The organism is Streptomyces sp. WM4235 (assembly GCF_001279725.1).
Taxonomy (GTDB): domain Bacteria; phylum Actinomycetota; class Actinomycetes; order Streptomycetales; family Streptomycetaceae; genus Streptomyces.
In genome coordinates this window covers 1-113503 of record NZ_LGDE01000436.1, presented here as the reverse complement: position 1 = coordinate 113503, position 113503 = coordinate 1, and the positions used below count along the sequence as shown (strand labels likewise).

General features: G+C 71.4%; 109 protein-coding genes and 1 pseudogene (1 of these 110 cut by a window edge). 85 read left to right on the top strand and 25 right to left on the bottom strand.

Annotation, left to right across the window (positions count from 1 at the left end):
- Nucleotides 1-717: the final stretch of an elongation factor G gene (gene fusA / locus ADK55_RS28235; protein ID WP_053682625.1), read on the top strand. The gene continues 1410 nt to the left of window position 1, outside the view; the window shows 717 of its 2127 coding nt (coding positions 1411-2127); its start codon lies off the left edge, out of view; its stop codon occupies nucleotides 715-717.
- A gap of 150 nt (nucleotides 718-867) precedes the next feature.
- The gene (gene tuf, locus ADK55_RS28230; protein WP_053682624.1) at nucleotides 868-2061 is read left to right on the top strand and encodes an elongation factor Tu; all 1194 of its coding nucleotides are present in this window, start codon (nucleotides 868-870) and stop codon (nucleotides 2059-2061) included.
- Between the two features lie 161 nt (nucleotides 2062-2222).
- Here tuf and ADK55_RS38825 read toward each other — a convergent pair whose 3' ends face one another.
- A complete protein-coding gene (locus tag ADK55_RS38825; RefSeq protein WP_053682623.1) occupies nucleotides 2223-3134 on the bottom strand; it encodes a hypothetical protein in 912 nt (303 codons plus the stop codon).
- Between the two features lie 485 nt (nucleotides 3135-3619).
- Here ADK55_RS38825 and ADK55_RS28220 point away from each other — a divergent pair, with 485 nt between their 5' ends.
- From ADK55_RS28220 to glmM, 37 genes are all read left to right on the top strand, one after another.
- Entirely contained in the window at nucleotides 3620-4816 is a 1197-nt protein-coding gene (locus tag ADK55_RS28220; protein WP_053682622.1) for a hypothetical protein, read from the top strand.
- Nucleotides 4817-5278: 462 nt separating this feature from the next.
- Nucleotides 5279-5587, top strand: a complete 309-nt coding sequence (gene rpsJ / locus ADK55_RS28215; RefSeq protein WP_003948644.1) for a 30S ribosomal protein S10 — start codon at nucleotides 5279-5281, stop codon at nucleotides 5585-5587.
- A gap of 14 nt (nucleotides 5588-5601) precedes the next feature.
- Complete coding sequence (gene rplC / locus ADK55_RS28210; RefSeq protein WP_053682621.1) at nucleotides 5602-6246, top strand: 50S ribosomal protein L3; 645 nt, start codon at nucleotides 5602-5604, stop codon at nucleotides 6244-6246.
- Between the two features lie 4 nt (nucleotides 6247-6250).
- Nucleotides 6251-6901 carry a 50S ribosomal protein L4 gene (gene rplD, locus ADK55_RS28205; RefSeq protein WP_031146574.1) on the top strand — a complete coding sequence of 217 codons (651 nt, stop codon included), beginning with the start codon at nucleotides 6251-6253 and terminating at the stop codon, nucleotides 6899-6901.
- On the top strand, nucleotides 6901-7224 hold the full coding sequence (rplW, locus tag ADK55_RS28200; protein ID WP_037792012.1) for a 50S ribosomal protein L23: 324 nt from the start codon (nucleotides 6901-6903) through the stop codon (nucleotides 7222-7224). Before rplD ends, rplW begins: the two co-directional genes overlap by 1 nt.
- Nucleotides 7225-7264: 40 nt before the next feature.
- Nucleotides 7265-8101, top strand: coding sequence for a 50S ribosomal protein L2 (gene rplB / locus ADK55_RS28195; protein WP_008739715.1), 837 nt, complete (start codon nucleotides 7265-7267; stop codon nucleotides 8099-8101).
- Between the two features lie 12 nt (nucleotides 8102-8113).
- Nucleotides 8114-8395, top strand: coding sequence for a 30S ribosomal protein S19 (rpsS, locus tag ADK55_RS28190; RefSeq protein ID WP_023539342.1), 282 nt, complete (start codon nucleotides 8114-8116; stop codon nucleotides 8393-8395).
- A gap of 43 nt (nucleotides 8396-8438) precedes the next feature.
- Entirely contained in the window at nucleotides 8439-8786 is a 348-nt protein-coding gene (gene rplV, locus ADK55_RS28185) for a 50S ribosomal protein L22 (RefSeq protein WP_037792011.1), read from the top strand.
- The gene (gene rpsC, locus ADK55_RS28180) at nucleotides 8786-9625 is read left to right on the top strand and encodes a 30S ribosomal protein S3 (protein WP_053682620.1); all 840 of its coding nucleotides are present in this window, start codon (nucleotides 8786-8788) and stop codon (nucleotides 9623-9625) included. The genes rplV and rpsC overlap by 1 nt, the downstream gene beginning before the upstream one ends.
- A gap of 5 nt (nucleotides 9626-9630) precedes the next feature.
- The gene (rplP, locus tag ADK55_RS28175; protein ID WP_030026326.1) at nucleotides 9631-10050 is read left to right on the top strand and encodes a 50S ribosomal protein L16; all 420 of its coding nucleotides are present in this window, start codon (nucleotides 9631-9633) and stop codon (nucleotides 10048-10050) included.
- A complete protein-coding gene (rpmC, locus tag ADK55_RS28170) occupies nucleotides 10050-10274 on the top strand; it encodes a 50S ribosomal protein L29 (RefSeq protein WP_008739703.1) in 225 nt (74 codons plus the stop codon). The genes rplP and rpmC overlap by 1 nt, the downstream gene beginning before the upstream one ends.
- Complete coding sequence (rpsQ, locus tag ADK55_RS28165) at nucleotides 10274-10555, top strand: 30S ribosomal protein S17 (protein WP_053682619.1); 282 nt, start codon at nucleotides 10274-10276, stop codon at nucleotides 10553-10555. The genes rpmC and rpsQ overlap by 1 nt, the downstream gene beginning before the upstream one ends.
- Nucleotides 10556-10678: 123 nt before the next feature.
- The gene (gene rplN, locus ADK55_RS28160; protein WP_053682618.1) at nucleotides 10679-11047 is read left to right on the top strand and encodes a 50S ribosomal protein L14; all 369 of its coding nucleotides are present in this window, start codon (nucleotides 10679-10681) and stop codon (nucleotides 11045-11047) included.
- Between the two features lie 2 nt (nucleotides 11048-11049).
- On the top strand, nucleotides 11050-11373 hold the full coding sequence (gene rplX, locus ADK55_RS28155; protein WP_053682617.1) for a 50S ribosomal protein L24: 324 nt from the start codon (nucleotides 11050-11052) through the stop codon (nucleotides 11371-11373).
- The gene (gene rplE / locus ADK55_RS28150; protein ID WP_030388859.1) at nucleotides 11373-11924 is read left to right on the top strand and encodes a 50S ribosomal protein L5; all 552 of its coding nucleotides are present in this window, start codon (nucleotides 11373-11375) and stop codon (nucleotides 11922-11924) included. The genes rplX and rplE overlap by 1 nt, the downstream gene beginning before the upstream one ends.
- Before the next feature lie 5 nt (nucleotides 11925-11929).
- Entirely contained in the window at nucleotides 11930-12115 is a 186-nt protein-coding gene (locus ADK55_RS28145) for a type Z 30S ribosomal protein S14 (RefSeq protein ID WP_003956452.1), read from the top strand.
- A 223-nt stretch (nucleotides 12116-12338) separates the two neighbouring features.
- Nucleotides 12339-12737 (top strand): 30S ribosomal protein S8, encoded by a 399-nt coding sequence (gene rpsH, locus ADK55_RS28140; RefSeq protein ID WP_007265911.1) that lies wholly within the window; start codon nucleotides 12339-12341, stop codon nucleotides 12735-12737.
- A 20-nt stretch (nucleotides 12738-12757) separates the two neighbouring features.
- The gene (gene rplF, locus ADK55_RS28135; protein WP_053682616.1) at nucleotides 12758-13297 is read left to right on the top strand and encodes a 50S ribosomal protein L6; all 540 of its coding nucleotides are present in this window, start codon (nucleotides 12758-12760) and stop codon (nucleotides 13295-13297) included.
- A gap of 2 nt (nucleotides 13298-13299) precedes the next feature.
- A complete protein-coding gene (gene rplR, locus ADK55_RS28130) occupies nucleotides 13300-13683 on the top strand; it encodes a 50S ribosomal protein L18 (RefSeq protein WP_008739696.1) in 384 nt (127 codons plus the stop codon).
- A gap of 45 nt (nucleotides 13684-13728) precedes the next feature.
- A complete protein-coding gene (gene rpsE / locus ADK55_RS28125) occupies nucleotides 13729-14331 on the top strand; it encodes a 30S ribosomal protein S5 (RefSeq protein ID WP_053682615.1) in 603 nt (200 codons plus the stop codon).
- A complete protein-coding gene (gene rpmD / locus ADK55_RS28120) occupies nucleotides 14331-14513 on the top strand; it encodes a 50S ribosomal protein L30 (protein ID WP_053682614.1) in 183 nt (60 codons plus the stop codon). Before rpsE ends, rpmD begins: the two co-directional genes overlap by 1 nt.
- Before the next feature lies 1 nt (nucleotide 14514).
- On the top strand, nucleotides 14515-14970 hold the full coding sequence (rplO, locus tag ADK55_RS28115) for a 50S ribosomal protein L15 (protein WP_053682613.1): 456 nt from the start codon (nucleotides 14515-14517) through the stop codon (nucleotides 14968-14970).
- Between the two features lie 186 nt (nucleotides 14971-15156).
- Entirely contained in the window at nucleotides 15157-16470 is a 1314-nt protein-coding gene (gene secY, locus ADK55_RS28110) for a preprotein translocase subunit SecY (RefSeq protein WP_053682612.1), read from the top strand.
- On the top strand, nucleotides 16470-17117 hold the full coding sequence (locus ADK55_RS28105) for an adenylate kinase (protein WP_053682611.1): 648 nt from the start codon (nucleotides 16470-16472) through the stop codon (nucleotides 17115-17117). Before secY ends, ADK55_RS28105 begins: the two co-directional genes overlap by 1 nt.
- Nucleotides 17118-17209: 92 nt before the next feature.
- The gene (gene map / locus ADK55_RS28100) at nucleotides 17210-18046 is read left to right on the top strand and encodes a type I methionyl aminopeptidase (protein WP_053682610.1); all 837 of its coding nucleotides are present in this window, start codon (nucleotides 17210-17212) and stop codon (nucleotides 18044-18046) included.
- 143 nt (nucleotides 18047-18189) lie between these two features.
- Nucleotides 18190-18411 (top strand): translation initiation factor IF-1, encoded by a 222-nt coding sequence (gene infA, locus ADK55_RS28095; RefSeq protein ID WP_003956442.1) that lies wholly within the window; start codon nucleotides 18190-18192, stop codon nucleotides 18409-18411.
- Between the two features lie 73 nt (nucleotides 18412-18484).
- Nucleotides 18485-18598: a 50S ribosomal protein L36 gene (rpmJ, locus tag ADK55_RS28090; protein WP_003956441.1), complete on the top strand. Its 114-nt coding sequence runs from the start codon at nucleotides 18485-18487 to the stop codon at nucleotides 18596-18598.
- 200 nt (nucleotides 18599-18798) lie between these two features.
- Nucleotides 18799-19179, top strand: a complete 381-nt coding sequence (rpsM, locus tag ADK55_RS28085) for a 30S ribosomal protein S13 (RefSeq protein ID WP_053682609.1) — start codon at nucleotides 18799-18801, stop codon at nucleotides 19177-19179.
- A 54-nt stretch (nucleotides 19180-19233) separates the two neighbouring features.
- Nucleotides 19234-19638, top strand: a complete 405-nt coding sequence (rpsK, locus tag ADK55_RS28080; protein WP_053682608.1) for a 30S ribosomal protein S11 — start codon at nucleotides 19234-19236, stop codon at nucleotides 19636-19638.
- A 137-nt stretch (nucleotides 19639-19775) separates the two neighbouring features.
- Nucleotides 19776-20798: a DNA-directed RNA polymerase subunit alpha gene (locus ADK55_RS28075; protein WP_008739666.1), complete on the top strand. Its 1023-nt coding sequence runs from the start codon at nucleotides 19776-19778 to the stop codon at nucleotides 20796-20798.
- A 98-nt stretch (nucleotides 20799-20896) separates the two neighbouring features.
- Entirely contained in the window at nucleotides 20897-21361 is a 465-nt protein-coding gene (gene rplQ, locus ADK55_RS28070) for a 50S ribosomal protein L17 (protein ID WP_053682607.1), read from the top strand.
- Nucleotides 21362-21471: 110 nt separating this feature from the next.
- Nucleotides 21472-22323, top strand: coding sequence for a tRNA pseudouridine(38-40) synthase TruA (truA, locus tag ADK55_RS28065; protein WP_053682606.1), 852 nt, complete (start codon nucleotides 21472-21474; stop codon nucleotides 22321-22323).
- 44 nt (nucleotides 22324-22367) lie between these two features.
- Entirely contained in the window at nucleotides 22368-23996 is a 1629-nt protein-coding gene (locus ADK55_RS28060) for an ABC-F family ATP-binding cassette domain-containing protein (protein ID WP_053682605.1), read from the top strand.
- A 112-nt stretch (nucleotides 23997-24108) separates the two neighbouring features.
- A complete protein-coding gene (locus tag ADK55_RS28055; protein ID WP_234350283.1) occupies nucleotides 24109-25380 on the top strand; it encodes a glycosyltransferase family 87 protein in 1272 nt (423 codons plus the stop codon).
- A gap of 233 nt (nucleotides 25381-25613) precedes the next feature.
- Nucleotides 25614-26057 carry a 50S ribosomal protein L13 gene (gene rplM, locus ADK55_RS28050; protein ID WP_030230678.1) on the top strand — a complete coding sequence of 148 codons (444 nt, stop codon included), beginning with the start codon at nucleotides 25614-25616 and terminating at the stop codon, nucleotides 26055-26057.
- Nucleotides 26058-26099: 42 nt separating this feature from the next.
- Entirely contained in the window at nucleotides 26100-26621 is a 522-nt protein-coding gene (gene rpsI, locus ADK55_RS28045) for a 30S ribosomal protein S9 (protein ID WP_053682604.1), read from the top strand.
- A 135-nt stretch (nucleotides 26622-26756) separates the two neighbouring features.
- On the top strand, nucleotides 26757-28115 hold the full coding sequence (gene glmM, locus ADK55_RS28040; protein WP_053682603.1) for a phosphoglucosamine mutase: 1359 nt from the start codon (nucleotides 26757-26759) through the stop codon (nucleotides 28113-28115).
- Nucleotides 28116-28128: 13 nt separating this feature from the next.
- Here glmM and ADK55_RS28035 read toward each other — a convergent pair whose 3' ends face one another.
- Together ADK55_RS28035 and coaA are read right to left on the bottom strand one after the other, a co-directional pair.
- A complete protein-coding gene (locus tag ADK55_RS28035; RefSeq protein ID WP_053682602.1) occupies nucleotides 28129-29073 on the bottom strand; it encodes a DUF389 domain-containing protein in 945 nt (314 codons plus the stop codon).
- A 31-nt stretch (nucleotides 29074-29104) separates the two neighbouring features.
- Nucleotides 29105-30124, bottom strand: coding sequence for a type I pantothenate kinase (coaA, locus tag ADK55_RS28030; RefSeq protein WP_053682601.1), 1020 nt, complete (start codon nucleotides 30122-30124; stop codon nucleotides 29105-29107).
- Nucleotides 30125-30408: 284 nt separating this feature from the next.
- Here coaA and ADK55_RS28025 point away from each other — a divergent pair, with 284 nt between their 5' ends.
- From ADK55_RS28025 to ADK55_RS38015, 8 genes are all read left to right on the top strand, one after another.
- On the top strand, nucleotides 30409-31164 hold the full coding sequence (locus ADK55_RS28025; RefSeq protein WP_053682600.1) for a hypothetical protein: 756 nt from the start codon (nucleotides 30409-30411) through the stop codon (nucleotides 31162-31164).
- Nucleotides 31165-31273: 109 nt separating this feature from the next.
- On the top strand, nucleotides 31274-33121 hold the full coding sequence (gene glmS, locus ADK55_RS28020; protein WP_053682599.1) for a glutamine--fructose-6-phosphate transaminase (isomerizing): 1848 nt from the start codon (nucleotides 31274-31276) through the stop codon (nucleotides 33119-33121).
- A gap of 75 nt (nucleotides 33122-33196) precedes the next feature.
- Nucleotides 33197-33565 carry a holo-ACP synthase gene (locus ADK55_RS28015; protein ID WP_053682671.1) on the top strand — a complete coding sequence of 123 codons (369 nt, stop codon included), beginning with the start codon at nucleotides 33197-33199 and terminating at the stop codon, nucleotides 33563-33565.
- A 118-nt stretch (nucleotides 33566-33683) separates the two neighbouring features.
- On the top strand, nucleotides 33684-35096 hold the full coding sequence (locus ADK55_RS28010) for a bifunctional ADP-dependent NAD(P)H-hydrate dehydratase/NAD(P)H-hydrate epimerase (protein ID WP_053682598.1): 1413 nt from the start codon (nucleotides 33684-33686) through the stop codon (nucleotides 35094-35096).
- A 96-nt stretch (nucleotides 35097-35192) separates the two neighbouring features.
- The gene (alr, locus tag ADK55_RS28005) at nucleotides 35193-36329 is read left to right on the top strand and encodes an alanine racemase (RefSeq protein WP_053682597.1); all 1137 of its coding nucleotides are present in this window, start codon (nucleotides 35193-35195) and stop codon (nucleotides 36327-36329) included.
- Between the two features lie 68 nt (nucleotides 36330-36397).
- Nucleotides 36398-37537, top strand: a complete 1140-nt coding sequence (locus ADK55_RS28000; protein ID WP_078999510.1) for an alpha/beta hydrolase — start codon at nucleotides 36398-36400, stop codon at nucleotides 37535-37537.
- Nucleotides 37494-38069 carry a tRNA (adenosine(37)-N6)-threonylcarbamoyltransferase complex ATPase subunit type 1 TsaE gene (gene tsaE, locus ADK55_RS27995; RefSeq protein ID WP_078999505.1) on the top strand — a complete coding sequence of 192 codons (576 nt, stop codon included), beginning with the start codon at nucleotides 37494-37496 and terminating at the stop codon, nucleotides 38067-38069. Before ADK55_RS28000 ends, tsaE begins: the two co-directional genes overlap by 44 nt.
- A gap of 120 nt (nucleotides 38070-38189) precedes the next feature.
- Nucleotides 38190-38369 carry a hypothetical protein gene (locus ADK55_RS38015; RefSeq protein WP_107089329.1) on the top strand — a complete coding sequence of 60 codons (180 nt, stop codon included), beginning with the start codon at nucleotides 38190-38192 and terminating at the stop codon, nucleotides 38367-38369.
- 101 nt (nucleotides 38370-38470) lie between these two features.
- Here the strand turns inward: ADK55_RS38015 and ADK55_RS27990 are convergent, their stop codons facing one another.
- Entirely contained in the window at nucleotides 38471-39031 is a 561-nt protein-coding gene (locus tag ADK55_RS27990) for a hypothetical protein (protein WP_053682595.1), read from the bottom strand.
- Nucleotides 39032-39201: 170 nt separating this feature from the next.
- Between ADK55_RS27990 and tsaB the strand changes: the two genes are divergently transcribed.
- The 5 genes from tsaB to ADK55_RS38010 all read left to right on the top strand — a co-directional run bounded on the left by tsaB (nucleotide 39202) and on the right by ADK55_RS38010 (nucleotide 42663).
- Complete coding sequence (gene tsaB, locus ADK55_RS27985; protein WP_053682594.1) at nucleotides 39202-39864, top strand: tRNA (adenosine(37)-N6)-threonylcarbamoyltransferase complex dimerization subunit type 1 TsaB; 663 nt, start codon at nucleotides 39202-39204, stop codon at nucleotides 39862-39864.
- Nucleotides 39861-40382 (top strand): ribosomal protein S18-alanine N-acetyltransferase, encoded by a 522-nt coding sequence (gene rimI, locus ADK55_RS27980; protein ID WP_053682593.1) that lies wholly within the window; start codon nucleotides 39861-39863, stop codon nucleotides 40380-40382. The genes tsaB and rimI overlap by 4 nt, the downstream gene beginning before the upstream one ends.
- Nucleotides 40375-41517, top strand: a complete 1143-nt coding sequence (tsaD, locus tag ADK55_RS27975) for a tRNA (adenosine(37)-N6)-threonylcarbamoyltransferase complex transferase subunit TsaD (protein WP_199826646.1) — start codon at nucleotides 40375-40377, stop codon at nucleotides 41515-41517. The genes rimI and tsaD overlap by 8 nt, the downstream gene beginning before the upstream one ends.
- Nucleotides 41514-41786, top strand: a complete 273-nt coding sequence (locus ADK55_RS27970; protein ID WP_234350282.1) for a hypothetical protein — start codon at nucleotides 41514-41516, stop codon at nucleotides 41784-41786. The genes tsaD and ADK55_RS27970 overlap by 4 nt, the downstream gene beginning before the upstream one ends.
- Before the next feature lie 133 nt (nucleotides 41787-41919).
- Complete coding sequence (locus ADK55_RS38010) at nucleotides 41920-42663, top strand: hypothetical protein (protein WP_053682591.1); 744 nt, start codon at nucleotides 41920-41922, stop codon at nucleotides 42661-42663.
- On the opposite strand, the gene ADK55_RS27960 is transcribed toward ADK55_RS38010, so the two are convergent.
- Nucleotides 42569-43747, bottom strand: a complete 1179-nt coding sequence (locus ADK55_RS27960; RefSeq protein ID WP_107089328.1) for a THUMP-like domain-containing protein — start codon at nucleotides 43745-43747, stop codon at nucleotides 42569-42571. The genes ADK55_RS38010 and ADK55_RS27960 overlap by 95 nt on opposite strands.
- Before the next feature lie 90 nt (nucleotides 43748-43837).
- Here ADK55_RS27960 and ADK55_RS27955 point away from each other — a divergent pair, with 90 nt between their 5' ends.
- Nucleotides 43838-44773 (top strand): polysaccharide deacetylase family protein, encoded by a 936-nt coding sequence (locus ADK55_RS27955; protein WP_053682667.1) that lies wholly within the window; start codon nucleotides 43838-43840, stop codon nucleotides 44771-44773.
- Nucleotides 44774-44974: 201 nt separating this feature from the next.
- Entirely contained in the window at nucleotides 44975-45928 is a 954-nt protein-coding gene (locus tag ADK55_RS27950) for a polysaccharide deacetylase family protein (protein WP_078999501.1), read from the top strand.
- Nucleotides 45929-46077: 149 nt separating this feature from the next.
- Here the strand turns inward: ADK55_RS27950 and ADK55_RS27945 are convergent, their stop codons facing one another.
- The 4 genes from ADK55_RS27945 to ADK55_RS27930 all read right to left on the bottom strand — a co-directional run bounded on the left by ADK55_RS27945 (nucleotide 46078) and on the right by ADK55_RS27930 (nucleotide 50900).
- On the bottom strand, nucleotides 46078-47514 hold the full coding sequence (locus ADK55_RS27945; RefSeq protein WP_053682590.1) for an FtsW/RodA/SpoVE family cell cycle protein: 1437 nt from the start codon (nucleotides 47512-47514) through the stop codon (nucleotides 46078-46080).
- A complete protein-coding gene (locus ADK55_RS27940) occupies nucleotides 47502-48737 on the bottom strand; it encodes an LCP family protein (protein WP_053682589.1) in 1236 nt (411 codons plus the stop codon). Before ADK55_RS27940 ends, ADK55_RS27945 begins: the two co-directional genes overlap by 13 nt.
- 95 nt (nucleotides 48738-48832) lie before the next feature.
- Nucleotides 48833-50227 (bottom strand): sensor histidine kinase, encoded by a 1395-nt coding sequence (locus tag ADK55_RS27935; RefSeq protein WP_053682588.1) that lies wholly within the window; start codon nucleotides 50225-50227, stop codon nucleotides 48833-48835.
- A complete protein-coding gene (locus tag ADK55_RS27930) occupies nucleotides 50220-50900 on the bottom strand; it encodes a response regulator transcription factor (protein ID WP_053682587.1) in 681 nt (226 codons plus the stop codon). The genes ADK55_RS27935 and ADK55_RS27930 overlap by 8 nt, the downstream gene beginning before the upstream one ends.
- Before the next feature lie 508 nt (nucleotides 50901-51408).
- Between ADK55_RS27930 and groES the strand changes: the two genes are divergently transcribed.
- The gene (gene groES / locus ADK55_RS27925; RefSeq protein ID WP_053682586.1) at nucleotides 51409-51717 is read left to right on the top strand and encodes a co-chaperone GroES; all 309 of its coding nucleotides are present in this window, start codon (nucleotides 51409-51411) and stop codon (nucleotides 51715-51717) included.
- A gap of 145 nt (nucleotides 51718-51862) precedes the next feature.
- Nucleotides 51863-53491, top strand: coding sequence for a chaperonin GroEL (gene groL, locus ADK55_RS27920; protein WP_053682585.1), 1629 nt, complete (start codon nucleotides 51863-51865; stop codon nucleotides 53489-53491).
- A 128-nt stretch (nucleotides 53492-53619) separates the two neighbouring features.
- Here the strand turns inward: groL and ADK55_RS27915 are convergent, their stop codons facing one another.
- On the bottom strand, nucleotides 53620-54321 hold the full coding sequence (locus ADK55_RS27915) for an ester cyclase (protein ID WP_053682584.1): 702 nt from the start codon (nucleotides 54319-54321) through the stop codon (nucleotides 53620-53622).
- 120 nt (nucleotides 54322-54441) lie between these two features.
- The gene (locus tag ADK55_RS27910; RefSeq protein ID WP_053682583.1) at nucleotides 54442-55215 is read right to left on the bottom strand and encodes an SDR family NAD(P)-dependent oxidoreductase; all 774 of its coding nucleotides are present in this window, start codon (nucleotides 55213-55215) and stop codon (nucleotides 54442-54444) included.
- Nucleotides 55216-55599: 384 nt separating this feature from the next.
- Here ADK55_RS27910 and ADK55_RS27905 point away from each other — a divergent pair, with 384 nt between their 5' ends.
- On the top strand, nucleotides 55600-56499 hold the full coding sequence (locus tag ADK55_RS27905) for a LysR family transcriptional regulator (protein WP_053682582.1): 900 nt from the start codon (nucleotides 55600-55602) through the stop codon (nucleotides 56497-56499).
- 166 nt (nucleotides 56500-56665) lie between these two features.
- Here ADK55_RS27905 and ADK55_RS27900 read toward each other — a convergent pair whose 3' ends face one another.
- Nucleotides 56666-56992 (bottom strand): WhiB family transcriptional regulator, encoded by a 327-nt coding sequence (locus ADK55_RS27900; RefSeq protein ID WP_030230767.1) that lies wholly within the window; start codon nucleotides 56990-56992, stop codon nucleotides 56666-56668.
- A 380-nt stretch (nucleotides 56993-57372) separates the two neighbouring features.
- On the opposite strand from ADK55_RS27900, the gene ADK55_RS27895 reads away from it, so the two are divergent.
- The 4 genes from ADK55_RS27895 to ADK55_RS27880 all read left to right on the top strand — a co-directional run bounded on the left by ADK55_RS27895 (nucleotide 57373) and on the right by ADK55_RS27880 (nucleotide 61844).
- Complete coding sequence (locus tag ADK55_RS27895) at nucleotides 57373-57984, top strand: response regulator transcription factor (protein WP_003948568.1); 612 nt, start codon at nucleotides 57373-57375, stop codon at nucleotides 57982-57984.
- A 264-nt stretch (nucleotides 57985-58248) separates the two neighbouring features.
- A complete protein-coding gene (locus ADK55_RS27890; RefSeq protein ID WP_078999499.1) occupies nucleotides 58249-58878 on the top strand; it encodes a sigma-70 family RNA polymerase sigma factor in 630 nt (209 codons plus the stop codon).
- Nucleotides 58879-59030: 152 nt separating this feature from the next.
- Nucleotides 59031-60536, top strand: coding sequence for an IMP dehydrogenase (gene guaB / locus ADK55_RS27885; RefSeq protein ID WP_053682581.1), 1506 nt, complete (start codon nucleotides 59031-59033; stop codon nucleotides 60534-60536).
- A 183-nt stretch (nucleotides 60537-60719) separates the two neighbouring features.
- Complete coding sequence (locus ADK55_RS27880; RefSeq protein WP_053682580.1) at nucleotides 60720-61844, top strand: GuaB3 family IMP dehydrogenase-related protein; 1125 nt, start codon at nucleotides 60720-60722, stop codon at nucleotides 61842-61844.
- Nucleotides 61845-61921: 77 nt separating this feature from the next.
- Here the strand turns inward: ADK55_RS27880 and ADK55_RS27875 are convergent, their stop codons facing one another.
- Nucleotides 61922-62395, bottom strand: coding sequence for a hypothetical protein (locus ADK55_RS27875; RefSeq protein WP_053682579.1), 474 nt, complete (start codon nucleotides 62393-62395; stop codon nucleotides 61922-61924).
- A gap of 188 nt (nucleotides 62396-62583) precedes the next feature.
- Nucleotides 62584-63813 (bottom strand): nucleotide sugar dehydrogenase, encoded by a 1230-nt coding sequence (locus ADK55_RS27870; protein ID WP_053682578.1) that lies wholly within the window; start codon nucleotides 63811-63813, stop codon nucleotides 62584-62586.
- 251 nt (nucleotides 63814-64064) lie between these two features.
- On the opposite strand from ADK55_RS27870, the gene ADK55_RS27865 reads away from it, so the two are divergent.
- From ADK55_RS27865 to ADK55_RS27835, 7 genes are all read left to right on the top strand, one after another.
- Nucleotides 64065-65771, top strand: coding sequence for a glycerol-3-phosphate dehydrogenase/oxidase (locus ADK55_RS27865; protein WP_053682577.1), 1707 nt, complete (start codon nucleotides 64065-64067; stop codon nucleotides 65769-65771).
- Nucleotides 65772-65919: 148 nt separating this feature from the next.
- Nucleotides 65920-68475, top strand: coding sequence for a serine/threonine-protein kinase (locus ADK55_RS27860; protein WP_063839636.1), 2556 nt, complete (start codon nucleotides 65920-65922; stop codon nucleotides 68473-68475).
- Nucleotides 68476-68590: 115 nt separating this feature from the next.
- The gene (locus ADK55_RS27855) at nucleotides 68591-71347 is read left to right on the top strand and encodes a protein kinase (RefSeq protein WP_053682576.1); all 2757 of its coding nucleotides are present in this window, start codon (nucleotides 68591-68593) and stop codon (nucleotides 71345-71347) included.
- Nucleotides 71348-71472: 125 nt separating this feature from the next.
- Nucleotides 71473-73128 (top strand): serine/threonine-protein kinase, encoded by a 1656-nt coding sequence (locus tag ADK55_RS27850; RefSeq protein ID WP_053682575.1) that lies wholly within the window; start codon nucleotides 71473-71475, stop codon nucleotides 73126-73128.
- Between the two features lie 124 nt (nucleotides 73129-73252).
- The gene (locus ADK55_RS27845) at nucleotides 73253-74884 is read left to right on the top strand and encodes a succinic semialdehyde dehydrogenase (protein WP_053682574.1); all 1632 of its coding nucleotides are present in this window, start codon (nucleotides 73253-73255) and stop codon (nucleotides 74882-74884) included.
- Nucleotides 74885-74909: 25 nt separating this feature from the next.
- Nucleotides 74910-76691, top strand: a complete 1782-nt coding sequence (locus ADK55_RS27840; protein WP_053682573.1) for a GMC family oxidoreductase N-terminal domain-containing protein — start codon at nucleotides 74910-74912, stop codon at nucleotides 76689-76691.
- Nucleotides 76692-76880: 189 nt separating this feature from the next.
- Complete coding sequence (locus ADK55_RS27835; protein WP_053682572.1) at nucleotides 76881-78539, top strand: hypothetical protein; 1659 nt, start codon at nucleotides 76881-76883, stop codon at nucleotides 78537-78539.
- Between the two features lie 346 nt (nucleotides 78540-78885).
- Here the strand turns inward: ADK55_RS27835 and ADK55_RS27830 are convergent, their stop codons facing one another.
- Nucleotides 78886-79143 carry a chorismate mutase gene (locus ADK55_RS27830; RefSeq protein WP_053682571.1) on the bottom strand — a complete coding sequence of 86 codons (258 nt, stop codon included), beginning with the start codon at nucleotides 79141-79143 and terminating at the stop codon, nucleotides 78886-78888.
- Nucleotides 79144-79439: 296 nt separating this feature from the next.
- On the opposite strand from ADK55_RS27830, the gene guaA reads away from it, so the two are divergent.
- The 4 genes from guaA to ADK55_RS27810 all read left to right on the top strand — a co-directional run bounded on the left by guaA (nucleotide 79440) and on the right by ADK55_RS27810 (nucleotide 83879).
- Nucleotides 79440-81026, top strand: coding sequence for a glutamine-hydrolyzing GMP synthase (guaA, locus tag ADK55_RS27825; protein ID WP_053682570.1), 1587 nt, complete (start codon nucleotides 79440-79442; stop codon nucleotides 81024-81026).
- Between the two features lie 127 nt (nucleotides 81027-81153).
- Nucleotides 81154-81951: a class II aldolase/adducin family protein gene (locus ADK55_RS27820; protein ID WP_053682569.1), complete on the top strand. Its 798-nt coding sequence runs from the start codon at nucleotides 81154-81156 to the stop codon at nucleotides 81949-81951.
- 116 nt (nucleotides 81952-82067) lie between these two features.
- Entirely contained in the window at nucleotides 82068-83333 is a 1266-nt protein-coding gene (locus ADK55_RS27815; RefSeq protein WP_199826644.1) for a hypothetical protein, read from the top strand.
- Nucleotides 83334-83375: 42 nt separating this feature from the next.
- Nucleotides 83376-83879 (top strand): DoxX family membrane protein, encoded by a 504-nt coding sequence (locus ADK55_RS27810; RefSeq protein ID WP_053682567.1) that lies wholly within the window; start codon nucleotides 83376-83378, stop codon nucleotides 83877-83879.
- On the opposite strand, the gene ADK55_RS27805 is transcribed toward ADK55_RS27810, so the two are convergent.
- Together ADK55_RS27805 and ADK55_RS27800 are read right to left on the bottom strand one after the other, a co-directional pair.
- Entirely contained in the window at nucleotides 83825-84049 is a 225-nt protein-coding gene (locus tag ADK55_RS27805; protein ID WP_053682566.1) for a hypothetical protein, read from the bottom strand. The two genes, ADK55_RS27810 and ADK55_RS27805, sit on opposite strands and share 55 nt — an antisense overlap.
- Nucleotides 84036-85322 carry a PspC domain-containing protein gene (locus ADK55_RS27800; RefSeq protein WP_053682565.1) on the bottom strand — a complete coding sequence of 429 codons (1287 nt, stop codon included), beginning with the start codon at nucleotides 85320-85322 and terminating at the stop codon, nucleotides 84036-84038. The genes ADK55_RS27805 and ADK55_RS27800 overlap by 14 nt, the downstream gene beginning before the upstream one ends.
- A gap of 131 nt (nucleotides 85323-85453) precedes the next feature.
- Between ADK55_RS27800 and ADK55_RS27795 the strand changes: the two genes are divergently transcribed.
- The 3 genes from ADK55_RS27795 to ADK55_RS27785 all read left to right on the top strand — a co-directional run bounded on the left by ADK55_RS27795 (nucleotide 85454) and on the right by ADK55_RS27785 (nucleotide 88679).
- Nucleotides 85454-86758, top strand: coding sequence for an ATP-binding protein (locus ADK55_RS27795; protein WP_053682664.1), 1305 nt, complete (start codon nucleotides 85454-85456; stop codon nucleotides 86756-86758).
- Entirely contained in the window at nucleotides 86755-87474 is a 720-nt protein-coding gene (locus tag ADK55_RS27790) for a LuxR C-terminal-related transcriptional regulator (protein WP_053682564.1), read from the top strand. Before ADK55_RS27795 ends, ADK55_RS27790 begins: the two co-directional genes overlap by 4 nt.
- An 89-nt stretch (nucleotides 87475-87563) precedes the next feature.
- On the top strand, nucleotides 87564-88679 hold the full coding sequence (locus tag ADK55_RS27785; RefSeq protein ID WP_053682563.1) for an alpha/beta hydrolase: 1116 nt from the start codon (nucleotides 87564-87566) through the stop codon (nucleotides 88677-88679).
- Between the two features lie 18 nt (nucleotides 88680-88697).
- On the opposite strand, the gene ADK55_RS27780 is transcribed toward ADK55_RS27785, so the two are convergent.
- The gene (locus ADK55_RS27780; RefSeq protein WP_053682562.1) at nucleotides 88698-89774 is read right to left on the bottom strand and encodes a C40 family peptidase; all 1077 of its coding nucleotides are present in this window, start codon (nucleotides 89772-89774) and stop codon (nucleotides 88698-88700) included.
- Nucleotides 89775-89872: 98 nt separating this feature from the next.
- Entirely contained in the window at nucleotides 89873-90226 is a 354-nt protein-coding gene (locus ADK55_RS27775; protein WP_053682663.1) for a hypothetical protein, read from the bottom strand.
- A 100-nt stretch (nucleotides 90227-90326) separates the two neighbouring features.
- Between ADK55_RS27775 and ADK55_RS27770 the strand changes: the two genes are divergently transcribed.
- The gene (locus tag ADK55_RS27770; RefSeq protein ID WP_053682561.1) at nucleotides 90327-90662 is read left to right on the top strand and encodes an ArsR/SmtB family transcription factor; all 336 of its coding nucleotides are present in this window, start codon (nucleotides 90327-90329) and stop codon (nucleotides 90660-90662) included.
- A 169-nt stretch (nucleotides 90663-90831) separates the two neighbouring features.
- A complete protein-coding gene (pcrA, locus tag ADK55_RS27765) occupies nucleotides 90832-93399 on the top strand; it encodes a DNA helicase PcrA (RefSeq protein ID WP_053682560.1) in 2568 nt (855 codons plus the stop codon).
- A 7-nt stretch (nucleotides 93400-93406) separates the two neighbouring features.
- Here pcrA and ADK55_RS40780 read toward each other — a convergent pair.
- A pseudogene (locus ADK55_RS40780) lies at nucleotides 93407-93699 on the bottom strand (hypothetical protein); the annotation flags it as partial.
- 3 nt (nucleotides 93700-93702) lie between these two features.
- Here ADK55_RS40780 and ADK55_RS38820 point away from each other — a divergent pair.
- On the top strand, nucleotides 93703-94170 hold the full coding sequence (locus tag ADK55_RS38820; RefSeq protein WP_159041572.1) for a hypothetical protein: 468 nt from the start codon (nucleotides 93703-93705) through the stop codon (nucleotides 94168-94170).
- A 480-nt stretch (nucleotides 94171-94650) separates the two neighbouring features.
- Here ADK55_RS38820 and ADK55_RS27755 read toward each other — a convergent pair whose 3' ends face one another.
- Together ADK55_RS27755 and ADK55_RS27750 are read right to left on the bottom strand one after the other, a co-directional pair.
- Nucleotides 94651-96318: a M23 family metallopeptidase gene (locus tag ADK55_RS27755; protein ID WP_063839635.1), complete on the bottom strand. Its 1668-nt coding sequence runs from the start codon at nucleotides 96316-96318 to the stop codon at nucleotides 94651-94653.
- A 391-nt stretch (nucleotides 96319-96709) separates the two neighbouring features.
- Complete coding sequence (locus tag ADK55_RS27750) at nucleotides 96710-97582, bottom strand: esterase/lipase family protein (protein WP_234350284.1); 873 nt, start codon at nucleotides 97580-97582, stop codon at nucleotides 96710-96712.
- Nucleotides 97583-98078: 496 nt separating this feature from the next.
- Between ADK55_RS27750 and ADK55_RS27745 the strand changes: the two genes are divergently transcribed.
- Nucleotides 98079-98483, top strand: a complete 405-nt coding sequence (locus ADK55_RS27745; RefSeq protein WP_053682557.1) for a cobalamin B12-binding domain-containing protein — start codon at nucleotides 98079-98081, stop codon at nucleotides 98481-98483.
- A 765-nt stretch (nucleotides 98484-99248) separates the two neighbouring features.
- Here ADK55_RS27745 and ADK55_RS27740 read toward each other — a convergent pair.
- Nucleotides 99249-100808, bottom strand: coding sequence for a DUF5691 domain-containing protein (locus ADK55_RS27740; RefSeq protein ID WP_053682556.1), 1560 nt, complete (start codon nucleotides 100806-100808; stop codon nucleotides 99249-99251).
- A gap of 248 nt (nucleotides 100809-101056) precedes the next feature.
- Nucleotides 101057-102400: an SWIM zinc finger family protein gene (locus ADK55_RS27735; RefSeq protein ID WP_053682555.1), complete on the bottom strand. Its 1344-nt coding sequence runs from the start codon at nucleotides 102398-102400 to the stop codon at nucleotides 101057-101059.
- A 134-nt stretch (nucleotides 102401-102534) separates the two neighbouring features.
- On the opposite strand from ADK55_RS27735, the gene ADK55_RS27730 reads away from it, so the two are divergent.
- The 5 genes from ADK55_RS27730 (at nucleotide 102535) to sucD (ending at nucleotide 109809) form a co-directional block, all read left to right on the top strand.
- On the top strand, nucleotides 102535-103641 hold the full coding sequence (locus tag ADK55_RS27730) for an ATP-binding protein (RefSeq protein WP_053682554.1): 1107 nt from the start codon (nucleotides 102535-102537) through the stop codon (nucleotides 103639-103641).
- Nucleotides 103638-105899 carry a DUF5682 family protein gene (locus tag ADK55_RS27725; protein WP_053682553.1) on the top strand — a complete coding sequence of 754 codons (2262 nt, stop codon included), beginning with the start codon at nucleotides 103638-103640 and terminating at the stop codon, nucleotides 105897-105899. Before ADK55_RS27730 ends, ADK55_RS27725 begins: the two co-directional genes overlap by 4 nt.
- Before the next feature lie 182 nt (nucleotides 105900-106081).
- A complete protein-coding gene (locus tag ADK55_RS27720) occupies nucleotides 106082-107353 on the top strand; it encodes a VWA domain-containing protein (RefSeq protein WP_420713691.1) in 1272 nt (423 codons plus the stop codon).
- A 365-nt stretch (nucleotides 107354-107718) separates the two neighbouring features.
- Complete coding sequence (gene sucC / locus ADK55_RS27715) at nucleotides 107719-108897, top strand: ADP-forming succinate--CoA ligase subunit beta (RefSeq protein WP_053682552.1); 1179 nt, start codon at nucleotides 107719-107721, stop codon at nucleotides 108895-108897.
- A gap of 21 nt (nucleotides 108898-108918) precedes the next feature.
- Nucleotides 108919-109809, top strand: a complete 891-nt coding sequence (gene sucD, locus ADK55_RS27710) for a succinate--CoA ligase subunit alpha (protein WP_053682551.1) — start codon at nucleotides 108919-108921, stop codon at nucleotides 109807-109809.
- 82 nt (nucleotides 109810-109891) lie between these two features.
- On the opposite strand, the gene ADK55_RS27705 is transcribed toward sucD, so the two are convergent.
- Nucleotides 109892-111688 carry a transcriptional regulator gene (locus ADK55_RS27705; protein ID WP_053682550.1) on the bottom strand — a complete coding sequence of 599 codons (1797 nt, stop codon included), beginning with the start codon at nucleotides 111686-111688 and terminating at the stop codon, nucleotides 109892-109894.
- Nucleotides 111689-111808: 120 nt separating this feature from the next.
- Between ADK55_RS27705 and ADK55_RS40565 the strand changes: the two genes are divergently transcribed.
- Complete coding sequence (locus tag ADK55_RS40565) at nucleotides 111809-113401, top strand: DUF6350 family protein (protein ID WP_159041571.1); 1593 nt, start codon at nucleotides 111809-111811, stop codon at nucleotides 113399-113401.
- The last annotated feature ends 102 nt before the right edge of the window (nucleotides 113402-113503 follow it).

Below are 113503 nucleotides of genomic sequence, written 5' to 3'. Positions count from 1 at the left end.
CTCGACATCCTCGTCGACCGCATGCGTCGCGAGTTCAAGGTCGAGGCGAACGTCGGCAAGCCGCAGGTGGCCTACCGCGAGACGATCCGCAAGACCGTCGAGCGTCACGACTACACCCACAAGAAGCAGACCGGTGGTACCGGTCAGTTCGCCAAGGTGCAGATCGCGATCGAGCCCATCGAGGGTGGCGAGGCGACCTACGAGTTCGTGAACAAGGTCACCGGTGGCCGTATCCCGCGTGAGTACATCCCCTCCGTGGATGCCGGTGCGCAGGAAGCCATGAAGTTCGGCATCCTCGCCGGCTACGAGATGACCGGCGTCCGCGTCATTCTTCTCGACGGTGGCTACCACGAGGTCGACTCCTCCGAACTCGCGTTCAAGATCGCCGGTTCGCAGGCCTTCAAGGAGGCCGCGCGCAAGGCTTCTCCCGTGCTCCTTGAGCCGATGATGGCCGTTGAGGTCACCACGCCCGAGGACTACATGGGTGAGGTCATCGGCGACATCAACTCTCGCCGTGGCCAGATTCAGGCCATGGAGGAGCGTCACGGTGCTCGCATCGTGAAGGGCCTCGTGCCGCTTTCGGAGATGTTCGGCTACGTCGGAGACCTCCGCAGCAAGACCTCGGGTCGCGCCAGCTACTCGATGCAGTTCGACTCCTACGCCGAGGTTCCCCGGAACGTCGCTGAGGAGATCATCGCGAAGGCCAAGGGCGAGTAACTCTTCCGAGTACACGCTTTAGGCTTGTCACCGGAGCCTCTGGGGCAACAGGAGCAAACCTCCCGCTGCCCCGGGGGAACCGGCTATCCAGCAAAGATCACCTGGCGCCGATCTGTAAGGCGTACAGAACCACTCTCCAGGAGGACCCCCGTGGCGAAGGCGAAGTTCGAGCGGACTAAGCCGCACGTCAACATCGGCACCATCGGTCACATTGACCACGGTAAGACGACCCTCACGGCCGCCATTACCAAGGTGCTGCATGACGCGTACCCGGACCTGAACGAGGCCTCGGCCTTCGACCAGATCGACAAGGCTCCTGAGGAGCGCCAGCGCGGTATCACCATCTCCATCGCGCACGTCGAGTACCAGACCGAGGCGCGTCACTACGCCCACGTCGACTGCCCCGGTCACGCGGACTACATCAAGAACATGATCACGGGTGCCGCGCAGATGGACGGCGCGATCCTCGTGGTTGCCGCCACCGACGGCCCGATGCCGCAGACCAAGGAGCACGTGCTCCTGGCCCGCCAGGTCGGCGTTCCCTACATCGTTGTCGCCCTGAACAAGGCCGACATGGTGGACGACGAGGAGATCCTGGAGCTCGTCGAGCTCGAGGTCCGTGAGCTGCTCTCCGAGTACGACTTCCCGGGCGACGACCTTCCGGTCGTTCAGGTCTCCGCGCTCAAGGCTCTTGAGGGCGACAAGGAGTGGGGCGAGAAGCTTCTCGGCCTGATGGCCGCGGTCGACGAGTCGATCCCGACCCCTCCGCGTGACACCGAGAAGCCGTTCCTGATGCCCGTCGAGGACGTCTTCACGATCACCGGTCGTGGCACCGTCGTCACCGGCCGCATCGAGCGTGGTGTCCTGAAGGTCAACGAGACCGTTGACATCATCGGCATCAAGCAGGAGAAGACCACCACCACGGTCACCGGCATCGAGATGTTCCGCAAGCTGCTCGACGAGGGCCAGGCGGGCGAGAACGTCGGTCTGCTCCTCCGTGGCATCAAGCGCGAGGACGTCGAGCGCGGCCAGGTCATCATCAAGCCCGGTTCGGTCACGCCGCACACCGAGTTCGAGGCCGCCGCGTACATCCTGTCGAAGGACGAGGGTGGCCGTCACACCCCGTTCTTCAACAACTACCGCCCGCAGTTCTACTTCCGTACCACGGACGTGACGGGCGTTGTGACCCTCCCCGAGGGCACCGAGATGGTCATGCCCGGTGACAACACCGACATGACGGTCAACCTCATCCAGCCTGTCGCGATGGAAGAGGGCCTGAAGTTCGCCATCCGTGAGGGTGGTCGTACGGTCGGCGCCGGCCAGGTCACCAAGATCACGAAGTAATTTCGCGGTCTGACCTGGTGGCTCGCGAGAGCGGGCACCACGTTTGACAGAGGGGCCCCCTCCCCGACGCTTCGGCGTCGGGGAGGGGGCCCTTCGTCGTATCCGGGGCGAAGTCGTGCCCGGGGCGAAGGGGAGGGGTTGTCCTCAGGGGGAGGGGTGGTCTAGGCGGCGGCCGTGCCGGCCCGGCACTCCCCGCACAGCCCCGGTACCGGTGACCGGAAGGCGAGGCCGCAGGCGTCGTCCTCGCAGGTCTGGAAGGGGTCCGGCGGCACGTGGGCGGGCGCGCGGGGGCCTTCGTCGGGCAGGGCGGGCGGCAGTTGGGCGGTGAGCCGGTGGGCGATCAGCCCGGCGGGGTTGCGCAGCTGCGGCGGCAGATTGGCGGTGAGCACCGCGAGGATGCCGGCCGGTCGGGCCCCGCGCTCCAGCCAGGCCTCGACGGCCGGGGTGAGCCGTTCGATGTCCTGCCGGCCGAGCAGGAGCCGGGCGTCGGCGCGGCGGAGATCGGTCAGGATGGCCGTGGCGGCGTCGCGGCGCCAGGGGTTGTCGGGGTTCACGGGCCGGGGCGGGGCGGGGCGCTGTGGGGCGTCCTGGGGCTCCCGGGGCTCCCGGGCGTCCTGGGCCTCCGGGGCGGGGGAGGGCCGGGCCGGCGTCGGGGGTGTCACGGGGGGCGCCGGGGGCGCCGTCTCGGGTTCCGTGGCCTCGGCCAGGCAACCGGGGCGGTTGTAGGACACGGTCCGGGTGGCGACCTGGCCGCCGGCGAGCCGTACGCGGGTCCGCTCCAGGTACCCGTGGAGCTCCAGCTCCCGCAGGGCGGCGGCGATGCGGTACTCGCTCTCGGGGAAGCGGGGGACGAGGTCCCGGATGCCGATCAGGGCGCCGGTCGGCAGCGACTGGATGTGGACCGCGAGGCCGATCGCGACGAGCGACATCTCGGGGTGCTGCGCGAGGTGGTTGCCGACCACGGTGAAGCGCCGGGTGTGGCGGACGTTGACGTGGATGACACCTGATCGAGGGGTGTCGCCCGGATTCCGCCCGGGGGCGCGCACGACGGCGGTACTCTTCTGGCTATCCATCGGGAAGCGCTACTTCCTTGTTGGTAGGCCCCCGCCGGGATTGCGAGTCCCGTCGGGGGCCGACGCATGTCTGGGGTTGTCGCGGCGAGCATATGCCCGACAACCCCCGTGCGAGCCAGCCCGGTTGGCGTAGTTCACCCGTGTGAGCGACACGCACCCCGCGGGAGGCTGGAGGGGTCTGGCGTGGTTCTTTCGCTTCCGGAGTACTTACACCAAACGTCGTGGCCCACCGCGACGTGCTCCACCGCGTCGTGGCCCTCGCGACCCGGTGCGGCGTGCGCCCGAGTTCGGCCGGCGGCTCGGACAACCACCCCTACGGGCACATGGGTTGGGCGCGACCGGACGGGGCGCCGACTCCTCCGGGAACCCCGAACCCGCACGCCGGGACGGACCGTTCGCACCCCCTTCGGGCCCTGTGGGAGCGAGCTGTCCGGGGTGTGCGAGGATCCGCAGCGCATGCGTTCGATCTTTACGGGGGCGGGGACATGGGCAGCAACGACGGCGCCGGCAGACCGGGCGTTTCCGACGAGGCGTGGGAGCGGTTCGTACGGGAGTCCGGGGCCGGGGGAGGGGCCGCTCCGCACGAGCCGTCCGCACGGGCGCGGATGGTCACCGAGCGGCTGCGCCGGGAGGACGAGGCGCGGGCCGCGGCGGAGCGGGGATGGTGGCGGGGGCGCCGGGCCCGGGCGGCCCGTCGGGCCGCCGAGCCGGAGGGGTGGCGGACCGGGCCCGCGTGGCAGGGGCGGGACGGGGGCCGGACGGGCAACCGGCGCCTCAAGGCGACCGCGGGCATCGTGTTCATCGCCGCCCTGGCCCTGGTCGTCGTACGGCCGGAGCTGCTCATCGACCGGCTGACCGGGGAGGCCGGTCGCGGCGCGGCCGCGGCCGCGCCGCTGCCCGCCGAGTCGGCGCGGCCCACGGAGGCTCCCCCCGAGGCGCTCCCGGACCAGGCGACCCTGAGGGAGCCGTTCAGGGGCTCCCCGGCCCTTCAGTGGGCCGACGGCGCGGCCGGTATCGATGCCCCCGAGGCGAAGGCCCTGGCCGGGCTGTCCCGGGAGCAGGTGGCGGACGGGCTGGCCAGGACCCGGCAGTTGCTGACGGCGGCCAACCTGGATCCGAACACCCTCCGCGGCGGGTACCCGCGCGCGGCCCTGGAGCTGCTGGACCCGCTCCAGCCGTCCGGCCGGGGCGTGTTGGAACGCGCGCTCGCCAAGCCCTCCGCGGAAGCGGACCCGCTCTGGCTGTTCAGCCGCTTCGACCCGGCCGAGGTGCGCCCGCACGGCGAGGTCGTCAAGACGCGCGGGCGCATGTGGTTCGACAGTGCCCGTCAGGGTGAGGTGCTGGTGCACACCGACTACACCTTCGTCTACCCGGTGGTGCGGGCCGCGCCCGGCTCGCAGGAGGTGGCACGCACCATCGTGCGCCGCGAACTCACGGTGGCGGTGTCCGATCCGCGGGTGATCGAGGTGACCCCGGGAACGCTGACGATCGTCACGTGGTCCGAGACGGCCGGCAACGACGACTGCGACCGGAGCGGAACCGGCTACCTGCACCCGACCTTCCGCTCGGACGCGCGGGCGCTGCCGGGTGCGGAGCCCACGGGGCCGCGCACGGATCCATACGACCGAAGTCAGGACATCTCGCGGCTTCCGTCGGAGTGCGGGACGGTCACGCGCTCCTGACCAGGGGCCCGGCGCGGACCCCCGTCGCGCGGCACGGTTTGACGTGTCTGCGCGGAGGGGTATTCTTCTGCGCCCGATTGGCGCAGTACGTGTCTTGTATGGCAGACTACTCAAGTTGCTCGGTTGAGTGCCGATGCTGCGCGCCTCCCGCCGGGAGGACCGGAAGCGAGTCCCACAGTACTCGTCGCCCTTACCTGCCCCTCAGGGCAGCAATGGGGGCGGACGTACGGGAATCTTCTGGGAAGTGTCAGCACGGTGCGGACCAGGCACCCGGTGGGTGTTTCTCCCCCGAAGCGCGGTCTTGGGACCGCACCCCCTTGGACGAGGGAATTTCCGTATGGGAATTTTCTGTAGAGGGTGTGCGACACGCCCGACCGCGTGGGTCGGAGGGAAGCAGTGGAGAGATCCACAGCCGCCCGGGAGCCAGAGCGTTTCCACAACAGACAGGACTACGGAGTAGCCATGGCGGGACAGAAGATCCGCATCCGGCTCAAGGCCTACGACCACGAGGTCATCGATTCGTCGGCGAAGAAGATCGTCGAGACGGTGACGCGCACTGGTGCGTCGGTCGCGGGCCCGGTGCCGCTGCCCACTGAGAAGAACGTGTACTGCGTCATCAAGTCGCCGCACAAGTACAAGGACTCGCGCGAGCACTTCGAGATGCGCACGCACAAGCGCCTGATCGACATCCTCGACCCGACCCCCAAGACCGTTGACTCGCTGATGCGCCTGGACCTTCCGGCCGGCGTTGACATCGAGATCAAGCTCTGAGAGGCGTCGAGAAGATGGCAAAGCAGATCAAGGGCGTCCTGGGCGAGAAGCTCGGCATGACCCAGGTCTGGGACGAGAACAACCGTGTCGTCCCGGTGACCGTGGTCAAGGCCGGACCCTGCGTCGTTACCCAGGTCCGTAAGAACGACATCGACGGCTACGAGTCGGTCCAGATCGCCTTCGGCGAGATCGACCCTCGCAAGGTGAACAAGCCCCTCAAGGGTCACTTCGCCAAGGCCGACGTCACCCCCCGCCGCCACCTGGTGGAGCTCCGCACCTCCGACGCCGGCGAGTACACGCTCGGCCAGGAGATCACCGCCGCTGTGTTCGAGTCGGGCGTCAAGGTCGACGTCACGGGCAACAGCAAGGGCAAGGGCTTCGCCGGTGTCATGAAGCGTCACAACTTCAAGGGCCTCGGTGCCGGTCACGGTGTCCAGCGCAAGCACCGCTCCCCCGGTTCGATCGGTGGCTGCGCCACCCCTGGGCGTGTCTTCAAGGGCATGCGCATGGCCGGTCGTATGGGCAACGAGCGCGTCACCACCCAGAACCTGACCATCCACGCGGTTGACGCGGAGAAGGGTCTGCTCCTCATCAAGGGCGCGGTCCCCGGTCCGAACGGCGGCCTCGTCCTGGTCCGTACCGCGGCCAAGGGGGCTTGAGGTAATGAGCACCATTGACATCCTTTCGCCGGCAGGCGACAAGGCCGGTACCGTCGAGCTCCCCGCGGAGATCTTCGACGCGAAGACCAGCGTTCCGCTGATCCACCAGGTCGTTGTCGCTCAGCTGGCTGCTGCCCGTCAGGGCACGCACAAGACCAAGCGTCGTGGCGAAGTCCGTGGTGGTGGCCGCAAGCCGTACCGCCAGAAGGGCACCGGCCGCGCGCGCCAGGGTTCGACCCGCGCTCCGCAGTTCGTCGGCGGTGGCGTCGTCCACGGCCCGCAGCCGCGTGACTACTCCCAGCGGACCCCGAAGAAGATGAAGGCCGCCGCTCTCCGCGGTGCCCTCTCGGACCGCGCGCGTCACTCCCGCATCCACGTCGTCACCGGCGTGGTCGAGGGTGCCGCCTCCACGAAGGCCGCCAAGACGCTGTTCGGCAAGATCTCGGAGCGCAAGAACCTGCTCCTGGTCGTCGACCGTGCCGACGAGGCCGCGTGGCTGTCCGCCCGCAACCTGCCCCAGGTTCACATCCTGGAGCCGGGCCAGCTGAACACGTACGACGTGATCGTCTCTGACGACGTGGTCTTCACTCAGGCCGCTTTCGAGTCCTTCGTGTCTGGCCCCAAGGCCGATGAGACCGAAGGGAGCGACGCCTGATGTCTGAGGCGACCGTTACCAGCAAGACCTTCACTGACCCGCGCGACCTGCTGATCAAGCCGGTTGTCTCGGAGAAGAGCTACGCGCTGCTGGACGAGAACAAGTACACGTTCATCGTCGCGCCTGGCGCCAACAAGACCCAGATCAAGCAGGCCGTCGAGGCGGTCTTCTCGGTCAAGGTCACCGGGGTCAACACGATCAACCGTCAGGGTAAGCGCAAGCGCACCAAGACCGGTTTCGGCAAGCGCGCGAACACCAAGCGCGCCATCGTGACCCTCGCTGAGGGCGACCGAATCGACATCTTCGGCGGCCAGGCCTCCTAACGGAGTCCTGAGTCGTCCGGAATCGGACGAGGACTGAGAAATGGGTATCCGCAAGTACAAGCCGACGACCCCGGGCCGTCGTGGCTCCAGCGTCGCCGACTTTGTCGAGATCACGCGGTCCACGCCGGAGAAGTCGCTGGTTCGCCCGCTGCACAGCAAGGGCGGCCGTAACAACACCGGTCGGATCACTGTTCGTCACCAGGGTGGCGGCCACAAGCGCGCCTACCGTGTGATCGACTTCCGTCGTCACGACAAGGACGGCGTGCCGGCGAAGGTCGCGCACATCGAGTACGACCCCAACCGCACCGCGCGCATCGCGCTGCTGCACTACGCCGACGGCGAGAAGCGCTACATCATCGCGCCGAAGGCCCTGAAGCAGGGTGACCGGATTGAGAACGGCCCGACGGCCGACATCAAGCCCGGCAACAACCTGGCGCTGCGCAACATCCCGGTTGGTACGACGATCCACGCGATCGAGCTGCGTCCCGGTGGCGGTGCGAAGTTCGCCCGCTCCGCCGGTGCGTCCGTGCAGCTGCTGGCGAAGGAGGGCACCATGGCCCACCTTCGTATGCCGTCCGGAGAAATCCGCCTGGTCGACGCGCGCTGCCGCGCCACCGTCGGTGAGGTCGGCAACGCCGAGCAGTCGAACATCAACTGGGGCAAGGCCGGCCGCATGCGCTGGAAGGGCGTTCGCCCCTCCGTCCGCGGTGTCGCGATGAACCCGGTCGACCACCCGCACGGTGGTGGTGAGGGTAAGACCAGTGGTGGTCGCCACCCGGTCTCCCCGTGGGGTCAGAAGGAGGGTCGTACTCGCTCGCCGAAGAAGGCTTCGAGCAAGTACATCGTCCGCCGCCGCAAGACGAACAAGAAGCGCTAGGAGCGGGTTTAGATGCCGCGCAGTCTCAAGAAGGGACCCTTCGTCGACGGACACCTCATCAAGAAGGTGGACGTACAGAACGAAGCCGGTACCAAGAACGTCATCAAGACCTGGTCCCGTCGCTCGATGATCATCCCGGCCATGCTGGGTCACACCATCGCGGTGCACAACGGCAAGATCCACGTCCCGGTGTTCGTCACCGAGTCGATGGTCGGCCACAAGCTCGGCGAGTTCTCGCCGACTCGCACCTTCCGCGGCCACGTCAAGGACGACCGGAAGTCGAAGCGCCGCTAAAGGCGGGGTGGTTATGACTATGACTTACACCGAAGGGACAACCATGGAAGCCAGGGCCCAGGCGCGGTACATCCGCGTCACGCCCATGAAGGCCCGCCGAGTGGTGGACCTTATCCGTGGCATGGATGCCACGGAGGCTCAGGCGGTCCTGCGTTTCGCCCCGCAGGCCGCGAGCGTGCCGGTTGGCAAGGTGCTGGACAGCGCCATTGCCAATGCCGCACACAACTACAACCACCCGGACGCCTCCACGCTGGTCATCAGCGAGGCGTTCGTGGACGAGGGCCCGACCCTGAAGCGGTTCCGTCCGCGTGCGCAGGGCCGTGCCTACCGGATCCGCAAGCGGACCAGCCACATCACCGTGGTCGTCAGCAGCAAGGAAGGTTCCCGGTAATGGGCCAGAAGGTAAACCCGCACGGGTTCCGGCTCGGCATCACCACCGACTTCAAGTCGCGTTGGTACGCCGACAAGCTGTACAAGGACTACGTCAAGGAAGACGTCGCCATCCGTCGGATGATGACGTCCGGCATGGAGCGCGCCGGCATCTCGAAGGTTGAGATCGAGCGCACCCGTGACCGCGTGCGTGTGGACATCCACACCGCTCGTCCCGGCATCGTCATCGGCCGTCGTGGCGCCGAGGCCGACCGCATCCGCGGTGACCTCGAGAAGCTCACGGGCAAGCAGGTCCAGCTGAACATCCTCGAGGTCAAGAACCCCGAGCTTGACGCTCAGCTGGTTGCCCAGGCCGTTGCCGAGCAGCTCTCCTCCCGCGTCTCCTTCCGTCGCGCCATGCGTAAGAGCATGCAGGGCACGATGAAGGCCGGCGCCAAGGGCATCAAGATCCAGTGTGGCGGTCGCCTCGGCGGCGCCGAGATGTCCCGCTCCGAGTTCTACCGCGAGGGTCGTGTGCCGCTGCACACGCTGCGCGCGAACGTGGACTACGGCTTCTTCGAGGCCAAGACCACCTTCGGCCGTATCGGTGTGAAGGTCTGGATCTACAAGGGCGACGTCAAGAACATCGCCGAGGTTCGCGCCGAGAACGCCGCGGCCCGTGCGGGCAACCGCCCGGCTCGTGGTGGCGCGAACGACCGTCCGGCCGGTGGCCGCGGTGGTCGTGGTGGCGAGCGTGGCGGCCGTGGCGGCCGCAAGCCGCAGCAGGCTGCTGGTGCCGAGGCCCCCAAGGCCGACGCTCCCGCCGCCGCTCCGGCTGAGAGCACCGGAACGGAGGCCTGACCGACATGCTGATCCCTCGTAGGGTCAAGCACCGCAAGCAGCACCACCCCAAGCGCCGCGGTATGGCCAAGGGCGGTACTGAGGTCTCGTTCGGCGAGTACGGCATCCAGGCGCTCACCCCCGCCTACGTGACGAACCGCCAGATCGAGGCGGCTCGTATTGCGATGACCCGTCACATCAAGCGTGGCGGCAAGGTCTGGATCAACATCTACCCGGACCGTCCGCTCACGAAGAAGCCCGCCGAGACCCGCATGGGTTCCGGTAAGGGTTCTCCCGAGTGGTGGATCGCGAACGTGCACCCGGGTCGGGTCATGTTCGAGCTGTCCTACCCGAACGAGAAGATTGCTCGTGAGGCGCTCACCCGCGCTGCTCACAAGCTTCCGATGAAGTGCCGGATTGTTCGGCGCGAGGCAGGTGAGTCGTGATGGCGACGGGAACCAAGGCGTCCGAGCTGCGTGAGCTCGGCAACGAGGAGCTCGTTGGCAAGCTGCGCGAGGCCAAGGAAGAGCTGTTCAAGCTGCGCTTCCAGGCGGCCACGGGCCAGCTGGAGAACAACGGCCGGCTCAAGTCCGTCCGTAAGGACATCGCCCGGATCTACACCCTGATGCACGAGCGCGAGCTGGGCATCGAGACGGTGGAGAGCGCCTGATGAGCGAGAAGAATGTGACTGAGACCCAGGACCGCGGCTTCCGCAAGACCCGTGAGGGCCTCGTCGTCAGCGACAAGATGGACAAGACTGTCGTCGTCGCCGTCGAGGACCGCGTGAAGCACGCCCTGTACGGCAAGGTCATCCGCCGTACGAACAAGCTCAAGGCTCACGACGAGCAGAACGCTGCCGGCGTCGGCGACCGCGTCCTCATCATGGAGACGCGTCCGCTGTCGGCGAGCAAGCGCTGGCGCATCGTCGAGATCCTCGAGAAGGCCAAGTAAGTACCTGAGGCCCTGAGCAGAAAGTTCAGGGGCCCCTCAGGTTCGTTCCGCCAGGCTCGGTGGGGGCGTCGCTCCTCGGAGTGAAGCCCCCACCGGGAACCGGCAGACAATCAGGAGATAGACGTGATCCAGCAGGAGTCGCGACTGCGTGTCGCCGACAACACTGGTGCCAAGGAGATCCTTTGCATCCGTGTTCTCGGTGGCTCCGGTCGCCGCTACGCGGGCGTCGGTGACGTCATCGTCGCCACCGTCAAGGACGCGATCCCCGGCGGCAACGTGAAGAAGGGTGACGTCGTCAAGGCCGTCATCGTTCGCACCGTCAAGGAGCGCCGCCGCCAGGACGGCTCGTACATCCGATTCGACGAGAACGCCGCTGTCATTCTCAAGAACGACGGCGACCCTCGTGGCACCCGTATCTTCGGCCCGGTGGGCCGTGAGCTGCGCGAGAAGAAGTTCATGAAGATCATCTCGCTCGCGCCGGAGGTGCTGTAAGCATGAAGATCAAGAAGGGCGACCTGGTTCAGGTCATCACCGGCAAGGACAAGGGCAAGCAGGGCAAGGTCATCACGGCCATCCCTACTGAGAACCGCGTCCTCGTCGAGGGTGTCAACCGGGTCAAGAAGCACACCAAGGCCGGTCAGACCGCTGGTGGTTCGCAGACCGGTGGCATCGTGATCACCGAGGCGCCGATCCACGTCAGCAACGTTCAGCTGGTTGTGGAGAAGGACGGCCAGAAGGTCGTCACCCGCGTCGGATACCGCTTCGACGACGAGGGCAACAAGATCCGCGTTGCCAAGCGGACGGGTGAGGACATCTGATGGCTACCACTCCGCGTCTCAAGACGAAGTACCGCGAGGACATCGCGGGCAAGCTGCGTGAGGAGTTCTCCTACGAGAACGTCATGCAGATTCCCGGCCTCGTGAAGATCGTGGTCAACATGGGTGTGGGCGACGCCGCCCGCGACTCCAAGCTGATCGACGGCGCCATCAAGGACCTGACGACGATCACCGGTCAGAAGCCGGCCGTCACGAAGGCCCGGAAGTCCATCGCGCAGTTCAAGCTGCGTGAGGGTCAGCCGATCGGCTGCCACGTCACCCTCCGTGGTGACCGCATGTGGGAGTTCCTGGACCGTACGCTGTCGCTCGCGCTTCCGCGTATCCGTGACTTCCGTGGTCTGTCGCCGAAGCAGTTCGACGGCCGTGGCAACTACACCTTCGGTCTCACGGAGCAGGTCATGTTCCACGAGATCGACCAGGACAAGATCGACCGTACCCGGGGTATGGACATCACCGTGGTCACCACGGCGACCAACGACGACGAGGGCCGCGCCCTCCTTCGTCACCTCGGCTTCCCCTTCAAGGAGGCGTAAGCGAGATGGCGAAGAAGGCTCTCATCGCGAAGGCTGCCCGCAAGCCCAAGTTCGGTGTGCGTGCGTACACCCGCTGCCAGCGCTGCGGTCGCCCTCACTCCGTGTACCGCAAGTTCGGCCTGTGCCGCGTCTGCCTTCGTGAGATGGCTCACCGTGGCGAGCTGCCGGGCGTGACCAAGAGCTCCTGGTAAATCCCTCCTGTCCTTAGGGACTTGGAGAGAACCAGAGACTCTCGGTAAGCATCTGGACGGCAGGTGCCCGGCCGCGCATGCCTTAGGCTTGTGTGGTTGGGCGTCTGCCGCCCATAACGACTTACTACGCCGTAGGTCCCCGCACCGCACCCGTCCCGCCACTGAGTGGGGAGAGGGATGGCGCATACAGGAAACCCCGGCGAGAGAGGCCGAAGGCCACTTCATGACCATGACTGACCCGATCGCAGACATGCTCACGCGTCTGCGTAACGCTAACTCGGCGTACCACGACACCGTCGTGATGCCGCACAGCAAGATCAAGTCGCACATCGCAGAGATCCTCAAGCAGGAGGGTTTCATCACCGGCTGGAAGGTCGAGGACGCCGAGGTCGGCAAGAACCTCGTCCTCGAGCTGAAGTTCGGGCCGAACCGTGAGCGCTCCATCGCGGGCATCAAGCGGATCTCGAAGCCCGGTCTGCGCGTGTACGCGAAGTCCACCAACCTGCCGAAGGTGCTCGGCGGCCTGGGCGTGGCGATCATCTCCACGTCCCACGGTCTCCTCACCGGCCAGCAGGCAGGCAAGAAGGGCGTAGGTGGGGAAGTCCTCGCCTACGTCTGGTAGTCGGGAACGGAGGAAAAGCAATGTCGCGAATCGGCAAGCTCCCCATCCAGGTTCCCGCCGGTGTGGACGTCACCATCGATGGCCGCACGGTCGCGGTGAAGGGACCCAAGGGTTCCCTCTCGCACACCGTCGCTGCGCCCATCGCCGTCGCCAAGGGTGAGGACGGCGTTCTGAACGTCATCCGCCCCAACGACGAGCGTCAGAACAAGGCCCTGCACGGCCTGTCCCGCACGCTGGTGGCGAACATGATCACCGGTGTGACCACGGGATACGTCAAGGCTCTCGAAATCAGCGGTGTCGGTTACCGCGTCGCCGCGAAGGGCTCCGACCTGGAGTTCCAGCTTGGCTACAGCCACCCGATCCTGATCGAGGCGCCCGAGGGCATCTCCTTCAAGGTCGAGTCGCCCACCAAGTTCACGGTCGAGGGCATCGACAAGCAGAAGGTCGGCGAGGTCGCCGCCAACATCCGCAAGCTGCGGAAGCCCGACCCGTACAAGGCCAAGGGTGTCAAGTACGCCGGCGAAGTCATCCGCCGCAAGGTCGGAAAGGCTGGTAAGTAGCCATGGCATACGGTGTGAAGATCGCCAAGGGCGACGCGTACAAGCGCGCTGCCAAGGCTCGCCGCCACATTCGCATTCGCAAGAACGTGTCGGGTACGGCGGAGCGTCCGCGCCTCGTCGTGACGCGTTCCAACCGCAACATCGTTGCTCAGGTCATCGACGACCTCCAGGGTCACACCCTGGCGTCCGCGTCGACCCTGGACACCTCGATCCGCGGTGGCGAAGGCGACAAGAGCGCCCAGGCCCAGGCCGTCGGCGCGCTCGTGGCCGAGCGTGCGAAGGCTGCCGGAGTCGAGACCGTTGTCTTCGACCGCGGTGGCAACCGATACGCCGGGCGCATTGCCGCTCTGGCTGACGCCGCCCGCGAAGCCGGGCTGAAGTTCTAAGCCCCGGTTCCGGGACTCACGGACGTAACAGAGAGAGGTAATCCAATGGCTGGACCCCAGCGCCGCGGAAGCGGTGCCGGTGGCGGCGAGCGGCGGGACCGGAAGGGTCGCGACGGTGGCCCTGCCGCCGAGAAGACCGCTTACGTTGAGCGCGTTGTCGCGATCAACCGCGTCGCCAAGGTTGTCAAGGGTGGTCGCCGCTTCAGCTTCACCGCGCTGGTCGTGGTGGGCGACGGTGACGGCACTGTAGGTGTCGGTTACGGCAAGGCCAAGGAAGTTCCCGCGGCCATCGCCAAGGGTGTCGAGGAAGCCAAGAAGAACTTCTTCAAGGTTCCGCGCATCCAGGGCACCATCCCTCACCCGATCACGGGCGAGCGTGCCGCGGGCGTCGTGCTCCTGAAGCCGGCTTCCCCCGGTACCGGTGTTATCGCCGGTGGCCCGGTGCGCGCCGTTCTGGAGTGCGCCGGCGTTCACGACATCCTGTCGAAGTCGCTCGGCTCTTCCAACGCGATCAACATCGTGCACGCGACCGTGGCGGCCCTCAAGGGCCTGCAGCGTCCCGAGGAGATCGCGGCTCGCCGCGGTCTGCCCCTCGAGGACGTCGCCCCCGCGGCTCTGCTTCGTGCACGTGCCGGGGCGGGTGCGTAATGGCTCGCCTCAAGATCACGCAGACGAAGTCGTACATCGGCAGCAAGCAGAACCACCGCGACACTCTGCGTTCGCTCGGGCTCAAGCGCCTGAACGACGTGGTCGTCAAGGAGGACCGCCCCGAGTTCCGCGGAATGGTGCAGACCGTCCGCCACCTCGTGACGGTTGAGGAGGTTGACTAACATGGCTGAGAACAGCCCGCTGAAGGCCCACAACCTCCGTCCCGCCCCCGGCGCCAAGACCGCGAAGACCCGTGTCGGTCGTGGTGAGGCGTCGAAGGGTAAGACGGCCGGTCGTGGTACGAAGGGCCAGAAGGCCCGTTACCAGATCCCGCAGCGCTTCGAGGGTGGGCAGATGCCCCTCCACATGCGTCTGCCGAAGCTCAAGGGCTTCAAGAACCCGTTCCGCACCGAGTTCCAGGTTGTCAACCTGGACAAGCTCGGCGCTCTCTACCCCGAGGGTGGAGAAGTCACGGTGGCCGACCTGGTCGCCAAGGGCGCGGTTCGCAAGAACAGCCTCGTCAAGGTCCTGGGCCAGGGCGAGATCTCCGTTGCGCTGCAGGTCTCGGTTGACGCCGTTTCCGGCTCCGCCAAGGAGAAGATCGCCGCCGCAGGTGGCACGGTCACCGAGCTCGTCTAAGACGAAACTCAGTGATTAATAGCTGAAACCCGACCGGGGATGCCTCACATATGGGGCATCCCCGGTTGGTCGTTCCACGGAGGGCCATGTCGCCGGTAAGGTGGCCTGCACCTTTGCTTGTACGTATTCGTCGATCCCTCAGACCGTCACCTCTGACGCAGTAGCGCGGGGGTCGCAGGAGGCACCGTGCTCACCGCGTTCGCCCGGGCGTTCAAGACGCCCGACCTGCGCAAGAAGCTGTTCTTCACGCTCGCCATCATCGTGTTGTTCCGCCTCGGGTCCCACATCCCGGTGCCCGGCGTGAACTACAAGAACGTTCAGTTCTGTGTTGACCAGGCCGGGAGCGGCAACAGCCTGTTCGGTCTCGTCAACATGTTCAGTGGTGGCGCGCTGTTGCAGATCACGATCTTCGCGCTCGGCATCATGCCGTACATCACGGCGAGCATCATCCTGCAGCTGCTGACCGTGGTCATCCCGAAGCTGGAGAACCTCAAAAAAGAGGGTCAGTCCGGCACGGCGAAGATCACTCAGTACACGCGCTATCTGACGGTCGCGCTCGCGATCCTCCAGGGCACCGGCCTCGTCGCCACCGCGAAGAGCGGCGCCCTCTTCGGGTCCTGCCAGCTCCGCAGTCAGATCGTGCCGGATCACTCGATCTTCACCATGGTCGTCATGGTCATCACGATGACCGCCGGTACCTGTGTCGTCATGTGGCTCGGTGAGCTGATCACCGACCGCGGCATCGGCAACGGCATGTCGATCCTCATGTTCATCTCGATCGCCGCCGGCTTCATCGGCGCCCTCTGGCAGATCAAGCTCCAGGGCAAGATCGCCGACGGTTGGGTCGAGTTCGGCGTCGTCATCCTGGTCGGGCTCGCGATGGTGGCCCTCGTGGTCTTCGTCGAGCAGGCGCAGCGCCGCATCCCGGTCCAGTACGCGAAGCGCATGATCGGTCGGCGCGCGTACGGCGGCACCTCGACGTACATCCCGCTCAAGGTGAACCAGGCCGGTGTCATCCCGGTCATCTTCGCCTCGTCGCTGCTGTACATCCCGGCGCTGATCGTCCAGTTCAGCGGTTCCACCGCCGGCTGGGCCACCTGGATCCAGAAGCACTTCGTCAAGGGCGACCACCCGTACTACATCGCCGTCTACTTCCTCCTGATCGTCTTCTTCGCGTTCTTCTACGTGGCGATCTCGTTCAACCCCGAGGAAGTCGCCGACAACATGAAGAAGTATGGTGGCTTCATCCCGGGCATCCGCGCCGGCCGACCCACCGCCGAGTACCTCAGCTACGTACTCAACCGGATCACCTGGCCGGGGTCGCTGTACCTGGGTCTCATTGCTCTTGTGCCGACGATGGCGTTGGCGGGCTTCGGCGCGAACCAGAACTTCCCGTTCGGCGGGACGAGCATCCTGATCATCGTGGGTGTCGGTCTGGAAACCGTGAAGCAGATCGAGAGCCAGCTCCAGCAGCGCAATTACGAAGGGTTCCTCCGCTGATGCGAATCGTCCTCGTCGGACCCCCCGGTGCGGGCAAGGGAACGCAGGCCGCGTTCCTTGCCAAGAACCTGTCGATCCCGCACATCTCCACGGGCGACCTGTTCCGCGCCAACATCAGCCAGAACACGGAGCTCGGCCGGCGCGCCAAGGCGTTCATGGACGCCGGTGACCTCGTCCCCGACGAGATCACCATCGGCATGGCGAAGGACCGGATGGAGCAGGCGGACGCCGCGAACGGCTTCCTGCTCGACGGTTTCCCGCGGAACGTGTCGCAGGCCGTCGCCCTGGACGAGATGCTCCGGACCGCCGGCATGAAGCTGGACGCCGTCCTCGACCTGGAGGTCGAGGAGGACGAGGTCGTCAAGCGCATCGCCGGTCGTCGGATCTGCCGCAACGACTCCGCGCACGTCTTCCACGTGACCTACGCCCCGGCCAAGGCCGAGGGCGTGTGCGACACCTGTGGCGGCGAGCTGTACCAGCGCGGTGACGACTCGGAGGCCACGGTCCGCAACCGGCTGGAGGTCTACCACACGCAGACCGAGCCGATCATCGACTACTACAAGGCCCAGGGCCTGCTGGTGACCATCCCGGCCCTCGGTGAGGTAGCGGACGTCACGAAGCGCGCGATGGAAGCCCTGAAGAAGTAGTACCCATGCTGTGCAGGTACGGCCGCGGTGTCCTCAGGGCGCCGCGGCCGTACTGTTGAGAAGTCCCGATTCAGAAGGTGGAAGGCACGTCCATGGTGCAGCTCAAGACGCCCGAGCAGATCGCCAAGATGCGGGAGGCCGGGCTGGTGGTCGCGGCCATCCACGCGGCGACCCGTGAGGCGGCCGTGCCGGGCGCCACGACGCGGGATCTGGACATGGTGGCCCGCAAGGTCATCGCGGACGCCGGCGCGAAGTCGAACTTCCTCGGCTACGGCGGATTCCCGGCGACGATCTGCACGTCGGTCAACGAGGTCGTCGTCCACGGCATCCCGGACGACAAGACCGTCCTCAAGGACGGCGACGTGATCTCGATCGACGCGGGCGCCATCGTCGACGGCTGGCACGGCGACGCCGCGTACACCGCTTTCGTGGGCACTGGGCACGCGCCTGAGCTCCTGGAGCTCTCCCGGGTGACCGAGGAGTCCATGTGGGCCGGCATCGCCGCCATGAAGCTCGGCAACCGCCTCGTGGACATCTCGAAGGCGATCGAGGGCTACATCCGCCGCCAGCCGCGTCCCGCTACCGGCAAGTACGGGATCATCGAGGACTACGGCGGCCACGGCATCGGGTCCGAGATGCACATGGACCCCCACCTGCTGAACTACGTCTCGCGCAAGCGGGGCAAGGGGATCAAGCTCGTCCCGGGCGTCTGCCTGGCGATCGAGCCGATGGTCTCCCTGGGCACCCCCCAGACGGAGGTGCTGGCGGACGACTGGACGGTCATCACGACCGACGGCACCTGGTCCTCCCACTGGGAACACTCCATCGCCCTGACCGAGGCGGGTCCGATCGTGCTGACCAGCCCCGACTGCGGCAAGGCGAAACTGGCGGAGTACGGGGTCACCACGGCCCCGGACCCCCTCGGTTAATGATCTACAATGTGGGGCAAACTTTCCGGATTCGTCTTTCCGGATGCCCTGACGTAGACTGATGCGTCGGCTCTCGTGCATCCCCATGCCCTGCATGGGCGAGGCACGGCGCCGATCAAGGTAGCCGATTCGAAAGGCGAAGCGTGGCCAAGAAGCAAGGTGCCATCGAAATCGAGGGCACCGTGATCGAGTCCCTCCCGAACGCGATGTTCAAGGTGGAACTCCAGAACGGTCACAAAGTCCTCGCGCACATCAGTGGCAAGATGCGCATGCACTACATCCGCATCCTCCCTGATGACCGGGTTGTCGTGGAGCTCTCTCCGTACGACCTGACGCGTGGCCGGATCGTCTACCGATACAAGTAGATCTTGTCTTCACTCCCGTCTGGGCGTCTTGTCCCGGCGCGGGTGGTGGCACTGACCCGGAGAACCTCACCCAATGAAGGTCAAGCCGAGCGTCAAGAAGATCTGCGACAAGTGCAAGGTGATCCGCCGTCACGGTCGGGTCATGGTCATCTGCGACAACCTGCGCCACAAGCAGCGCCAGGGCTGACGCACGCCGACCGACCTGCACTCCGCAGTTCTTCGCGCGACGTAAGAAAACGTACATAACGCAGAATCCGCCCAGCCCTGACCAGGGCCGGCGGCACCTCCGGCGGGGGCCGGGGACCCGGACGTACCACCACCCATCAGGTGTGGTCGGCGGTCGGGGTCGATTCTGCTGAAGACCCCCGAACACACAGGAGCCATTGAATGGCACGCGTTTCCGGTGTTGACATCCCGCGCGAAAAGCGCGTGGAGATCGCACTCACCTACGTCTTCGGTGTCGGTCGCACCCGGTCCAAGGAAATCCTTGCGGCCACCGGTGTGAACCCCGACACCCGCGTTCGTGACCTGGCCGAAGAGGACCTGGTCAAGATCCGCGAGTACGTGGACGCCAACCTCCGCACCGAGGGTGACCTCCGCCGCGAGATCCAGGCCGACATCCGCCGCAAGGTCGAGATCCAGTGCTACCAGGGTGTTCGCCACCGTCGTGGCCTCCCGGTGCACGGTCAGCGCACCAGCACGAACGCTCGTACCCGCAAGGGTCCGCGTCGCGCGATCGCCGGTAAGAAGAAGCCGGGCAAGAAGTAGTCCTGTTCAGCGGTCTTGCGCTGTAGGACCGACCACCTCCCGTAGGAGATTTAGATGCCCCCCAAGGGACGTCAGGGCGCTGCCAAGAAGGTGCGCCGCAAGGAAAAGAAGAACATCGCTCATGGGCACGCCCACATCAAGAGCACGTTCAACAACACCATCGTCTCGATCACGGACCCCTCGGGCAACGTGATCTCCTGGGCCTCCGCCGGCCACGTCGGCTTCAAGGGCTCGCGCAAGTCCACCCCCTTCGCCGCGCAGATGGCCGCCGAGTCGGCCGCCCGCCGCGCGCAGGAGCACGGCATGCGCAAGGTTGACGTCTTCGTCAAGGGTCCGGGCTCCGGCCGCGAGACCGCGATCCGCTCCCTCCAGGCCACCGGCCTCGAGGTCGGCTCGATCCAGGACGTCACCCCCACCCCGCACAACGGCTGCCGCCCGCCGAAGCGCCGCCGCGTCTGACGCGACGGACGCACCTGTGCGTCTTTGAGTGTCCGGGCGGTACGAACCCCTCGCGGGGGACGTGCCGCCCGTACCCTTGCTGTATGTAGTGCCCGTCGGACGTCAAATAGTGGGCGTCCACGACTGAAGGAACACACATGCTTATCGCTCAGCGTCCTTCGCTGACCGAAGAGGTCGTCGACGAGTACCGCTCGCGGTTCGTGATCGAGCCGCTGGAGCCGGGCTTCGGCTACACCCTCGGCAACTCCCTGCGCCGTACGCTCCTGTCCTCCATCCCGGGTGCCGCTGTCACCAGCATCCGCGTGGACGGCGTCCTGCACGAGTTCACCACCGTGCCGGGCGTCAAGGAAGACGTCACCGACATCATCCTCAACATCAAGCAGCTGGTCGTCTCCTCGGAGCACGACGAGCCGGTCGTGATGTACCTGCGCAAGCAGGGTCCCGGCCTGGTCACCGCTGCCGACATCGCGCCCCCGGCCGGTGTCGAGGTGCACAACCCGGACCTCGTCCTCGCCACGCTCAACGGCAAGGGCAAGCTGGAGATGGAGCTGACCGTCGAGCGCGGTCGCGGCTACGTCTCCGCCGTCCAGAACAAGCAGCTGGGCCAGGAGATCGGTCGCATCCCGATCGACTCCATCTACAGCCCGGTCCTCAAGGTCACCTACAAGGTCGAGGCGACCCGAGTCGAGCAGCGCACCGACTTCGACAAGCTGATCGTCGACGTCGAGACCAAGCAGGCCATGCGCCCGCGTGACGCCATGGCGTCCGCCGGCAAGACCCTGGTCGAGCTGTTCGGCCTGGCCCGCGAGCTCAACATCGACGCCGAGGGCATCGACATGGGCCCCTCGCCGACGGACGCGGCCCTGGCCGCCGATCTGGCGCTGCCGATCGAGGAGCTGGAGCTCACGGTCCGCTCCTACAACTGCCTCAAGCGCGAGGGCATCCACTCCGTGGGTGAGCTCGTCGCCCGCTCCGAGGCCGACCTGCTCGACATCCGCAACTTCGGTGCGAAGTCGATCGACGAGGTCAAGGCGAAGCTCGCCGGCATGGGCCTGGCCCTCAAGGACAGCCCGCCCGGATTCGACCCGACCGCCGCCGCCGACGCCTTCGGCGCCGACGACGACGCGGACGCCGGTTTCGTCGAGACCGAGCAGTACTGAGCCTCGGCTCGCAGCAAGAGACTTTCCCGGGGCGTCCGCCCCGGGGGAACTGACACCGGTACCTGACACGGCCGGTGCAGATATGAAGGAGTATCACCATGCCGCGTCCCGCAAAGGGTGCCCGTCTGGGCGGCAGCGCCGCGCACGAGAAGCACCTCCTCGCGAACCTCGCGAAGGCGCTCTTCGAGCACGGCCGCATCACCACCACCGAGGCCAAGGCCCGTCGCCTGCGTCCCTACGCCGAGCGTCTGGTCACCAAGGCCAAGAAGGGCGACATCCACAACCGTCGCCTGGTGCTGCAGACGATCACGGACAAGAGCATCGTGCACACGCTGTTCACCGAGATCGCCCCGCGCTACGAGAACCGCCCCGGTGGTTACACGCGCATCACCAAGGTCGGCAACCGTCGTGGCGACAACGCCCCGATGGCGGTCATCGAGCTGGTCGAGGCCCTGACGGTCGCCCAGCAGGCCACCGGTGAGGCCGAGGCCGCCACCAAGCGCGCCGTGAAGGAAGCCGAGGCCGCCGAGGCCCCGGCCGCCGAGGAGACCAAGGAGGCCTGATCCTCCGGGATCTCGCTTGCTTGAACGGCTCTGAACGGGCCCGCCCCCTTCCGGGGCGGGCCCGTTCTGCGTTGTCCGGTGGTTTCCGTGTTTCTGAGAGGATCGCTCACGTGAGTGACGAGGTGGAGCCCGGGCATGTCCGGGTGCGGCTGGACCTGTCGTACGACGGCAAGGACTTCTCCGGCTGGGCGAAGCAGCGCGTGCTGCGGACCGTGCAGGGCGAGCTGGAGTCGGCCCTGAAGACCGTGATGCGGCTGTCCGAGCCCGTCGAGCTGACCGTGGCCGGGCGCACGGACGCCGGGGTGCACGCCCGCGGACAGGTCGCGCAGTTCGACCTGGCCGAGGAGGTGTGGGCCGAGCACCACGACAAGCTGCTGCGCAGGCTCGCCGGGCGGCTGCCGCACGACGTCCGGGTGTGGCGGGCCGCCGAGGCCCCCGAGGGCTTCAACGCCCGCTTCTCGGCGATCTGGCGCCGGTACGCCTACCGCGTCGGCGACCACCAGGCCGGCGTGGACCCGCTGCGCCGCGGGCACGTGCTGTGGCACCAGTGGCCGTTGGACGTGGACGCCATGAACGAGGCCTCCGTCCCGCTGCTCGGGGAGCACGACTTCGCCGCGTACTGCAAGAAGCGCGAGGGGGCCACGACCATCCGCACGCTCCAGCAGCTCTCCTGGGAGCGCGGCGAGGACGGGATCGTCACCGCGACCGTCCGGGCCGACGCCTTCTGCCACAACATGGTCCGCTCGCTGGTGGGGGCCCTGCTGCACGTCGGCGACGGCCACCGGCCGACCGACTGGCCGGGCACGGTGCTGGCCGCCGCCGTACGGGATTCCTCGGTGCACGTGGTGAAGCCGCACGGGCTCACCCTGGAGGAGGTCGGCTACCCGGCCGACGAGCTGCTGGCCGCCCGCAGCAAGGAGGCGCGGAACCTGCGCACCCTTCCCGGGGCCGGCTGCTGCTGACCCCGGAGCAAACCGGTTTGGGCGCACGAGCGCCGGCCGGGAGAATGCCCGGCATGGGACATCTCGAAGTCAACCACCTGGAGTACTACCTTCCCGACGGGCGGGTCCTGCTCCCCGACGTCTCCTTCCGTGTGGGGGAGGGCTCGGTGGTGTCCCTGGTGGGGGCGAACGGCGCCGGAAAGACCACGCTGCTGAAGCTGATCTCCGGGGACCTCCAGCCGCACGGCGGCGGGGTCACCGTGAGCGGCGGGCTCGGCGTGATGTCGCAGTTCGTGGGCTCCGTCCGCGACGAGACGACCGTGCGCGACCTGCTGGTATCGGTGGCGCAGCCGCGGCTGCGGGAGGCCGCGAAGGCAGTGGACCGGGCCGAGCAGCTGATCCTCACGGTGGACGACGAGGCCGCGCAGATGGCGTACGCGCAGGCGCTCAGCGACTGGGCCGACGTCCAGGGCTACGAGGCGGAGACCCTGTGGGACGTCTGCACCATGGCCGCGCTGGCGATCCCTTACGACAGCGCGCAGTTCCGCGAGGTGCGCACGCTGTCGGGCGGTGAGCAGAAGCGGCTGGTCCTGGAGGCGCTGCTGCGCGGGCCGGACGAGGTGCTGCTGCTCGACGAGCCGGACAACTACCTGGACGTCCCGGGCAAGCGCTGGCTGGAGGAGCAGCTGAAGGCCACGCGCAAGACGGTGCTGTTCGTCAGCCACGACCGGGAACTGCTCACCCAGGCCGCCCAGAAGATCATCAGCCTGGAGGCGAGCCCGACCGGCAGCGACGTGTGGGTGCACGGCGCGGGCTTCGGGACCTACCACGAGGCCCGCAAGGAGCGCTTCGCGCGCTTCGAGGAGCTCAAGCGGCGCTGGGACGAGGAGCACGCCCGGCTGCGGGCCCTGGTGCTGCGGCTGCGCAACCAGGCGGCCTCCAGCCCCGACATGGCCTCGCGGTACCGGGCGATGCAGACCCGCTTCCAGAAGTTCGAGGAGGCCGGTCCGCCGCCGGAGCCGCCGCGCGAACAGGACATCCGGATGCGGCTCAAGGGCGGGCGTACGGGCGTGCGCGCGCTGACCGTGGAGAACCTGGAGCTCACGGGGCTGATGAAGCCCTTCTCGCTGGAGGTGTTCTACGGCGAGCGGGTCGCGGTGCTCGGCTCGAACGGTTCCGGGAAGTCGCACTTCCTGCGGCTCCTCGCGGGCGAGGACGTCAAGCACACGGGCACCTGGAAGCTGGGCGCGCGGGTGCTGCCGGGCCACTTCGCGCAGACCCACGCGCACCCCGAGCTCTTCGGGCGGACCCTCGTCGACATCCTGTGGACGGAGGCGGCGAAGCCGCTCGGCGCGGCGATGGGCGCCCTGCGCCGCTACGAGCTGGAGCGTCAGGCCGACCAGCCCTTCGAGAAGCTCTCGGGCGGGCAGCAGGCGCGCTTCCAGATCCTGCTGCTCGAACTGGCCGGCACCACGGCGCTGCTGCTGGACGAGCCGACGGACAACCTCGACCTGGAGTCGGCGGAGGCCCTCCAGGACGGCCTGGAGTCGTACGACGGCACTGTGTTGTGCGTCACGCACGACCGCTGGTTCGCGCGCACATTTGACCGTTATCTGGTCTTCGGTTCGGACGGTGTCGTGCGGGAGACTCAGGAGCCCGTGTGGGACGAGCGACGGGTCGAGCGGAAGCGCTGAGGCGGGTCGAGCGGAAGCGCTGAGGCGGGTCGAGCGGAAGCGTCGGGGCGGACCACCCCGGCGCGGATTTCGAGGGGGAGACGGCGTGCGGCTGCGGCCTGGCATCTGGCTCGTGAGGCGGGATTCCCGACGTGGCGCGGGGGCGCCCGCGCCCGGGGGCGGGCGGCTCGCCTGGCTGCTCCGGCCGGCGCCGCGGTCCCTGTGGGCGGTCTCCCTCGCGATCGTGCTGACGATCGCGGTCTCGACGAGCCTGCGGGAGAACTGGGGCTCCGACAACGCCTTCGTGGTCAAGGCCGCGGACGCGCTCCTGAACGGTGTGTCCCCGTACGAGGACAAGCGGTTCCTGTACCTGCCGAGCGCGGTCCTCATGGCGGTGCCGGAGGCGCTGCTGCCGACGTGGGCGCTGCGCTGGCTGCTGCCCCTGGGGATGTCGGGACTGATCGGCGTCGGGTGGTGGGCCGCGCTGCGGCTGTTCGCGGTACCGGTGACCTCGCGGTTCGCGATCGGCGGCTTCGGGCTCTTCGCCCTGGCCTACAAGCCGTACCTGAACCTGGTCCTGATCGGGAACTGGACGGCGATCTCGGCGGCCGCCCTGCCGGTGGCGCTGCTGCTGGCGCACCGGCGTTCGTGGGCGGCGGCCGGGCTGGTGGTGGGCCTGGCCATCGCCTGCAAGCCGATGCTGGTGCCGATCGGCGTGCTGTTCCTGCTGGCCCGGCAGTGGCGGGGGCTGGCCGCGGCGGTGCTGACGCCGGTGGCGTTGTCGCTGCTGGGGGCGCTGATGATGCCGAGTCCGACGCTGTTCTTCACCAAGACGCTGCCGTTCCTGCTCCAGGGACAGGACGAGTACGCCCTGCCGTGGGACGCCTCCCCGATCGCGGTGCTGCCGCGGCTGGGGGTGCCGGGGGTGTTCGCGGTGCTGGTGGCGTCCGCGGGGGCGGCGGGCGGCCTGTGGGCGGCCTGGGTCCGCTGGCGGCGTACCGACGACGTCGACGACGGGGAACTGAGGCTGGTCGAGACGGCCTGCATGGTGATGCTCGCCGCATTCCTGGTGTCGCGGCCCTCCTTCGACCACTACCTCCTGGTGGTGCTTCCGCTGCTGCTGGTGTCGGGGGTCCGGGCCGGTTCGACGCCGCGCTCGCCCTGGTTCTGGGCGGCGCTGGTGCCGCAGTTGGCGGGGGTTCCGTGGCCCACCGAGCTGGCCCGCAAGAGGCGTGCGTTCCGCGACTGCGCGACGCTGTGCGGGCTCGCGATCGTGCTCGCGCGTCGTGGACCGCGCTCCGGTCGGGTTACTCTGGACCCGGTAACAACTGCGGGGTCCCCACCCAGGACCGAACCGGAGTGCGCCGCGAAGTCGAGAGAGTCGGCATCGCGGACCGCGTTTTGACCCGTACGGGTCTGCTTGGGTACCCTGCTGGTTTGTTCTGCGTATTGGCTTGCTCATTCTCACGTGAAAGGGCCTTGCGCCGGTCCACCGGACCGATGACCAGCAGTTCGCACACGGGTTGCGTCCCCGTTGTGAACGAGGGCTGTCGTGATCGTCCGTGGTGACCCTGTCAGGACCTTCCCGTGGGGCTTGCGCCCTTGGGATACCACCACTGAAGAAGCGAAGGCATACGCGTGCGTACGTTCAGCCCCAAGCCCGGCGACATCTCGCGCCAGTGGCTCGTCATCGACGCCCAGGACGTTGTCCTCGGCCGTCTGGCGACCCAGGCCGCTGCCCTCCTGCGGGGTAAGCACAAGCCGACCTACGCCCCCCACATGGACATGGGCGACTTCGTCATCATCGTCAACGCCGACAAGGTTCACCTGTCCGGCAACAAGGCGACCCAGAAGATGGCGTACCGCCACTCGGGCTTCCCGGGCGGTCTCCGCTCGGTGCGCTACGACGACCTCCTGGCGAACAACCCGGAGAAGGCCGTCGAGAAGGCCATCAAGGGCATGCTCCCCAAGAACACCCTGGGCCGTCAGATGCTCTCGAAGCTGAAGGTCTACTCGGGCGACCAGCACCCCCACGCTGCCCAGCAGCCGGTGCCGTTCGAGATCACCCAGGTCGCGCAGTAGTTCCGGCCACCCCCTAAGACGTAGAAAATTCTGAGGAGCATCGTGGCCGAGACCACCGCCGAGACGACCCCCGTCGAAGAGTTCGAGGGCAACGTCGAGGAGTACACCAGCGAGTCCGAGGTCGTCGTCGAGGGCGACTACACCTCCGAGTCCCTTGCCGGTCGCTTCGGCGACCCCCAGCCGGCCGCCGGCCTGGGCCGTCGCAAGAACGCCATCGCCCGCGTCCGGATCGTTCCGGGCACCGGCAAGTGGAAGATCAACGGTCGCACCCTTGAGGACTACTTCCCCAACAAGGTGCACCAGCAGGAAGTCAACGAGCCGTTCAAGCTCCTGGAGCTGGACAACCGTTACGACGTCATCGCCCGCATCTCGGGTGGCGGCGTTTCCGGCCAGGCCGGCGCCCTGCGCCTCGGTGTGGCCCGTGCGCTGAACGAGGCGGACGTGGACAACAACCGCCCGGCGCTGAAGAAGGCCGGCTTCCTCTCCCGCGACGACCGTGCGGTCGAGCGCAAGAAGGCCGGTCTCAAGAAGGCCCGTAAGGCTCCGCAGTACAGCAAGCGTTAATCTGCGCCTGCTGTTCCGCAACGAAACCGCCCCGGCAGCACTCTTCGTGCTGCCGGGGCGGTTCGTTTACCGCCACAAGCGGCACATATTTGTCACAGCGGTCACAAAGCGAAGCGTTAACTCGGGAGGACAACAGTGGGACGACTCTTCGGGACGGACGGTGTACGGGGCGTTGCCAACGCGGATCTGACGGCCGAGCTCGCGCTCGGTCTCTCCGTGGCGGCCGCACACGTACTGGCCGAGGCGGGCACGTTCGCCGGTCATCGGGCCACCGCGGTGGTCGGCCGCGATCCGCGCGCGTCCGGTGAGTTCCTGGAGGCCGCGGTCGTCGCCGGCCTCGCGAGCGCGGGCGTGGACGTCCTGCGCGTCGGTGTGCTGCCCACCCCGGCGGTGGCGTATCTCACCGGTGCGCTGGGCGCCGACCTCGGCGTGATGCTTTCAGCCAGCCACAACGCGATGCCCGACAACGGCATCAAGTTCTTCGCGCGCGGCGGCCACAAGCTGGCCGACGACCTGGAGGGCCGGATCGAGTCCGTCTACGAGGAGCACCGCACCGGCGCTCCCTGGGACCGGCCCACCGGCTCCGGCGTCGGCCGGGTCTCCGACTACGACGAGGGCTTCGACAAGTACGTCGCGCACCTCATCGGTGTCCTGCCCAACCGCCTCGAAGGCCTCAAGGTCGTTCTCGACGAGGCGCACGGCGCGGCCGCCCGGGTCTCGCCCGAGGCGTTCACGCGGGCCGGCGCGGAGATCATCACGATCGGCGCCGAGCCGAACGGCCTGAACATCAACGACGGCTGCGGCTCCACCCACCTCGGGCTGCTCAAGCAGGCCGTCGTCGAGCACGGAGCCGACTTCGGCATCGCGCACGACGGCGACGCCGACCGCTGCCTGGCCGTGGACGGCAACGGCGAGGAGGTCGACGGCGACCAGATCCTCGCCGTGCTGGCGCTGGCCATGCGCGAGGCGGGCCAGCTCCGCGAGAACACCGTCGTCGGCACCGTGATGTCGAACCTCGGCTTCAAGCTGGCCATGGAGGGCGAGGGCATCCAGGTCGTGCAGACCGGTGTCGGCGACCGCTACGTGCTGGAGTCGATGAAGGAGCACGGCTACGCGCTGGGCGGCGAGCAGTCCGGCCACGTGATCATCCTCGACCACGCGACCACCGGCGACGGCACGCTGACCGGCCTGATGCTGGCCGCCCGCGTCGCCGCCACCGGCCGGTCCCTGGCCGACCTGGCCGGGGTCATGCAGCGACTGCCGCAGGTCCTCATCAACGTCCCGGACGTGGACAGGTCCCGGGTCACCACCTCGGCCGAGCTGGCGGCGGCGGTCAACGACGCCGAACGCGAGCTGGGCACCACCGGTCGCGTGCTGCTCCGTCCGTCCGGCACGGAGCCGCTCGTACGGGTGATGGTGGAGGCCGCCGACATCGAGCAGGCCCGCGCGGTCGCGGGGCGGCTCGCGGACGTGGTGAAGTCGGCCCTCGGCTGACCGGACCGGCGTCTCAGCTCTTCCTGTGGCGGATCCAGCCTCGCTGGGTCCGCCACAGCAGTTTCTGCCCGGCCAGGGTCAGGATGCCGGCGAGCATGATGCCGCCGAGGTTCACCATCAACTGCTCCGCGGAGCCCCACATCTGGGCGAACTCCCCGTAGCCGAGGGCCACGGCGGCGTTCGCGGCCGCCGGGACGGTGGTGACCGAGATCGCCACGCCGACCAGCGCCCCGGACTTCGCGGAGGTCAGCGAGAGCACCCCGGCCACGCCCGCGAGCAGCGAGACCACGAAGGAGAGCGGATCCGGCTTCCAGATGAAGCCGGTGTTCGGCCGGGGGCTGTCCAGCATCGTCCTGTCGAACTGGCCGATCCAGTCCATCCCCAGGGTGAACACCGTGGTGGCGACGATCGCGAGGGCGAAACCGATCAGCAGCGCGCCCAGCGAGCGCAGGGCGAGCCGGGGGACGCCCCGTACAACCGCCGTGCAGACCCCGGCGAGCGGGCCGAACTCCGGGCCGACCGCCATCGCGCCCACGATCAGGATCGCGTTGTCGAGGACCACGCCACAGGCCGCGATCATCGTCGCGAGCATCATGAAAGCGCAGTAGGTGATGGTGAGGGTGGACTCCTCGTGGGTCGCCTCGGTCAGTTGCTCCCACAGCACGGCGTCGGCGCCCTCGCCCGGAGCCTCCTCCTCGGCCGCGTCGGCCCGCCTCGACAGCGACAGGTCGATGTTCTCGACGGCGATCGAGCCGTCCTCGTCGATCTTCAGGGCCCGGAGTTCCTGAAGGAGTTCGTCACCGGCCTCCCGGGCGACGTCGCACAGGACGAGATCGCCGCGGGGGTCACGGCCGGCGCCGGGCAGGACGACGAGGTGGGCGGTGCCGACCGTGGACTCCACGACGTCGACGACGGCGTCCGTGCGTTCGGGCGGGATGATCATCCGCAGATGCAGCATGGCCGCACCCTAGACTCCGCCGCCCGTGCGGTCAGAGCTTTCGCAGGCTCAACTTCTGGACCTTGTGGTCCGGGCCCTTGCGGACGACGAGCGTGGCCCGGCCGCGGGTGGGCGCCACGTTCTCCAGCAGGTTCGGCTTGTTGATGGTCCGCCACATGGTCTGCGCGTACTCCATGGCCTCCTCCTCGGAGACCTGCGTGTACTTGCGGAAGTAGGAGAAGGGGTTCTGGAAGGCGGTCTCGCGCAACTTCCGGAAGCGGCCCAGGTACCAGCGCTCGATGTCCTCGGGGCGCGCGTCCACGTACACGCTGAAGTCGAAGTAATCGGCGAGACCCACGCGGGTGCGGCCGTCCTTGCCGGGCAGGGCCGGCTGGAGCACGTTGAGCCCCTCGACGATCAGGATGTCCGGGCGGCGCACGACGAGCTGCTCGCCCGGGACGATGTCGTAGATCAGGTGGGAGTAGACGGGGGCGGTGACCTCGTCCTTGCCCGCCTTGATGTCCGCGACGAAACGGGTCAGCGCGCGCCGGTCGTACGACTCGGGGAAGCCCTTGCGGGCGGTCAGGCCGCGGCGCTGGAGTTCCTTCATCGGGTACAGGAAGCCGTCCGTGGTGACGAGCTCCACGCGCGGGTGCTCGGGCCAGCGGGCCAGCAGGGCCTGGAGGAGGCGGGCCACGGTGGACTTGCCGACCGCGACGGACCCGGCGACCCCTATGACGAAGGGGGTGCCCGTCTGGGCGCCGTGGCCGTTGCCCGCGTCACCGAGGAAGGTGTTCAGGGTGCCGCGGAGGTTGTTGGTGGCGCCGACGTACAGGTTGAGCAGGCGCGACAGCGGCAGGTAGACGTCCCGGACCTCGTCGAGGTCGATCACGTCCCCCAGACCCCGGAGCCGCTCGACCTCCTCGGCGGTGAGGGGGAGCGGGGTCCGTTCGCGCAGGGCGCTCCACTCGGCCCGGGTGAGGTCGACGTACGGGGAGGCGTCGGGAGCCCGGCGATGGCCGGCGCGCTCCGTTGCGCGGTCCGGCGTGCTTCGTGGCGGCGAAGTGATCACCCTGCCATTGTCGGGGCTCGGGACCGCTTGTGGATGGTGTGGTCGGTCACGTGCGGCGGGGTGCGGGGCGGGGGCGTGCCGCGGTCGGTCTCGATTCGACGCCCCGGCGGTATCACCGGGGTCACGATTGCGCCGATGGCCGAATAATCCTGATCGGCTGATCGGCTTTTACTTTATCTTGATATGCGTCGCAGCTCCGATGCGCGCCCCTCACCTGGGCGTTTCCGGAGCCGTCCGGCATGCCTTTCGACTTTTCTGTGTACCGCCTGTGGGGGAGAAACACCGTGCGTTCCGCTCTTGTCCGTCGTACCGTCCTGACCGCTTCCGCCGTGTCCCTGACGCTGCTGGCCACCGCCTGCGGCTCCGACAAGGCCTCCGACACCAAGACGGACGGCAAGGCGTCCGCCCCGGCCGCTCCCGCCGCCAAGGGCAAGACGGCCGCCGAGCTGGCCCCGCTGCTGGTCACGCAGGCCGACCTGCCCACCCACAAGATCGAGCCGGTCGAGGAGGAGAAGACCGCTGCCGTCGACTCCGACAAGGCCGAGTGCAAGGTGCTGGCCCAGGCCCAGTCCATGCAGCCGCTCGCCCCGTCCACCGGCGTGGGCCGGATCATGACCGTCGAGCTGCCCAAGCCGGCCGCCGAGGGCGCGAGCGTGGACGAGAAGATGGAGGCGGCCATGGGCGCCCTGAAGTCGACGGCGACCTCGGTCACCCTCAGCTCCTACGACGGCAAGGGCGCCGAGGACGCGTTCGCCTCCGTCAAGACCGCGGTCACGGCCTGCGCCGGCGGCTTCGCCGTCACTCAGAAGGGCGAGCAGAGCACCCCGATCGGGAACGTCACGTCCGAGCCGGCGACCTCCGGTGACGAGGCCGTCGGGTTCTCCAGCGTGATGGACATGGGCGACGGCCAGAAGAAGAAGATGCACACGGTCGTCGTGCGCAAGGGCAACGTCCTGGCGACGTTCTGGGCGCTGAACCTGGCCGGCGACTCCGAGCAGCCGAAGGCCGTCGTCGACGCGCAGGTCAAGAAGCTCGGCTGACCCTCGCGGCACTGCCGCCCCCACCGCCCCGGCGTGTCCGCCGGGGCGGTGTTTTTTCGTCCTGTTCAGGTACCGGGCAGGAGGCCGACCACGGCGTACCCTGCCGCCTATGTGCGGAATTGTGGGTTACGTAGGAGCGCAATCTGCGCTCGATGTGGTCATCGCCGGACTCAAGCGGCTGGAATACCGCGGCTACGACTCGGCGGGCGTCGCCGTGCTCGCGGACGGGAAACTCTCCTCCGCGAAGAAGGCCGGAAAGCTCGTCAACCTGGAGAAGGAACTGGTCGGGCACCCGCTGCCGGCCGGGTCCACGGGCCTGGGGCACACGCGGTGGGCGACCCACGGCGGGCCCACCGACGTCAACGCGCACCCCCATCTCGACAACGCGGGCCGCGTGGCCGTCGTGCACAACGGGATCATCGAGAACTTCGCCGAGCTGCGCGCCGACCTGGCCGAGCGCGGGCACCGCCTGGAGTCCGAGACGGACACCGAGGTGGTCGCCCACCTGCTGGCGGAGCGGTTCGAGGTCTGCGGGGACCTCACCGAGGCCATGCGGCAGGTGTGCCGGCTCCTCCAGGGGGCGTTCACGCTGGTCGCGGTGCACGCCGACCAACCGGACGTGGTGGTCGGGGCGCGCCGCAACTCGCCCCTGGTGGTGGGCGTCGGGGAGAACGAGAACTTCCTGGCCTCCGACGTGGCCGCCTTCATCGCCCACACCCGATCCGCGATCGAGCTGGGCCAGGACCAGGTCGTCGAACTGCGCCGCGACGGGGTCACGGTGACCAACTTCGACGGCTCGGTCGCGTCCGTGCGGGCGTACCACGTGGACTGGGACGCCTCGGCGGCCGAGAAGGGGGGGTACGACTACTTCATGCTCAAGGAGATCGCCGAGCAGCCGAAGGCCGTCGCCGACACCCTCCTGGGCCGCATCGACGCGAGCGGCCTGCTGACCCTCGACGAGGTGCGCATCCCGCCGTCCGTGCTGCGCGAGGTGGACAAGGTCGTGATCGTGGCCTGCGGTACGGCGTACCACGCGGGCATGATCGCGAAGCTGGCCATCGAGCACTGGACCCGCATCCCCTGCGAGACGGAACTCGCCAGCGAGTTCCGCTACCGCGATCCGATCCTCGACCAGCGGACGCTGGTGATCGCGATCTCGCAGTCCGGCGAGACCATGGACACCCTGATGGCGCTGCGCCACGCGCGCGAGCAGGGCGCCAAGGTACTGGCCGTCTGCAACACGAACGGCTCGACGATCCCGCGCGAATCGGACGCCGTGCTGTACACGCACGCCGGCCCGGAGGTGGCCGTCGCCTCGACGAAGGCGTTCCTCACGCAGCTGGTGGCCTGCTACCTGGTGGCGCTGTACCTCGGGCAGGTGCGGGGAACCAAGTGGGGCGACGAGATCGAGTCGGTGATCCGGGAGCTGTCGGACATCGCGGCGGCCGTGGACACCGTCCTGGAGACGATGGAGCCGGTACGGCAGCTCGCGCGCTCGCTCGCCGACAAGAACACCGTGCTCTTCCTCGGCCGGCACGTCGGCTACCCGGTGGCGCTGGAGGGCGCGCTCAAGCTCAAGGAACTGGCGTACATGCACGCCGAGGGCTTCGCGGCGGGCGAGCTGAAGCACGGTCCGATCGCGCTGATCGAGCCGGACCTGCCGGTGGTGGTGGTCGTGCCGTCGCCGCGCGGACGTTCCGTGCTGCACGACAAGATCGTGTCGAACATCCAGGAGATCCGGGCGCGCGGTGCGCGGACGATCGTCATCGCGGAGGAGGGCGACGAGGCGGTGGTCCCGTACGCCGACCACCTGATCCGGATCCCGGCGACGCCCACGCTGCTCCAACCGCTGGTGGCGACCGTTCCGTTGCAGGTGTTCGCGTGCGAGCTGGCGACGGCGCGCGGCAACGAGGTGGACCAGCCGCGTAACCTCGCCAAGTCGGTGACCGTGGAGTGAGCCAAGCCCGCGGGCGCCGATCCGTCGCCGCGGTGGCGACGGGGGAACACGGGCTGCGTGGGAGTGGTGGGCGTCGTGATTGTCGGTGTGGGGATTGACGTTGCCGAGATCGAGCGGTTCGGCGCCGCGCTGGAGCGAACGCCGAACCTGGCCCGACGGCTCTTCCTCGACTCCGAGTTGACGCTGCCGAGCGGCGAGCGGCGCGGCACCGCCTCGCTCGCCGCCCGGTTCGCGGCCAAGGAGGCGCTGGCCAAGGCGCTCGGCGCGCCCAGTGGACTGCTGTGGACCGACGCCGAGGTGTACGTGGAGGACACGGGACAGCCCCGGCTGCGGGTGTCGGGGACCGTCGAGGCCCGGGCGCTGGCCCTGGGGGTGAAGTCCTGGCACATCTCGCTCAGCCACGACGCCGGCGTCGCGTCGGCCGTGGTGATCGCCGAGGGGTAGGTCGGCTCTTCCGGCTCTTCCGGCTCGCACGGGGCTCTTGCGGCTCGCACGGGCTCTTCCGGCTCCTGACGGGCCCGGGAGCCGGGGCCCGAGCCGGGTTTTCGGGCAGGCTGGTGCCATGCGTACTGCTTACAGCGTGGAGACCGTACGGGCCGCCGAGCGCGAGCTGATGGCCGGGTTGCCGCAGGGCGCCCTGATGCTGCGGGCGGCGGCCGGACTGGCCGCCGTGTGCGCGGGCCTGCTGACACGGCGTCGGGGCAAGGTCTACGGGGCGCGGGTCGTGCTGCTCGTCGGCCCCGGTGACAACGGCGGCGACGCCCTGTACGCCGGCGCCCGGCTGGCCCGGCGCGGCGCCGGGGTGACGGCGGTGCCGATGGACCCCGCCCGGGTGCACCCGGGCGGGCTCGCCGCGCTGCTGGCCGCGGGGGGCCGGGTGGCGTCGGCCGTCCCGGAGCGCGCCGACCTGGTCGTGGACGGGCTCCTCGGGATCGGCGGGCGGGGCGGACTGCGCCCGGCGGCCGCCGCGCTGGTGGAACGGATCCCGACGGGCGCCGTGGTGGTCGCCGTGGACCTGCCGAGCGGGGTCGACGCGGACACCGGGGAGGTGGCGGGGCCGGCCGTGCGGGCCGACGTCACGGTCACGTTCGGAGCGCACAAGCCCGGCCTGCTCATCGACCCCGGAGCCGCGCTGGCCGGGGTGGTGCGGCCGGTGGACATCGGGCTCGCGCTGCCCGCACCGGAGCTGGAGGCCCTGCAACACGCCGACGTGGCCCGGCTGCTGCCGGAACCCACGGCCGAGAGCGACAAGTACCGGCGCGGTGTCGTGGGCATCGTCGCCGGCTCCGCGCGCTACCCGGGCGCGGCGGTACTGGCCGTGGCCGGCGCGCTGCGCGGTGGCGCGGGCGCGGTGCGGTACGTGGGCCCGGCGGCGGACGCGGTGCTCGCCCGGTACCCGGAGACGCTGATCGGGCCGGGCCGGGTGCAGGCGTGGGTGGTCGGGCCGGGGCTGGGGGACGCGCGGGCCGACGAGGTCGAGGGCGTACTGGCGCAGTCCGACGTACCGGTACTGGTCGACGCCGACGGGCTGCGCGGCCTGGACCCCGAGGTGCTGCGCGGGCGGTCTGCGGCGACCCTGCTGACCCCGCACGCGGGGGAGGCGGCGGCGCTGCTGGGCGTGTCCCGGGAGGAGGTGGAGGCCGGGCGGCTGGCGGCGGTGCGCGCGCTGGCACGCCGCTACGGCGCCTCGGCCCTGCTGAAGGGCTCCACGACGCTGATCGCCTCCGACGGCGATCCGGTCGTCCGGGTGAACCCGACGGGGACGCCGTGGCTGGCGACCGCGGGCAGCGGCGACGTGCTGTCCGGGGTGGCGGGGTCGCTGCTGGCGGCGGGCCTGTCCGGGGCGGACGCCGGGGCCGTGGCGGCGTACCTGCACGGACTCGCCGGCCGCTTCGCCTCCGACGGGGCGCCGGTCCTCGCGCAGCAGGTGGCGGACGCGGTGCCGAGGGCCTGGCGGGACGTCCGGTCCGCGTGACGCCGCGCCCGTTCGGCCGCCGACGCGCGGGGGCCCGTTCGCACCCCGACACGCGGGGGAGCGGAGGCCCCGGGGGGTTCTGAGAGACTGTGCGGGATGAACGAGACACCGACGCGCGCCTACGCCGAGATCGACCTTGCCGCCGTGCGGAGCAACGTGCGCGCGCTGCGCGAGCGGGCGCCCCGGGCCGCGCTGATGGCCGTCGTCAAGTCGGACGGCTACGGGCACGGGGCCGTGCCCTGCGCCCGCGCCGCCCTGGAGGCCGGGGCGACCTGGCTCGGGACCGCCACGCCCGAGGAGGCGCTCGCGCTGCGCGCGGCCGGCATCGAGGCGCGGATCCTGTGCTGGCTGTGGACGCCCGGCGGGCCCTGGCGGGAGGCCGTCGAGGCCGACGTGGACGTCGCGGTCAGCGGGATGTGGGCGTTGGAGGAGGTACGGGAGGCCGCGCGCGCGGCCGGTCGCACCGCGCGGATCCAGCTCAAGGCCGACACGGGGCTCGGGCGCAACGGCTGCCAGCCCGCCGACTGGGCCGAACTGGTCGGCGCCGCCGTCGCCGCGCAGGCGGAGGGGACCGTCGACGTCACCGGCGTCTGGTCGCACCTCGCCTGCGCCGACGAGCCCGGACACCCCTCGATCGCGCTCCAGCTCGCCGCGTTCCGCGACATGCTCGCGTACGCCGAGAAGGAGGGCGTCGAGCCCGAGGTGCGGCACATCGCCAACTCGCCCGCCACGCTCACGCTGCCGGAGACCCACTTCGACCTGGTGCGCTGCGGGATCGCCGTGTACGGCGTGTCGCCGGCGCCCGAGTTGGGCACCCCGGCCCAACTGGGGCTGCGGCCCGCGATGTCCCTGAAGGCGTCCGTCGCGCTCGTGAAGAGCGTCCCCGCCGGCCACGGAGTCAGCTACGGGCACCACTACGTGACGGACCGGGAGACCCGACTGGCCCTGATCCCCACGGGCTACGCCGACGGTGTACCGCGCCACGCCTCCGGCTCGGGCCCGGTCCTGGTGGGCGGCGAGATCCGGCGGGTGGCCGGGCGGGTGGCCATGGACCAGTTCGTCGTCGACATCGGCGACGCCGACGTCGCGGCCGGCGATCCGGCGATCCTCTTCGGCCCCGGTGACCTGGGCGAACCCACCGCGGAGGACTGGGCTCAAGCGGCGCACACGATCGCGTATGAGATCGTCACCCGTATCGGGGGGCGCGTGCCCCGGGTGTACCGCAACGGCTGAGTGAGGACGGCGACGGCGTGAGCGAGAACTGGCGCAAGGCCGGCTGGGCCGGAGCCGCGATCGGTGTGATGGCCGCCGGCGCGGCGGCCGGTGTCGCCGTCGAACGGATCACGGTGGGCCGCGGCATCCGGATGAAGGCCCGGCTGGCCCTCGACGCCGCCGGGGACTACGGCTCCCTGCGCGGCACCGAGGGGACCGCCCGGGCCGAGGACGGCACCGAGCTGTACTACGAGGTCGACGAGCTGCCCGCGGAGGACCCGGGCAAGCGGCGCCGGCTGCGCCGCAGGACCCCGCCGGCGGTCACCGTCGTCTTCTGCCACGGCTACTGCCTGGGCCAGGACTCCTGGCACTTCCAGCGGGCCGCCCTGCGCGGCGTGGTCCGCGCCGTGTACTGGGACCAGCGCAGCCACGGCCGCAGCATGCGCGGCCTCGCCCAGGCCGCCGGCGAACCCGTCACCATCGACCAGCTCGGCCGCGACCTCAAGGCCGTCCTTGACGCCGCCGCCCCCGAGGGGCCGCTGGTGCTGGTCGGGCACTCCATGGGCGGCATGACCATCATGGCGCTGGCGGAGCAGTTCCCGGAGCTGGTGCGCGACCGCGTCCTCGGGGTGGCGCTGGTCGGCACCTCCAGCGGTCTGCTCGGCGAGGTGACGTACGGGCTGCCCGCGGTCGGGATGGGCGCCGTGCGCCGGTTGCTGCCCGGGGTGCTCAAGGTGCTCGGCTCGCAGGTGGAGCTCGTGGAGCGGGGCCGGCGGGCGACCGCGGACCTCTTCGCGGGCATGATCAAGCAGTACTCGTTCGGGTCGCGGGACGTGGACCCGGGCGTCGCGCGGTTCGCCGAGCGGCTGATCGAGGCGACGCCGATCGACGTGGTCGCCGAGTTCTATCCGGCGTTCCAGATCCACGACAAGACCGCCGCGCTCCAGCGGTTCGCGGGGATCCCCGTCACCGTGATCGCGGGCGACCGGGACATGATCACCCCGGCGGAGCACAGCGTCGCCATGAAGGAGGCCCTGCCGGCCGCCGAACTGGTGGTCCTGGAGAACACCGGGCACCTGATGATGCTGGAGCGCCCGGAGATCGTGACCGGGCTGCTGACCGGGCTGCTGGCCCGCACCGGAGCCGTGCCGGACACGGGATCCGAAGCCGCTAACGTTGGCGGGCATGGAAGAAGCACCGCGGGAAGCGCAGCGCAGCCAGGCTCCTGAGGCCGGCGCCGCCACCGAGACCCTGATCACCGTCGACTCGCCCGAATCCATGCAGGAACTGGGCCGTCGCGTCGCCGCCCTGCTGCGCCCCGGCGACCTGGTCCTGCTGACCGGCGAACTCGGCGCCGGCAAGACCACCCTCACCCGGGGCCTGGGCGAGGGCCTGGGCGTGCGCGGGGCCGTGACCTCGCCGACCTTCGTGATCGCCCGGGTGCATCCCTCGCTGGTCGGCGGCCCGGCGCTGGTGCACGTGGACGCGTATCGGCTCGGCGGCGGCCTGGACGAGATGGAGGACCTCGACCTCGACGTCTCGCTGCCCGAGTCCGTGGTCGTCGTGGAGTGGGGCGACGGGAAGGTCGAGGAGCTCTCCGACGACCGGCTGCACGTGGTGATCGCCCGGGCGGTGGGGCACGAGGAGGTCCTGGACGACGTACGCCGGGTCACGGTGCGCGGCATCGGATCGCGCTGGGCGGACGCCGGGCTCGCGGGGCTCGCCGAGGCGACCGGGCGGGTGGATCGAGCCGCGCGGTAAAAGGTACCGACAACTCGTCGGGAAAACGTTGCGCCGGTGGGTGCGCTCGTGGTGACATGGTAGCGAGCGCTGGTTAGGTTTACCTAAGTAAGGCGTCCCGGGCCCGTCCAGGAGGCATCCATGTCGGCAGTAGGAGCAGCAGCGGGAGCGGAGCGAACCGCCCGCACGGTCGTGTCCATGCGGGCCCTGCTCGCCTCGTGCGCGGCCGCCACGGCCGTCTCGACGCCGCCCTCGTGGGAACCGGCCTCCCAGGCGCCCGGGAACACGGAACAGGCCGCTCCGGAGTCCGAAGCGGCCTGATTCCCACATACGGGTGAAACGGGCGGACCCACGGGCGGGTCGGGGAACGCGGGTCCCGGGTCGGGGCACGCGGGCCCGGGTCAGGGAACGCGGGTCCCGGGTCAGGGAACGACGACGACCTTCGAGTTGATCGTCGCGAACGTCCACATCACGTCACCGTCGAGCCGCGACATGCGGATGCCGCCGGTCTTCTTGGCCGGGTCCGGCGCCGGCGTCTTGCCGTCCACCCGGGCGCTGAACCCGATCGAGACGCCGTCCACGCTCGCGAACCGCACCACGTGCTCGATCGGCGCCCCGTCCGAGCCGGGCACCGCGCCCGCCCGGGAACCGACGACGTAGGTGCCCGCCGCCGGGTGCACCGTGCTCGGCATCACCGTGAAGGTCTTCGCCGCGCGACCGTCCGCGGCCACCAGCCAGACCCGCTTCCCGGACACCGAGTACACGACGCGCTCGCCCGTGCCCGAGCCCTCCGGCACGGCCGTGGCCTTCGCCGGGTCCTGCTTGGCGGGGGACTGGCTCGGAGCGCCGGACGCCGGTGCCTGCGGGGAGGCCTTCACGGGGTGCGCGGGCGCCGTCGCGGAGGCCTGGTAGCCGAGGAAGCCGACGGCGGCGAGCGCCGCCACGGTGAGCCCGGCCACGATTCCCGAGCTGCTGCGTGCCACCTTGCTCCACCTCTCCGCGCGGTCCTGAAAGCGTTGTGCCGAACGATCCGACCGGGCCTGCCCCGGGGCGTTCGGACGGTACCTCGCGGTACCCCGGTCGAAAGGTAGCAGTCAGGGTGCCCGGCGACCGGCCGCAAGGGCCCGGGGCCCCGGAGTCGTAGGCTGTTCGCGTGCTCTTGCTCGCTGTAGATACCGCCACGCCCGCCGTCACCGTCGCCCTGCACGACGGCGAGTCCGTCCTCGCCGAGTCGAACCAGGTCGACGCCCGCCGCCACGGGGAGCTGCTGCTGCCCTCCGTCGACAAGGTGCTCGCCGAGGCCGGGCTGAGGCTCGACGCCGTCACCGGCATCGTCGTCGGCGTCGGCCCCGGCCCCTACACGGGACTCCGTGTCGGCCTCGTGACCGCCTCCACCTTCGCCTCCGTCCTCGGCGTCCCCGTCCACGGCCTGTGCACCCTCGACGGGCTCGCGTACGCCGCGGGCGCCGCCGGCATCGAGGGCCCCTTCGTCGTCGCCACCGACGCGCGGCGCAAGGAGGTCTACTGGGCCCGCTACGAGGACCCGCGCACCCGCGTCGGCGAACCCGCCGTGGACCGCCCGGCCGAGATCGCCGAACAGGTCGCGGGCCTGCCCTCCGTCGGCCAGGGCGCCGTGCTCTACCCGGACGTCTTCACCGACGCGCGGAGCCCCGAGCACCAGTCCGCCGGCGCCCTCGCGGCCTTGGCCGCGGAACGACTGGCGGCCGGGGCGGAGTTCCTGCCCCCGACGCCGTTGTACCTGCGCCGCCCCGACGCCCAGGTGCCCAAGAACTACAAGGTGGTCACCCCGCAGTGACGGCCCCGACCGTGGTGCTGCGCGACATGCGCTGGTGGGACATCGAACCGGTGCTGGAGCTGGAGCACGAGCTCTTCCCCGAGGACGCCTGGTCCGCCGGGATGTTCTGGTCCGAACTCGCCCACGCACGCGGCCCGCACGCCACCCGCCACTACGTGGTCGCCGAGGACGGGGCCGGCCGACTGGTCGGCTACGCCGGACTGGCCGCGGCCGGCGACTTGGGCGACGTACAGACCATCGCGGTCGCCCGCGAACAGTGGGGCACCGGTCTCGGCGCCCGGCTGCTCACCGACCTGCTCCGCGCCGCGACCGCCTTCGAATGCGCGGAAGTGCTCCTGGAGGTACGCGTGGACAACACGCGGGCCCAGAAGCTCTACGAGCGATTCGGCTTCGAGCCCATCGGATTCCGACGCGGCTACTACCAACCGGGCAACGTCGACGCGCTCGTCATGCGCCTCGCCGACCCCGCGAACTCCCTGAGCTCCGCACAACCCGTGAGAAGTGAGTCCCATGGCTGACGAACCCCTCGTCCTCGGCATCGAGACGTCCTGCGACGAGACCGGCGTCGGCGTCGTCCGCGGCACCACCCTGCTGGCGGACGCCATCGCGTCGAGCGTCGACGAGCACGCCCGCTTCGGCGGGGTCGTCCCCGAGGTCGCCTCCCGGGCCCACCTGGAGGCGATGGTGCCCACCATCGAGCGCGCCCTGAAGGAGGCCGGGGTCAGCGCCCGCGACCTCGACGGCATCGCCGTCACCGCGGGCCCGGGCCTCGCCGGCGCCCTGCTGGTCGGCGTCTCGGCGGCGAAGGCCTACGCGTACGCCCTGGGCAAGCCGCTGTACGGGGTGAACCACCTGGCCTCGCACATCTGCGTCGACCAGCTCGAACACGGCCCGCTGCCGGAACCGACCATGGCCCTGCTGGTCTCCGGCGGGCACTCCTCGCTGCTCCTGGCCCCGGACATCACCACCGACGTACGGCCGCTCGGCGCGACCATCGACGACGCGGCGGGCGAGGCCTTCGACAAGATCGCGCGGGTGCTCCAGCTGGGCTTCCCCGGCGGCCCGGTCATCGACCGGCTCGCACGCGAGGGCGACCCGAAGGCGATCAACTTCCCGCGCGGACTGACCGGGCCCCGCGACGCGGCGTACGACTTCTCCTTCTCCGGGCTCAAGACGGCCGTGGCCCGCTGGATCGAGGCGAAGCGGAAGGCCGGCGAGGACGTGCCGGTGCGCGACGTGGCGGCCTCCTTCCAGGAGGCCGTCGTGGACGTGCTGACCCGCAAGGCGATCCGCGCCTGCAAGGACGAGGGCGTCGACCACCTGATGATCGGCGGCGGTGTCGCGGCCAACTCCCGGCTCCGCTCACTGGCACAGGAGCGCTGCGACGACGCGGGGATCGTGCTGCGGGTGCCGCGGCCGAAGCTGTGCACGGACAACGGCGCGATGGTCGCGGCGCTGGGCGCGGAGATGGTCAAGCGGAACCGGCCGGCCTCGGACTGGGACCTGTCCGCGGACTCCTCGCTGCCGGTGACGGAACCGCACGTGCCGGGGACGGCGCACGACCACGACCACGGCGGCCACGGACACTCCCACTCCCACGGGCACTCCCACGACCACGTGCACGAGCTGAGCAAGGACAACCTCTACTCGTGAGCACCGTGACGCTGATGTGGGAGGCCCGCGCCGTCGCCGGGCGGGCCAACGAGCTGCTGGAGTGGGCCCGTTCCCGGGTCCTGGCCCGCGAACCGCTGCGCCGCGAGGTGTTCCGCGCCGCCCAGGACCGGGTGCTGGTGCTCACCTGGTGGGACGCCCCCGAGGGGGCGTCGGCGGAACTCCCCGAACTGCCGGAGCCGGACGCGGACCTGATCACCCGGGCGGTGCACCGCTGGCGGTTCGAGTCGGTGGAGGTCACGGGCGGCTGAGCCGGGACGGGGGCCGCACGGGGCGGGGTCGGTGCGGCGGCGGCCCGGTGGGCCCGCCGGCCCGGTGGCGGCTCCCGCGTCCGTCCAGGCCGCCTCCGGCGGTCCTGGAGCGGGCCCCGCTACGGTCGTGCGCATGCCTCGACGTGACCTGCCTCCTCCGCCCCCGCCCGCGCACCTGCGCGAGTGGCTGGACGAGTCCGTCGTACGGGCGGACCGCGCGCGCTCCCTGGCGGAACTCGTCCGGCACAACCTGGGCATCGAACGGCTCCTGCTGCTCTGGGCCGTCGCGGCCGTCTTCGCGCTCGGCTGGTCCTTCGTCGGCATGGCCCTGATGGCCTTCGAGGAGGGCGGCCCCCTCGCCCGCGCCCTCGGCCTCGTCTTCGCCGCCCTCGCCGCCGGCGTGCTGGTGTCCGGCGGCATCTGGTTCGGCCGGGGCGCCCGACTGGATCGGCGGATACGGCAACTGCAGTGCGCCTGGGCGGCATCGGACCGCGACCCGGCCGCCGACCGCCGGCTGCGCGCCCCCGGCCGGAGCCTGGCCTGGCTGCTGTCCTCCCTCGCCCTGGGCGCGCTCGGGCTCCGGGTGACCTTCGGGGCGGCGGCCGGGACCCGGCCGGGGGAGGGCGCGTACGCGGAACTCGTCCTCACGATGGGACTCGGCCTGATCCTGTGGGTCACCGCCCTGCTGGGCCTCGGCAAGGCCGGCGCCCACTACCGCTGGGCGCTGTGCGCCCTGCGACCCGCCGGACCCGCCGGGCGGTCCGCGTCGTACGGGCGACGGATCAGTCCCGGGGCGCCGGCGCGCCGATCAGCATCGACGGGGCGCCCGCCACGCGCGTCAGGAACACGGTCGCGGAGTTCGGGCCCTGCGGTTTGACCTTCCTGCGCAGCTCCTCGGGCTCGATCGCCGAGCCCCGCTTCTTCACGGTCAGGACGCCCACCCCGCGCTCGCGCAGCAGGGCCTTGAGCTTCTTGAGGCCGAAGGGCAGGACGTCGGTGATCTCGTACGCGGTCGCGTACGGGGTCGCGCGCAGCTCGTCGGCGGTGATGTAAGCGATGGTCGGGTCGATGAGCCGGCCGTCCAGTTCCTCGGCGACCTCCGCGACCAGATGGGCGCGGATCACGGCGCCGTCGGGCTCGTACAGCCAGCGCCCGACCGGTCCGGCCTCCGGGTCGGGCAACGGGTCGGCGGTCTCCAGCGCGCGCGGTCCGGGCAGCAGGGTGGCGCGCACGGTGCCGGGCGAGGTCCCGAACCACAGCACCGCCTCCTTCACGTCGCCCTGGTCGGAGATCCACTCGGCCTCCGCCTCGGCGGGCACGGCCTCGTGCGGGATCCCGGGAGCGATCTTGATCGCCGCGTACCGGGCGGCCCGAGCGGCCTCCACGGCCCAGGAGAGCGGCGGCGAGTAGCCCTCGGGGTCGAAGATCCTCCCGCGGCCGCCGCGCCGGGCCGGGTCGATGAAGACGGCGTCGTACCCGGTGGTGTCCACGTCCGTCACGTCGGCTTCCCGGACCTCGATCAGGTCCGCCAGCCCCAGCGCCTCGGCGTTGGCCCGTGCCACGGCGACGGTCAGCGGGTCGTGGTCCACGGCCAGCACCCGGATCCCGAGGCGGGCCAGGGCCAGGGCGTCGCCGCCGATGCCGCAGCACAGGTCGGCGACGCCGCGCACGCCCAGGGCGGCGAGCCGCTCGGCGCGGTACCCGGCCACCGACGCGCGGGTGGCCATCTCGCCGCCGCCGGGCGTGAAGTACATCCGGAACGCGTCCTCGGCCCCGAACTTCGCGACGGCCCGCTGCCGCAGCCGGGCCTGACCGAGCGCGGCGGAGACCAGCGCGGCCGGGTGCTCGCGGCGCAGCCGGGTGGCGAGGGCGAGCTCCTGGGCGGGGTCGTGGTCGCGGAGCGAGGCGAGGAGGGCGTCGCCCTCGGGGGTGAGCAGTGCGGCGAAGTCTTCGGGGGTCACCGGTTCATTGTGGGCCAGTCGATGGAAGGTCCGGATCCGGTCGAGGTGTCGCCGGGGACGCGCCGGGTGGTGCTGTAAGGATCCGGCGTTATGCAGCCTGTACGACAAAAGGGAAATAAGACGCAACAAGGTCACCGGTCAGCGGCGCGTCCGCGCGGCCGGTACGGCGTGGCCCTCGCCGCGCTGCTGGTCGCCGCCCTCGGCACGGCGTGCAGCTCCACGGAATCGGGCCCCGCCACCAAGCCCAGGACCGGCGCCGAGGGCGCCGCGGGCGCACTCGTGAACCCCGCCGAGCGGGCCAAGGCCGCCCAGCAGGCCCGGGTCGCCGCGGCGAAGCGCTGGGGCCTGGCGAAGGTCCCGCTGGTCGCGCCGGCGCCGCCCAAGGTGAAGCCGGAGATCACCACACGGGACGGCTTCGAGGTCGAGGACCAGTCGGAGTACCCGCCGGTCTTCACCACGGTCCCCACCGAGGAGAAGGTCGTCTTCCTGACGGTCGACGACGGGGCCGAGAAGGACCCCGAGTTCCTGAAGATGATGAAGGAACTCAAGATCCCGTACACGGCGTTCCTCAGCGACTACGTCGTGAAGGACAACTACCCGTATTTCAAGGAGATGCAGGCCGCCGGCGTCACCCTGAACAACCACACGCTCAACCACCGCTACATGCCCGCGCTCTCCTACGAGCAGCAGCGCGAGGAGATCTGCGGCCAGCAGGACACGATCCAGAAGCAGTTCGGCAAGCGGCCGAGCCTCTTCCGGCCGCCGTACGGCAACTACAACCAGGACACGCTGCGCGCGGCCAAGTCCTGTGGCATCAAGGCGGTCCCGCTGTGGAACGCCGAGGCCTTCCCCAACCGCATGGACTGGCGCGAATGGGACCGGGACCTGCACGCGGGCGACATCATCCTCACGCACTTCCGCGGCAAGGAGGATTGGAAGGCCACCATGACCGACATGGTGCGCCACACCCTGAAGACGGTCACGGACAAGGGCTTCGCCATCGGCCGCCTGGAGGACTACGTCTGATCCCCGTCGCCTGATCCCCGTCGACCGATCGGCGTCGACCGATCCGCGTCGACCGACGAGCGGTACGCGTGCGGAATCCCTCCCCGCGGGGAAACCGGCTCCGCACGCCTCCGTCGTACCACCGGCACCGTGCGTTTCGGCCGCCCCGACTGGTCATATCAGCGGAATATCCCCATCCGGGTATAGATTCCGCACGTGCGTATGACTTTCAAACACCCTTCCCGTACTGCTCCTTCAGGGGGCGCGCGTCACTTCGGCGGTCGTTCCCTCGGCCCCGCCGCCCGCCGAGGTCTGGCCGGGGCGCTCGCGGTCGGCGCCCTCGTGGCGTCGCTGGCGGGATGCGGCAACAGCGTGGAGCCCATCGAACGACTGGGCCGCAAGACCAAGCCGGAGACGGGTGCCGCCTCCCCGTCCGCCTCGGCCCCCGTGTCCAGTGCCCCCGCCGGAGCGCCCGCGACACCGGAGCAGCCCTACCGGAAGTGGGGTCTGAAGGCCCCGGTCGCGTACGCGCCCAAGCCGGCGCAGAAGCCCCGACTCCCCAAGCCCGCCCCGGGCAGGCCGGCGCTGGTGGACCGGATACCCGTGGCCCCCTCCGAGAAGGTCGTCTTCCTGACCTTCGACGACGGAGCGGAGAAGAACCCCGAGTTCCTGAAGATGGCGGCCGACCTGAAGCTGCCGATCGGCATGTTCCTGACGGACAACGTGGCCTCGTCCGACTACGGGCACTTTCAGGCCCTGCGCGACAACGGCAGCGGCAGCACGATCAACAACCACACCCTGACCCACCCCAACCTCCGGACCCTGTCCTACGCGGGGCAGAAGAAGGAGATATGCGGGCAGCAGGAACGCCTGGCGAAGCGGTTCGGCGCCAAGCCGACGCTCTTCCGGCCGCCGTTCGGAAACTACAACGACGACACCCTCAAGGCCGCCTCCGAGTGCGGCATATCGACGGTCGTCCTCTGGCGGGCGTCGATGCAGATCAACGACTTCCAGTACGCCGAGGGCTCCGCCCTCAAACCGGGCGACATCATCCTGGCCCACTTCCGCGGCCCCTCGGAGCTCAAGGGCTCCACCGAGATCGAGATGACGACCCGGATGCTCAAGCGCATCCAGGAGCAGGGCTACGCGATAGGCCGCCTGGAGGACTACCTGTAGGCGGTCCCCACGGGAACGGACCGCACGGAGCCGGACACCCGCGGGCGGGCCACGGCGGCCGACCACCCAAAGGCCGACCCACCCGCGGGCGGGCCACGCGGGAACGGACCGCACTCAGCCGGCTCGGGGCCGACCCACCCGCGGGTGGGCTACCCGGGGGCGCCGGCCCCCGTCGTGGCCCGGTCCGCCGGGTCCGCCACCACCACCGGGGTGATCGTCGTCTCCACCGGGCCGCGGGCGTCCGCCTCGCGTTGGCGTTCCGCGCTGTCGCTGATCCGCAGCAGCAGGGCGATCATGATCCAGTTGGCCAGGAGCGACGAGCCGCCCTTCGCCAGGAACGGCAGCGCCTTGCCCGTCAGCGGGATCAGGCCCGTCACGCCGCCCGCCACCACGAAGACCTGGAGCGCCAGCGCCGCCGACAGGCCCACCGCCAGCAGCTTGCCGAACGGGTCGCGCGCGGCCAGCGCCATCCGCAGGCCCCGCTGGACGAGGAGCGCGTACAGGAGCAGTACCGCCATCACCCCGGCCAGGCCGAGTTCCTCGCCCACCGTGGTCAGGATGAAGTCGCTGCGCCCCGCGAACGCGATCAGTTCGGGGTGGCCCATGCCGAGACCGGTGCCGGTGACGCCGCCCGTGCCGAAGCTGAACAGCGCCTGCGCGGACTGGTCCGAGACGACCCCCGGCGGCCGGTCCTTCCAGTAGTAGGAGAGCGGATTCAGCCAGGCGGCCACCCGCCCCTTCACGTGCGGTTCGGTCGAGCCCACCACGAAGGCGCCGACCGAGGCCATCAGCACCCCGCAGACGATCCAGCTGGTGCGCTCGGTGGCGACGTACAGCATGACCACGAACACGCCGAAGAAGATCAGCGACGTACCCAGGTCGCGTTCGAAGACGAGCACCAGCATGGACAGGATCCACACGGTGATGATCGGTCCGAGCTGTCGCATGGGGGGCAACCGGACGCCCAGGAACCGCCGGCCCGTCAGCGCCAGCGAGTCCCGGTGGATCACGAGGTAGCCCGCGAAGAAGATCGCGATCATGATCTTGACGAACTCGCCGGGCTGGAGCGAGAAGCCGCCGACGACGATCCAGCGCTTCGCGCCGTACGTGTCGGCCGGCGAGAACACCGGGGCGATCAACAGCACCAGCGCCACGGCCATCGTGATGTAGATGAACCGTTGCAGCAGCCGGTGGTCGCGCAGCAGCGCCACCACGAGGATGCAGGCGGCGACCCCGACCACCGTCCACAGCAGTTGGCCGGGGGCGTTCGCGTCCGAGTTGTACCGCTCGATGTACCCCTGGTCGAGCCGGTGGAGCAGGACCAGCCCCAGCCCGGTCAGCAGCATGGCGAGCGGGAAGATCAACGGATCCGCGTACGCCGCGAACCGGCGGATGCCCAGGTGCCCCACCAGCGACAGCAGCGACAGGCTGATGACGAAGCCGGTGAGGTTGCGCGGCAGCTCGTCGTTCATCGCCAGGCTCGCCGAGCAGTGGCCGAGCACGGCGATGCCGACGACGAGGACGAGGAGGAACGCCTCGGTGCGGCGGCGCGCGCCCGCCTCCGTCAGGGGCCTCAGTCCACGCACGGGACGCCGCCACCGTCGATCTTCTCCGGCTGTGAGGGCCCGGGAGACGGCGGTGCGGGCGGAGGTGAAGACGGTGGGGCCGACGCGCCCGGTCCGGAGGGAGCGACGCCCGGTGCGCTCGGACTCGCGGCTGCCTTGGGTCCGATCTGCTCGGCAATGAGGCGCTTTATCTTCATATCATCTACGACGTTGATGTCCCCGTCATGGTTCCTTGCGAAGCCCTCGACGGGGAGTGTCGAGAATTGCACTTTCCCGCCGGACAGGTTCTTGGCCTGCTTCACGAACGACAGCAGATCCCAGCCGGCGTCGGTCACCACGTCCTCCTTCGCCGCGTCGACCAGCCTGATCAACTTCACCGGGTCCGTGAAGGTGCCCGCCTCGTTCAGCTTCTTCGTCGCGCCCGCCAGAAACGCCTGCTGCCGCTTCGTCCGGTCCAGGTCACCGCCCGGCAGCCCGTGCCGCTGCCGCACGAAGGCCAGGGACTGCTGCCCGTTCAGCGTCTGCGGGCCTGCGGGGAAGTCCGCCCCGGAGTACCTGTCCTTCACCGCCTTGTTCAGACACACCGGCACCCCGCCCAGGGCCTTGGCCAAGTGGTGGAAACCGGCCAGGTTCAGCTCGGCGAAGTGATCGACCGGCACGCCCAGGAACGTCCGTACGGTCTCGATCTCGGCCTTGCGTCCCGCCTCCCGGCCCTCCCGCTCCAACCGCCGCCGGTCCTTGACCCCCTCGCCCGCGAGCTGTTCCTCGCGCAGCGCCTTCGCCCGTCCGTAGGCCTCCTTGATCTTGGCCTTGCCGGCGGCCGTGCCCGGCGCCCGGCCCGGCATCCCGCGCAGTTCCACGTAGTCGTCGCGCGGGATCGAGAACGCCCGGGCCCGGCTCCCGTCGCCGGGCACGTGGAGCAGGATCAGGGTGTTGGTGTTGTATCCGCCGATGTCGGAACTGCCCGCGTGCAGCTTGTCGAGGACCGAGTCCGGGAGCGGGTCGCCGTTCTGGTCGCGCCGGCTGTCCAGCCCCATGAGGAGGATGTTCGTGTCACCGTGCGCCGACTTCTCCGCTCCCTCCAGGGCCTTGGAACTGCCGATGCTCGACGACAGATCCCGGTAGACGTACCAGGCGGCGCCGCCGGCCAGGACCGTCAGCACACAGCCGGCGGTCAGCAGGGTGCGGCCGAGGCGGTGCCGCCTCGGCAGGCGGCGGCTGGTCTTCCTGCGGTGCGCGCTCATGCCTGTCGATGCTGGGGGAGCCCCGCTGAAGGAAACCTGAGGATCCTGAAGCCGCCTTCAGGCCGGGCCTGCTCCGGGACCGGGGACGCCGCCTCTCAAGCCGGGCCGAAACCGTGCCCCGGGCCGAAACCGTGCCCCGGGCCGGCTCCGGGACCCGGGATCCGGAGCACGAGGCGGGCGCCACCGCCCGGGGCGCTCGCCGCCCGGACGTCACCGCCGTGGGCGCGGGCGATCTCGCGGGCGATGGGCAGGCCCAGGCCCGTGCCGCCGCTCGCCCGCCCCCGGTCCGCGTCCAGCCGGACGAACCGCGCGAACACCCGCTCCCGGTCCGCCTCCGCGATCCCCGGGCCGTCGTCGGACACCTCCAGCACCCGCCACGCCCCGTCCGAGGCCGCCCGTACGACGACCCCCGCACGGGCGTGGCGCAGCGCGTTGTCCACCAGGTTGGCCAGCGCCCGCTCCAGCCGCGCCGGATCCCCGTACCCGGGTACGGCCGCCCCCGCCTCCAGCCGTACCGGCACCCGGGGCGCCGGTCTGCGCGCCACGTCCTCCGCCGCCAGCAGTGCCAGGTCCAGCGGTTCGGACCGGGGCGGCGGACCGCCGTCGAGGCGGGCCAGCAGCAACAGGTCCGCCGCGATCCGCTGGAGCCGCTCGGTGTCGGCCAACGCGGCCGCCACCGAGGCCCGGTCGGGCCGGTCGAGGGCCACCTCCAGCCGGGACCGCACGGCCGCGAGGGGGTTGCGCAGCTCGTGCGAGGCGTCCGCCGTGAACTGCCGCTGCCGGGCGTCGGAACGCTCCAACCGGTCGAGGGTGTCGTTGACGGTCCGGGCGAGCCGCGCGATCTCGTCGGCCCCGCCCGGATCCGGGACCCGGCGACCCGGCTCGCTCGCGGTGACGGCCGCCAACCCGGTGCGGATCGCCGTGACCGGGCGCAGCGCCTGCCCCGTCACCCACCAGGCCAGCGCCGCCGCGAAGGCGATCAACGGGGGCGCGCCGGCGAGCAGCCCGACCCCGATGGCCCGCGTCGCGTCGTCCACGTCGCGCAGGACGGTCATGGCGTACACGGTGTACGGGCCCTCGCCCCCGGGCGGCCCGGGGGAGCGGACCACCACCGCCACGCCCCGCTCCGAACCGGCGCGCCCCAAGGGCACCACGGCCGATCGGGAGTCCTCCCCGGCCGCCGGGCGCAGCCCGTCGAAGTCCGGGGTGCCGCGCGGATCCCGGCTGCCGGCGACGGTCCGCCCGGCCGCGTCCCGGACGAGGACCAGGTCCACCCCGCCCTCGGGTGCGGCCAGTCGGCCGCCGGGCGGCAGGGTCCGGGTGTCGAGCTGCGCGACGACCTTCCGCGCGGCCAGCTCCGTGCGCCCGGTGGTGTTGTCGAGCAGGTTGGCCCGCAGCAGCGTGTACAGCCACAGCCCGCCGGCGCCGAGCACCGCGGCCATGGCGAGGGCGGCGGCCGCCGCCGCCCGGGCCCGGAGGGTCCTAACCACCGTCGGGTGCCATCCGGTAGCCGGTCCCGTGCACGGTGAGGATGGAGCGGCGCCCGAACGGCGCGTCGATCTTCCGGCGCAGCGAGGACACGTACACCTCGACGATGTTCGGGTCGATGGCGTGCGGGACGTCCCAGACCTCGTCGAGGATGTCCTGCTTGGCGACCGCCCGGCCCGGCTGCTGCATCAGGCAGGCGAGCACGCCGAGTTCGCGCGCGGTGAGTTCGATGTCCCGCTCGCCGCGCCGGCAGCGCCGCCCGGACGGATCCAGGACGAGATCGCCCGCCCGCAGGACGCCGACCCGCGGGGTGCCGGCGCGGCGGGCGAGCGCGCGCAGCCGCGCGGCCAGCACGACGAACGAGAACGGCTTGGTGAGGTAGTCGTCGGCGCCCGCGTCGAGCCCGTCGGCCTCGTCGTGCTCGCCGTCCTTGGCGGTCAGCATCAGGACGGGCGTGCGGTCGCCGTGGGCGCGCAGGCGGGTGCAGATCTCGTGGCCGCCGAGACCGGGGAGCATCAGGTCGAGGAGCACGGCGTCGTACGGGCCGCCGGTGAGCGCGAGGTCGAGGCCGCGGTGTCCGTCGTGGGCGACCTCGACCCAGTGACCGTCGGCGGACAGGCCGAGCCGCAGGGACTCGGCCAGCCCCTCTTCGTCTTCGACCACCAGGATGCGCACGGCTCAAGCGTCACATATCGGTCGCCGGAGCCGATGTCGGGCCCGTAGCCGGGCCCGGCGCAGGGGTGTCGGGCGACCCTGAGACAGCCGGCGCCGGCGCCGGCGCGGTCGCGGTCGCGGAACCGGGCCGGACCTCCGGGCCCCGGGCCGCGACGGGCCGCGCGGGCGAGGCCGCGCGGGTCCCGGAGGCCGAAGTCGAGGACGATCACGCCGAACGCCTGCCCGAGGGGCAAGTCGGGCGACTTCCGAGGGAGTCGGCACAGGGGCCCGGACGCCCCGCCCGCAGGGCCGGCGGGCTCCGGGCGGGCGGCTGGAAGCGCGCCTCGCCGAGAGGCAAATTGGCACTCCGCTTGACCGAGTGCTAATCGCCGGAATAGTGTCGCACCTGGCACTCGCCCCTGGTGAGTGCCAACACAGCGACAGGCAGGTCCGGCACCCGCGACGACGGATCGACCTGGTCGCCACCTCAGACAGTTAACCCCGGATCTCCGAAGGGGGAGGTCGGATCGTGACGACCACCAGCTCCAAGGTTGCCATCAAGCCGCTCGAGGACCGCATCGTGGTCCAGCCGCTCGACGCCGAGCAGACCACGGCTTCCGGCCTGGTCATCCCGGACACCGCGAAGGAGAAGCCCCAGGAGGGCGTCGTCCTCGCGGTCGGTCCGGGTCGCTTCGAGGACGGCCAGCGTCTCCCGCTGGACGTCAGCGTCGGCGACATCGTGCTGTACAGCAAGTACGGCGGCACCGAAGTGAAGTACAGCGGCGAGGAGTACCTCGTCCTCTCGGCTCGCGACGTACTCGCGATCGTCGAGAAGTAAGTCGAACGAAGCAGGCAAGAGGAGCGATCCTCTTCCTCTTCACCAGTTTTGCTTTGAGCTGCGCCCCTGGTCACCCCGCTGATTGCCGGGCGGCGAGGGGCGCAGTTCGTTGAACCCGAGTTATCGAGAGGGCTGAACCGCTTCCATGCCGAAGATTCTGAAGTTCGACGAGGACGCCCGTCGTGCCCTTGAGCGCGGCGTCAACAAGCTTGCCGACACGGTCAAGGTGACGATCGGCCCCAAGGGCCGCAACGTCGTCATCGACAAGAAGTTCGGCGCCCCCACCATCACCAACGACGGTGTCACCATCGCCCGCGAGGTCGAGCTGGACGACCCGTACGAGAACCTGGGCGCGCAGCTCGTGAAGGAGGTGGCGACCAAGACCAACGACATCGCGGGTGACGGCACCACCACCGCCACCGTGCTGGCCCAGGCGCTGGTCCGCGAGGGTCTGCGCAACGTCGCCGCCGGCGCCTCCCCGGCCGCCCTGAAGAAGGGCATCGACGCCGCCGTCAAGGCCGTGTCCGAGGAGCTCCTCGCGACCGCGCGTCCGATCGAGGACAAGTCCGACATCGCCGCCGTGGCCGCGCTCTCCGCGCAGGACACCCAGGTCGGCGAGCTCATCGCCGAGGCGATGGACAAGGTCGGCAAGGACGGTGTCATCACCGTCGAGGAGTCCAACACCTTCGGCCTGGAGCTGGAGTTCACCGAGGGCATGGCCTTCGACAAGGGCTACCTCTCGCCGTACATGGTCTCCGACCAGGAGCGTATGGAGGCCGTCCTCGACGACCCGTACATCCTGATCAACCAGGGCAAGATCTCCTCCATCCAGGACCTCCTGCCGCTGCTGGAGAAGGTCATCCAGGCCGGCGCCTCGAAGCCGCTGCTGATCATCGCCGAGGACGTCGAGGGCGAGGCGCTCTCCACCCTCGTCGTCAACAAGATCCGCGGCACCTTCAACGCGGTCGCCGTCAAGGCCCCCGGCTTCGGTGACCGTCGCAAGGCGATGCTCCAGGACATGGCCACCCTCACCGGTGCCACCGTCATCGCCGAGGAGGTCGGCCTCAAGCTCGACCAGGCCGGTCTGGACGTACTGGGCACCGCGCGTCGCGTGACCATCTCCAAGGACGACACCACCATCGTCGACGGTGGCGGCAGCTCCGAGGAGGTCCTCGGTCGCGTCAACCAGATCAAGGCCGAGATCGAGTCCACGGACTCGGACTGGGACCGCGAGAAGCTCCAGGAGCGCCTGGCGAAGCTCGCCGGTGGCGTCTGCGTCATCAAGGTCGGCGCCGCCACCGAGGTGGAGCTCAAGGAGAAGAAGCACCGCCTCGAGGACGCCATCTCGGCGACCCGCGCCGCGGTCGAGGAGGGCATCGTCTCCGGCGGTGGCTCCGCCCTCGTCCACGCCGTGAAGGTGCTCGAGGGCAACCTCGGCCTCTCCGGCGACGAGGCCACCGGTGTCTCCGTGGTCCGCCGCGCCGCCGTCGAGCCGCTCCGCTGGATCGCCGAGAACGCCGGTCTCGAGGGCTACGTCATCACCGCGAAGGTGGCCGAGCTCGACAAGGGCCAGGGCTTCAACGCCGCCACCGGCGAGTACGGCGACCTGGTCAAGGCCGGCGTCATCGACCCGGTCAAGGTCACCCGCTCCGCGCTGGAGAACGCCGCTTCCATCGCCTCGCTGCTGCTCACGACCGAGACCCTGGTCGTCGAGAAGCCGGCCGAGGAAGAGGGCGACGCCGGTCACGGCCACGGTCACGGCCACAGCCACTGAGGTTGAGCCGCAGGGTGCCCGCCGCTTCGGCGGGCCCCCGCTGATCCGAGGGAAGGCCCCGGTCACCACCGCCCAGCGGCGGTGACCGGGGCCTTCCCCGTGCCCGGGTCCGACCGGCTTCGGACGGCCTACGCGGCGTCCGTCATGCCCATCTGCCGCATGAGGCCCGGCGCGTCGTAGTACCACCAGCCCTCCGCCACCTGGCCGTTCTCGATGCGGAAGGTCGTGCAGCCCGACATCGTGACTTCCTTCCCGGTCGGCGGGACGCCCATGAACTCGCCCTTCTGGGTGCCGGTCCAGGTCCACAACGTGGAGACGCAGTCGCCCTCGGCGATCTGACGGTGCAGGTCGAACGAGAAGTCGAACGCGTCGCGCCACATGCCCATCGTCCGCTTCATGCCCTGCCGACCGTCGCCCGTGCCGGGCGCCGCCATGATGTCGTGGTCGGTGTAGTCGGCCGCGACGCACTCGTCGACGACGCTGAAGTCGCCCTTCTCCGCGACGTCCTCGAAGATCCGGTTCACGACGAGCTTGTCGAGGTACTCGTTGCGGACCACGTCCAGGTTCATGAACTTCGGCATGCCCTCGCAGAGGGCCACCATCTCCTGGAACATCCCGTCGGTCTCGGGGAGTCGGGAGTTCCTCATGGCGTCCTCGTACGAGGGGAACTCGACGAGGTCGAGGTAGTGCGTCCGCGCTTCGCGGTCCCGGCCGATCATGGTGTGCGTGACCGTGCGGCGACCGCTCGCCCGCTGTGCCCAGCGGTCGATGAGGGCGTTCATCTCCTCGAACCGCGTGGTTTCGTAATCGATTACCTGTACGAATGTCATGGCGTCGCCTCCCGCACTGGATGGGACAGGTCCAGTTTAGGGAGATTCCACCCGTTTGGCGGGTTTGGTTGGTTCGGATGTGTCCCGTGGCGGCGGCCGCCCGCGCCACCGCGCGTCGTACTACTGCGGGCCGTACTTGCGACCCGTACGGGAGGACACGCCGCCGAGCAGCCCGCGCGGAGTCAGCTTCACCACGCTCATCAGCGCCTTGTAGCGGGGATCCGGGATCGAGACGGTCTTGCCGCGCGCCAGGTCGGCCAGCGCCGAAGCCACCAGCTTGTCGGCGTCCAGCCAGAGCCAGCCCGGGATGTTGTCCGTGCCCATGCCGGCCCGCTCGTGGAACTCCGTGCGCACGAAGCCCGGGCACAGCGCCATCAACCGCACCCCGGAGCCCGCCAGGTCCCTCGCCGCGCCCTGGGTGAACTGCACGACCCAGGCCTTGCTCGCCCCGTAGGTGCCGCGCGGCAGGAAGGCGGCGACCGAGGCCACGTTGATCACGCCGCCGCGCCCGCGCGAGCGCATCGACTCGCCGGCGGCCGAGGTCAGCCGCAGCACCGCCTCGATGTGCACCTTGACCATGGTCAGCTCGTCGGCCATGGAAACGTCCAGGTAGCGGCCCTTGTTGCCGAAGCCCGCGTTGTTGACCAACAGGTCCACGGGGTGGGTGCGGTCGCCGAGGCGGGCCTCGACCGCCGCGATGCCCTCGTCGGTGGAGAGGTCCGCCGACAGCACCTCGGCCTCGATCCCGTGGCGGTCGTGCAACTCGGTGGCCTGCTCCGCGAGTCGCTTGGTGTCGCGGGCCACCAGCACGAGGTTGTGGCCCTGGGCGGCGAGCCGCCGGGCGAAGGCGGCGCCGATGCCCGCCGTGGATCCCGTAATCAACGCAGTCGTCATGTGCGCAACCTAGCCGCCGCCGCGGGGCCCTGTCGTCAGGGTCCCGTCCGGTCCGCGAGACCCCGCGTCAGGGCCCGCCCGCCGCGCCGGAGTTGAGCCGCGTTCCCGTGGAAGCGTGCTCCGGTCCATGTGCGCGCGGGCTCCCGCGCGGTCGGCTCCCTCGCCGCGGCCGCGCGGAAGCGGAACCCCACCGGCCCGCGCCGCCCCTTCCCCGGTCACCCGCGGGTGCGCACCCCGGTCGGACCCTCCCGGGGAACCGCTCGACCCGTCCGGCCCGCCCGGGGCCTCCGGCGCGTCCGGCGCGGAATGGCGACCCGGGCGAGGCTCCTCAAAGGGTCCGCCGAACATTGGCCCTACAGTCAAAGATGCCCTTATGCTCGAAGGGTGATCGAAGCACGTCATCTCCGGGTCCTGCGCGCCGTCGCCGGGACCGGCTCCTTCTCCGCCGCCGCCCGCGAGCTGGGCTGCACCCAACCGGCCGTTTCCCAACAGATGAAGGCGTTGGAGCAGTCCGCCGGCACCCCGCTGCTGATCCGTACGGGCCGGGAGATGCGCCTGACCCAGGCGGGTGAGGCCCTGGTCCGGCACGCCGCCGGAATCCTCGCCGGACTGACCGCCGCCGAGGAGGAGGTCGCGGCCATCGCCGGGCTGCGCGCCGGCCGGGTGCGGCTGGTCTCCTTCCCCAGCGGCAGTTCCACGCTGGTGCCGACCGCGCTGGCGGCCATGCGCGCCGAGCACCCGGGCACCCGGATCTCCCTGGTCGAGGCCGAGCCGCCGCGTTCGGTCGAGATGCTCCGCGAGGGCGACTGCGACGTGGCGCTGGCCTTCCGGTACGGGGGCTCGTCGACCTCCGCGGCCGAATGGGAGGACCTCGTGGTGCGCCCGCTGCTCACCGACCGCCTCGTGGGACTGGTCCCCGAGGGGCACCGACTGGCCGGGGCCGAGCGGGTGGGCATGGCGGAACTGGCCGACGAGCCCTGGATCGCGGGCTGCCCGCGCTGCCGCCGGCACCTGGTGGAGGTGTGCGAGGACGCGGGTTTCACCCCGCGCATCGACTTCGCCACCGACGACTACCCGGCCGTGGTCGGCCTGGTGGGCGCGGGGCTCGGCGTGGCGGTGTTGCCCGAGCTCGCCGTGGAGTCGGTACGGGCCAAGGGCGTGAGCACCGTGGCGGTGGAGCCCGCCGTGGAGCGGGAGGTCGTGGCGCTGACCCTGACCGACCTGGCGAGGGTCCCCGCGGTGGCGGCGACGCTGACCCAGCTGGAGCGGGCCGCGACGCGTTGACGGGCGCCGGCGAGGGCCGAGTGGCCCCCGCCGGGCGGTCCGTCGGGCGCCTGCCGTACGGCGGTACGGCCGGGCGGGTGACGGACCGGGCCCGGGGGGTCCGTGACGCGCGCGCGAGCGTCACGGATTCGAGGAAACGTTCCTTCGGGCGTTTCGTGCGAACCGGCTAGTGCGGTGCGATCGGGCCGATCGTGCTCGACGCGGGGATCAGGCGGTGCCGGGCTCGACCCATCAGCTCTTCGCGTTCGTCCTCGGTGAGGCCGCCCCACACCCCGTAGGGCTCGCGGACGGCGAGGGCGTGCGCGGCGCATTCCGAACGGACCGGGCAGCGCATGCAGACCTCTTTAGCCGAGGCCTCGCGCGCGCTCCTGGCCGCGCCCCGCTCGCCTTCCGGGTGGAAGAAGAGGGAGCTGTCGACCCCGCGGCAGGCAGCCAGCAGCTGCCAGTCCCAGAGGTCGGCGTTCGGTCCGGGGAGGCGGGAGAAATCTGCCATTGGTAGTCCCTCTTGGTGCCGGTACTGAGGCGGATACGGTCCATGTCTCCACACCTACTGTCGGAGTAGATGTAAATATGACTCATTGGGAATCTAGCCTCAGACACGTGCCAAACGGAAGGAAAGCCGCCAAATAGGGCATAGCTCCAGATGGAGGACAGGCCGCCCGCGCCTCCGACGTCGTGATCGCTTCCTCACGTAGAGTGCCGAAGGTGTCCGTCTGACCCGTAACTCTTTCGAGTGACCATCGTTGAGAGTGCGAAGGCGGTTGAACCAATAAGTTCTCGGACAGGTGTCCGGGGGCATCGACCGCACAGGTGACGATACGTACCAGCCTGGAGGCTCAAGGTGACGCGCATCAGCAGCTGCGGAGGGCGGTCATGACATCCGTCCTCGTCTGCGACGACTCCCCGCTTGCCCGAGAGGCGCTCCGTCGCGCGGTTGCCACCGTGCCCGGCGTCGAGCGTGTGACGACGGCAGCCAACGGCGAGGAAGTCCTCCGCCGCTGGGGTGCCGACCGCTCCGATCTGATTCTGATGGATGTACGGATGCCCGGCCTGGGCGGTGTCGAGACGGTCCGCCGGCTGCTCTCGGCCGACCCCGGTGCCCGCATCATCATGCTGACGGTCGCCGAGGACCTGGACGGCGTAGCCCTCGCGGTCGCCGCCGGAGCCCGGGGATACCTGCACAAGGACGCCTCGCGCGCCGAACTGCGGGCCACGGTCACCCAGGCCCTCGCCGACCCCACCTGGCGACTGGCCCCGCGCCGGCTCCGCTCGGCCGAGATGGGCGCCGCGCCCACGCTCACCGCGCGCGAGATCCAGGTGCTGGAGGGCATGAGCCACGGCCGGTCCAACGCGGAGATCGGGCGAGAGCTCTTCCTCTCCGAGGACACGGTCAAGACGCACGCCCGTCGGCTGTTCAAGAAGCTGGGCGCCTCGGACCGGGCGCACGCCGTGGCGCTCGGGTTCCGATGGGGCCTGGTCCGCTGATCGCGGACCGTTGAGAGTGTCCCGCCCGGACCCGGTGCGAAACCGGGGATTGGCGGGGCACAATCCGGGGGACGTGTCGCTTCGTGCGCGATGCCGCATCCTTGAGGGTGTGCCGCATTCTCGAAGATGTGGCCTAGGGACCATTCGGGCCGAGCGGAGGGGAGGGCGCAGGCGATGAGTACTGGCGCACCCGCTCATAACGCTTCGATGCACAACAAGGACCACGGTGCCGCGAATGCACCCGCGCCAAGGCACCATGGATTGATGCGCGACGACGAGGCCCCGGGGTCACCTGCGGCCACAGGCTCCACCGGCACCGCCAAGGGCGGCGGAGCCGGGGCGGTCAGCGCTCTCGTCCGCCGGGCCGTGGACGGCGACGAGCAGGCCACGCACGATCTGCTGGCCTTCGTCCATCCCCTCGCGATCCGCTACTGCCGCACCCGGCTCTCCCGTCTACCGGGTGACGCTCGTCACTTCGTCGAGGACCTGGCGCAAGAGGTCTGTGTCGCCGTCCTGATGGCGCTGCCGCGCTACCGGGACACCGGACGCCCCTTCGAGGCCTTCGTCTTCGCCATCGCCGCGCACAAGGTCGCCGACCTCCAGCGGGCCGCCATGCGGCACCCGGGGAGCACGGCGGTCCCGTCGGACGAGATGCCCGAGCGGCCCGACGACTCGCTCGGCCCGGAAGAGCGGGCGCTGCTCAGCAGCGATGCCGCCTGGGCCAAGAAGCTGCTGGCCAACCTGCCCGAGAACCAGCGCGAACTGCTCGTGCTGCGGGTGGCCGTCGGCCTGACCGCCGAGGAGACCGGGCAGATGCTCGGGATGTCCCCCGGAGCGGTGCGCGTGGCCCAGCACAGGGCGCTCAGTCGACTCCGGGCACTGGCGGAGCAGTAGACCGCCGACCGCGGTCCGGGGCAGGGCCCGGCAGCGGAGTCCAGTAGTAGGAAACGACGAAACTTCTCCTTGGCCTTGGTCGTGGAATGAGACGCGTCGCGATCCCGTTAGCATGGACATCCGCGCTGAGCAAGACCATTTGGGAAGGTGTCATGACTGTGAACGCCGATGGAGTGCCCGACAAATTCGCCACACTCGGCCTCACGTATGACGACGTGCTGCTGCTCCCCGGCGTGTCGGACATGGCGCCGGACCAGATCGACACCTCCTCCCTCATCTCTCGCAACGTCCGCGTCAACGTCCCGCTGCTGTCCGCGGCCATGGACAAGGTCACCGAGGCGCGGATGGCCATCGCGATGGCCCGCCAGGGCGGCGTCGGCGTCCTGCACCGCAACCTCTCCATCGTCGACCAGGCGAACCAGGTCGACCTCGTGAAGCGCTCCGAGTCCGGCATGGTCACCGACCCGATCACCGTGCACCCGGACGCCACCCTCGGCGAGGCCGACCAGCTCTGCGCCAAGTTCCGCATCTCCGGCGTCCCGGTCACCGACGGGGCGGGCAAGCTCCTCGGCATCGTCACCAACCGCGACATGGCCTTCGAGTCGGACCGCAGCCGCCAGGTGCGCGAGGTCATGACCCCGATGCCGCTGGTCACCGGCAAGGTCGGCATCTCCGGCGTGGACGCCATGGAGCTGCTGCGCCGTCACAAGATCGAGAAGCTTCCGCTGGTCGACGAGGCGGGCACCCTCAAGGGCCTCATCACCGTCAAGGACTTCGTCAAGGCGGAGAAGTACCCGAACGCCGCGAAGGACAAGGACGGCCGCCTGCTCGTCGGCGCGGCCGTCGGTGTCGCGGGCGACGCGTACGAGCGGGCCCAGGCCCTGATCGAGGCGGGCGCCGACTTCATCGTCGTCGACACCGCCCACGGCCACTCCCGGCTCGTCGGCGACATGGTCTCCAAGATCAAGTCGAACTCCTCCGTCGACGTCATCGGTGGCAACATCGCCACCCGCGACGGCGCCCAGGCGCTCATCGACGCCGGCTGCGACGGCATCAAGGTCGGCGTCGGCCCCGGCTCCATCTGCACCACCCGCGTCGTCGCCGGCATCGGCGTCCCGCAGGTCACCGCGATCTACGAGGCCTCGCTGGCCGCCAAGGCCGCGGGCGTCCCGGTCATCGGCGACGGCGGCCTCCAGTACTCCGGCGACATCGCCAAGGCCCTGGTCGCGGGCGCCGACACGGTGATGCTGGGCTCCCTGCTCGCGGGCTGCGAGGAGTCCCCGGGCGAACTGCTCTTCATCAACGGCAAGCAGTTCAAGTCCTACCGGGGCATGGGCTCGCTGGGCGCGATGCAGTCCCGCGGCGAGCAGAAGTCCTTCTCCAAGGACCGCTACTTCCAGGAGGGCGTGGGCGGCGACGACAAGCTCATCCCCGAGGGCATCGAGGGCCAGGTCCCGTACCGCGGCCCGCTCTCCGCGGTCGTGCACCAGCTCGTCGGCGGCCTGCGCCAGTCGATGTTCTACGTCGGCGGCCGCACGGTTCCCGAGCTGCAGGACCGCGGCCGGTTCGTCCGGATCACCTCGGCGGGCCTCAAGGAGAGCCACCCGCACGACATCCAGATGACGGTCGAGGCGCCGAACTACTCCCGCAAGGGCTGAGCGGCCCCCACACACGCGTGAACTGGGCGGTTCCGGTTGATCCGGGGCCGCCCTTCACCGTTCCCGGACCCGGGGATCGCGTCCGCGCCCGGGTGGAGCGTGTCCGTACGGCGGTCACCGGAACGCGGGCCCCCGGGGTTCGGGGATACTGGACGGGCAGACCCAGAGGAAAGGCCACCACACGTGACTGAGATCGAGATCGGGCGCGGCAAGCGCGGCCGCAGGGCGTACGCGTTCGACGACATCGCCATCGTCCCGAGCCGGCGTACGCGGGACCCGAAGGAGGTCTCGATCGCCTGGCAGATCGACGCGTACCGCTTCGAGCTCCCCTTCCTGGCCGCCCCCATGGACTCCGTGGTCTCCCCGCAGACCGCCATCCGCATCGGCGAGCTCGGCGGCCTCGGCGTGCTGAACCTCGAAGGTCTGTGGACCCGGTACGAGGACCCGCAGCCGCTGCTCGACGAGATCAACGAGCTCGACGAGGAGGCCGCCACCCGCCGCCTCCAGGAGATCTACGCCGCGCCCATCCAGGCCGACCTGATCCGGCAGCGCATCAAGGAGGTGCGCGACTCGGGCGTCGTCACCGCCGCCGCGCTGTCCCCGCAGCGCACGGCCGAGTTCTCCAAGGTCGTCGTCGACGCCGGCGTGGACATCTTCGTGATCCGCGGCACCACGGTGTCCGCCGAGCACGTCTCCGGCGCCGCGGAGCCGCTGAACCTCAAGCAGTTCATCTACGAACTGGACGTCCCGGTCATCGTCGGCGGCTGCGCCACCTACACCGCGGCCCTGCACCTGATGCGCACCGGCGCGGCCGGCGTGCTGGTGGGCTTCGGCGGCGGCGCCGCGCACACCACGCGCAACGTCCTCGGCATCCAGGTCCCGATGGCCACCGCCGTCGCGGACGTGGCCGCGGCCCGCCGCGACTACATGGACGAGTCCGGCGGCCGCTACGTGCACGTCATCGCCGACGGCGGCGTGGGCTGGTCGGGCGACATCCCGAAGGCCGTCGCCTGCGGCGCGGACGCCGTGATGATGGGCTCCCCGCTGGCCCGTGCCACGGACGCGCCCGGCAAGGGCAACCACTGGGGCATGGAGGCCGTCCACGAGGACGTGCCGCGCGGCAAGAAGGTCGACCTCGGCACGGTGGGCACCACCGAGGAGATCCTGACCGGCCCGTCGCACTCCCCGGACGGTTCCATGAACATCTTCGGCGCGCTGCGCCGCTCGATGGCCACCACCGGCTACAGCGAGCTCAAGGAGTTCCAGCGGGTCGAGGTCACCGTCGCGGACTCGCAGCACCGTCGCTGACCGACTGCCACGCCGTACGCCGGAGGGCCGGCGCCCCGATCGGGGCGCCGGCCCTCCGGCGTACGCGGGACCGGGAATCAGTCGCTGACCTTCTTGGCCGCGCCGAAGGCGACGAAGCCGCCGATGCCGAGGAAGAGGTAGTCCATGGCCTCGGCCGATTCCTTCCAGATGTCGTTCAGACCGCCGATGCCCGGGTCGCTCAGAACGTCCGCGACGCCGATGTGGGCGTAGTCGGCGAGCGCGAGCGCGATGAAGAACAGCTGGCCGAGGTAGACGGCGCCGATCGAGAGGATCGCGCTGACCACGGGGAGGGCCGGGTTCCTGCCGCCGACCTTGCCGGCGGCGAGGCCGACGAGGAGCCCGACGCCGACCGCGACGTAGCCGACCTGGCGGTCGATGGCGTTCATGATGCCGCCGTACGCGCCTGCGGCGACCAGGGCGACGACGACGGCGGCGAGGATGCCGAGGCCGACGTTGCCGCCGCGCGCCGCGGCGGGAGCGGGGGCGGCGGTGTAGGAATCGGGCGCGGGCGGCTGGAACTGCTGGCTCATGAGAAATCCCCCCAGGGAACACGGCACACGTCTGGGTCAACCGGTGTCCACCGGGGACGTATGTGCGAGATAAGAACGCCGCAGGCTAACAGCAGGCCCTGACATTCGGCGGGGGATTTATCGGGAGACCCCCGCCCGCCGGCCCCGGAGCGGCCGGCGAGGGCCGCTCCGGGCGTGGCGTGGGGGCGTCAGAGGCGGTGCGCCGCGCCGATCGGGCTGGCGCCCCGGGTGTCCAGCAGGAGCTGCGCCTTGACCGCCAGGCCCTGGAGGTCGTAGGTGCGGTGGTGCTGGAGCAGGATCGTCAGGTCCGCGTGGGCGGCGGCCTCGTACAGCGAGTCGGCGCGCGGGACGGGCTGGTCACGGACCCGCCAGGCCGGGATGTACGGGTCGTGGTAGCTGATCTGGGCCCCGAGGTCGATGAGCCGGCTGGCGATCTCGCGCGCCGGCGAGCCCTCCTGGTCGGCGAGGTCCGGCTTGTACGTCACCCCGAGCAGCAGGACCCGGGCGCCGCGGGCGGACTTCCCGTGCTCGTTCAGCAGGGCGGCGGAGCGCTGGATGACGTACTGCGGCATCCGGTTGTTGATCTCCTGGGCCAGGCCGACCATGCGCAGCGGGTGACCGGGGGTGCGGGTGGTGTGGGGGAGGTAGTTCGGGTCGAGCGGGACGCCGTGGCCGCCGACGCCGGGGCCGGGGCGGAACGCCTGGAACCCGTACGGCTTCGTCTCGGCGCACCGGATGACGTCCCACAGGTCGACCCCGAGGTCGTGGCAGAGGACGGCCATCTCGTTCATGAGGGCGATGTTCACGTGCCGGTAGTTGGTCTCCAGCAGCTGCACGGTCTCCGCCTCGCGCAGGCCGCGGGCGCGCACCACCTTCTCGGTGAGGCGGGCGTAGAAGGCGTGCGCGGACTCGGTGCAGGCGGGGGTGAGGCCGCCGATCACCTTGGGGGTGTTGGAGATCCCGTGAGTCCGGTTGCCCGGGTCGTGCCGGCTGGGGGAGTAGGCCAGGTGGAAGTCCCGGCCCGCACGCAGCCCGGATCCGGCTTCGAGGATCGGGCGCAGGTAGTCCTCGGTGACCCCCGGATGGGCGGCGGACTCCAGGATGACGGTGGTGTGCGGGCGCAGCCGGGCGGCGAGCGCACGGCCCGCGTCGCCGACAGCGGAGAGATCGAGCGCACGATCGGCGCCGAGCTGGGTAGGGGCGCAGATGACGGCGGTACGGACCCGGCCCAGTTCGGCGGGGTTGGTGGTGACCCGGAAGCCGGCCGCCGACATGCGGCGGATCTCGGCGGCGGTGAGGGTGCTGTCCGTGGCCGGACCGCTGTCGAAGCCGACGGTCTCGATTCCGGCGGCGACGGCCGCCTGAGCGAGAGGGAGGCCGAGGTGGCCGAGTCCGATGACGGCGAGATCTGCGGGCATGGAGGTGCCGTCCCTTCCCTTCCCTTGCATGAGGGGGCTGGGCGCGCAAGTCCTGTGGAGGGCTGGAGCAGGCGCAATGTCAGACTAGGCGTATATATGACAGATATGTCGCATTGTGAGGTGGTGGCTGCCGTTGTGTTGTCCACAGGCGGTGGCCGATGTGAGTGCGGACGGTCAGAATCAACAGCGGGGAATGTGAGCGGGATCACCCGCATCGAGCGGGGATTCCCCCGCAGCAACGGGAGGCAGCCGTGAGGACAGCGACACTGGGACCGGTTCAGCGGGCCGAGGCACTTGCCCGGATGGCCGAACGGGAGCTGGACGTGCTGGTCGTCGGCGCGGGAGTGGTCGGCGCCGGCACCGCGCTCGACGCGGCCACCAGAGGCCTGTCCACCGGGCTGGTCGAGGCACGGGACTGGGCCTCGGGCACGTCCAGCCGCTCCAGCAAGCTGATCCACGGCGGACTGCGCTACCTGGAGATGCTCGACTTCGCCCTCGTCCGCGAGGCCCTGAAGGAACGCGGGCTGCTGCTGGAGCGACTCGCGCCGCACCTGGTCAAGCCGGTGCCGTTCCTGTACCCGCTCCAGCACAAGGGCTGGGAGCGCCTCTACGCCGGCTCGGGCGTGGCCCTGTACGACGCGATGTCCTTCTCCAGCGGGCACGGCCGCGGGCTCCCCACCCACCGGCACCTCTCGCGCAAGCACGCGCTGCGGGTCGCGCCGGCGCTGCGCAAGGACGCCCTGGTCGGCGCCCTGCAGTACTACGACGCCCAGATGGACGACGCCCGGTACGTCACCACATTGGTCCGAACGGCCTCCGCGTACGGGGCGCAGTGCGCCAACGGGGCGAGGGTGGTCGGCTTCCTCCGCGAGGGCGAACGGGTGGTCGGCGCGCTGGTGCGGGACGTGGAGGGCGGCGGCGAGTACGAGATTCGCGCGAAGCAGGTCGTCAACGCCACCGGGGTGTGGACTGACGACACCCAGGCGCTGATCGGGGAGCGCGGCCAGTTCCACGTACGGGCCTCGAAGGGCATCCACCTGGTCGTCCCGAAGGACCGGATCCACTCCTCCACCGGGCTGATCCTGCGCACGGAGAAGTCCGTGCTCTTCGTCATCCCCTGGGGACGCCACTGGATCGTCGGCACCACGGACACCGACTGGGACCTCGACAAGGCGCACCCGGCGGCGTCCAGCGCGGACATCGACTACCTGTTGGAGCACGTGAACTCGGTGCTGGCGGTCCCCCTGACGCGCGACGACGTCCAGGGCGTCTACGCGGGCCTGCGGCCCCTGCTGGCCGGCGAGTCCGACGCGACCAGCAAGCTCTCGCGCGAACACACGGTGGCCCACCCGGTGCCGGGGCTGGTCGTGGTGGCGGGCGGCAAGTACACGACGTACCGGGTGATGGCCAAGGACGCCGTGGACGAGGCGGTGCACGGGCTGGACCAACGGGTCGCGGAGTGCGTGACCGAGGACGTCCCGCTGGTGGGCGCGGAGGGGTACCGGGCCCTGTGGAACGGCCGCGCCCGGATCGCGGCGCGCACGGGCATCCACGTGGCGCGGGTGGAACACCTCCTCAACCGGTACGGGTCGCTGACGGAGGAACTGCTCGACCTGATCGTGGCGGATCCGGGGTTGGCCGAGCCGCTCACGGGGGCAGAGGACTATCTGCGGGCGGAAGTCGTCTACGCGGCTTCGCACGAAGGGGCCAGGCACCTGGACGACGTGTTGACGCGTCGGACGCGGATCTCGATCGAGACCTTCGACCGGGGCACGCGATCGGCGCGGGAGTGTGCGGAATTGATGGCTCCGGTGCTGGGCTGGGACAAGAAGCAGATCGAGAACGAGGTCGAGCACTACGAGAAGCGAGTGCAAGCGGAACGGGAATCGCAGCGCCAACCGGACGACCTGACGGCGGACGCGGCCAGGCTGGGAGCTCCCGACATCGTTCCGTTGTAACTCCGGGATGCGGAGGGGGGAACCGTTGCCCCGGGGCGCCCGTCCGTTGCGGAGTGAGCAACAATGAGGTTTCTGCCGGGGCGGGTTACCGTGCCCCTCGGCGGCTGCCGGGGCAGCCGGGCAGGCTGCACGATCGCAGAGGGGACGCATGTCGAAGCCGGAGCACACCGAGTCGCCGGATTCCGCGGGTAAGGCGCAGAGCGCCGAACCGAGCACCGAGCCGGCGGGTGTGAAGCCGAGCCCGCGCAAGGCCGAGCCCGCGGCGGAACCCGAGGGTGTGAAGCCCGGCGCCGCGAAGCCGAAGCCGAACCCGGCCGGGGCCACCGCCGCGAAGGCGGACACCCCGCCGGGTGACGGGCCGCGGGACGCGAAGCCCGCCGCGCCGAAGCCGGGTCCGTCCGGGGCGAAGTCCACCCCGGCCGGGCCGAGCCTGGCCAAGGCGGCCCCCGCCACGAAGGCGGCACCCGCGTCGGCCGTCAAGGTGGCCTCCGCCGATCCCGAGGACGCCGAGCCCGAGGACGCCCGGCCCGAGGCTGGCGGGCCCGAGGCCGCCAAGCCCGCCCCGGCGAAGCCGGACCCGGTCAGGACCGGGGCCGGGAGGCCCGAGGTCGTGCCCGCACAGCGGTCCCCCGAGGGCGCGAAGAGCGCGGCGGCCACGGCGGAATCCGGTCAGGACGAAGGGCGGTTGCTCGCCCGCAGGTACCGGCTCGGGTCCGTCCTCGGCAAGGGCGGCATGGGCACCGTGTGGCGCGCCGAGGACGAGATCCTCGGGCGGACGGTCGCCGTCAAGGAACTTCGCTTCAGCATGGGCGTGGACGAGGACGAGAAGCGCCGCCTCATCACCCGCACCCTTCGCGAGGCCAAGGCGATTGCACGGATCCGCAGCGGCGGCGCCGTCACCGTCTACGACGTCGTGGACGAGGACGGCCGCCCGTGGATCGTCATGGAACTCATCGAGGGCCCCTCCCTCGCCGAGTTCGTGCGCGAGCGCGGCCCGCTGACGCCCCGCCGCGCGGCCGAGGTCGGGCTCGCCGTCCTCGACGTACTGCGCGCCGCCCACGACCAGGGCATCCTGCACCGTGACGTGAAGCCGTCCAACGTGCTCATAGCGGACAACGGTCGTGTCGTGCTCACCGACTTCGGCATCGCGCAGGTCGAGGGCGACCCCTCCGTCACCTCCACCGGCATGCTCGTCGGCGCCCCCTCCTACATCTCTCCCGAGCGCGCCCGGGGCCAGAAGCCCGGCCCGCCCGCCGACATGTGGTCGCTCGGTGGCCTGCTGTACGCCTGCGTCGAGGGCGTGCCCCCGTACGACAAGGGCTCCGCCCTCGCCACCCTCACCGCCGTGATGACCGAACCGGTGGAACCGCCCAAGAACGCCGGTCCGTTGACCGAGGTCATCTACGGCCTGCTGGTCAAGGACCCCGCCGGGCGGCTCGACGACGACCGCGCCCGGGCGATGTTGAAGGCGGTGCTCGACGCCCCCGAGCCCGCGCCGGCGATGCCCCCGGCCGTCGAGGAGACCAAGGCGATCTCCCTCGCCGACGCCAAGGAGGCGGCGGACAGGATCGCGGCCGAGAAGGCGGAGAAGGCCGAGAAGGCCGAGGCGGACAAGGCGGAGAAGGCCGAGGCCAAGGCCGCCGCCGAGCGCGCCGCGGCGGCCAAGGCCGCCGAGAAGGCCGCGGAGAAGGTGGAGAAGAAGGAACGCGAGCGGCGCGAGCGCGAGCAGCGCGAGCGGACCCGGGCGGCGCTGAAGTCCGCCCGCAAGGCCGCCGCGGCGGAGGCCGCCACCGCGGCCGCCGCCGCATCGACGGCGTCCGCGGCCGAGGCCCCGTCGTCCCGCCCCAAGCCGATCCCGGCGTCGCTCACCGATGTGATGTCGCGCCGCACCATCGCGCTCGCCATCGCCGGTGTGGTCGTGGTCCTGGCGGTGATCTGCTCGCTGATCGTGTGGGCGGTCAGCGGGGACGACGACAAGGGCAAGGACGAGGCCGGTCCCAAGCCGTCCGCCTCCGGGTCCGCGAACCCGGGGACGGCCGTCGGCGCGTCGGCGGGTTCCGCCGGCAACGCGTCCTCGAACGGGGGATCCGGCGGGGGCAAGAAGAGCGGCGAGCCCAGCCCGGCGCAGAGTCCCGCGCAGAGCCAGGGCCAGGGTCAGGCCCAGGGCCAAGGGCAGGGACAAGGCCAGGGGCAGGGGCAGAACACGGGCCAGACACAGGGTCAGGGCGCCGCCCCGGGCACCGGGCTGCCGGCCGGCTACACGAAGGTCTCGGACACCCGGTTCCACTTCTCCATGGCGATGCCCGAGGGCTTCCACCAGACCGACACGGCCGGCGAGAGCTCCGGCGGCATATACAGCCGCGACGGCGGCTTCCCGCGCATCCAGGTCGACTTCACCGACAGTCCGACGGGCGACGCACGTCTCGCCTGGGCCCAGTTGGCCCCGGCCGTCCAGGGCAGCAGCACGGGCTACCGCCTGATCCGGTTGGACGGCGTGGACTACCGCGGCTATCCGACCGCGGCGGACTGGGAGTTCGAGCGCGAGCAGAAGGGCATCAAGGTCCACGTGCTGAACCGCGGCTTCAAGGTGGACGGGAAGCACGGCTACGCCATCATGGTCAGCTGCCCGGCCGACCAGTGGGACGGCCCCGAGTGCACGCAGATGCGCAACACGGCATTCGAGACCTTCCAGCCCCTGGGCTGAGCCGGGTCGTCCCCCGGGCGGGGGCGGGCCTTGCCAGGCCCGGGACGCGGGCGCCCCGGGCGACGTATCGTGTCCGCGGGAACCATGGGGTGGTACCGCACTCGGGGGAGGCGATGTGGAGGACTACGCGGGTCGGATCCTGTCCGACCGATACCGTCTGCCGCTGCCGCCGTCGGACGAGTACGAGCCCGTCGAGACCCGGGCCTTCGACACGCGCAGCGGTCAGGAAGTCCTGGTCCGTCAGGTGCCGTTGCCGGAGATCGTGGACGCGGAGCTGCTGGACGGGACGCGCGGTCCGGCGACCGGGCGCCGGTCGTCCGGCGAACTCCCGGCCGTGCGCCGGGCCATCGCGGCGGCGCAGGCCGCCGCCTCGGTACCCGACCACGCGCGCCTCGACCAGGTCTTCGACGTCTTCGCGGAGGGCGGTTCGCTGTGGATCGTCAGCGAACTCGTCCCCGCGCGGCCGTTGGCGGCCCTGATCGCCGAGGAGCCGCTGACCCCCTATCGGGCGGCGGAGGTGGCCGCCGACGTCCTGACCGCGCTGCGGGTGCTGCACGCGCACGGCTGGACCCACCGCAACATCACCGTCCGGACCGTGTTGATATGCGATGACGGCCGGGTCGTCCTGACGGGGCTCGCGGCGGGCGCCGCGGAGGAGGCCCTCTGCGGATACGACCCGGTGCCCGAGGGCGCCGGGATCGGTACGGAACTCCCCGCGTCCGAGCCGGTCGACCGGTACCCGGCGAGCCAAGGGCCGGCGCCGGACCCGTCGGGCCGGGAAACCGCGCGCCGGGGGTTCGACTTCGGTCCGCGGGCGACCGACCCGTACGGCCGGATCCCCGGACCCGGCCGGCCGCCGGTCGCCCCGGAGCCCGCGTCCGAGGCCGGATCCGAACCCCGGACGCTTCCGCCCGTGCGGGAGTCCGCCGGCATCGAGTACGCCCCGCTGGTGGCCCCGGGGTACGACACCGGGCCGCGGTACTCCGACCACATCACCCCGGAACGCCCCCCGATCCCGGTGCTTCCGGCACTCCAGGCGGGTCCCGCGGCCGACTCGGACCCCTCCGCCGAGCGGCCCGACGCCAAGGCCGCCGCGCGGGCCGGCACCATCGCCGCCTACCGGGCCGGCGCGCGGGCGGCCGCGGCCAAGGTCGAGGAGGAACGCAGGGCCGGCACGGGCGCCGCACCCGAGCCGCGCCCGGAGGGCTCGAACCTGCCGCAGGGGTACTCGTACCCGTACGGGGGCCCGGCCGCCGCGCCGGCCGCGCCCTGGCACGGGGCCACCCCCCGCCGCCGGCCGGACCAGGACACGGCCGCCGAGCCGGAGCCCGCGCACGCGCCGACCCCGGAACCGGAGCCCGCGTACCCGCCGGACCCCGAGCCGGAGCACGCCCCGGGGGTCGCGCACACCGCGGAGTCACCCGGCGCCGTGAACGTGCCCGCGCTGCCCGCGCGGCTCGCCCTGCCCCAGGGGTACCGCCAAGCCGAACCCCGGGACCCCACCGGCCCCTTCCCGGTCGTGCGGCCCGACGAGCCTCGGCCCGGGACCGGGGTGGCCGTGCCCCGCCCGGCACCTCCGCGGCCGATCCCGCGCGCGGTCCCCGAGCCGGTCCCGCCGGCGGCCCCGCGGCCCGTCGGCGTCGACGGCTGGTCCGGCGCCCGCATCGGCGGCGGTGGCCCCAGGACCGGCCTGGACGCCGAGCGCGCGCGGCAGACCCGGATGGCCGTCGTGGGAGCAGTCACCGAGCGCTGGGCGCCCGAGCAGGCCGGCCCCGTGCACGGACACTGGCAACTGGCCGCGCCCGTCGGACCCGCCACCGACCTCTGGGCGCTCGGCGCGCTCCTGTACCGCGCCGTCCAGGGGCACGCCCCGTACCCCGAGGAGAGCGTCCCCGACCTCGTGGAGATGGTCTGCTCCGAGCCCCCGGCCTTCGCCGAGGAATGCGGTCCGCTGCGCCCGATCGTCGAGTCGCTGCTGCGCCAGGACCCCACCGAACGACCCGACTTCGAGGAGCTGCGCGGCTGGCTGCGCTCGCTGGTGCGCTCCGCTCCCGAACCCGACGGCGCCTTCGGGATGCTGCCGATGGCGGACCCGGACCCGACGCGGCTGCCCGTCGTGCGCAGGCGCGGTGACGTGCACGGTCGCCACCGCAGCGCGGAGGCCCCGCGCCGCAAGCCGCGTTCCCTCGGGCGAACCCTGCTGGTCGGCGTCCTCGCGTTACTCGCGGCGGCGGTGGGGTACGCCCTGCTGTTCATGCCCCGCTCCGCGGACCAGCGGGCGCAGGGGGAGCCGGACGGTGCCACTCCCCGACCCCCCGTCTCCAGCGCGCCGCCCACGTCCGGCCAGGGCCCCGGGCGGACGCCCTCGGGCACCCCGGAGTCCAAGCCCGCCTCGCAGAGCAAGGCGCCCGTGCCCGCTCCGCCCGGCTACACCACCCAACAGGACCCCGAGCACTTCGAGATGGCGGTTCCCGACGGCTGGGAACGGCGCGGCATCAACGAGGCGGGCCAGGTCCGGTACGTGGATGGGCAATTCGTGTTGACGGTGGTGCCGGGACGGGACAAGGTCGAGGGCGGCAGGCCGGACCCGCTCACGTACCAGAAGGACAAGGAGCCGGAATTGTCCCCGTACCGTAATTCCAGTTGGGCGAGCGGTGGGGACGTCAAGTCGACCACGGTGGGCCAACAGGTGCGGGTCACCGGCCGGTACACGTGGATCGACTCGGCGGGACGCAGCGTCGTTGCGCGTAACTTCGTCGTCGCGTTGGGTGGGGTCTACCACGTGGTCCTGGTGACCGGACCGCAGGACGAGGAAGGAAGGGTCACCGACGTCTTCGAGAAGGCCACGGGGAGTTACAAGCCAGGGGGTTGACAGAGCGCTGACGGCATGTCAATGCGGCGATTGCGTCACAGTGCTGTCTCACCGCGCCCGCGCGGTGTCGGCATCGCGCGCAAGCTCCGTAATCTGGCCCGAAGTGCACAGAGCGGCGAGGTTTCGTGGAACAGCAGACAGGTGCGGGTGCAGTGCTCGCGAGCCGGTACAGGCTCGTCGAGCCCATCGGCCGCGGCGGCATGGGCAAGGTGTGGCGCGCGCATGATGAGTTGCTGCACAGGACCGTGGCGGTCAAGGAGCTGACGGCAGGTCTGTACGTCGCCCAGGCCGACCGGGAGGTCATGCATGCCCGGACGCAGAAGGAGGCCCGGGCCGCGGCCCGGATCCAGCATCCGGCGGTCGTGACCGTCCACGACGTGTTGGAGCACGACGACCGCCCGTGGATCGTCATGGAGTACATCGACGGGCCCTCCCTGGCCGAGGCGGCGAAGGCGGCGGGCCGCATCGAGCCCCGCGAGGCCGCCCGGATCGGGTTGCACGTGCTGGGCGCCCTGCGGGCCGCACACGCCGTCGGGGTGCTGCACCGGGACGTGAAGCCGGGCAACGTCCTGCTCGCCAAGGACGGACGGGTCCTGCTCACCGACTTCGGCATCGCCGCGATCGAGGGCGACTCGTCCATCACGCGCACGGGTGAACTCGTCGGCTCCATCGACTACCTGGCCCCCGAGCGGGTCACCGGCGGCGCCCCCGACCCGTCCTCGGACCTGTGGTCGCTCGGTGCCACCCTCTACACCGCGGTCGAGGCCCGCTCGCCGTTCCGGCGCACCTCGCCCATCTCCAGTCTCCAGGCCGTCGTCAACGACGAGCCGCCCGCCCTGCGGCAGGCCGGGGCGCTCGGCCCCGTCATCACGGCCCTGCTGCGCAAGGACCCCGCGGAGCGGCCCTCGGCGTCGGAGGCCGAGCGGATGCTGATCGAGGCGATGGAGGGCCGGGAGCCGAAGTCGGCCCAGGCGTACGTCCCGACGCGTGCGATGACCGCGGAGGAACGGTCCCCCGCCGCCCGGGAGGCGGGAGGGGGCGAGGAGTCGGCCCAGGAGCCCCCGACGCGGCCCCCGACGGGCGGCGAACCCGGCGGCACGACCGTGCTCGCCGAGCAATCACCCCCGGCCCCCGCCCCCGTGCCGTTCCCGGGCCGCATCAAGCGGGCGGCGGCCGTGGCCCTGGTCGCGGCGCTGCTCGGCGGCGGCGGGGTCTTCGGGGTCCTCAAGTACACGGAGGGCAGGGCCGAGGGCGAGGACAAGAACGTCAGCGCCCCCGACCAGGGTCAGCCCGACGATGCCGAGCAGCAGGCGGCGGCCACCCCGCCCGCGGGCTGGAAGAAGGTCGTCGACCCGGCGGGCTTCACGCTCTTCGTCCCGGAGGGCTGGGAGCGCCAGATGAACGGCACGCAGATCGACTACACCCCGGACAACGGCAACCACTTCGTGCGGATCGCCTTCGACCCGACCCCGGACTACGACAACCCGTACACGCACCTGCTGGACCTGGAGAAGCAGCTCAAGCAGCGGTCGGACTACAAGCGGCAGAAGCTGGAGCAGAACGGCTTCCGGGACACCGTCCGCGCCGCGATCTGGGAGTTCACCCTGACCGAGAAGGGCACGCACGCCGGTCCGCGCCGGGCCATCGAGCAGATGTACGTGGCCCCGGACGACACCGAGTACGCGGTCTACATGTCGAGCCCGGCCGCCGACTGGGCGAAGACCCGGCAGCAGTTCGACACGGTGCTCAGCGGCTGGCAGCCCCCGCCCAAGACGGACTGACGGGGGTCCGGGGGCCCGTGCGGCCACCTTGCCCGGCCATCCTGCCAGCGATCACTGGCGGAAATGTCAAAATCCGGTTACCCACGGGTACCCAAAGGCCCGCAGGCGGAATACGCTCACCGCCATGACGGACTCGCAGGCCCCCGCCGCCCCCCTCCGCGCCGCACCGCAGCCCACCAACCCGGTGGCCGCCGCCCCGGCCGGCGCCCGTACCGCCGCCGACGTGGTGACCCCCGACCTGGTCGCCCGGCTGACCCGCGGAGTGATCGGATCCGGTCGCACCGCCAACCACACCCCCTTCACCGGGGACGAACTGGCGGACCTGCCCGAGGCCGGGCCCGAGGACGTGGCCGAGGCCTTCGCCCGGGCCCGCGCCGCCCAGCCCGCCTGGGCCGCCGTCTCCGCACGCGGCCGGGCCGCCGTGCTGCTGCGCTTCCACGACCTGGTGCTGGCCCGGCAGGCCGAGGTGCTCGACCTGATCCAGCTGGAGACCGGCAAGGCCCGGCTGCACGCCCACGAGGAGGTGCAGGCCGTCGCGGTCGCCGCTCGCCACTACGGCCGCAAGGCGCCCTCGTACCTGCGTCCCAAGGGCCACACCGGCGCCATCCCCACCCTCACCAAGGTCACCGAGCTGCGCCAGCCGCGCGGGGTCGTCGGCCAGATCGCCCCCTGGAACTACCCCCTCGAACTGTCCGTCGGCGACGCGCTGCCCGCCTTCGTCGCCGGCAACGCCGTGGTCATGAAGCCCGACACGGAGACCGCGCTCACCGCCCTGTGGGCCCGTGACCTGCTGATCGAGGCCGGTCTGCCCGCCGAGGTCTTCCAGATCGTCCTGGGCGAGGGCCCCGTCGTCGGCCCCGAGGTGGTCCGGCACGCCGACTACGTCTCGTTCACCGGCTCCACCCGTACCGGCCGCGAGGTCGCCCGGGGCGCGGCCGACCGCCTCGTCGGCGTCACCCTCGAACTCGGCGGCAAGAACGCCATGCTCGTCCTGCGCGACGCCGACGTGGAGAAGGCCGCGGCGGGCGCCGTCCGCGCCTGCTTCTCCTCCGCGGGACAGCTGTGCATCTCCATCGAACGGCTCTACGTCCACGAGTCGATCGCGGACGCGTTCGTCGAGCGGTTCGCCGCCCGCACGAAGGCCATGAGGCTCGGCAACTCCCTCGCGTACGGGGCCGACATGGGCTCGCTCGTCGGCGAACGCCAGCTGGAGACCGTCCAACGGCACGTGGACGAGGCCGTCGCCAAGGGCGCCACCCTGGTCGCGGGCGGCGTCGCCCGCCCCGACATCGGCCCGCTGTTCTACGAGCCCACCATCCTCGACGGCGTCGAGACCCCCATGGCGGTCTGCGGCGAGGAGACCTTCGGCCCGGTCGTCTCGATCTACCGGTTCACCGACGAGGACGAGGCCGTCGCGCAGGCCAACGCCACCTCGTACGGGCTCAACTCCAGCGTCTGGACGAAGGACGCGCGCCGCGGCCACGCCGTCGCCGCCCGCCTGCGCACCGGCACCGTCAACATCAACGAGGGCTACGCCCCGGCCTACGGCAGCGCCCAGGCGCCCATGGGCGGCATGAAGGACTCCGGCCTCGGCCGCCGGCACGGCTCCGAGGGCATCCTCAAGTACACCGAGGCGCAGACCGTCGCCCACCAGCGGCTGCTCCCGATGGCCCCCTCGCTGGGCATGGACGACGAAAAGTACGCGGCGTTCATGACCCGCAGCCTGAAGGTCATGAAGGCGCTCCGATTCCGTTAGGCACGACCGCCCGGGAGGCAACGCAGTGTCGTACGACTACGACGTGATCGTCATCGGATCGGGCTTCGGGGGGTCGGTCTCGGCGCTGCGGCTCACCGAGAAGGGCTACCGGGTCGGCGTCCTGGAGGCAGGGCGCCGCTTCACCCGCCAGAGCCTGCCGAAGAACAGCTGGGACCTGCGGAACTACCTGTGGGCCCCGGCGCTCGGGCTCTACGGCATCCAGCGGATCCACCTGCTCGGCAACGTGATGGTGCTCGCGGGCGCCGGGGTGGGCGGCGGCTCGCTGAACTACGCCAACACCCTCTACGTGCCGCCCGCCGCCTTCTTCGAGGACCGGCAGTGGGCCTCCATCACCGACTGGCGCGAGGAACTCGCCCCGTACTACGACCAGGCCAAGCGGATGCTGGGGGTCCGGCTCAACCCGACGACGACCCCCTCGGACGTCCACCTGAAGGCGGCGGCCGAACGGATGGGCGTCGCCGACTCCTTCCACATGGCCCCGGTCGGCGTCTTCTTCGGGGACGGCGAGGACGCCGAGGGCAGCCGGCGGGCCAGGGCCGGCGAGGAGGTCGCCGATCCCTACTTCGGCGGCAAGGGCCCCGCCCGCAAGGCGTGCACCGAGTGCGGCGAGTGCATGACCGGGTGTCGGCACGGCGCGAAGAACACCCTGAACGAGAACTACCTGCACCTCGCCGAGCGCGCCGGCGCCGTCATCCACCCCATGACCACCGTCACCGCGATCTCCGAGCACCCCGACGGCGGCCACCGGGTCCGCACCGTCCCCACCGACCACCGCCGCCGCGGCAAGGCCAAGGTGCTGCGCGCCCGGTACGTGGTCGTCGCGGCCGGCACGTACGGCACCCAGACCCTGCTGCACACGATGAAGGACCGGGGCGAGCTGCCCCGGCTCTCGGACCGGCTCGGGGAACTGACCCGTACCAACTCCGAGGGCCTGGTCGGCGCCCAGACCGACGACCGGCGCTACCGCAAGCGGCACGGCGAGGGCCGCCGTGCCGACTTCACCCACGGGGTGGCCATCACCTCGTCCGTGCACCCCGACGCGAACACCCACATCGAGCCCGTCCGCTACGGCAAGGGCTCCAACGCCATGGGGTTCATGACCATCCTCCAGGTGCCGTACGGCAAGCACCGGGTCCGGGCCTGGTTCGCCCGGACCGCCAGGCATCCCGTGCAACTGGCGCGCTCGCTCTCCAACCGGCGCTGGTCCGAGCGGACGATCATCGGGCTCGTCATGCAGTCCCTGGACAACTCCCTCACCACGTACCGCAAGCCCGGCGGGATCGGAAAGGGCCTGCTGACCGCCCGGCAGGGCCACGGCGCCCCCAACCCGGTACAGATCGCGGAGGCCACCGAGGCGGCGACCCTGCTCGCCGAGGAGATCAACGGGTTCGCGGGCAGCAACGTCGGCGAGCTGATGGGCACCCCGCTGACCGCGCACTTCCTCGGCGGCTGCCCGATCGGCGAGAACCCGGCCGAGGGAGTCGTCGACCCGTACCACCGGCTGTACGGTCACCCCGGCATCTCGGTGGTCGACGGCTCGGCGGTCTCCGCCAACCTCGGGGTCAACCCGTCGCTGACGATCACGGCGCAGGCCGAGCGGGCCATGTCGTACTGGCCGAACAACGGCGAGGAGGACCCGCGCCCCGCCCAGGGCTCCGGTTACGTCCGGCTCTCGGCCGTGGAACCGGTCCGCCCGGCCGTCCCGAAGGACGCCTTCGGCGCGCTGCGGCTGCCGTTCCTCGCCGTCCCGGAAATACCTCCGAGGCAACCGGAACCGGAGCACTGAGGCCGGATACCGGCCGGGTACGACATCGGCGGACACCGCGCTCCCCCTCCGAGCGCGGTGTCCGCCGATGTACATGAGTGACCGGTGGTCGCCCCGGAAGGTTGTAGCGGAACCGGCCCGACAGGGCTGTGGTGTCCATCACATGGTCAACGAGGCAACCGCCCCGCACCCCGGACGGTCAACGGGGGCATGAGAAAGCGCATCTCCCTCCTGGCCGCCTGCGGCCTGGTGGCCGTGGGCCTGGCCACCACCCCCGCGCACGCCGCGGACCCCGCCTTCCCGGTGAGCGGCCCCACCGCCCTCCCGCTCCCGGTGCCCCCGGCGACCGGCAGCCCGAGGGAAGAGTCGCTCGTCTTCACCCTCGACGTCCCCCGGACCGGCGCCGGCTTCGGCGGGGAGGCCGTCCTCACCGTCGACCTGACCAAGGTCGCCGGCATCGCGACGGTCCGGGAGGACGCGCACGGCGCCAAGGAGAAGTGCACGGTCGCCGCCACCGCGCTCGTCTGCACCGTGCGCGGCACCCTGCCGCGCGTCGAGCTGCTGGTCGCCGCCGCCAAGAACGCGAAGAACGGCGACACCGGCGAGATCACGGTGACGGGGAAGACGGACGGGGCCACCGTCACCCCGACCACCACGAAGCTCACCGTCGGCGGACCGGACCTCGTCATGCGGGAGATGGCGCTCAAGCGCGACCCGCGGCCCGGCGAGAGCCAGCCGCTGCCGCTCGTGTTCACCAACGCGGGCACCCACTCGGCCAGGGGCGTGGTGCTGGAGCTGGAGACCACGCGCGGCATGAGCCTCGTGGAGGCGTACGACAACTGCCGCACCCGCACCGTCGCGGACATCACCACGGCCCTGTGCTCGGTCGACGGGGACTTCGAGCCGGGCGAGACCTACGAACTCGCCGGGGACAGCCCGCTGCACGTCAAGGCCAACCAGAGCGCCTACAGCGACCGGCTCGGCTACGGCATCCACCCGGCCGGCGACCAGCCGAAGGCCGCGCAGTGGGACGGCAAGACGGCCACGGGCAAGCGCCTGGGCGTCGCCAAGCGGGCCGCGAAGGCCGCCGCGAGCGCGCGCGCCGTCGACCTGAACCCCGGCGACAACCGGCGCACCTTCGACTTCGCCGTCCGCAACACGGCCGACTTCACGACGGCGGCCGTGTCCCTCGAAGGCGACTCGGGCGACACCCTCACGACCGCGTTCACCTTCGAGAACAAGGGTCCGGCCTGGATCCGCGGCGCCCGCGCCGGCGACTCGGCGGCCCGCACCGTCATCGTGATGCCCGACGGCGTACGGGTCGTCCGCAAGCCCGACGGCTGCACCGCCACCACCGCCACCGGCGGCGAGCGCGCCGAGCAGCTCGGCGCGCCCCGCTACGTGTGCGCACTCGGCGACACGGTCCGCGAGAACCAGCGGGCCGTCTACCCGTTCGACCTCAAGGTGGAGAAGACCCTGGTGAACGCCAAGGGCTCCGTCACCGTCGGCGACTGGGGCGCGACCGCGCCGAGGCCGCACGCCTTCGACCCGAACCCCGCCAACAACACGGCCGTCCTCGTGGTGAACGCCCAGGACGACGGCACCGGCCCGCGCCCGACCCCGCGCCCCTCCACGAGCGCCGGCACCCCCTCGCCGGGCGCCTCCGCGACCCCGACGGCGAGCGCCTCGGCCACGGCCGCCGGCGTCAAGGGCACCGGCACCGGCTCGGGCACCACCGCCCACGGGAGCGGCAACCTCGCCTCCACCGGCGTCACCGCCGGCCCGATCGCGCTCGGCGCCGCGGCCCTGATCGCCGCGGGCGGCGCGTTGTACGTGGCGGTCCGCCGCCGGGGTCCCGCGCGCACGTAGGTCCGGGCGCGGCTTTCCACGCGCGGCTTTCGCACACGCGCGGCTTTCTCAAGAGCACGAGGGCACAGCACGACGGCCGGCCCGGGGCGTCCCCCGGGCCGGCCGTCTTCTCACGTGGTGACCGGACCGCTGTCCCCTGCCGTCCGGTCACGTGAAGGAGCGAGGTCCCACGACGCACGACCGTCGGGCCGTACGTCTCATCGCTCCGGCAGAGCCACGCGTGGTGGTGCGGACCCGCACCTGGCCGGCGCGGACACCGTCTCAACGAGGACTCCCCGGGCCGGTCACGGTCCGGACGAGTGACGAACACCCGCCCGCGACCGGGCCCGCACGCCCCGCGCCCGCCTCAGACGCGGCCCCGGCACAGCTCCAGCAGGGTCATGGCGAGCTGGGTGCCCGGCTTGCCGAGGGCATCGCTCCAGTGCGAGAGCACCTCCATCTCGCGTGACAGGTGCACCCGACGGCCGCCCGAGCCGATCCGGGCGTCCTGGATCACCGTCGAGACGGCCATCCGCTCCTGGATCAGGCCGATGATCCGGTCGTCGATGGCATCGATCCGCTCACGGGAGTCGGTGATGAGCTGCTCGGGGGTGGTGACGGACATGAGGTTCTCCTGTGGGTGTGGGGGCCCGACAGGGGCGGGAACGCCAGAGCGCCCCGGTCCTGTCGGACCGGGGCGCTCTGGGAAGTCAGCGGCTCAAGCGAGCATCACGATGACCCATGGCGACCGGACCGACCGGTGCCATAGGTAAAGAGGAAGCTCAGCTGCTCGCGCATGGAACGGATTATGACCTTCCACCCCGCTCCCGGCCAAACGGGTTCGGATGGTGAGACGAAACGGCCCACCCGTCCCCCGTTAGAATCGACAAAACACACCCTCTTCCGCCGGAAGGCCTGCCCGTGCCTGAAGCACACACCGCCGCCCACGACAGCGCCCCGGACACGGTTCTCGTCGTCGACTTCGGTGCCCAGTACGCCCAGCTCATCGCCCGTCGCGTCCGCGAGGCCCGGGTCTACAGCGAGATCGTGCCCGGCACGATGCCCGTGGCCGAGATGCTCGCCAAGAACCCCAAGGCGATCATCCTGTCCGGAGGCCCGTCCTCGGTGTACGAGGAGGGTGCGCCCACCATCGACCGCGCCCTGTTCGAGGCCGGCGTCCCCGTCTTCGGCATGTGCTACGGCTTCCAGCTGATGGCGGTCACCCTCGGCGGTCAGGTCGACAACACCGGCGCCCGCGAGTACGGCCGCACCCCGCTGGCCGTCTCCAAGTCGGGATCCACCCTCTTCGAGGGCACCCCCGACAACCAGTCGGTGTGGATGTCCCACGGCGACGCCTGCTCCGCCGCCCCCGAGGGCTTCACCGTCACCGCCTCGACGAACGTCGTCCCGGTCGCGGCCTTCGAGAACGACGAGAAGAAGCTGTACGGGGTCCAGTACCACCCCGAGGTCATGCACTCCACGCACGGCCAGCAGATCCTGGAGCACTTCCTCTACCGGGGCGCCGGCCTGGCCCCCACCTGGACCACCGGCAACATCGTCGAGGAGCAGATCGCGGCCATCCGCGAGCAGGTCGGCGACAAGCGCGCCATCTGCGGCCTCTCCGGCGGCGTGGACTCCGCCGTGGCGGCGGCGCTCGTACAGAAGGCCATCGGCTCGCAGCTCACCTGCGTCTACGTCGACCACGGTCTGATGCGCAAGGGCGAGACCGAGCAGGTCGAGAAGGACTTCGTCGCGGCCACCGGCGTCCAGCTGAAGGTCGTCGACGCGCAGGAGCGCTTCCTGAACGCGCTGGCCGGCGTCTCCGACCCGGAGACCAAGCGGAAGATCATCGGCCGCGAGTTCATCCGCGTCTTCGAGCAGGCCCAGCTGGAGATCCTCCAGGAGGACGGCCCGGCGGTGGCCTTCCTGGTCCAGGGCACCCTGTACCCGGACGTCGTCGAGTCCGGCGGCGGCAGCGGCACCGCGAACATCAAGTCCCACCACAACGTCGGCGGCCTGCCCGACGACATCGAGTTCGAACTCGTCGAGCCGCTGCGCCAGCTGTTCAAGGACGAGGTCCGGATGGTCGGCCAGGAGCTCGGCCTGCCGGACGAGATCGTCCAGCGCCAGCCCTTCCCCGGCCCCGGCCTCGGCATCCGCATCGTCGGCGAGGTCACCAGGGAGCGGCTCGACCTGCTCCGCGAGGCCGACGCCATCGCCCGCCACGAGCTGACCGCCGCCGGCCTCGACCGGGAGATCTGGCAGTGCCCGGTCGTCCTGCTCGCGGACGTCCGCAGCGTCGGCGTCCAGGGCGACGGCCGCACCTACGGCCACCCGATCGTGCTGCGCCCCGTCTCCTCCGAGGACGCGATGACCGCCGACTGGACGCGCATGCCGTACGAGGTGCTCGCCCGGATCTCGACCCGCATCACCAACGAGGTGCGGGACGTGAACCGCGTGGTCCTGGACTGCACGAGCAAGCCCCCGGGCACCATCGAGTGGGAGTAGTCCCCACCCGGCCCCGCCGGACCTGACGAAGCCGCCGTTCCCCTCGGGGAGCGGCGGCTTCGGCGTTCCCCTGGCCAGTTCAGGAGGGTGCCGGTACCTTGCGCCGCGAGTCGACGCCGACCGAGGAGTGGCCATGCCGGACCAGCAGCCCGCCCTGGAACCCGTCCCCGCCGACCGGTTGCGCTTCGAGCTGCCGCCCCGGCACCCGGACCCGGCCGACGAGCGCGCCCACCGCAAGGAACGGCTCGCCGGGGCGCTGCGCCTGTTCGGGCGGCTCGGGTACGAGGACGGGGTCGGCGGGCACGTCACCGCACGCGACCCCGAGTTCGAGGACCGCTACTGGGTGAACCCCTTCGGCCGGGCCTTCGCCGGGCTGGGCGCCGACGACCTGCTGCTGGTCGACGCGGACGGCCGGGTGCTGGTGGGGGAGCGGCGGGTCAACCAACTGGCGTTCGCCGTGCACGCGGCCGTGCACCGGGCCCGGCCCGAGGTGGTGGCGGTGGTGCGCACGCAGGCCCCGTACGGCAGGGCGTTGGCCGCCCTCGGCGAGCTGCTGGCTCCCGTGACCCGGGAGGCCTGCGCCTTCTACGAGGACCACGCGCTCCTCGACGAGTACGCCGGGGACGGTGACGGCGAACGGATCGGCCGCGCGCTCGGCCCGTACAAGGCGCTGATCCTGCGCAACCAGGGGCTGTTGACGGTCGGGGACTCCGTGGACGCGGCGGCCTGGTGGTTCATCGCGGCGGAGCGGGCCGCGCAGGTGCAGCTGATCGCCCGGGCGGCCGGGAAGCCGGTGCCCGTCGACCACCGCGCCGCGGTCGCCACCAGGGAGCGGTTCGGGACGGACCTCGCGGCCTGGGTGAGCTACCAGCCGCTCTGGCAGACCGTCGCGCCGCAGGGCCGTTCCGCGCCGCCGGAAGGGTGACGTCAACATCATGAACGGTTAATCACCTGCTCTGACATCGTGCGCAATCCGGAGCACTGCCGCAGTGGTGCACAATTCGCTGGCATCGCACCGGAGTTCAGAGAGGCGGCACGCACGTGGCTGTCCAAGAGATCCCCAGAAGTACCCACGGTGGCACCTGCACCTGCGACGACTGCCCCCACGGAGCCCGGGAGGGACACCGCCGGGCGGTGGCCGCCTTCCTGGAGAAGCGCGAGGAGTTCGCCGCCGGCCAAGGCCTCCCGGCCGCCGTGTCCCGATCCGCCGGCGCCTCCCGCCAGTGGGTCTCCGACGAGCTGACCCTGTCCGCCCGCACGGTCGCCGACCGGGGCCGCGAGGCCGGGCACTCCTGGCTGTACCTGCTGTCCCGGCGGGCCGTCCTCGCCCTGTGGATCGCCGCCGGGGTGCTGCTGCTCGTCCAGGTCGGCACCGCGCTGGGCGCCGGCTGGTCGTCGGCGCGCACCGCCGGACTGCTGGCCGCGCTGGTGCTGGTGGCGCTGCTCACCGTCGGGTCCCGGGCCCAGTCGCTGCGCGGCGGACTGCTGGCCCCGCTGGTCGGCGAGGACAACCGGCTGTCCACCTCCAAGGCCGTGCCGAGCGCCTGGCTGGTCCTGATCGCCTTCTCCGTCCTGCTGCCCGCGCTGCGGCTCGCCGTCTCCTCGCCGGGGCCCGAACGCGACGCCCTGTACGCGGGGCCGGTGCTCGGGCGGGCGCTGCCATTGCTGGCGGTGCTCGCGCTGACGTCGGGGGTGGCGGTGCTGGTGCGTCGGGTGGTCTCCGTACGGATCATGGGGCAGCGGCTCCAGAAGCTGCCCGCCGACCGGCCCTCGGGCGCCGACCTGCTGACGGACGACGCGGGACGGGGGAGTTTCGCGGACGCCCAGTACGTGCTGGTCTCCACGGTGGTGCTGGCCTTCGCGGCGGTGTCGCTGGCCCGGTTCCCCGACCGGCTGCCCCGACTGCCGTGGGCGCTGGCCCTGCTGGTGGCCCTGTCGGCCGCCGTGTACCTCGCGGCGAAGTACGCGGAGGGCAGCCGCCCGTTGGTGCTGTCGGTGGTGCGCAGACGGGAGCCCGGGGATCTGGACTCGGCCATCCGCCCCGGGGACGACATCGAGATCCGGGGCGTCGGCTTCGTGCCGCCCGGCGCGCAGACGCCGGAGATGCTGGCCCGGCTGGTGGTGCGGATCGGAACGGTGCACGTGCACGTGCCGTTGGTGCCGGTGGCCGGCGGGTTCACCAACCCGTCCGACGCGGTGCTGACCGTACCGGTGCCGGCGGAGGTGGAACCGGGGCGCGTCGACGTCCAGGTGGTGACCGCCGCCGGAGTGGAGTCGAACCGCTGCGGCATCGACGTGGCGGAGTGAACGGCGACGCGGTAGACATGGGGCGTGACCCGAACTGACGGCGTGACCCGAACTGACGTCCCTTCCGGTGCCGCCCCCGGACTGCGGGAACTCGCCGCCCGGCACGCCCTCCTCCCCCTGCGGATCTTCCTCGGCGTGACCTTCGTGTACGCGGGTCTGGACAAGCTGACCGACTCCGCGTTCCTCTCCGCCGGCGGCGACGGCTCCATCGGCGAACTCATGCGCGGGGTCCGCGACACCTCCGCGATCCCCGCCCTGGTGGACCTGGCGCTCAAGGCGCCCGTCGGCTTCGCCGTCACCCTGGCCGTCGGCGAGCTCCTGGTGGGCCTCGGACTCCTGGCCGGACTGCTGACCCGGATCGCCGCCCTGGGCGGCGCGTTGATCGCGCTCAGCCTGTGGCTCACGGTCTCCTGGGCGGTCACCCCGTACTACTACGGCAACGACCTGATCTACCTGATGGCCTGTACCCCGCTGATCCTCGCCGGGGCGCCCTACCTGTCGTTGGACTCCGCGATCCGCTCGCGCCGATCCCGCCGCACCGCGTAGGTCACCACCCCGACGACGGCCGCGAGCGCGAGGCCGCCCGCGGCCATCGGGACCACGGCGAACCAGGGCAGGTCCACCTCCCCGGCCGAGTCCAGCAGGCGCAGCGTGCCCGCGGTGAGCAGGACCAGGCCCGCGATCAGCCGTCCCGGCTGGAACTCATGACGCCGCACGGGCCACCTCCACCTGTCCCACACCCGCTTCGAGGTGCAGCTCGATCATTCCGCCGGCCTCGGTGCCGGCGGCGGGGAGCAACGTCTGCGACCGGTGCTCGCCGCCGGTCTTGATGCGCACCTGCCCGCCCTTCTCGCCGGGCAGCCGCAGGTCGCCCCACCGGACCGTCATGTCCGACCGCGCCGTGACCTCGCGGGGCACGACCACCTTCAGCCGGCCCGCGTCGATGGACGCCCGGACGGACAGCGTGGTGCCCTTCGGCACGTCCAGCCGGCTCAGGTCCAAGGTCGCCAGGCCGGTGCCCGCCTCGTACGAGGGCCGTACGTCGGCCACCGCGGCGGGCCGCCACGAGACGTCCCGCCAGTCCGTGCCGATCTCCTTCGGCAACGCGCTCGCCCCCGCCAGGAGCCCGGCCGTCATCAGGGACAGCAGGACGGTGCCGAAACCGGTGCGGCCCTTGACCGAACTGACGGCCAGCCCCAGCCCGAAGACGGCCAGCGCGGCGGCCAGCCCGACCGTGAGGGCGTGCGAGAGCGTGCTGCCCTCCCACACCGAGGCGGTGGCGGCGGCCCCGCCGAGCAGCGCCAGCACGAACACCCGCCCGCCGATGCCACCGCGCCCGACCGCCCGGGAAACCGGCGCGGCGGGCTTCGGCGCCCGGCCCGCGGGGGCGTCCACGTCCGCCGGACCCCACAGGTACCCGGTGGACCCCACCGGACCGGTCGTACCGTCCTTGACCAGCGGGTCCCGCCACCAGGAGGGGCTGCCGGGCGCGGGCGGCGCCTGCGTCTCGGGCGGCGGCGCCGCCCGAGACACAGGGGGGGTCTCCGCCTCCGGCGCGGCCCCCGACCGCCGCCGGGACCAGTACGAGGCCCCGCCGAGCGCCAGGATCACCAGGATCGAGAACACCCCGAGCCCGCCGTTGTCCACCATCGTCAGGAACAGCGCGCAGCCCACCAGCGCCGCGAACAACGCCGCGAGGGTCGCCCCCTCCACCCGGCCCGTCAGCAGCTTCTTCGCCTCGGACTCCTCGTCGCCGTCCTGGGGGAGCAGCAGCCAGGCGAACCCGTAGAAGATCAGGCCGACACCACCGGTGACCGCGAGGACGGCCAGCACGATCCGGAACACCACCGGGTCCAGGTCGAAGTACCGGCCGAGGCCCGCGCACACGCCGGCGAGCACCTTGTCGCGCCTGCCGCGGCGCAGGGGAGGGTGTTCGGGAGGGGCGGGGGCCCCGGAATCCGCCGGAGGGGCCTCGTGTACTTCGGTCATGGGTCCATGGTGACGGGCCGTCGGCCCCCGAGGAATCCGGCCCGACCCTGGGACAACCCTGATATCCCCCCGATCGAAGTGGGGGGCTGCCCTGATGCCCCGCGCCCGCCGGCCGTGTGACCATCAGTGCCATGCCCGCAGCCGCCGCCCCCCGCATCCCGCACGTACAGGAGTCCCCGCCGGGCTCCGAGGCACCGCACCGCAAGCTCTACCGCAGCGCCGACGGCCGGATGCTCGGCGGGGTCGCGCGCGGGCTCGCCGGGCACCTCGGGCTGCCCGTCGTCTGGGTCCGCCTCGCGTTCCTCGGCCTGTTCATGTGGGGGGACGGCCTCGGGATCCTGCTGTACGCCGCGTTCTGGGTCTTCGTACCGCTCGGCATCGGCGGCCGCACCGGACACCGCTCCTACTTCGAGACCCTCCCCGACGGCGGCCGGCGCCTGCGCAAACCCGACAAGGGGCAGGTCACCGCGCTGATCGCGCTGTGCGTGGGCGCCGGCATCTTCTTCTCCCAGCTCCGGGTCGGCGGCACCAACGGCCGCTACATCTGGCCCACGCTGCTCGTCGGCGCCGGCGTGGTGCTGGTCTGGCGACAGGCCGACAACGCCCGCCGCGCCCACTGGAGCGCCGCCGCCGGACGGCACGGCCGACTGCTCCAGGCGGCCAGGGCGCTCGCCGGGGTGGCCCTGGTCTGCGTGGGCCTGACCGTGTTCATCGTCGTACGGGGCTCCGCCGCGCAACTCGGCAACGTCCTCACCGCCACCCTCGCCGTCCTCGTCGGCGTCGCCCTGCTCGCCGGCCCCTGGCTGATCCGGATGACCCAGGACCTCTCCGAGGAACGCCTGATGCGCATCCGCGCCCAGGAACGCGCCGAGGTCGCCGCCCACGTCCACGACTCGGTACTGCACACCCTCACCCTGATCCAACGCAACGCCGAGGACGTCGGAGAGGTGCGCCGCCTCGCCCGCGCCCAGGAACGGGAACTGCGGAACTGGCTCTACAAGCCCGAGGGCACCGGCAAGGACGAGGCCGAGGAACCCACCACGCTCGCCGACGCCGTGAAGCGGACCGCCGCCGAGGTCGAGGACCACCACGGCGTCCCCATCGAGGTCGTCGTCGTCGGCGACTGCCCGCTCGACGAGAAGCTGTCCGCCCAGGTCCAGGCCGCACGCGAGGCGATGGTCAACGCCGCCAAGTACGGTGGCGAGGGCGGACCGGTACAGGTGTACGCGGAGGTCGAGGGCCGCACCGTGTTCGTGTCCGTACGGGACCGCGGCCCCGGATTCGACATCGACGCGGTACCGGACGACCGGATGGGCGTACGAGAATCGATCATCGGCCGGATGCAGCGCAACGGCGGGACCGCGCGGCTGCGGTCCGCGCCCGACGGCGGCACGGAAGTCGAGCTGGAGATGGAGAGGGCGGCGAACGCAGCATGACCGAGGACAACGCGAACACCGGCGCGCCGACCGGGGGAGCCCCCGACGCCGGCCCGGGGAGGGTCCGGGTGGTGCTCGTCGACGACCACCGGATGTTCCGCACCGGCGTACAGGCCGAGATCGGCGAGACCGCGCGGACCGGCGTCGAGGTCGTCGGCGAGGCCGCGGACGTGGACCAGGCCGTCACCGTCATCACCGCCACCCGCCCCGAGGTGGTGCTCCTCGACGTGCACCTGCCCGGTGGCGGCGGGGTCGAGGTGCTGCGGCGCTGCGCCCCCTTGATGTCGGCCGCCGAGAACCCGGTGCGGTTCCTGGCCCTGTCGGTGTCGGACGCCGCCGAGGACGTCATCGGGGTCATCCGCGGCGGCGCGCGCGGCTACGTCACCAAGACCATCACCGGCGCCGACCTGGTGAACTCGATCTTCCGGGTGCAGGAGGGGGACGCGGTGTTCTCCCCCCGGCTCGCCGGTTTCGTGCTCGACGCCTTCGCCTCCACCGACGCACCGCCCGTGGACGAGGACCTCGACCGACTCACCCAGCGCGAGCGCGAGGTGTTGCGGCTGATCGCGCGCGGCTACGCGTACAAGGAGATCGCCAAGCAGCTCTTCATCTCGGTGAAGACCGTGGAATCCCACGTCTCGGCGGTGCTGCGCAAGCTCCAGCTCTCCAACCGGCACGAGCTGACCCGCTGGGCCACGGCCCGCCGCCTGGTGTGACCCCGAGAGGGTCGCGGGCCGCGGCCCTGTGATCGACGACGCACCGGCGGAGGGGAACCGGGACAGGTTCCGAGGGCCTCTTCGCCGGCGTGACGAGCCTGACCGGGACCCCCCTCTTCGTGACGGCGATCGCCCTCGCGGTGATCGCCGTGCTGCTGCCCCTGCTGCTGTGGGGCAAGGCGCGCGGACCCGCCGTCGTGCGCGTCGCCACCCGCGGCCTGATGGTGGTCTTCGCGCAGGTCACCGCCATCGCGCTGGTGTTCGTCGCGGTCAACCGCGAGGAGAACTTCTACGCCTCCTGGGGCGACCTGCTCGGCACCGGGAAGTACGTCACGGCCGCCCCCGACCTCGGCCCGGACGGGCTCGGGGGAGCGAAGGCGGCCGAGGTGGCCCGCGAGCCCAAGGTCCGCCAGGAGTTCCGACCCGTCGAGGGCGTCGGCGGTGGCGTCCGCACGACCGAACTCGACGGGAAGATCTCCGGGGTCAAGGGCGACGTCATGGTGTGGCTGCCGCCGCAGTACGACGATCCCGCCCACAAGGACCGGAAGTTCCCCGTCGTCGAACTGATCCCCGGCATCCCGGGCACGGGCAAGTCCTGGTTCCAGGGCCTCAAGGCGCACGAGGTGCTGGAACCGCTGATGAGGAACGGCACGGTGCGGCCGTTCATCCTGGTCTCGCCCCGCGCCATGCTGCTCGGCAACGGCGACACCGGCTGCGCCAACATCCCCGGCAAGGTCAACGCCGACAGCTGGTTCAGCGTCGACGTCCGCAAGATGGTCGTCGACAACTTCCGGGCCTCGGACGAGGCCCGGAACTGGGGCGTGGCCGGCTACTCGGCCGGCGCGTACTGCGCCGCCAAGCTGGCGATCCTGCACCCCGACCGCTACGGCGCGGCCGTCTCCCTGTCCGGCTACAACGACCCGGGCCAGGAGCCCAGCTCGCTGGTGGCCAAGGACCCCGAGCTGCGCCGCACCCACAACCTGAAGGAACTGCTCAAGGCCCGGCCCGCGCCGCCGGCGGTCGCGCTGTGGATGTCGGGCGCCGAGCACGACGGCTACCTGTCCGGGATGGACCTCAAGGCCCTCGCGAAGAACCCGACGACGGTGCACGCGGAGAAGATCACCGGCGGCCACAACCTGGAAGCCTGGTCCAAGCAGCTGCCGCAGACCTTCGGCTGGCTCAGCCGGCAGGTCAAGACGCCGTAGGAGCCCGCCGGTCCGGGGCTACGCGGGTCGGGAGGCGCCCGCCCAGGGCATCGAGTCCACGGGGGCCACCCGGACCGTCGAGCCGGGGCGCGGGGCGTGGATCATCTGACCGTTCCCGATGTACAGGCCGACGTGCGTCACTCCGGAGTAGAAGAACACCAGGTCACCCGGGGCGAGTTGGTCGCGGGCGACCCGGCGCCCGGCGTTGATCTGGGTGTAGGTGGTGCGGGGCAACGAGACCCCGGCGGCCCGCCAGGCGGCCTGCGTCAGGCCCGAGCAGTCGAACGAACCCGGCCCGGTTGCGCCCCAGACGTACGGCTTGCCGATCGCCCCGTGCGCGAAGGCGATGGCCCGCGCGGCGCGCGAACCGTCGGCGGGCGCCGGCGCGGTGGTCCGCGGGCCGGCCGGTGACACCGCGCCGGCCGGCGCGCCGGCGGCGGTGACGGTGCTCGGCGCCGAGCGGGCCTCGTACGCCGCCCGCTCCTCCGCGGTGAGCTTCGCCAGCAGGCGCTTGGCGCCGGCCAGCCTGCCCTCGACGAGGGCCTTGGTCTCGGCGAGTTCGTCCCGCCGCCCGCGCAGGTCCGCCAGCCGCCCGGAGGCCTTCTCGCGCACCTTCGCGACCTGGTCCAACTGGGCCCGTACGGAGGCCACCTCGGCCGCGGTACGGTCGCCGGTCCGGCTCAGGAACGCGGCCCGCTCCAGGTACTCCTGCGGGTCCTCGGCCATCGCCAGCTGGACCGCGGGCCCCAGGCTCCCGCTGCGGTACTGGCCGGCGGCGAGTGAACCCAGCGCGCTGCGCGCGGTGTTGAGCCGGTCCGTCCGGCGCGCGGCCTCGTCACGCAGGCCGGTCAGCTCCCGTTCGGCCTCGTCGGCCTTCTCCTTCGCCCCGTTGTACCGCTCGGTCGCCGCCTCGGCCTCCTCGTAGAGCCGGTCCACGTCCGCCGCGACCTGGGCGGGAGTCTGACGGGGCTCGGCCTGGGAGACGCCTTCGAAGGCGGTGGCGGTGGCAGCGCCCGCGAGGGCGAGGGTGGTGGCCGCGGTCCGTACGGCGGGGCCGGAGAGCGGGCGCTGCCTGGGCTTTCGATGACTTGCCACGGGGGCGTCACGTCCTTCCGTTGGTCTTGGGGGAGGACGTTAAACCTGAAGGTAACGGGCCGATGACGAGATGACCCGAATCGACCGCAGTTGACCGGTCAGTGCCAGAGCAGGGCGATAAAGATATTGGCGATGGTCAGTCCGCCGACCGCGCCGAAGAGGGCCTTGTCCACCCGCTCTTCGTCCCGCTTCACGTAGACCAGCGCCAGGATCACGAAGAGGACGGCGAGCTTCACGCCTATCTTGACCTGGTTGATCGTGCCGCCGTCCATCTCCCGGAAGCCGACCAGCAGCACGCCGGTCACGAGCATGGTCAGCGCGCCGTGCAGCATCGCCGGGACGAAGCGGGCGGTGCCCGCCCCCATCGCCTTCATCTGGGTGAGGAATCCGCCGAGGAGCGAGGCGATCCCGATGATGTGCAGGCCGACGAAGACCTTGATCAATACGTCCATGCCGTCGAGCGTACGGGGCGCCCCCCGCGCCGAATCCGGCAGGTCGGCGAGGGCCGCGCGGGCCCGGCGAGACCCGTCCTGGCCTGCGTAGAGTGAGGACATGGCCGCCACTCCCGCCGCTGACCCCGCCGCTGAACCAGCCCACCCCGACGTCGACCGACCGCACGTCGACCGGCTGGAACTCGTCGAGGTCCTCGCGGCGCTCGGACATCCCGTCCGGCTGGAGATCGTGCGCAGGCTCGCCTCGGGCTCGGAGGCGTTCTGCGGCGAGGTGGTACCCGACCTGCCGCGCTCCAGCGTCACGCACCACCTCAAGACGCTGTACGAGAGCGGAGTGATCACCCGCCGCCCCGCCGGGCGCCGGCTCTACCTGGCCCTGCGGCGAGATGACCTGGAGCTGCGCTTCCCCGGACTGCTGGCGCTGGTACTGGGCTGACCCGCCCCCGGAAGAGCCCGGACCCGGACCGGACCCGGACCGGACCGGCCGGACACGGGCAGTCCGGACACGGGCAGACCGGGTGCGGGCGGGCCGGATACGGGCATATGCCGCCGATTTTTCGGGGCCGGGACCGGCTGTCGGTCCGGCCCCCTAAACTCGGAAGGCGATGAGCAGCCTCTTTGACGACAGTTTCCTGGCGGACCTCTCCCCCTCCGACGAGGTCCAGCCGCCGCCCGAGGATCACGCCGCCCCGGAAGCGGGCGCGGACGACCTCTTCGGCGGCCGGTTCGACGTACCCATGAGCGGGGACTCCCACTACCGCGACGGGGCGCCCAAACCCGTCATCGACCCGGCGGCGCTCCTGGACGGACTCAACACCGAGCAGCGCGCCGCCGTGGTCCACGCGGGTTCCCCACTGCTCATCGTGGCCGGCGCCGGCTCCGGCAAGACCCGGGTCCTGACCCACCGCATCGGCCACCTGCTGGCCGCGCGCGGGGTCCACCCGGGGCAGATCCTGGCGATCACCTTCACCAACAAGGCCGCCGGCGAGATGAAGGAACGCGTCGAGGGCCTGGTGGGCCCGCGCGCGAACGCCATGTGGGTCTCGACGTTCCACAGCGCGTGCGTGCGCATCCTGCGCCGCGAGTCGAAGCGCCTCGGCTTCACCTCCTCGTTCTCGATCTACGACGCGGCCGACTCGAAGCGCCTGATGGCGCTCGTCTGCCGCGACCTGGACCTGGACCCGAAGAAGTTCCCGCCGAAGTCCTTCAACGCCAAGATCTCGAACCTCAAGAACGAGCTCATCGACGAGGACGCGTTCGCGGGCCAGGCGGCGGACGGGTTCGAGAAGACGCTGGCCCAGGCGTACGCGATGTACCAGGGACGGCTGCGCGAGGCCAACGCCCTCGACTTCGACGACATCATCATGACCACGGTGCACCTGCTCCAGGCGTTCCCGGAGGTCGCCGAGCACTACCGGCGCCGCTTCCGGCACGTCCTCGTCGACGAGTACCAGGACACCAACCACGCCCAGTACACCCTGGTGCGCGAGCTGGTCGGCACCGGCTACCCGGACCTGCCGCCCGCCGAGCTGTGCGTGGTGGGCGACGCCGACCAGTCGATCTACGCCTTCCGCGGCGCGACCATCCGCAACATCCTCCAGTTCGAGGAGGACTACGCGGACGCGACGACGATCCTGCTGGAGCAGAACTACCGCTCCACGCAGACCATCCTGTCCGCCGCCAACGCCGTCATCGAGCGCAACGAGAACCGCCGCGCGAAGAACCTGTGGACCGAGGCCGGCACCGGCGCGGTCATCACCGGCTACGTCTCGGACACCGAGCACGACGAGGCGCAGTTCGTCGCCGACGAGATCGACCGGCTGACCGACGCCGGCGACGCCAAGGCGGGCGACGTCGCGATCTTCTACCGCACGAACGCGCAGTCGCGTGTCTTCGAGGAGATCTTCATCCGCGTCGGCCTGCCCTACAAGGTCGTCGGCGGTGTCCGCTTCTACGAGCGCAAGGAGGTCCGCGACGTCCTCGCGTACCTGCGCGTCCTGGCGAACCCGGAGGACAACGTCCCCCTGCGCCGCATCCTGAACGTACCCAAGCGCGGCATCGGCGAGCGTGCCGAGGCGATGATCGACGCCCTCGCGATGCGCGAGAAGATCACCTTCCCGCAGGCGCTGCGGCGCGTGGACGAGGCCTTCGGCATGGCCGCGCGCTCGACCAACGCCGTGAAGCGGTTCAACGTGCTCATGGAGGAACTGCGGACCATCGTGGAGTCGGGCGCGGGCCCGGCGGTGGTGCTGGAAGCGGTGCTGGAGCGGACGGGCTACCTCGCGGAGCTCCAGGCCTCGACCGACCCGCAGGACGAGACGCGGATCGAGAACCTCCAGGAACTCGCCGCGGTGGCGCTGGAGTTCGAGCAGGCCCGCGCGGCCGGCCCGCAGCCCCCGGCGGCCGACGCGGGTGCCGAGGGCGGCGCCGACGCCGACGCCGATGCCCCCGCGGCCGGTCCCGGGCCCGGCACGCTGGCCGAGTTCCTGGAGCAGGTCGCGCTCGTCGCGGACTCCGACCAGATCCCCGACGAGGACACCGACGGCAGCGGCGTCATCACCTTGATGACCCTGCACACCGCCAAGGGCCTGGAGTTCCCGGTGGTCTTCCTGACCGGCATGGAGGACGGGGTCTTCCCGCACATGCGCGCGCTGGGACAGACCAAGGAACTGGAAGAGGAGCGACGCCTCGCGTACGTCGGCATCACCCGGGCGCGCGAGCGCCTCTACCTGACGCGCTCGTCGATGCGCAGCGCCTGGGGCACGCCCTCGTACAACCCGCCGTCACGCTTCCTGGAGGAGATCCCGACCGAGTACCTCCAGTGGAAGCGCACGGGCGCGACCCAGAAGCTGGCCGGACCGATGCGCAGTTCGGGCTACGGCTCGGGCTCCTCGGGCGGCTCCGGTTCCAGGAGCTCGTTCGGGACCTCGCCGGAATCGTTCCTGTCCTCGTCGCGCACGAAGTCGGGCCCCTCGGGGTTCGCCACGCGGCGCGCCTCCGACAAGCCCGTCATCACGCTGGTGGTCGGGGACCGGGTCACGCACGACCAGTTCGGGCTGGGCACGGTCATGGAGGTCAAGGGCGCCGGCGCGGACGCCCAGGCCACCATCGACTTCGGTGACGACAAGCCGAAGCGGCTGCTGCTGAGGTACGCGCCGGTACAGAAGCTCTAGCGCCGGATCAGGCAACGTGAGCCCTGTCGACGACGGCGCGCGGTCGTCGGTCGTCGGCATGGCGGTTTCGCCGGACGATGTAGCGGCGGATCATGCGGCCCTGTTCCTTGTGGTCGGCTTGGTCCGTGCCGTCGAGGGGGAAGTGGCCCAGGGCCGCGAACAGGTCCGTACGCCGCCGTAGCGGTTGTGGGTCGCCCGGCGCCGTCGGCGGTGCTCACGGTCGGGATCCTTGTACGTGCCTCCCCGGTCGGCCCACCGTCGCCCAGGGTGTGGCATCAGGTCGGGCGCATATAGGTTCATGCCATGTCATGGGTCACGCTGGTGTCCACCGTCCTTGGAGCTGTTGTCGGGCTTGGGTCGGCTTTCCTGTTGGAGCGTGTGCGTTGGGGGCGGGAACGAGACGAACGCCAACTCAGTGCGCAGAGAGACATCTACGTCGCATATCTGGCCGCCCTACACGAAGCCAATCAGGCTCTGCGCATGGTTTCGCTGGGCGGTCATCCACCGGAGGTCTCCCGCGATCTGGCGGCAAGAGCGGCGTTCCGAGAAGTCGGACTGGTGCAGGTCCGCGAGCACATAGCGCTGACCGCGTCGGAGCCGGTCGTCCTGGCAGCGGACGCCGCCTTCCAGGCCCTGCGTGCACTGCGCGATCGCATCGCCCAAGGCCAAGACGTGCACACGCCGGGCTACGAGGCAGATCTGTCGACCTACGACGACCGTCTCCGTCGCTACGCAACGCCATCCGCAAAGATCTACAGGCCGATGCACTGAGCTTCCAGATATCACTGTGACGTTCCCCTGCAGCCCCGGCGGCCTTGCCACGATCTTCCGGAACATCAGGAGTGGCTGCCCACCCAGAACCAGAACCGGTTCAGCCCGCCCGAACCAGACCAGATCAGCTGAGACGAGGATCGCAGTCCATTGCCGCCGAACCACATCGGCTGAGAAACCGAACGGCAGGACATCTCAAACGATCTGGTCACCGCAGGTCACATCCTGAGTCGCGAACCAGATCCTTTGAGACGGGACAACAACAGGGCAAACGTTGCCTGATCCGGCACCAGCGCGTACGGCGTACGGCGGACGGAGTTCGCCGGGGCGCGGCGGGACGGCCTGTGGGATCGGGTCGGCCCGTCGCTCGACCCGTACGTCCGGGCCGTGGGCGTGGGCGTGGGTGTGGCCGTGGGCGTGTGCCGGGTACGCGGATCGGACACGTGGGCCGGACCGCCCGCCGGCGGGAAGGGGCGGGCTCTAGCTCGGGTCCAGGCCGTGGCTGCGCAGCCATGCCTGGGGGTCGATCGGGGAGCCGCCGCCGGGCCTGACCTCGAAGTGCAGGTGCGGGCCGGTGGAGTTGCCCGAGTTGCCGGAGTAGGCGATCACCTCACCGGCCTTGACCTTGCCGGACCGGATCTTGGTGCTGCTCAGATGGCAGTACCAGGTCTCGGTGCCGTCGGGCGAGGTCAATATGGCCATGTTGCCGTAGGCGCTGTTGAACTGGGTGCGCACGGTGCCGTCGGTGGCGGCCATGACCGGAGTGCCGTACGAGACCGGGAAGTCGATGCCGGTGTGCACCGACATCCACATGCCGCCGGCCTGGCCGAAACCGGCGCTCAAACCGTGCTGGGCGACCGGGACGGCGAACTTGGGGCGGGCGGCCTCCTTGGCCGCGGCCTCCTCGGCGCGCTTCTTCTTCTCTTCCAACTGGCGCTCGCGGAGGTCGATGCGCTCCTGGGTGCGGCTCGCACGGTCGGCGAAGTCGCCCGCGTCGGCGCTGAGCGCGGCCAACTGCGTGTCGAGCTTGTTGTTCGCGGCGATCGGCTTCACCGAGGCCGGGTCGGGCGCCGCCATGGTGACGGGTTCCTCGGCGGGCTTCTCGGCGCCACCGGCGAGTCCGCCGACGGACGCGGCGGCGACTCCCGCCACCCCCATCACGCAGGCGGAGGGAACGGCCACCGTCAACAGGGCGGAACGCTTCGCCGGAGTGCGCCGACGGCTGCTGCCGCCCGCCCTCGCGGAATTCTTGGCGGCGCCCTTGGCGGGAGCGCCGGCGCGGCGCGTGGGCCGCGGCTCGTTCTCCGCGCGGGGCGTCACGGGCATGGCCTGGGTGGGCATGTCGTGAACGGCGCCCCGCGGCTCCGGCACGTCCTCCGGGAGCGCGTCGGTGACGGCCTCGAAGACGGCGGTGTCGGCGGCGTGCAGATCGTTGTTCGCGTACGTGTCGTTGTTCGCGTACGGATCGGCGTTCGTGTGCCGCTCGTCGTTCGCGTACGGGTCGGCGCCGGGATACGGGTCGGTGCTCGGGTACGGATCGACGACGGTGATCGGGACGACGGTGGTCGCCTCGTACGCGGGCTCGTAGGCGGCCTCGTACGAGAGGGAGTCCGCGGGGGCGGCCTGCGTGGTGTCGTGGCCGTACGCGTACGCGTATCCGCCGTCGGACTGCGACGGATAGTCCTGCACACTCGCGGTGACCGTCGCCGGGCCGGTGAGGTCGAACGTGTCGGCCCCGCCGTTCCACGCGGTGGCGTCGTACGCGCCGGTGTCCTGGGGGTAGCCGGTGAAAGTGGACCACTGGCCGGTCTGCTCCGCGCCGCCGGACTCGTAACCGAAGGACGCCGGTTGGTAGTCGGAGCCGGCGGAGGTCCAGGCGCTCGCGTCCCACTGCCCGGTGGTGTCCTCGGGGGCGCCCTGGGTGGGGACGTTCGTCAGGTAACTCTCCTGCGAGGCCCAGGCGGTGGCGTCGTACGTGCCGGTGGACTCGTACGAGCCGTAGGCGTCATAGGTGCCGGACACACCGTAGTTGTAGCCCTGGCCCTGCGTTTCGTAGGAAACGTAGGCCTGGTCACCAGCGAAAGTGGTGGTGGTAAGGCCGTCGTACCCGGTTTCGGGGTACTGGCCCGACGGGGGGCGGTCGTTCACCAACTTCTCTTTCGCCTCGGCAGTGGGGGGCCTGGGTGGCCGGTGAACTCAAGGTTCACCGGAGGAGAGCAGTGGCGCGACTGTACCCGTCGGTCACAGGCAACGACAATCTTCGGCGGAGGCCGGTATCGCGGGAACCGGGCATTCGGCCGCCTTTCGGTCGCACAAAGACGCAGCCTTGGCCTTGAGTTCGAAATGTGTTCGACTCCAGGGGCGGAATGTGCAAGACGTCCGTCTCGGCGAAACCGCCCGGTGGGGACAGTGTCGCGAGGATCGAGCGGCTCGTCGTCACCGTGCGTCAGAGCGGACTTACCAGTTCCGGTGGCTGGGGCTCGCGTTGCACCGGTTTCGTCCCGGATCCCGGTGTGTCGTGCCCCGGTTCGTCGGGGGTTCAGACGGCCAGGCTCCGACCCTCGGTCTCCGAGCCGGCGGTGCGGTCGGTGGTTCCGACGGCGGTCCCGACGACGGTGCGGTCGGCGGTGCGGTCGGTGGTTCGTGCGTGGGCCGTCAGGTCGTCGAGGGCTCGACGCACCGCGGCGATCACCGCGGGGTGAACCGCGAGAGCCAGGTGCCCGATACCGGTGACCAGCACGTTCTCCGCGTCGAGGTCCGGGTGTTCGATGCGGGCGGTCCCGGTCGGCGCCATGATCGCGTCGAACTCGCTCCAGAATGCCACGTACCGGGTCCGGCAGCCGGGCGAGGGCGCGGCGAGTTCGGCCATCACCTCGGAGTCGGGTCGCATCTGGCGGACCAGCGGGTGCGCGTCCATGAAAGGGGCCACGCGGGTGCCGGCGTGCGGGGTGCCCAACGTGACGAGTGTCCGCACCCGGGCGTCACCGCCGAGCCGCTGGACGTAGTACCGCGCGACCAGTCCACCGAGGCTGTGCCCCACGAGGTCCACGCGCTCCTGCCCGCTGCGCTCGCAGAGGTCCTCGACGCGACGGGCGAGATGGCGGGCGGTGGCGCGCAGATCCCGGGTAAAGGGCGAGTAGTTGTACGTCTCCACGCGCCGCAGGCCGTCCGCTCCGAGGGCCCTCCGCAGCAGGACGAAGATCGATCGGTTGTCGTTGAAGCCGTGCAGCAGCAGGGCGGGCGGTCGCTGCCCGCAGGCCCCGGCGGCCGGCCCGGCGGCCGGACGCTCCTCCCGCACCCCGGTGGGATACAGCAACAGGTGTCCCGTGAGTACCACGGCCTCCAGCGCGGCGGCGCGCAGGGCGGCCCCGGAGGCGATCAGGGACAGCGGCAGGGGCAGCGACAGCGACAGCGGTAAGGACAGGGCCGGCAGAGACAGGGATGCCGGAGACAGGGACCGCAGAAACAGGGACGGCAGGGCCGGGCGGGTCGGGGCGGACTCCGGGGCGACGACGTCCGGCACGGATCCCGGCACGGATCCGTGCACGGATTCCGGAACCGGCCTCGAAGCGGATTCCGGAACCGGCCTCGGTCCGGGAAGCGGTACGGGAAGTGGTCCAGGAAGTGGTCCAGGAAGTGATCCGGGTCCGGGAAGTGGGAGGGATGGCGGCGTGCTCGACAGCCCCATGAACGGCCTCCCCTGGGCCTCTTGGGTATGTGGCTGGGTACGCGGCCGTGAAGCCGATGTCGCCCCACCGCCGCGCCGGGCGGCTGACGGCGCGGTGGCGGGGCGACTCGGTGCGGTGAATCAATGGCGTCCCACGTGTGATTTCCCCCTCCTGGTTGACCGCGAAACGGCGGCGTGCGCGATGCTGTACTTAACGTTCGTTCACTCGGGAGGCAGTGCGATGGGTGTGACCGGTCCGATCCGTGTGGTGGTGGCCAAGCCGGGTCTCGACGGCCACGACCGCGGCGCCAAGGTGATCGCGCGTGCGCTGCGGGACGCGGGCATGGAGGTCATCTACACGGGCCTCCACCAGACTCCCGAGCAGATCGTCGACACCGCGATCCAGGAAGACGCCGACGCGATCGGCCTGTCGATCCTCTCGGGCGCGCACAACACGCTGTTCGCGCGCGTGCTGGAGCTCCTCAAGGAGCGCGACGCGGAAGACATCAAGGTCTTCGGCGGCGGGATCATTCCGGAGGACGACATCGCCCCCCTCAAGGCCAAGGGCGTCGCCGAGATCTTCACCCCGGGCGCCACGACGACCGCGATCGTGGACTGGGTCAACGGCAACGTGCGCCAGGGCTAGTCCGGATCATTCGGATCTTGCCGGGGCCGCAACGCCCGGCACCGGGCCCGGCGGCGTCGTCGGTCCCGTCCGGCTGGGCCTCGGCTTGCCGGGCAGGCTGCCGCAACGTCCGGCACCGGCCAGGCGGCGTTGTCGGGGCGCCCGAGTGCGTCCAGTACCCGGGGTTCCCTCCGCCTTGACCGGCACGGCACCGGACACCGCGACCCTGACCGGCAAGATCCGGAACAGAGACGCCCTGGTCCGCCCCCTTAAGGTCCCCCGGGCCCGGCACCGCACCTGATGGCGCGCTGTCGGGCGTCCGCGTACGCCCTCCGGTGGCCCCGCGTACGTTCTATGCGCGGCGCCGCCCTACGTCCTGCTGGGCGCGGCGCCGAAACCGCAGGCGCGGGTTGGGCGCGGCGCCGAAACCGCGGGCGCGGGCCCCGGCCGGCCTGACCGGGGGAGCGGGCCCTGCGGGCACCCGGGCGGTCCCCCTGCGGGCACCCGGGCGGGCACGACCTCGGAGGGCGGCCCGGCCGACTCCGCTGCGGAAGGTGCCGGGTCCTGCCCCCGCTGACCGCCCCAGCCGATCGCCGCCCCAGCCGATCGCCGCGCCCGCTGACCGCCGCGCCTGCTGACTGCCCCCGCCGATCGCCGCGCCCGCCGCCCCGCCGACCCGCCGACCGCCCCGCCCGCCGACCCGACGGGCCGGCAGGCGGGGCTTCGCTTGTCCCGTTCGCGCCGCGCCACCAAGCGGCGGGCGGCGGGCGGCGGGCGATCGGAGGGTCAGCCGGGCGGGGTCAGTTCCGCGAGCATGGCCGCGCGCACGCGCAAGGTGGCCACCAGTCTCTGAAAGGCCTCCGCCCAGTAGGCGGCCGCTCCCGGCGACGCGTCCGGCGGGTCCTGTGACGCCGCGGTCAGCGCTTCCAGCCGACCCGCTTCCGTCGGATCCAGGCAGCGTTCCGCCAGTCCCATCACCCCGCTGAAGCTCCACGGGTAGCTCCCGGCCTCCCGTGCCGTGTCCAGCGCGTCGACCACCGCCCGTCCCAGCGTCCCCGCCCACGGCACCACGCAGACCCCCAGCAACTGGAACGCCTCCGACAGCCCGTGGGCCCGGACGAACTCCGCCACCCACTCGGCCCGTTCCCCGTCGGGAAGGATCGACAGCAGCTTCGCCCGCTCGGCCAGCGACGCCGTACCCGGTCCCGCCGCCGGTGGTGCGGAGGCCGAACCGAGCAGGGCCTTCGACCACGCGGGGTCACGTTGGCGCACGGCCGCCCGGCACCAGGCCGCGTGCAGTTCCTCCGCCCAGCCCTCGGCGACCGGCAAGGCCACGATCTCCGCCGGGGTCAGCCCCCCGAAGCGGCCCCGCCAGCAGGACAGCGGCGCGGCCTCCACGAGCTGCCCCAGCCACCAGGCCCGCTCCCCGCGTCCCGCCGGCGGTCGTCTCACCACCCCGTCCCGGAGCATGCCCGCGTCGCAGTCGGCCGGCGGTTCCACCCCTTCGGGGCCCACGCAGGCCAGTGCCCGCTCCGCCATCCGGCCGGCCAGCGCGGAACCCGTCAGCGCGGACAGCAGCTCGGCCGCCGTCGCCCGGACGTTGCGACTCCGATCGCCGAGGGCCGACTCCAGGAACTCCTCGTCGGCCGGCGACAGCCCCACCCGCAGCGAATCGAGGAACATCAGCCGGTCCTCGGCCCGCTCGGTGGCCCAGGTGGTCGCCAGCAGCCGGATCGCCGCCGCCGGCTCATGAGCCCGTACGGTGCCCAACAGGGCCACCCGCTCGGCGAACAGCCCCTCCTCCCACAGGTTTTCCACCGCCTCTCGATCCGCCGCGTCGGGCAGGCCGCCGGTGTCCCCCGTCCCGCCCCGCAGCGCGAACCGCCAGTCCGGATTCAGTCGGGCCAGCCACAGGCCGCGCGCCCCGGCCAGGGCCAGGGCAGGCGGTCGCAGATCGGTCCGGGCCCGGGCCGCGTCCAACAGCGCCGGTACGAGCGCCGCCGGCGCGCGGTAACCGTGGCGTCCGGCCGCCGCCAACCACTGCGGCAACAACTCCGTCAGATCCGGGGCGGCCCCCCGCCGCCCGCCGGACCCGCCCGCGGCGGTCCGGCCCGCCAACAGCTGCGCGAGCCGTCGGCGTGCCGCGTCCGGCGGCTCGGGTCGCGGATCGTGCGCCGCCGGCTCCGGTCTCGGGGCGGCCTCGGCCGGCCGCAGCCCGGCCCGGCGCCGTACGGTCCGCACGGCCGCCGCGTCCAACAGGGCCTCCGGCGAGCCGCCCCGGCGCCGACCCGTGCCCAACAGCGCGGCGCCGACCAGCTCGTCCCACTCCTCGTGTGCCGTGTCCATGCGACCCCCTCCCTCGTGATGTCCCCGGGCTCCGGTCCCGCCCCCTCCACGGGACCGGAGCAGTACTTGGATTTGTCGCGTTAAATCGTGCTTCAGCTGGCGTGGTTGTCGTCCATCAAAGCCCCCCGGCTTTCTCGTTCACACACGACGGCGCCCCCGCGCCGCCGTTCCCTCCCCGGCGCCGACGCTCCCCCGCGTCGGTCGCCTCCTGCTCTTCCCTCCGGTCCGATCCGGGCCCCCCGGCCCGGTCAGACCAGCGGTATCGGCTCGGCCGATCCCGGCTGCCACGCCGTCAGGGGCGTGAACCCGCGATGGCCGACCTCGCCGAACACCGTCACCGGGCCCCCGCCCGACAACGCGGCCAACTGCCACAGGCCCGTTCGGGACCCGCTGCCCGACCCCGACAGGGGCACGGGCAGGGCGGACGTCCCCTCCGAGTCCGCCAGTTGCCAGCCCGCCTCGCCCGGTATCGGCACCACCGGGCCCAGGACCACCGGCCAGGACTCCAGCCAGGGATCCACCCGCAGAGCGGTCCCGTACGCCTCCAGCGCGGCAGCCATACCGATCCCGGCCGGCGCCCCGGTGCCCGGCGTCGCCGCCGAGAGGCGCTCCCCGAGGTCGACACGCAGCCCCGCGGAGCCCGGGCGGAAGCGGGCTTCCGCCTCCCACACCAGTCCGATCGGCAACGCCAATCCCGGAGGCCGCCCCGGTGGACCGAAGTCCAACACCAGTGCCGGACGACCGCTCTCCTGCCCCCGCAGCCAGATCCGGCGGGTGGTGAGCCGCCCGTCCGGGGAAACCGAGTCGTACTGGGCCAACACGAGCCAGCGATCCCTTACGACCTCGCCCTCCGCGGACACCGGCACCCCCACCCGGTTCCTCGTCGTCGCGGCCAACTGCTCCGGCAGCCCGGACACCCCCAACCAGGCCTTGTTCAGCAGGTGCAGCAGCGCGAACTCCTCAAGCATCCGGGCGGGCCAGCCGGGGCCGCAACCGGGTATTGTCCCCAACTCCCGCACCCGCGCGGCCAGTCCGGGCGCCTGAGCGTCGACCATTCGTGCCGCGGTCTCCTCCCATCCCGCGTACCCCGCCTGTTCCTGCCCGGCCAGACCGCCGTGCAGCAGATCGGTGAGCCGCCGCTCCAACTCGACGACGCCCGCGCCCACCCGGGCCGCCCTCCGTTCGGCCCGCCGGCGAGCCCCCTCCTCGTCCACCGGCCCGGCCTGCCCGGCGGACGGCCGTGCGGTCTTCTCCGCCCGCCCGGTCAACCACTCCCGCGCCCAGTCCGGCGCCGGTGCCGGGTCCCCCACCCCTTCCGCGGCCCAGACCAGCAGCAGTCCCAGCGCGTGCTTGCACGGGAACTTCCGGCTCGGACAAGAGCACTTGTACGCGGGGCCCGTCAGATCCACGACCGTCCGGTACGGCCGACTGCCGCTGCCCTCGCACAACCCCCACAGAGAACCGGAAGCGGAACCTCCGATCTGTGACCACGGACCCGCCCCACCAAGCTTTCCCCCCGCCTTTCTCGACACGTCGTCAGGAGCCAGAGCCAGTACCTGTTCCGCCGTCCAGCGGACCTCCTGCTCAGTCATGTGTCCCACCGTAGAGACCCCCACTGACAATCGCTCTGACCTGCAACAACCGTCCTTGCGAGGGCCGTTGTCAGTGGGGTGGTGCACCGTGGTCACAGCAGTCCGACGCGGCTGCCGAGCATTGGAGGGGGACCATGACCATGCCCGAGAACGGCACCGGTACCGAAGTGCTGCGCCCGCACGCCGAAGACGCCTTCGCGCACGAACTGAAAGCCTTGGCCGCAGCCGATGACCGGCCCCGCCCGAGCCGCTGGAAGCTCTCCCCGTGGGCCGTCGCGACATACCTCCTCGGCGGGGAACTGCCCGACGGCACGGTCGTCACACCCAAGTACGTCGGACCTCGGCGCATCGTCGAGGTCGCCGTCACCACGCTCGCCACCGACCGGGCCCTGCTCCTCCTCGGGGTCCCCGGCACCGCCAAGACCTGGATGTCCGAACACCTCGCCGCCGCCGTCAGCGGCGACTCCACGCTGCTTGTCCAAGGCACCGCGGGCACCCCCGAGGAGGCCATCCGGTACGGCTGGAACTACGCCCGCCTCCTGGCGCACGGCCCCAGCAGGGAAGCCCTCGTACCCAGCCCCGTCATGCGCGCCATGGCCGACGGCATGACCGCCCGCGTCGAGGAACTCACCCGCATCCCCGCCGACGTCCAGGACACCCTGATCACCGTCCTGTCCGAGAAGACACTGCCGATACCCGAACTCGGCCAGGAAGTGCAGGCCGTGGGCGGCTTCAACCTGATCGCCACCGCCAACGACCGCGACCGCGGCGTCAACGAGCTCTCCAGCGCGCTCCGCCGCCGCTTCAACACCGTCGTCCTCCCGCTGCCCGCCACCGCCGAGGCCGAGGTCGACATCGTCGCCCGACGCGTCGACCAGATGGGCCGCGCCCTCGACCTGCCGGCCGTGCCCGAGGGACTGGAGGAGATCCGCCGCGTCGTCACCGTCTTCCGCGAGCTGCGCGACGGGATCACCGGCGACGGCCGCACCAAGGTCAAATCCCCCAGCGGCACCCTGTCCACCGCCGAGGCCATCTCCGTGGTCACCGGAGGCCTGGCACTCGCCGCCCACTTCGGCGACGGCGTCCTGCGCTCCTCCGACTTGGCCGCCGGCATCCTCGGCGCCGTCGTCCGCGACCCGGCCGCCGACCGTGTCGTCTGGCAGGAGTACCTGGAGACCGTCGTCCGCGAACGCGACGGCTGGAAGGACTTCTACCGCGCCTGCCGGGAGGTGTCCTCATGAGCCCCGAGGCCGCGGGGCCCCTGCTGTTGGGCGTCCGGCACCACGGACCGGGCTCCGCCCGCGCGGTGCGGGCCGCGCTCGACGCCGCGACCCCCCGCGCGGTCCTCATCGAGGGACCACCCGAGGGCGACGCCCTGCTGCCCCTGGCCGCCGAGCCCGGGATGAGACCGCCGGTCGCGCTCCTCGCGCACGCCGCGGACGACCCCGGCAGGGCCGCGTTCTGGCCCCTCGCCGGGTTCTCCCCGGAGTGGACCGCCCTGCGCTGGGCGCAAGAACGCGACGTGCCCGTGCGGTTCATCGACCTGCCCGCCGCGCACACGCTCGCCGCCCCCCGGGATCCGCAGGCGCCCGACCCCGACGCCGTACGGATCGACCCCCTCGCCGTACTCGCCGAGACCGCCGGGTACGACGACCCCGAACGCTGGTGGGAGGACGTCGTCGAGCACCGGGGCAGCGGAGCCGTCCGGGACCCCCGCGCGACCTTCGAGGCCCTCGGCGAGGCCATGGGAGCCCTGCGCGAGGCGTACGGGGACGGCGGGCACCCGAGCGACCGGGTGCGCGAGGCCCACATGCGGCAGCGGATGCGCGCCGCCCGCAAGGAGTTCGGCGACGCCTACGCCGTGGTCTGCGGCGCCTGGCACGTCCCGGCCCTGCGCGCGAGGACCACCGCCGCCGCCGACAGGGCCCTGCTCACCGGGCTGCCCAAGGTCAAGGTGGAGACCACCTGGGTGCCCTGGACCCACCGCCGGCTCGCCCGCGCGGACGGGTACGGAGCCGGCGTGACCTCGCCCGGCTGGTACGCCCACCTCTTCGAGTCCCGTGACCGGCCCCTCGAACGCTGGCTCACCCGGGCCGCCGGACTGCTGCGGGCCGAGGACCGGCAGGTCGGCCCCGCCCACGTCATCGAGGCGGTCCGGCTCGCCGAGACCCTGGCCGTCGTGCGCGGACGCCCCGTTGCGGGCCTCACCGAGACCCTCGAAGCGGTGCGGGCGGTGATGTGCGACGGCTCCGACGTCCCCCTCGCGCTGATCGAGGACCGCCTCGTCGTCGGGGACGTTCTCGGCGAGGTCCCCGACGCCGCACCCGTCGTACCGCTCCAACGGGACCTCACCCGACGGCAGCGCGCCCTGCGGCTCAAGGTCGAGGCGCAGGAGCGGGACCTGGAACTCGACCTCCGCAAGGACACCGACACGGCCAAGTCCCTCCTGCTGCACCGGCTGCGGCTGCTCGGCATCGACTGGGGGACACCCACCGCCTCCCGGGGCAGCACCGGAACCTTCCGCGAGACCTGGCGGCTCCGCTGGGAACCGGAGCTGTCGGTACGGGTCGCGGAAGCCGGCATCTGGGGCACCACCGTCGTCGGCGCCGCCACGGCCAAGGTCGAGGCCGACGCCGTCGCGGCAACGGAGTTGGGCGAGGTCACGACCCTGGCCGAGCGGTGCCTGTCGGCCGGGCTGTCCGAGGCGCTGCCCGCCGTGCTGCGGGCCCTCGCCGACCGGGCGGCGCTCGCCACCGACGTGGCGCGGCTCGCCGAGGCCCTGCCCGCGCTCGCCCGTTCGCTGCGGTACGGGGACGTGCGCGGCACCGACGCGACGGCCCTCGGCACGGTCGCGGTCGGGCTCGCGGACCGGATCTGCGTGGCACTGCCGCCCGCCTGCGCGGCGGGCCTGGACGCCGACGGCGCGGCCGAACTGCGCGGGCACGTGGACGGGGTGCACGGCGCAATCGCCCTCCTGGAGGTGGACGGCCTGCCGGAGCGCTGGGCGACGGTGCTGCGGACGCTCGCCGGCCGCGACGGCGTGCCCGGGACGATACGGGGCCGCGCCACCCGGCTGCTGCTCGACGACGGACGGTTGCCGCCCGAGGAGACGGCGCGGCTCATGGGGCTGGCGCTCTCCCCGGCGACCGCCCCGGCCGACGCGGCGGGCTGGATCGAGGGCTTCGCGGGCGGCGGCGCGGGCGGCGGGACCCTGCTGATCCACGACGACCGGCTGCTGGGCCTGATCGACACGTGGCTGGTGTCGGTGCCGGAGGGGGCGTTCATCGACGTACTGCCCCTGCTGCGCCGAACGTTCGGGGCGTACGAGTCGGGCGTGAAGCGCACCCTGGGTGAATTGGTCCGCCGCGGCCCCGGAGACAGGTCCGGGAGGGGCCGGGCCGGTTCGGGCCCCGAGGGTTTCGCCGCCGAGCCGGATCCGATACGGGCCGACGCCGCGGCGGAGCTGGTCCGGCTGATCCTCGCGACGCCGGCGGGATGACGGCGGGATGACGGCGCCGACGGTGACGCCGGCGGGATGACAGCGCGGGCGAGAGGGACGGGGTGACGGGGGATGGCGCGATGGGGAACGGGGCGGCAGTGGGCGACGGGGCCATGGGCGACAGCGCGACGGGGAGGGCGGGGCACATGACGGCGACGGGGAACACGGCAGCGACGGAGCACATGACGACGACGGAGACCGGCACGGCGGACGCCGGCGCGACGAAGACCGGCACGGCGGACACCGGCACGACGGACACCGGCACGACGGGGACCGGCACCACGGGGACCGGCACCACGGGGACCGGCACCACGGATGCCGAGCGGCTGCGCCGGTGGCGGATGGTGCTCGGAGGGGGCGAGGGCGACGGGACCGGCCACGCCCTCGCCGGGCGGGACGCGGCGATGGAGGCCGCACTCGGCGCCCTTTACGGCAGCGCCGGCGGCGCCGGCAACGGCAAGCCGCAGGGCGAGCGCTCCGCCGGTCTCGGCGGGTCGGCGCCCCGGGTGGCCCGCTGGCTCGGGGACATCCGGACGTACTTCCCCGCTTCCGTGGTCCAGGTGATGCAGCGCGACGCGATCGAGCGCCTCGGGCTCGCGTCCCTGCTGATGGAGCCGGAGATGCTGGAGGCCGTGGAGCCGGACGTCCACCTGGTCGGCACCCTCCTCTCCCTGAACAAGGCGATGCCGGAGACGACCCGGGAGACGGCGCGGGCCGTGGTCCGCAAGGTGGTCGAGCAACTGGAGAAGCGGCTGGCGGCCCGCACCAGGGCCACGCTCACGGGCGCCCTGGACCGTTCGGCGCGGATCAGCCGCCCCCGCCACCACGACATCGACTGGGACCGGACGATCCGCGCCAACCTCAAGAACTACCTTCCCGAGCACCGCACGGTCGTCCCCGAACGGTTGATCGGATACGGCCGGGCGGCCCGGTCCGTGAAGAAGGAGGTGATCCTCTGCATCGACCAGTCCGGCTCGATGGCCGCCTCCGTCGTCTACGCCTCCGTCTTCGGCGCGGTGCTCGCCTCGATGCGGTCGATCTCCACGCGCCTCGTCGTCTTCGACACCTCCGTCGTGGACCTGACCGATCGGCTCACCGATCCGGTGGACGTCCTCTTCGGCACCCAGCTCGGCGGCGGCACGGACATCAATCGCGCCCTCGCCCACTGCCAGTCCAAGATCACCCGGCCCGCCGACACCGTCGTCGTTCTCATCAGCGACCTCTACGAGGGCGGCATCCGCGACGAGATGCTCAAGCGGGTCGCCTCCATGAAGGCGGCCGGAGTGGAGTTCGTGACCCTGCTCGCGCTGTCCGACGAGGGCGCCCCCGCCTACGACCACCAGCACGCGGCGGCGCTCGCGGCGCTCGGCGCGCCCGCCTTCGCCTGCACCCCCGACCTGTTCCCGGACGTGATGGCCGCCGCGCTGGAGAAACGGCCCCTGCCGATTCCCTGAAGCGCCTGACCACCGGTGGCCTCAGGCGGCACACCGGTGGTCCACCGTCCGTCCCACCCGCCGTCCACCCCGGCGAACACCGCCCGCTCATCCCCGGCCCATCGCGTCCGCACATCGGCAGATCACACGAACGCGCAGTTCAACCGTCAGGCGATCTGTGACAGGTATCACCGCTCAGGTGTGATCTGCGATTTAGGGACCCACGGCCCACGGGGATAACCTGCGGGACGGACATGCCGCGTCCACGGTCACCGTGTGCGCCTTCCTTGTGACAGCGCCGTCACGTTGCCCTCCGCGGCACGCCCACGCAGATAGCAGACAACCGCGAATCACTGCGAATCTTTGAAGACAAGGGACGGACGCGCGTGGACCTGTTCGAGTACCAGGCGAGGGACCTCTTCGCCAAGCACGGTGTACCGGTGCTGGCCGGTGAAGTGATCGACACGCCTGAGGCGGCGCGCGAGGCCACCGAGCGGCTGGGCGGCAAGTCGGTCGTCAAGGCGCAGGTGAAGGTCGGTGGCCGAGGCAAGGCCGGCGGCGTGAAGCTTGCCGCGACCCCGGACGAGGCCGTGGCCCGGGCGACGGACATCCTCGGGATGGACATCAAGGGCCACACGGTCCACAAGGTGATGATCGCCGAGACCGCTCCCGAGATCCTCGAGGAGTACTACGTCTCGTACCTCCTCGACCGCACCAACCGCACCTTCCTGGCCATGGCCTCGGTGCAGGGCGGCATGGACATCGAGGAGGTCGCGGAGAAGACCCCCGAGGCCCTCGCGAAGGTCCCGGTCAACGCCAACGAGGGCGTGACCATCGAGAAGGCGCGCGAGATCGTCGCGCTGGCGAAGTTCCCGGCCGCGGTCGCCGAGAAGGTCGCCGAGGTCCTCGTGACCCTGTGGGACACCTTCATCGCCGAGGACGCGCTCCTCGTCGAGGTCAACCCGCTCGCGAAGGTCGCCAACGGCGACGTCATCGCGCTCGACGGCAAGGTCTCGCTCGACGAGAACGCCGAGTTCCGCCAGCCGGGTCACGAGGAGTTCGTGGACCACGCCGCCGCGAACCCGCTTGAGGCCGCCGCCAAGGCGAAGAACCTCAACTACGTGAAGCTCGACGGCGAGGTCGGCATCATCGGCAACGGCGCGGGTCTCGTCATGAGCACCCTCGACGTGGTCGCGTACGCCGGCGAGAACCACGGCGGCGTCAAGCCCGCCAACTTCCTGGACATCGGTGGTGGCGCTTCCGCCGCCGTCATGGCCAACGGCCTGGAGATCATCCTCGGCGACCCGGACGTCAAGTCCGTGTTCGTCAACGTCTTCGGTGGCATCACCGCGTGTGACGAGGTCGCCAACGGCATCGTCCAGGCACTCCAGCTGCTGGCGGACAAGGGCGAGGCGGTCACCAAGCCGCTCGTCGTCCGCCTCGACGGCAACAACGCCGAGCTGGGTCGCAAGATCCTGTCGGACGCCAACCACCCGCTGGTGCAGCGCGTGGACACCATGGACGGCGCGGCCGACAAGGCCGCCGAGCTCGCGGCTGCGAAGTAAGGGCAGAGGTCACAGACTCACATGGCTATCTTCCTCAACAAGGACAGCAAGGTCATCGTCCAGGGCATGACCGGTGCCACGGGCATGAAGCACACCAAGCTGATGCTGGCTGACGGCACCAACATCGTCGGCGGCGTGAACCCGCGCAAGGCCGGCACCACCGTCGACTTCGACGGCACCGAGGTACCGGTCTTCGGTTCCGTCGCCGAGGCGATGGAGAAGACGGGCGCCAACGTCTCCGTCCTCTTCGTCCCGCCGGCCTTCGCCAAGGCCGCCGTCGTCGAGGCCATCGACGCCGAGATCCCGCTGGCCGTCGTCATCACCGAGGGCATCGCGGTGCACGACTCCGCCGCCTTCTGGGCGTACGCGACCGCCAAGGGCAACACCACGCGGATCATCGGCCCGAACTGCCCGGGTCTGATCACCCCCGGCCAGTCCAACGCCGGCATCATCCCGGGCGACATCACCAAGCCCGGCCGCATCGGTCTCGTGTCCAAGTCCGGCACGCTGACCTACCAGATGATGTACGAACTCCGTGACCTCGGCTTCTCCTCCGCCGTCGGCATCGGTGGCGACCCGGTCATCGGTACCACGCACATCGACGCCCTCGCGGCGTTCGAGGCGGACCCCGACACCGACCTGATCGTCATGATCGGCGAGATCGGCGGCGACGCCGAGGAGCGTGCGGCGGACTTCATCGCGAAGAACGTCACCAAGCCGGTCGTCGGTTACGTCGCGGGCTTCACCGCCCCCGAGGGCAAGACCATGGGCCACGCCGGCGCCATCGTCTCCGGTTCTTCCGGCACCGCACAGGCCAAGAAGGAAGCCCTCGAGGCCGCGGGCGTGAAGGTCGGCAAGACGCCGACCGAGACCGCCAAGCTGGCGCGCGAGATCCTGAACGCCGCTCAGTAGGCAGTCGCTGTACGCGTGTACGGGCGTGGCCCGCACCCTTCGGGGCGCGGGCCACGCCCGTTTCGCGTGGTGCCGTCGGCCGTCACCCCACCGTGGGCGTGAGGCGGTCGGGCCGGGCGGCCGGGTGGAAGCGCAGCGTGTCGTGGAGTTCCTTGCTCCGCTCGGTGAGCGCCTGCGGGCCGCTGTGCGGGGGCACCCCGGTGACGTTCGCGCCGGGGGAGACCGGAGGCTCGTACCGGGTGGGGGCGGTCGTCAGCGTGTACGCCGTCGCCACCGCGATCACGGCGGTCAGGCCGATCGCGGCGCGGGACCACAACCGGGCCCGGCGCTCGCACGCCACGCGCACGACGGACGCCTCGCGCGGCTCCAGCCGTACGGGCGGGCGGACCGCGCCCAGGCGCTCGCGCAACAGGGCGGAGTGCCGCTCCGGCGGCGCGGCGGCCAACTCGGGGATCCGGTCGGCGAGGTCGGCGTGCGCGTGGAGCAACCGGATGCCGGTGGTGGGGGTGGTGGCCTCGGTCTCGGCGGCCGTGTCGGGCAGGTCGAGGCCGACCCCGTCGTAGAGCAGCACCGTGCGCCGGTGCGTGGTGGGGAGCGCCAGCATCGCGTCCATCAGGATCCGGTCCGCGGGCTCGGCCGGGGCCTGGTCGGGGTTGCGGTGGGCGCGTCGCAGTCGCTGCCAGGGGGACAGGGCGTGCTCGTACGCGGCCGCGCGCACCCAGCCCACCGGATCCGGGTCGGTGGCGACCTCGGGCCAGCGCTCCCAGGCGTTCTGGAACGCCCGCTCGACGGCCTCCAGGGAGAGGGCGCGGCGGCCGGTGAGCAAGTACGTCTGGCGTGCCAGGGCGGGGGCGGCGTACGCGTAGAGCGCGTCGAAGGCCTGGGCGGGGGTGAGGGCGGATCCCGGAGCCGGGGCCGCCTCGGCCGCGGGTTCCTTCTCGGTCTCGACCTCCCCGGCCCGGTCCGCGTCGGTCCTGTCCGCCTCGGGCTCGCCCGTCTCGGCCCTGCCCGCCTCTTGCCTGTCGGCTCCGGCTCCGGTCGTGTCCGGCGGGACCTCGGCCGGCGTCTCCTTGCCCGTCGTGGCCGTGTCCGTCGTGGCCGTGTCCGTCGTGGTCCCGTCCGCCTCGGCCTCGACCCGGTCCTCGACCTTGTCGGCGACCTTGTCCGCAGGTGCCGCCTCGACCTCCTCGGCCGGCGTGTCGGACCGGTTCCGGCCCCCCGACGTCGCGGGGGCGGGAGGGGGTTCCGCGCCGCCGGGGTGGCCGCCGCCCGCGCCGGAGCCGGATCTCACCGGGGTCTTGGACTCGTGGCGAGCCAAGGAGGCCGCCGGCTTGGCGGCGCGCTTCGCGGCGCCCTTGGATCGGTTCGGGCGGCCGGCGGGGCGTGCCTGACCGCCGGCGGCGAAGGCGCGCACGGCGCCGGCCATGCGCCGGGCGGGTTCGGAGGCGGGCGTGGGGCCCGCCTCGGTATCCGCTTCCGCGTCGGACCCGCCGTCCGCCTCCGGGGGCGGGGCGTGGGTGGCGCCCACGGCCGTCGCGGCCCGCGCCGTCGTCGCTGCGGGAGCCGCCGGTCCGGCCGGTCCGGCCGCTTCAGCCGGTTCGGTCGGTTCGGTCGGTTCGGTCGGGGGTGCGGCGGACGCGGTCTGCTCGGCGGCGAGGCGGGCGAGGTGGGCGAGCAGCTTGGCGTACGCCTCGCGCTTGCGACCGCGCGGGCCCGTGCGGCCGTTCTCCCAGGAGCGCGCCGTGTTCGTGGTGACGCCCAGGGTCGACGCGAGGTCCTCGTGCGTCAGCTCGGCGATTTCACGCAGCCTGCGGCGCTCCTTGGGGGAGGGGAGATCGGTCTCCCCGGTGGCGGAGGCCGTCTCGACGTCCTGTGTCATGCCACACTCCCCGCGACCCGGCAGTCCTGCGCGAAAAAGTACATAAAACGTATATTGAGCGACACCACGGACATTCGCCTGTTACCCGCCCATAGCGCGTGTCGTTGGCACCATGGCGGGGTGACCCAAGTGACCGAACGCGGGACCCTGTTGCCGACGGCCCCGCGGGCCGCCGCGCGGCGCCGTTCACCGGCCGCCGCCGCCTGTGTGCTGGGCGGCGCGGTGGCCGCCGGACTGGGGCTCGGCTTCCTGGCCGTGCTCGTGATCGTGCTGTGGATCAGCTCCCCCTACCCCGACAGCGGCCCCGGCGGCGCGCTGCACCTCGCCGCGGGCCTGTGGCTGCTGGCCCACGGGACGGAACTCGTCCGCTACGACACTCTTTCCGGTGTACCGGCGCCCGTCGGAGTGACCCCGCTGCTCCTGGTGGCGCTGCCGGTGCTGCTGATGCGGCGGGCCGCGCGCCTCGGCAGCGCCTCGGGCGACGGCTCCATGGACGACGAGGTACTGCCGCCGAGCGTGGTCTTCTCGGCCGTGACCTGCGGATACCTGACCGTCGGAGCGATGGCCACCGTGTACGCGGCGGGCGGCCCGATGCCGGCCGATCCGCTGAGCGCCGCCTGGCACGTGCCGCTGGTCGCCGTACTGGCCGCCGCCGGCGGAGTGTGGGAGGCCCGGGGCAGGCCGCCGGTGACGCTCCCGCCCTGGGCACCGGGATGGGCGGCCAAGGGCGTACGAACGGCAATCGCGCGCCCCCGCTACGCGCTGGCCCTGCGCTCCGGCGCGGCCGGGACGCTCGTCCTCCTGGGCGGGGGAATCCTGCTCGTCGGAGCCTCGCTGGCCTGGCACGGCCCGGAGGTCCAGGGATCCTTCCTCGCGCTGACCGGAGTGTGGTCGGGACGGTTCGCGGTCCTGCTGCTCGCGCTCACCCTGATCCCGAACGCGATGGTGTGGGGCGCGGCGTACGGACTGGGGCCCGGCTTCGCGCTGGGCACCGGCGCGACCGCCACACCGCTCGGCTTCGGGGGATCGCCCGCGCTGCCGAGGTTCCCGTTGCTCGCGGCCCTGCCACCGGAAGGCTCCGGAACGCCACTGACCTGGGCGGCGGTCGCGGTACCGGTGGCCGCGGGACTGGGCGTCGGCTGGTTCGCGGTGCGGCGGGCGCGGGAGGTCTCGTACGGGGAGACCGCGGTCACCGCCGCGCTGGGGTCGGTGGTGTGCGGGCTCGCGATGGCCGGGCTCGCGGCGGCGGCGGCCGGACCGATGGGCGCGGCGGCCCTGGCGAGCTTCGGGCCGGTGTGGTGGCAGGTCGGCGCCGCGGCCACGGGATGGACGCTGGCGCTGGCGGTGCCGCTGGCCGTGGCGGTGCACGCCTGGCGGACGCGGCCCGTGCGGGGGGCCGCGGGCGCGGCCGACGAATGGCACGACTCCGGGGTACGGGAACTGCGCTGGGCGGCGCTTCGGCGGGCGGCCACGCCGATGGTTCCCGTGGGGGTGGATTCCGTGGCCGCGGCTCCGGTGGCGGCTCCGGTGACGGGGGCGGGGGCCTCGACCCCGCCGGTGGTCTCCGTGGCGCCGGTGGCGGCGGTGGCGCCGGTCGTTGCGGTGGGGCCGGGGGCCGGGCCGGAAGAGCCAGCGGCCGTGGCGGAAGGGGCCGCGCCGCTGCTTCCCGGGGTGGCCGGGGCCCGTGTCCTGTCGCGGAAGCCGTCGGAGTAGTCGTCACGGTGACGGCGTCGTCGCTGCCGGCCCCGGCCGCGCCGGGCGCCTCAAACGCGGGCGGGGCTGGGATGGCAGGGCGGGGCCGGGATGGTGCGGCGG

Bases quoted from the DNA above. Each gene is read 5' to 3' on its own strand.
- ADK55_RS38825 (WP_053682623.1), bottom strand. From the start codon at position 3,134: ATGGATAGCCAGAAGAGTACCGCCGTCGTGCGCGCCCCCGGGCGGAAT.
- ADK55_RS28220 (WP_053682622.1), top strand. From the start codon at position 3,620: ATGGGCAGCAACGACGGCGCCGGCAGACCGGGCGTTTCCGACGAGGCG.
- rpsJ (WP_003948644.1), top strand. From the start codon at position 5,279: ATGGCGGGACAGAAGATCCGCATCCGGCTCAAGGCCTACGACCACGAG.
- rplC (WP_053682621.1), top strand. From the start codon at position 5,602: ATGGCAAAGCAGATCAAGGGCGTCCTGGGCGAGAAGCTCGGCATGACC.
- rplD (WP_031146574.1), top strand. From the start codon at position 6,251: ATGAGCACCATTGACATCCTTTCGCCGGCAGGCGACAAGGCCGGTACC.
- rplW (WP_037792012.1), top strand. From the start codon at position 6,901: ATGTCTGAGGCGACCGTTACCAGCAAGACCTTCACTGACCCGCGCGAC.
- rplB (WP_008739715.1), top strand. From the start codon at position 7,265: ATGGGTATCCGCAAGTACAAGCCGACGACCCCGGGCCGTCGTGGCTCC.
- rpsS (WP_023539342.1), top strand. From the start codon at position 8,114: ATGCCGCGCAGTCTCAAGAAGGGACCCTTCGTCGACGGACACCTCATC.
- rplV (WP_037792011.1), top strand. From the start codon at position 8,439: ATGGAAGCCAGGGCCCAGGCGCGGTACATCCGCGTCACGCCCATGAAG.
- rpsC (WP_053682620.1), top strand. From the start codon at position 8,786: ATGGGCCAGAAGGTAAACCCGCACGGGTTCCGGCTCGGCATCACCACC.
- rplP (WP_030026326.1), top strand. From the start codon at position 9,631: ATGCTGATCCCTCGTAGGGTCAAGCACCGCAAGCAGCACCACCCCAAG.
- rpmC (WP_008739703.1), top strand. From the start codon at position 10,050: ATGGCGACGGGAACCAAGGCGTCCGAGCTGCGTGAGCTCGGCAACGAG.
- rpsQ (WP_053682619.1), top strand. From the start codon at position 10,274: ATGAGCGAGAAGAATGTGACTGAGACCCAGGACCGCGGCTTCCGCAAG.
- rplX (WP_053682617.1), top strand. From the start codon at position 11,050: ATGAAGATCAAGAAGGGCGACCTGGTTCAGGTCATCACCGGCAAGGAC.
- rplE (WP_030388859.1), top strand. From the start codon at position 11,373: ATGGCTACCACTCCGCGTCTCAAGACGAAGTACCGCGAGGACATCGCG.
- ADK55_RS28145 (WP_003956452.1), top strand. From the start codon at position 11,930: ATGGCGAAGAAGGCTCTCATCGCGAAGGCTGCCCGCAAGCCCAAGTTC.
- rpsH (WP_007265911.1), top strand. From the start codon at position 12,339: ATGACCATGACTGACCCGATCGCAGACATGCTCACGCGTCTGCGTAAC.
- rplF (WP_053682616.1), top strand. From the start codon at position 12,758: ATGTCGCGAATCGGCAAGCTCCCCATCCAGGTTCCCGCCGGTGTGGAC.
- rplR (WP_008739696.1), top strand. From the start codon at position 13,300: ATGGCATACGGTGTGAAGATCGCCAAGGGCGACGCGTACAAGCGCGCT.
- rpsE (WP_053682615.1), top strand. From the start codon at position 13,729: ATGGCTGGACCCCAGCGCCGCGGAAGCGGTGCCGGTGGCGGCGAGCGG.
- rpmD (WP_053682614.1), top strand. From the start codon at position 14,331: ATGGCTCGCCTCAAGATCACGCAGACGAAGTCGTACATCGGCAGCAAG.
- rplO (WP_053682613.1), top strand. From the start codon at position 14,515: ATGGCTGAGAACAGCCCGCTGAAGGCCCACAACCTCCGTCCCGCCCCC.
- ADK55_RS28105 (WP_053682611.1), top strand. From the start codon at position 16,470: ATGCGAATCGTCCTCGTCGGACCCCCCGGTGCGGGCAAGGGAACGCAG.
- map (WP_053682610.1), top strand. From the start codon at position 17,210: ATGGTGCAGCTCAAGACGCCCGAGCAGATCGCCAAGATGCGGGAGGCC.
- rpmJ (WP_003956441.1), top strand. From the start codon at position 18,485: ATGAAGGTCAAGCCGAGCGTCAAGAAGATCTGCGACAAGTGCAAGGTG.
- rpsM (WP_053682609.1), top strand. From the start codon at position 18,799: ATGGCACGCGTTTCCGGTGTTGACATCCCGCGCGAAAAGCGCGTGGAG.
- rpsK (WP_053682608.1), top strand. From the start codon at position 19,234: ATGCCCCCCAAGGGACGTCAGGGCGCTGCCAAGAAGGTGCGCCGCAAG.
- ADK55_RS28075 (WP_008739666.1), top strand. From the start codon at position 19,776: ATGCTTATCGCTCAGCGTCCTTCGCTGACCGAAGAGGTCGTCGACGAG.
- rplQ (WP_053682607.1), top strand. From the start codon at position 20,897: ATGCCGCGTCCCGCAAAGGGTGCCCGTCTGGGCGGCAGCGCCGCGCAC.
- ADK55_RS28060 (WP_053682605.1), top strand. From the start codon at position 22,368: ATGCCCGGCATGGGACATCTCGAAGTCAACCACCTGGAGTACTACCTT.
- ADK55_RS28035 (WP_053682602.1), bottom strand. From the start codon at position 29,073: ATGCTGCATCTGCGGATGATCATCCCGCCCGAACGCACGGACGCCGTC.
- glmS (WP_053682599.1), top strand. From the start codon at position 31,274: ATGTGCGGAATTGTGGGTTACGTAGGAGCGCAATCTGCGCTCGATGTG.
- ADK55_RS28010 (WP_053682598.1), top strand. From the start codon at position 33,684: ATGCGTACTGCTTACAGCGTGGAGACCGTACGGGCCGCCGAGCGCGAG.
- alr (WP_053682597.1), top strand. From the start codon at position 35,193: ATGAACGAGACACCGACGCGCGCCTACGCCGAGATCGACCTTGCCGCC.
- ADK55_RS28000 (WP_078999510.1), top strand. From the start codon at position 36,398: ATGGCCGCCGGCGCGGCGGCCGGTGTCGCCGTCGAACGGATCACGGTG.
- tsaE (WP_078999505.1), top strand. From the start codon at position 37,494: ATGGAAGAAGCACCGCGGGAAGCGCAGCGCAGCCAGGCTCCTGAGGCC.
- ADK55_RS38015 (WP_107089329.1), top strand. From the start codon at position 38,190: ATGTCGGCAGTAGGAGCAGCAGCGGGAGCGGAGCGAACCGCCCGCACG.
- tsaD (WP_199826646.1), top strand. From the start codon at position 40,375: ATGGCTGACGAACCCCTCGTCCTCGGCATCGAGACGTCCTGCGACGAG.
- ADK55_RS38010 (WP_053682591.1), top strand. From the start codon at position 41,920: ATGCCTCGACGTGACCTGCCTCCTCCGCCCCCGCCCGCGCACCTGCGC.
- ADK55_RS27955 (WP_053682667.1), top strand. From the start codon at position 43,838: ATGCAGCCTGTACGACAAAAGGGAAATAAGACGCAACAAGGTCACCGG.
- ADK55_RS27950 (WP_078999501.1), top strand. From the start codon at position 44,975: ATGACTTTCAAACACCCTTCCCGTACTGCTCCTTCAGGGGGCGCGCGT.
- ADK55_RS27940 (WP_053682589.1), bottom strand. From the start codon at position 48,737: ATGAGCGCGCACCGCAGGAAGACCAGCCGCCGCCTGCCGAGGCGGCAC.
- groL (WP_053682585.1), top strand. From the start codon at position 51,863: ATGCCGAAGATTCTGAAGTTCGACGAGGACGCCCGTCGTGCCCTTGAG.
- ADK55_RS27915 (WP_053682584.1), bottom strand. From the start codon at position 54,321: ATGACATTCGTACAGGTAATCGATTACGAAACCACGCGGTTCGAGGAG.
- ADK55_RS27910 (WP_053682583.1), bottom strand. From the start codon at position 55,215: ATGACGACTGCGTTGATTACGGGATCCACGGCGGGCATCGGCGCCGCC.
- ADK55_RS27900 (WP_030230767.1), bottom strand. From the start codon at position 56,992: ATGGCAGATTTCTCCCGCCTCCCCGGACCGAACGCCGACCTCTGGGAC.
- ADK55_RS27895 (WP_003948568.1), top strand. From the start codon at position 57,373: ATGACATCCGTCCTCGTCTGCGACGACTCCCCGCTTGCCCGAGAGGCG.
- ADK55_RS27890 (WP_078999499.1), top strand. From the start codon at position 58,249: ATGCGCGACGACGAGGCCCCGGGGTCACCTGCGGCCACAGGCTCCACC.
- guaB (WP_053682581.1), top strand. From the start codon at position 59,031: ATGACTGTGAACGCCGATGGAGTGCCCGACAAATTCGCCACACTCGGC.
- ADK55_RS27875 (WP_053682579.1), bottom strand. From the start codon at position 62,395: ATGAGCCAGCAGTTCCAGCCGCCCGCGCCCGATTCCTACACCGCCGCC.
- ADK55_RS27870 (WP_053682578.1), bottom strand. From the start codon at position 63,813: ATGCCCGCAGATCTCGCCGTCATCGGACTCGGCCACCTCGGCCTCCCT.
- ADK55_RS27860 (WP_063839636.1), top strand. From the start codon at position 65,920: ATGTCGAAGCCGGAGCACACCGAGTCGCCGGATTCCGCGGGTAAGGCG.
- ADK55_RS27845 (WP_053682574.1), top strand. From the start codon at position 73,253: ATGACGGACTCGCAGGCCCCCGCCGCCCCCCTCCGCGCCGCACCGCAG.
- ADK55_RS27835 (WP_053682572.1), top strand. From the start codon at position 76,881: ATGAGAAAGCGCATCTCCCTCCTGGCCGCCTGCGGCCTGGTGGCCGTG.
- ADK55_RS27830 (WP_053682571.1), bottom strand. From the start codon at position 79,143: ATGTCCGTCACCACCCCCGAGCAGCTCATCACCGACTCCCGTGAGCGG.
- ADK55_RS27800 (WP_053682565.1), bottom strand. From the start codon at position 85,322: ATGACCGAAGTACACGAGGCCCCTCCGGCGGATTCCGGGGCCCCCGCC.
- ADK55_RS27795 (WP_053682664.1), top strand. From the start codon at position 85,454: ATGCCCGCAGCCGCCGCCCCCCGCATCCCGCACGTACAGGAGTCCCCG.
- ADK55_RS27790 (WP_053682564.1), top strand. From the start codon at position 86,755: ATGACCGAGGACAACGCGAACACCGGCGCGCCGACCGGGGGAGCCCCC.
- ADK55_RS27775 (WP_053682663.1), bottom strand. From the start codon at position 90,226: ATGGACGTATTGATCAAGGTCTTCGTCGGCCTGCACATCATCGGGATC.
- ADK55_RS27770 (WP_053682561.1), top strand. From the start codon at position 90,327: ATGGCCGCCACTCCCGCCGCTGACCCCGCCGCTGAACCAGCCCACCCC.
- pcrA (WP_053682560.1), top strand. From the start codon at position 90,832: ATGAGCAGCCTCTTTGACGACAGTTTCCTGGCGGACCTCTCCCCCTCC.
- ADK55_RS38820 (WP_159041572.1), top strand. From the start codon at position 93,703: ATGTCATGGGTCACGCTGGTGTCCACCGTCCTTGGAGCTGTTGTCGGG.
- ADK55_RS27745 (WP_053682557.1), top strand. From the start codon at position 98,079: ATGGGTGTGACCGGTCCGATCCGTGTGGTGGTGGCCAAGCCGGGTCTC.
- ADK55_RS27740 (WP_053682556.1), bottom strand. From the start codon at position 100,808: ATGGACACGGCACACGAGGAGTGGGACGAGCTGGTCGGCGCCGCGCTG.
- ADK55_RS27735 (WP_053682555.1), bottom strand. From the start codon at position 102,400: ATGACTGAGCAGGAGGTCCGCTGGACGGCGGAACAGGTACTGGCTCTG.
- ADK55_RS27730 (WP_053682554.1), top strand. From the start codon at position 102,535: ATGACCATGCCCGAGAACGGCACCGGTACCGAAGTGCTGCGCCCGCAC.
- ADK55_RS27725 (WP_053682553.1), top strand. From the start codon at position 103,638: ATGAGCCCCGAGGCCGCGGGGCCCCTGCTGTTGGGCGTCCGGCACCAC.
- ADK55_RS27720 (WP_420713691.1), top strand. From the start codon at position 106,082: ATGACGACGACGGAGACCGGCACGGCGGACGCCGGCGCGACGAAGACC.
- sucD (WP_053682551.1), top strand. From the start codon at position 108,919: ATGGCTATCTTCCTCAACAAGGACAGCAAGGTCATCGTCCAGGGCATG.
- ADK55_RS27705 (WP_053682550.1), bottom strand. From the start codon at position 111,688: ATGACACAGGACGTCGAGACGGCCTCCGCCACCGGGGAGACCGATCTC.